Genomic DNA, 115343 nt, shown 5'->3' with positions numbered 1-115343 from the left:
GGCTGGTCAGCCTGAAATGCATCGGCGCTATCCTGACCCTGTATCGCGTCATAGACCAGCGAAAGATCGCTGCTGTTGCGCGCCATTGGCCCAATATGATCAAGACTGGCGACAAAAGGCTGACTACCGTGGCGCGAGATACGACCAAAGGTCGGTTTTAAACCGACAATACCGCTCAGGGACGAAGGCACTCGGATCGAGCCATTGGTATCACTGCCGAGGGTAAAATGCACCAGCCCGGCGGCGACTGCGGCGGCAGATCCGCCGGACGATCCGCCAGCAATACGATCCAGACTCCGCGGATTGCGGGTAACGCCATAGTGGCTGTTTTCGGTGGTAAAGCCGTAGGCGTAGGCATCCATATTCAGCATTCCCGACAGCAACGCCCCCTGGCTGGCAAGTCGCGCCACCGTCCAGGCGTCCTGTTTGGCCACCGGGTTGCTGCTATTGAGACTGGCACCCGCCAGAGTGACCTGCCCGGTGACATCCAGCAGATTTTTCACCGCATAAGGCACGGCTGCCAACGGCGGCAAGCTGGCTCCGCTGGCGCGCAGCTTATCGATTTTCGCCGCTTCGCTTAGCATACGTTGGTGAGTGATATGGGTATAGGCATTGAGCGTGGGATTGGCTTGCTCAATATTTTCCAGCGTTTGACGGGCGATGTCGCTGGCGGAGATCTCTCCGCTGCGCAGTGTCTGCTGGATCTGGCTGATAGTCAGTTGCGCCAAGGATTTCATGCGTGATAAACCCCGGCAATTTCCAGACGCGGATCGAGCGGCAAATCCATCAATGGCTGGGCCATGGCGGCAATGCGGCTAAACTGGGTCAGCAACTCCTGACGACGGGCATCATCGAGTTCCAGGGCGAGAACCGCCTCCATCTGACGGATATAGGCCGCCCAGTCAGCGGGCGCGGCAGCAGGTGTCTTTTTCATAGCGGATCCTGTTATTTACCAAGTAAAAATTTGTGCCATCAAGATTAAAATCCTGCCGCGCTACCGTTGCTGCGCGGGTCGGAGGCACCTTCAAACATGCCATTGGTGTGGCGCACGATCGCCCCGGCATGGCCGACGGCTTCGCTAAATTCCGGCAACATTTCTACCTCATGCCCCCGCTGGCGTAGCCCGGCGAGAGTAGCGTGACTAAAACGCGCCTCCAGCTTCAGCGAGTCAGAACTTTGCCCCCAGGTGCGGCCCAGCAGCCAGCGCGGGCCGCTAATGGCCGCTTGCAGCGGCTGGCCTTGCACTACGTGGCGGATAAAGACCGCGGCCTGGGTTTGTGGTTGTCCGTCACCACCCATGGAGCCGTAGACCATAGTGCGTCCGTCATACAAACGAGCAGCGGCCGGGTTGAGCGTATGGAACGGCTGTTTGCCCGGTGCCAGCGCCAACAGATGATTGGCATCGAGGCTAAAAGAAGCACCGCGGTTTTGCCACATCACGCCGCTGGCAGGGAGCACGACACCGCTGCCAAATTCGTGGTAAATACTCTGGATAAAGGACACCGCCAGGCCGCTGCTATCCATCACCCCCATCCACACGGTATCGCCGGGACCTTTGCCCTGGCCCCAGTCGGCGGCGCGGTGCGGATTGATGCGGGTTGCCAGTGCGTCCAGATAGCCCGTATCCAGTAGCGCCTGTGGATCCTGAGTCATAATGCGTGGATCGGTGATAAAGCGATCGCGCAGGCTGAAGGCCAGCTTGGTGGCTTCGACAATACTGTGGATGGTCGCCCCTTCATCCATCGCCTCAAGGTTAAGGCGATCGGTTAATCCGAGGATCGCCAGCGATACCAGACCCTGCGTCGGCGGGGTGAGGTTAAAAATTTCACCTTTGCTGTGATTCAGCTTCAGCGGGATACGGCGTTGTGCGCGGTAGGCGGCAAGATCGTCGCGGGTGATCGGCATGCCCAGTTTCTGGAAATCGGCGGCCATGCTGTTGGCCAGATCGCCGCGATAAAAACTGTCCAGCCCCTGTTCACACAGTTGCGACAGCGTAGAGGCCAGCTGTGGCTGGGTAAAACGCTGGCCGCTGAGCGGCACCTGACCGTTGGGCAGAAAGATCTCGGCAAAGCTGGCCATCGATTCCAGCTCATGGCGCTTGCTGCGCGTGGCGGCTTCCTGTGAGGCGGTCACCGGAAAACCGTCGGCGGCGTAGCGAATGGCATCGGCCAGTAAACGGGAGAGCGGTTGCTGATCGCCGCCCCATTCGGCGGAAATATTCAGCGCTTCCTGCCAGCCGCCGACGGTGCCGGCCACGGTAAGTGCTGCGGTGGGGCCACGATGGGGGATATGGGTTTGCCCGGCGTAAAAATCGAGGGAAGCTAATGAACCTGCGGCACCGCTGGCATCAATGGCTACCGGGTCGCCCTGCGGAGGTACTATCAACCAAAAACCGTCACCGCCCAGTCCGTTCATATGCGGATAGACCACGGCAATGGTAGCGGCGGCGGCGACCATGGCTTCGATGGCATTGCCGCCTTCACGCAGCACCGCCAGCGCACTCTGGCTGGCAAGATGGTGCGGCGTGACGGCCATGCCAAACGGGGCGCTGTTACTGTTAATCATGCCAATTTCCTTTTTTACGGTAGGGTCTGTTCATCTGACTCACTTCTCTTCACTTTTATCCGCATATTTTTTAGATTTGCGATCGCCGCGAGCATTGTTAAAGCATAAAGCTAAGCAAGAGGTGTTCCACATCGGCCGGTAGGGGGCTTTCTTTTGGCCAGCAAGAATAAAAAACGCCATCCTGATGACGAAAATTAATTTGCCTTAGCTATTGTCGGTCGTGATATCTTCGGCTGAAACGTTGGTTACAGGATACGACATATGAAGCAGATCGATGAACGCCTGCGTGGCTGTTACCCCGAGCTGACGCCGCAGGAGCAGCGGGTTGCGGATTTTATTTTCGATCATATTGATGATCTGATGAGCTATAACAGCGCCGAGCTGGCCCGGTTAAGCGGGGTATCCAAGGCCACGGTCAGCCGCCTGTTCAAGCGTCTTGGCTACCCGAGCTATCGCGATATGCGCGACGAAGTGCGCACGCTGCGGCAAAGCGGTATGCCGCTGACCGATAGCCGTGATGCGGTGCAGGGCAATACCCTGCTGTCACGGCACTACAAGCAGGAAATGGCCAATCTGACTCAGTGGGTTAATCAGCTCGACGGCAGCCAGTTTAGCGCAGTGATCGCCGCCCTGAGCCTGGCGCGCCAGGTGCGGTTGCTGGGGCTGCGTAATAGCTATCCGGTGGCGTTGCATCTACGTCAGCAACTGTTGCAGGTGCGGGAGCAGGTGCTGATGATGCCACAGCCAGGGCAAACGCTGGCGGAGGAACTGGTCGATCTCACCCCCCAGGATGTGGTGGTATTGGTCGCATTTCGCCGCCGTCCGCGCGGGACGCGGGCCATTTTGACGCAGTTGCAGCAGATGAATGTGCCGGTGCTGTTAATTTGCGAACCCCAGGCGCAGTCGCTGATCCCGCTGGCGCGCTGGCATTTGTCCGCCTCGCTCGATAGCGTATCCGCTTTTGATTCCTATTCGGCGGCGATGAGTCTGGCCAATCTAATCAGCAATGCACTGCTGCATGAAATGCTCACCTCCGGAAGGCAGCGAATTCATCAAATCACCGACCTGTATCAGGATCTCGACGAGCTGGAACAGCGTTAAATTGCCCCTTTTTGAGCCCCGAATTGGTGCTTGCGCACAAAAATAGTGCGTTTTGTTTTTTCGGGGCTGACAGATCTCTGGCCATAGTGCCGCCCATTTACTCCCTTGCTGTGCGGTTTTCTTGCCTATTCCTTTATAGATCCTGATGTTGCTGATAGCGGTAGGGCATTTTTATTTTTTGGCACATTAGTTGCAGAATACTTGCCATAAGAATCTATTGTTTCATAAACTACTAATCCGGGGAATCGACAATGAAAATGAACAAACGGTTATTGGCGTGGGTGGGTGCAGCGATGCTGATGATGCAGGCACCTTTGGTGATGGCCGATCAGTTGCAGGATATCCAGCAGCGCGGTGTATTGCGGGTCGCTATCCCGCAAGATTTTCCTCCCTTCGGCTCGATCGGCACCGATATGCAACCCCAGGGTTACGATATCGATATGGCGCAGTATCTGGCCGACAAGATGAAACTTAAGTTGCAACTGGTGCCGGTGTCCAGTGCCAACCGCGTACCTTATCTGCAAACAGATAAAGTGGATCTGGTGATCTCCAGCCTGGGCAAAAACGCCGAGCGCGAAAAAGTGATTGATTTCAGCAATGCCTACGCGCCGTTTTTCCTTGGGGTATTTGGCGCCAAAGGCGACACCATGAGTGATATAAAACAGCTGTCGGATAAAAGCATTGGCGTCACCCGTGGCGCAGTAGAAGACTTGGTGCTGACTGATATCGCACCGAAAGATGCCAAAATTGAACGCTACGAAGATAACAACACCACGCTTTCTGCCTATCTGTCAGGCCAGGTGCAATATATCGCCACCGGTAATCTGGTGGTCGCAGCCATTGCCCGCCAGAATCCGCAAAAAGCGCCGGTGGCGAAAGTGATGCTGAAAGACTCTCCGTGTTTTGTCGGCATGCGCAAGGACGAACCGGCGCTGAAAGCCAAGGTCAATGAGCTGATTGGCCAAGCGCTAAAAGATCAGACGCTCAACAACCTGTCCGAAAAATGGATGAAAGCGCCACTGCCTGCCAATCTGGGTGCCTGAGTCCACATGCGTTCTATCAGTGCCAGTAACGGAGAATTAGCATGACATATCAGCTTAATTTCGCTGCATTATGGCCCTATATGCCGCAGTTGTTGGGCGGCCTGTGGACTACCATTGAGCTGACTTTCATGGCCACGATTGGCGGTATTGCCATTGGCATTACTGGCGCGGCGATCCGCTGCGGTAACCATGTTGCCCTGCGTCGTATCTGGGGGGGATATGTTGAAGCGATCCGCAATACGCCTTTTGTGGTGCAACTGTTTTTTATCGTCTTTGGTTTGCCCAGTCTCGGGCTGAAACTGACGGCCGGTGAAGCGGCGCTGCTGGCCATGCTGATTAATCTCGGTGCCTATAGCACCGAGATTATTCGAGCCGGCATCCAGGCGACGCCAAAAGGGCAGTGGGAGGCCGGGCGTGTGCTGGGTCTGACCCGCAGCCAGGTCTTTTTTCGCGTGATCCTGCCGCCGGCGTTGCAACGTATTTATCCGGCGCTGGTGAGCCAGTGCATTATCGTTATGCTGGGATCGTCGGTAGTTTCGCAGGTCTCTTTTCAGGAGCTGACCTTTGTCGCCAGCCTGATCCAGTCGCGGACCTTTCTCAGTTTTGAAGTCTATCTGGTGTGTACGCTGTTTTATCTGGCGTTGTCGATTGTGATGCGTCAGCTGTTATTGATCGCCGGACGCCGCTTCTTTGGGAGTTACCGCTGATGATGACCTTTACTGACTGGGACATCGTGCGCAATCTGCTGCTTGCTGCCCGCTGGACTATTCTGTTGTCGCTGGTGGCCTTTCTGGGCGGCACGCTGGTGACTCTGCCGTTGATATTGATGCGTCTGACCCATCGCCGCTGGCTGGTGAATCTGGTGCGCGTCTATGTTGAAGTTTTTCAGGGCACGCCTTTGCTGATGCAGCTATTTCTGGCGTTCTTTGGCCTGGGATTGTTTGGTATCAACGTCAGTCCCTGGACTGCTGCCGCCTGTGCACTGACCTTTTACGCCAGCGCTTATCTGCTGGATATCTGGTCGGGCAGTATCGCGGCTTTGCCCAAGGGACAGTGGGAAGCCTGCCGTTGCCTGGGCCTGAGTTTTGGCCAAACCCTGTGGCGAGTGATTGCGCCGCAGGCGATGCGAATTGCCATTGCCCCGACCGTCGGCTTTCTGGTCCAGGTGATCAAAGGCACGGCGCTGGCGTCGATCATCGGCTTTGTCGAGTTGACCAAAGCCGGCACCATGCTTAACAACGTAACCTACGAGCCGTTTAAAGTCTTTGGGTTAGTCGCTTTTGGCTACTTCCTGATGTGCTATCCGCTCTCGCTTTACAGCCACTACCTGGAAAGAACATTGTCTGGAGACAGAAAATAATGCCGCTGATCACCATTAATCAGGTTCAAAAATATTACGGCCAGAATCATGTGCTGAAAGGCGTGGATCTGGATATCGATGGCGGTGAGGTGATTTGCATTATCGGCCGCAGCGGCTCGGGGAAAAGTACCTTGTTGCGCTGTATCAACGGCCTCGAAGCCTATCAGGATGGCAGTATCAAACTGGCGGGGATGACCATTTCCAGCCGCGATTCGCAGGCGCGTGAAATCAGTCGCTCAGTGGGCATGGTGTTTCAGAATTTTAACCTGTTCCCGCATATGACCGCGTTGGAAAACGTCATGCTGGCCCCGCGCCGTGTGCTGGGCAAGTCGGCGGCTGAATGTCGCGAGCTGGCAATCAAGATGCTGACCAAGGTCGGTCTGGCCGACCGCGTGGATTACTATCCTGCCAATCTCTCGGGAGGGCAGCAGCAGCGTGTCGCTATTGCCCGCGCCCTGGCAATGAATCCCAAAGTATTGTTATGCGACGAAATTACTTCGGCGCTCGATCCGGAACTGGTGGGCGAAGTGCTGAAGGTGCTGGAACAACTGGCGGCAGAGGGGATGACGCTGGTGCTGGTCACCCATGAAATGAATTTTGCCCGTGAAGTGGGCGATCGCGTGGTGTTTATGCATCAGGGCACCGTCTGGGAGCAGGGAGAGAGCCGTGCGCTGTTTGCCAATCCGCAGACCGCCGAGCTGAAACAGTTTATTGCTTCGGTGCGCGGACTGAACGAAGCTGCCAACTGAGCCTGTCGCACAAGATTTCGCTTATTCATCAACAGTTATGGATTAAATAAGGATCACCACATTGGATATCTCAACCTTAGGTCAAATCAATCCACCTAACCGCCTGCTGATGGGGCCTGGCCCGATTAACGCCGACCCTCGCGTGCTGCGGGCGATGTCGAGCCAGCTTATCGGCCAGTATGACCCGGCGATGACGGGCTATATGAATGAAGTGATGGAACTCTATCGTCGGTTATATAAAACCGAAAACCAGTGGACGCTGCTGGTGGATGGTACCTCGCGCGCCGGTATCGAAGCGGTGCTGCTGTCGGGGATCCGCCCGGGCGATAAGGTACTGGTGCCGGTTTTTGGGCGCTTTGGCCACTTACTCTGCGAAATTGCCCGCCGCTGCCGCGCCGATGTACACACCATCGAAGCCCCCTGGGGCGAAGTGTTCGATCCGCAGCAGATTGAAGATGCCATCAAGGCAGTTAAACCGCGCTGGCTATTGACCGTACAGGGCGACACTTCGACCACCATGTTGCAGCCGCTGGCGCAGTTGGGGGAGATTTGCCGCCGCCACGGGGTGCTGTTTTACAGCGACACTACCGCCTCTTTTGCCGGTAATGTGCTGGAAACCGACGCCTGGGGACTGGATGCCGTCTCTGCCGGTTTGCAAAAATGCCTGGGCGGTCCATCGGGCAGCTCACCGGTCACTATCAGTCCACAATTTGCCGAACAGATCCGCCGTCGAAAATGCGTGGAGCAGGGGATCCGCACCCTCGATCACGCCGATGGCGATGAAGAGATGATCTACTCCAACTATTTTGATCTCGGCATGATTATGGATTACTGGGGGCCGGAACGGTTAAATCACCATACTGAAGCCACCAGCATGCTGTTTGCTGCCCGCGAATGCGCGCGGGTGATCCTTGAAGAAGGTCTGGATAACACCATTGCCCGCCATAAACTGCACGGCGGCGCCTTGCTGGCCGGTATTCAGGGCATGGGGCTGGAGGTGTTTGGCGATCTTGATAACCGTATGAATAACGTGCTGGGGGTAATGATCCCGCAGGGCATTCATGGCGAACAGGTGCGTCAGATGATGCTCAACGATTTCTGCATTGAAATCGGCACCTCATTTGGCCCGTTGAATGGCAAAATCTGGCGCATTGGTACCATGGGCTATAACGCCCGTAAAGACTGCGTAATGCAGACGCTGGTGGCGCTCGAAGCGGTGCTGACCCGTCTGGGCTTTGCCTCGAAATACGGTGCCGGTTCTCAGGCTGCCTGGGATCACTATAGCCTCGATGCCACGGCAGGAGGCCAATAATGGCGGCTGTCATCCCCTTGAGTCTGCAGGCTGAGCAGGCGGCGCTGAGAATTATGGCGCGCTGCGATAGCCTGGCAGAACTCAGTGAAACCCCGGGGCAGTTGACCCGGGTTTACCTCTCCGCACAACATATGCAGGCCAACCGGCGGGTCGGCGAATGGATGACGGAAGCGGGCATGACGACCTGGCAGGACAGCGTCGGTAATATCTGTGGCCGCTATGAAGGCCTGGATCCGCAGGCACCGGCCTTACTGCTGGGATCCCATCTTGACAGCGTGCGCAACGCCGGACGCTATGATGGTCCGCTGGGCGTGCTAACGGCGATTGAAGTCGTGGCTTATTTATCGGCGCAGGGGATCCGCTTGCCGATGGCGGTGGAGATCGTTGGTTTTGCCGATGAAGAAGGGACGCGTTTTGGTATTACCCTGTTGGGCAGCCGCGGTTTGACCGGCAGTTGGCCACAGCACTGGCTGCAATGTCGCGATGCGCAGGGGGTGACCGTGGCCGAAGCCATGCTCGGTCTGGGGATGAACCCGATAGATATTCTCAGTGCACAGCGTGGTATCAATGATTATTGTGCCTACCTGGAACTGCATATTGAGCAGGGACCCTGTTTACAGGCGGCCGATCTGCCGCTGGGGGTGGTCAGCGCCATTAACGGCGCGCGCCGTCTGAACTGCCGCTTTACCGGCCATGCCGGTCATGCCGGCACTGTGCCCATGGGCCAACGTCAGGATGCGCTGGCCGCTGCCGCCGAGTGGATGCTGGCGATTGAAACCACCACCAGCGCGCGCGGGCACAATCTGGTCGCTACCGTAGGACAGATAGAGAGCTTCCCTGGGGCGGTCAATGTGATCCCCGGTGAGGTAAAACTGACCCTCGATGTTCGCGGACCGGAAGATGAAAACTTATGTGCGTTGCTGGCCAGTTTGCTGCAGCAGGCCAACGCCATTGCTGTCCGTCGGGGTTTAACCTTCGATGCCGAGCAGTTTTATGGTATCAAGGCCACCGCCTGCGATCCGGCATTGCAACAGCGGTTGGCAAACAGCGTAGCGGCATTGCAAGGTGAATCGATGAGCTTACCCAGCGGGGCGGGGCACGATGCCATTGCCATAGCGGAACGCTGGCCGGTGGGGATGCTGTTTGTACGCTGCAAAGATGGCATTAGTCACCATCCCGATGAGTCAGTCACCACCCGCGATGTGGCCTATGCCACCCAGGCTTATATCAATACGGTACTCAGTTTTAATCAATAATGCCGTTGTTTCGCTGCGCAGGCTGCCGATTTGTTGTCGATGCAGGAAACGCGGAGATAAATAAGAGGAGGCCGCAGATGACGTTAACGGAATTTAATGCCCTTTCTGAACAACAGGCGCGGCAAATATTGACCCCCTGTGTCAATATTGCCCAATGGGTCGATCAGGTAATACAAGGGCGACCCTACGCTTCGCTACCGCAGGCCATGGCCTGTGCGACCCTGGCCAGTGATGGCTGGCAGGACGAGGCCATTGCCCTGGCATTGGCGCAGCATCCACGCATTGGCGAGCGCATGACCGGTGACAGCCAGGAGGCTGCACTGTCACGGGCGGAGCAGGCGACGTTGGGGTTGGGCGAGCAGCAAACTCTACAGGCTTTATTACTGGGTAACCGGCAATACGAACAACGGTTTAACCGCGTATTTCTGATCCGTGCCAAAGGGCGAACACCCGCTGATATTCTGGCTCATCTGCATCGCCGCTTAGGTAATAATGATGCGCAGGAATTATTGGAAACCGCCGAACAATTACAGCAAATTACTCTGCTGCGCTTTCAGGAGTTATTCGACTGATGACCACGATCACCACCCATATTCTCGATACTTCACTGGGAAAACCGGCCGCTAACGTGCGCGTATGGCTGGAGAAGATTGACGGCGAGCAACAGCAGAAAATCAACCAGACCTTGACCGATATTGATGGTCGCGCGACGGATCTTACTCCGCACGGGGTGACTGCCGGCAATTATCGACTCTATGCCGATATTGGCAGCTATTTTGCCGCCAGCGGACGGGAAACCTTGTATAAGCTGGCGATTATTGACGTAATTATTGCCACCGGGCAGGCACATTACCATCTACCGTTATTACTTAGCCCCTACTCTTATTCAACTTATCGCGGCAGTTGAACGCGGCCAGCAAACCCTCGTTTGGTATTTACCCGGCGAATGGTTGCCGGGTTTGACCTCAGACTATCCCATCAAAAAGTGTGGATGCTTTAAGCGCACGCTGCGAGTCAGCGCCGGGTGGCTGATATCCCGATCTTTATTGATTTGTCGCACTTGTTGCAGAAAGTTGAGTAATAGCGGATGGGGGCGTTCACGGCGCGACTGTAACTCCGGATGCCCCTGTACCCCGATAAAAAATGGATGATTCTCCAGTTCAACCGATTCTGCCGACAGGCCCGACTCGTCGCTGCCGGTGACCTGTAAACCCGCGCATGCCAGTTTATCGAGCAATTGTGGGCTAAGCCGCCAGCGCTGGTTGTAGCGCAGCTGCGCCTCTTTACCCATCATTTTTGCCATTCTACTGCCCGACTGGAAGATGACTTTGCGATTACCCCGCTGCATGCCCTGATCGGCAAGCGGCAGACTACATTGCAAGGCGTTCAGCGTTGACGGACCCGGCATGGCAACGGCGGCGTCACCCAGTATTTTCTGCCCGAGAGCCGCGACCATCATATGCATACCGCTGTTGATACCCAACACCGGTGCCTGATTGTCCAGCGCCCACCGGGCGACGGCCAGTTGGCTGCTGCTACTGACGCTGGCGTTGTCTGCCCCCTGCACGCTGATCCCGGGCAGCAGCAAGCCGTCGAGATCAAAAAGTCGGCTGTCGAGTTGAGTGCTCACCAGATTCGGGGTGATATAAACCACCTCAATGTTCATTGCCAGTGCATCGGCGGCATCTCCCAGTGCAGCCAGGGTTGCCGGGTAACTGTCGCGATGTTCGTTAAAGTCCCCCAATATCCCCAGGCGCAATGCTTTACCCGCGCGCATAACCGGCTGAGTGACACCGCCTAACACCCAGCGGCCAAAGTTGTCTCTGGTCCAGCCGTTGCTGCGAACTTTACCGCTGACACAATCTTCGAGCTGATAACGATCCTGGTTTTTTACCACCTGTAGCGATTCGATGGCGATGCCATTTTCGCGTATCCGCTGAATCATTGTGGCGTAGCAGGGGGAGCACAGCGGTTGGTTGAGTGGCACGACAATATCTTCTTTAACTGCCCGATTTATCAGGGATCCCAGTTCAAACTCCGCCCCGGCTCCGCGACCGGTCAGACGCTCAAGCCAGAGTAATCCACTGGTCATTTGATATCCCTGCGGCGAAATATATTGCCGCGAATTGATAAAGTGTTTGCTGTCATAGCTGACCGGCAGGTGACACAGCGGCAACGCACGCAACTCAGCAAGTATCGCGGCCAGCGCACCATAAAATGCAGGTTCAGGTGTGGAGTGGGCAATAAAGGTGATAGTCATCAGTTGGCCTCGGTCAGATGTATAAGCAGGGGAGACTGAATGCAAGAATTACACCAGCTAACAGGTAAGTACCGAGGGTTTACATTCCTTGACATGACAGCAGGGTGGCCGCAACGGCCATTCCACCTTTTCTGATAGGGATTTCAGTGAGTGATTGCCTGGGTTTATCTGATTTAAATAGGTGACCGAAACAGGAGTTTAGGTCCTGTTTCGGTATGCAGATGGGGATCGACGCGGGGATTAATCGTGGCGTAAAAAGTTATCGGCATCGCGCCAGGCCGGGAAGGCATGACGGTAATCCAATAGCTCTTCCAGCGACAGTTCGGCTTCAATAATCATGGCGGTACCGGGTTCGGCACGTGCCAGTTCCTCGCCTTTGGCATTGATAATCAGACTGTCACCGCTGTAGTGATGACCGTTATCATCATCTCCCACGCGGTTGCAGCCCGCCACATAGGCCTGATTTTCAATGGCGCGGGCAGTGAGCAGCGTTTGCCAGTGATGGGTGCGCGGTGCCGGCCAGTTGGCGACATACAACGCCAGGTCGTAATCCTGTGCGTTGCGCGACCAGACCGGGAAACGCAGGTCATAGCAAACCTGCGGCAAAATACGCCAGCCGCGCCATTCCACCACTTCACGACGGCTACCGGCAACATAGTAGTTATGCTCACCGGCCATGCGGAACAGGTGACGCTTATCGTAGAAATGGACTTTGCCCTGCGGTTCAACCAGCAGAAAACGGTTAACCGCCCCTTTGTCGGTGGACAGGGCAACGCTGCCGCCAATCATGGCATTAAGCTGCCTGGCCCACTGTTGTAGCCAGGCGATCACTCTGGACTCCGGCAAGGCACGTTCCGGGGCCTGCATGGCAAAACCGGTGGTAAACATCTCAGGCAGAATAATCAAATCGCGATTAATCAACGGCCCCAGCAAGGAGTCAAAGTGTTTGAGATTGGCCTCACCGTCCAGCCATACCAGCGGTTGCTGGAGTAACGAAAGTTTTAAAGTTGACACAGGCGCTCCGCAGCAGCGTCCAGCGTGGCTTCCCGTTTGGCAAAGCACAAGCGGATCAGTTTATGAGGGAAAGGTTCGGCGCAGAATACCGACAGCGGTATCGCCGCCACCCCCACATGTTCAACCAACCAATGACAGAATGCAACGTCGTCGAGATCCGAGACATCGCTGTAATCGACCAGCAGGAAATAGGTGCCTGCGCTGGGCAACACTTTCAGCCGACTATTGGCCAGCCCCTGCGTCAGACGGTCACGTTTGGCCTGGTAGAATTCCGGCAGTTCCTGCCAGTGCTCGGGGTGTTCGCGCAGCATATCGGCCAGCGCCAGTTGCACCGGGGTGGTAATGGCGAAGGTCAGAAACTGATGAATTTTTCGCAGTTCTACGCTGATGGCTGCCGGGGCGACGCAGTAGCCCACACGCCAGCCGGTCATATGAAAGGTTTTACCGAATGACGAAACAGTCACGGCGCGCTGGCGCAGTTGCGGATGACGCAGCACGCTGGCATGGCCGTTTTCGGCAAAGCAGATATGTTCGTACACTTCATCACTGATCACAAAAATATTGCGCTCGGCGATAATCTGCCATAGCTGGTCGATATCCTCTGCGCGCCAGGTGGTGGCGGTAGGATTATGTGGCGTATTGATGATCACCACTTTGGTTCGATCGCTGATCTGCGCAGCAAACTGTGCCCAGTCCACTTTAAACGCCGGTGGCTGTAGTTGAATGCGCTTCATCACCCCGCCGGCCAACTGCACCGCTGGCGCATAGCAGTCATAGCTGGGATCGAAGCTGATCACTTCATCACCGGCAGAAACCAGCGCGGTGATCGCCACGTACAGTGCTTCGGTAGCGCCAGAGGTAATGGTGATATCGCTGTCGGCATCGGGTTGATAACCGTAAAGCAGGGCGGTTTTGGCGGCAATGGCGTTACGCAGCGCCGGGGTGCCGGTCATCGGCGCGTACTGGTTGGCACCGGCGGCCACGTGGACGCTCAACTGATGTTTAAGATATTCGGGACCATCAAAATCAGGAAAGCCTTGTGACAAATTGATCGCATTATGTTTTTGTGCCAGCGCGCTCATCTGCGTGAAAATTGTGGTCCCCAACGCGGGCAGTTTGCTCTGTGGGATCAGTGCTGCTGTACTCATGGGCTTTCTTGCTCCAGACGCCAGTGACTTGAGAGTGATAAAAGCTGGGTGGTCGCATTTCGCGATGCCTATGTTGTCGATAATACAGCAGGATGTTAAGATTTGGCAATCGAGACGCTTAGATGTTTAAACGGCTAAATAGCGGAATAATCTAACTCATAGCGAATCATAATAAACAGTAACAAAGTACCCGCTGTTCCTCCTAACCACACCCTGTTTCAGGAATAACGATGACCGAAAATAACCCTCTTAATGCGCTGGTTGCCACCTGTCACTGGATAGGCGAAAAGGGCTGGTGTCCGGCCACCGGCGGTAATATGTCCCTGCGTCAAGACAGGCAATACTGTCTGATCAGCGAGTCGGGAAAAGATAAAGGTTTGCTGACGGCGGACGATTTTTTACAGGTTGAGATTGCGACCAACCATGTGCCCAGTGGCCGAACGCCTTCTGCCGAAAGCGGACTGCATACTTTGCTGTATGGCCTTTACCCGGAGGTGGGTGCGGTATTACACACCCATTCGGTCAATTCTACCGTGCTTTCCCGCGTCGAGCGCAGCCAGGGATTACGTCTGCAGGGCTACGAAATGCAAAAATCCCTTGCCGGCCAACGCAGTCATCTCGACGAGGTGGTGATCCCGATTTTCGATAATAGTCAGGATATTGCCGCGCTGGCGGCGGAGATCGCCGAGCGGGCACATGCACATCCGCTACAATATGGTTTTCTGGTGCGCGGACACGGCCTGACCTGTTGGGGCAAAAATATTGCCGAGGCGCGTCGCCACCTGGAAGGACTGGAGTTTTTATTTCAGTGTGAATTACAACGACGCCTGCTGGAGGCCAAATGACCCGCGCCATTGTGACTGATATTGAAGGGACCACCACCGACATCCGCTTTGTGCATCAGGTGCTTTTTCCCTATGCCCGCGCCCGCCTTGCCGATTTTATTCCCCGCCACGCTGAAGATCTTGAAGTTTTGCAGGCGCTGGATGCCCTGCGTCAGGAGATCAATCAGCCCCAGGCCGAGATCGCCACGCTGGTTGACCAACTCTATGTTTATATGGATAAAGACGTAAAATCCACCGCCCTGAAAACGCTACAGGGCATTATCTGGCGTACCGGTTATAGCGCCGGAGATTTTCATGGCCATCTTTACCCTGATGTGCCGCCGGCACTGACCCAGTGGCAGGCGCAGGGACTTAAACTTTACGTCTACTCCTCCGGTTCGGTAGAGGCGCAGAAGCTGCTGTTTGGCCACAGCGATGCAGGGGATCTCTGCCCGCTGTTTAGTGGCTACTTTGATACCCGCGTGGGGGCCAAGCGGGAAGTGGCGTCTTATCAGAATATTGCTCAACGGCTGATGCTGCCGGCGTCGGATATCCTCTTCTTGTCAGATATTCGCCAGGAGCTGGATGCCGCGCGTCAGGCCGGCTGGCGCACTTGTCAGCTGATCCGCGACGAGGCCGACACCTTGAGTGAACATACGCAGGTTAACCGTTTCGATCAGATCGTGCTCGACTGATCCCACGTTCCAGGAGTTTGCAATGAGTGCATTGACTATTTTCAGCGACAGCGATCCCTCAGCCCCTGTCTGGCAAAGCCGCGACGCCGAGGAAATTGCGGGTGAACTTGGCAAGATCAGCGTGCGTTTTGAGCGTTGGCAAGCCGACCGTGATCTGGGCGATAATCCGCAGCCTGAACAGGTGATCGCCGCCTATCAGCATGAGATAGATAAGCTGGTGGCAGAAAAAGGCTACCAAAGCTGGGACGTGATCAGCATGCGTCCGGATCATGAACAGCGTGAAGCGCTACGGCGCAAATTTTTGTCTGAACATACTCATGGTGAAGACGAAGTGCGCTTTTTTGTGGCTGGTGCCGGTCTGTTTTGTCTGCATCTTGACGGCAAGATTTTCCAGATCCTTTGTGAGAAAAACGATCTGATTTCGGTGCCTGCCAATACGCGTCATTGGTTTGATATGGGTGGCTCGCCGTCGTTTACCGCCATCCGTTTATTTGATAATCCCGAAGGCTGGATCGCGCACTTTACCGGTGATGCCATTGCCGATGCTTATCCGCGTTTGGGGGAGTAGTCAGCTAAAAAAGAAGCAAGGGCCTGAATTTAGGCCCTTGCCAGTACCAGAGGGAAAGACTTAGCTTTTGTCTTTACCATAATCAGGTGAGCGTGGACCGTAAAGAATCCCCGTAGAGATAACACCTGGTTGAGTATATGTCTGACCCTGGGCATAAGGATTATGTGGGCTGAGCAATTCATTACTCGTATAACCCGCTATGGTGTAGCTTTTGTCCGAGATATTATTGGATATTTGATGCACGGCTGCGACAACTAACATCGTCAGTATGCCATTATTGCTGTTGGTATTTGCATTGTCGGAGTGGGACACACTGCCCGACCACAATAACTTACCGTTACGCAAATCGACCAGACGAGCGCTGGCAGTCACTCGGGTTTCACTGTCAACAACCATATATTTAGTGCCATAGTCGGTCACATCAATATACATGACTGCATCAGCTCCAAATATCTCACGTAATTTTCCCGTACTGACCGTCCGCATATCTTCTGGCGATGTCATGCCGTTTTGCTTAAATGTTTCTTCTACGACAGCAACCGGAAAGACGTAATAGCCTGCTTCAGAAAGGGGTTTGGTTGTTTGTGATAAAAAACTATGTGTGGCATTGATATCCGGTGATTTATTAACCGGCGGTAATACCAGAATAGAGTGGGGGCGACTTTCTTTAAATGCTGTGTAGTCGTAATGTGTCGGTTTCGCACAGCCAGTCAACATTATGCTGGCTAATAAACAGATACTGGCGAGAAGGCGTTTCATTTCATGCTCCCTTTTTTATTTTTCAGCAAGAAGTCCATATAAGCTGCTGATTCTGGAAATAAAGTTTTCTCAGTCTTGAATTCCTGAAATGCCAAATCAGTGTGACCGGTATCGGCATACAATAAACCCATTTGAGCATGCAAACCTGGTGGTACAGATTTACCTGTGGATTTTGCTTGCTCTATGTTTTTCTGGAGTTCGGCAATCTGTTGTTCAGGGCCGGTTTTATCGCTTTTATAATATTGGTAAAGTGTCGGTTCGTAACTATTCCAGCTATAGAGTGACTGTTTTTTTGTCTCGCTGGCACAACCGGCCATTAATAATGCTGCTGCCAGCAAGCCAACTTTCTGCACGCTTAGTTTCATTGTTTTGTTATTCCATTAACCATTAATTAGTTGGATGCCAGGCACCGTTTTGAATTCCATCAACCAGATGATTTACTGCGTCGCGAATGGCGAGATCCAGGACTTTGCCATTTAGCGTTGAGTCGTAGCTGGCGGTGCCACCAAAGCCAATAATTTCGCGATTGGAGAGGCTGTATTCCCCTGCACCCTGTGAGGAGTAGACCACCTCTGAGGTTTGGACATTAACGATATTCAGTGCGACCTTGGCATAGGCAATTTGAGATTTTGCCCGGCCCAGAATGCCCCAAAGTGCTTGGTCGCCGACTTCTTTACGACCAAATTCGGTCACATCCCCGGTCACAATATAATTTGCGCCTTTTAAGGTTTGCGCTTGTCCTTTGATACCGGCTTCGGCCTTAATCTCATCCATATTGCTACGATCCAATACGGTAAATCGGCCGGTTTGCTGTAAATCGGTGATCAGAATTGTTTTAGATTGATTGCCAAGGCGGTCCACACCATCAGAGAAGATACCGTTCATATAGTTTGAGCGGTTATCAAATTTCCCTACAGCGATGGGACTCCGTTGTCCTTGATATGGCGTGTTGTAGCTGGCGACTTTAGCTACCTCAACGGTATGTGAGGACTCCGTGGCACAGCCGCTAAGGATAGCCGCGGCGAGAAGCGTTGTGCTCCATAGTCTACTTTTCTTCATGTATAAATCCCTTACAAATTAAAATAAGCAAGGGAACTATCGGCGGATTCAAATTAATCTTTAGATTAATTTATGTTTTTTATAATTAATTAACTTATCTAACAATGAATTGAAAAGTGACATACAGAACTACAGCGAAAATCATTAGTAATGCTGTAGTTTTGCCGTTCTTCTTTATAGGTGCCGGTTTTTTCAGTTAGATAGTTTAACTTATTGTTTTTCTGAATATCCCTTCTTGCACTTGCTGCGGGGTGATCACGCCGTTATCCAGCACCCATCCGCTGATTAAGGCCGCTGGCGTGACGTCAAACGCCGGGTTATAGACCTGAGCATCCAGTGGTGCCCATTGCACATCGCCAAAGCTGCCGGAGACGCCGGTGACTTCTTTGGCGGCGCGTTGCTCAATGGGGATGGCCTCGCCGTTGGCGCAGGCGGGATCGTGGGTAGTATGGGGGGCGGCCACGTAAAAAGGGATACCGTGATAATGTGCCAGCACTGCCAGACTGTAGGTGCCAATTTTATTGGCAACGTCACCGTTGGCGGCAATGCGGTCGGCACCTACCCAGATAGCATCAACCTGTTTTTTGGCCATCAGACTGGCCGCCATCGAATCACAAATCAATTGATAAGGAATGCCGTATTCACCCAGCTCCCAGGCGGTCAGTCGGCCACCCTGCAGCAGCGGACGGGTTTCATCCACCCAGACCTGAGCGACATTGCCCTGCTGATGGGCGCGCAAAATGACTCCCAACGCGGTACCAACGCCTGCGGTAGCCAAACCGCCGGTATTGCAGTGGGTCAAAAGACGGCTGCCCGGTTTAACCAGTGCGGCACCGTGATTGGCAATGCGATCGCATAACTCACGGTCTTCCGCTACCAGTCGCTCGGCTTCCTGCACCATTGCGGCGACATAGTCGGGTTGTTGCAGGGCGATTTTCATCCGATCGAGATTGTTCATCAGATTAACCGCGGTAGGGCGCGAAGCCCTGAGGGTGCTGAGTGCTTGTTGCAGACTGGCCACGTCACGCCCTTCTTCGGCCAGTTGTGCCAGTAGCAGGCTGGCGGATAAGCCAATCAGCGGCGCACCCCGTACGCGCAGGGCATGGATATGGCCGACCAGGTCGTCCACGCTGCGGCAATGATGCCATTGTGCGCGCTGGGGCAATGCCTGCTGATCCAGTATCCACAGTTGATTTTCACGGATACGTAAACTGGTGGTAGTGAGTGTTTGCATTGTGAGTTAAATCCCTGTTGCGTAGTTGCATCTGGTTGCTTATTCTGCCAACATAAGTTTCGGATGTATAGACGTCTAAATGCTTTTATGGCTATTGGCTCAGGTTGGCGCAAAATTTTGCATCATCTCCGTTGCGAGAGCTGCGTTAACACTAATCAATACGGGTAAAAATAAGCAAAGATCACGAGAGGATAGCATGTCACGTTATTACACATTTAATGCCGCAGATGCCGTGGAATACGCTCGCCAGTTTGCTGGCGTCAAGGATCCGCAATCACTGGTGACTGCCGATGAAATCGGTGACGGTAACCTGAACCTGGTATTTAAAATTCGTGATACCGCTGGCGTGAGTCGTGTCATCGTCAAACAGGCGCTGCCTTATGTGCGCTGCGTAGGAGAATCCTGGCCGCTGACGCTGGATCGTGCGCGTATAGAGGCTGAAACTCTGCTGGTGCACGGTCAGTTTTGTCCTCAACATACGGTCAACATTCTGCATCATGACGCCGAACTGGCGGTGATGGTGCAAGAGGATCTCTCCGATCATCTGATTTGGCGTAGCGAGCTGCTAAAGGGTAAATATTATCCGCAGGCGGCCAGCCAACTGGGTGAGTATTTAGCGCAAAGCCTGTTTCACACTTCAGATTTTTATCAGAATGCCCAATATAAAAAGGCCGAAGTCAGCCGCTTTATTAACCCGGAACTCTGCCAGATCACCGAAGATCTGTTCTTTACCGATCCTTATATTGTTCATGAGCGTAATCATTTCGATGCGCTATTACAGCCGGAGGTCGATGCCTTGCGGGCAGACCGCCCGTTGCTTCTGGCGGTGGCTGCACTGAAACAGCGTTTTCTTAGCCATGCCGAAGCGCTGCTGCACGGTGATATCCACAGTGGGTCGATTTTTGTCGCCGAAGGCAAGCTGAAAGCCATTGATGCCGAGTTTGGATTCTACGGTCCGATGGGTTTTGACCTCGGTACCGCGATGGGCAATCTACTGCTCAACTACTGCGGTTTGCCGGGGCTGGTGGCCACGCGCGAGGCGGCGGACGGACGGGAACAGCGTTTACAGGATCTGCGCGATCTGTGGTTGAGCTTTCGCGAACGTTTTCTGCAGCTGGCGGCTGATAAAACGCAGGATCCGGCGCTGGCGATAGCCGGTTATGCCGAGTATTTCTTACAGCAGGTCTGGCATGATGCCGTTGGTTTCTGCGGCTCTGAGCTGATCCGCCGCACCATTGGTTTTGCCCATGTTGCCGACCTTGATAGCATCGCCGATGCAGCAATGCGTGCCGACTGCCAGCGTCATGCGCTAAGTCTGGGACAGTGGCTGATCATTACTGCGCCACAGATCGACGATATTGAAGCACTGATCGCCCGTATCCGTCAAAATGGCTGACACGGCGGGCTGGGTCATGAGTAACTAGAGTAAATTGCGGTATTCATCAAAGAAGCCTGCATAAAAGAAGGGGCGATTGTGCCCCAGCCTTGTATAATGCCCGCCGACGAGGTGCCAGCGGGCAAACCCGGTGTGGCCCTCGGTTTACCAATCACCCACACGGGAATAAAGAATTATGATGAATAACGATGTCTTGCGCAGCGTACGCTATATGCTCGACCTGAGCGAAGGTAAGCTGATTGAGATTTTGGCGTCTACCGGAACCATCATTAGTCCACCGGTGATGTCGCGTTATCTGAAAAAAGAAGATGAAGCGGAGTATATGGTTTGCCCGGACGAAGTTATGGCGAACTTTCTCAATGGCTTGATTTTCTTTCGACGCGGTAAAGACGATCGCTTCCCGGCACCGGAAGTGGAAAAGCGCGTTACCAATAATGTGATGCTGAAAAAACTGCGTGTCGCTTTTGAGCTAAAAACCGAAGACCTGCAGAGCGTACTGGCTGCTGCCGATTTTAAAGTTTCCGAAGGTGAATTAAGCGCGTTCTTCCGTAAAGAGGGGCATAAGAATTACCGTCCTTGCGGCGACCAGGTTCTGCGCTATTTCCTTAAAGGTCTAACCATGCGCATACGTCCGCGCAAAGGCCAATAAAACCCTTCCGCATTACCGGTTAGCAAGAAATGCCAGTCAGTTGATGCTGACTGGCATTTTTGCGTTAATGCCCCGGGTATTATGCAACTCAGCGATCTCGCGATCTGCCAAGCAAAAGATCTTAGGAGGAGCCTTCAGGTTTTTTGATGATAATTGTGTAGGTCTTATCGAATTGACTGGATTTTTGCAGCATAGCTCCAGATAAACCGCCAGATACACGCACTTTGACTATCCCTGCTTTTGTTGGTACCCCTCTGATTTGAATGCAATTGTTACGCATTTTGTCATTACATTGTTGAACATACAGACCTGTATCCTTAGGGGTGATTTCGCCAACCAATTTTGGGCTCCCATTTTTATCGAAAGAATAAACAGGACCACCAAATATATTTATCTGTTCATAATAAGTTACACCCTGTGTAGCATCATTAAGCTTATCGCTTTCAGGAGTAAAACGGGCATGCAAGGTACATGCGGATAAGGAAAATATTAAAAAAATCAGCAAGATATTTTGCATGCTATTTTAATGGTTTAAAAACCATTCCTCCAAAGAAACGGTTAATGAAAAAATAGATATCCTTGCCGTTTTTTATTTGATCGAATACATCACCCCATGAAAATAAATCCAAATGTACACTTCCATCAGCTTCTTGTGTTACAGGCCCATCCCAGACAATCCAATGAGTAGGCACAGTTAAATTTGAATTGCTACGGCCTAAAAGACCATCATTAATTAATGTCACTACTTTATAACCTTTCTGCGCATATTCATTTAAGTCACGAATACCCTGGATACCAGCATAGGTAATACCTACATTACTAAATATTTTTTCATAACCTGCTTTTTCAAACCACTCCGACAGTGTTTGCCACATGGTGACTCCAGCAAATGGAGAATCGAGAGTATCAAAGCTTAATACTGCATTTTCGGAATCCCTTAACCCCGCCAGCGTCATCCAGTCAAGACCAGAGATGTTCCCGCTAAAATATCCAGTTGGGTGGCGACACCCTTCACTTGGCAAGATCTCAAGCTCTCTAATTTTGGTTTTCCCATACCGCCATAATTGCCGTGCCGCTTGTGCATAAACATCCGGGCGATCCTTTTGCAGGCAGTAAAAAAACGCAGCCGGACCGCATACGCTGGCACCACTTTGTGTTGGGAAATTAACATGGTTAAATCTGTTATTAATTTGTTGCTCTATTAAATTTTTTTCAAATGGATCACCAGGACTACCAATTGGATATTTTTTTGCAATAAAAGGCCGCTCCGGAGTGGATATCTTTATAATCTTTGTTTCTCCCCCTTCACTTACCGGTTTCATGGTGCCGGTTGATTCATAGTAACAGGGATTTTCCCGCTTAACCTGGGACCAGGCTTTACCAGAAACAAACTCTTCCAACGTATACATTCGTGTAAAGGGGGTGGGAGAAACGCATAACGTGTTAAGCAGGGTTTTCCTGTAAAGCGTGACTTCCATGATATAGATGGTCGAAAGTGGTTCGTCAATATTTTCGGTTATATGTCGCTGGGTTTCATAATTTTCCAGAAATGGTTGCTGTTTCACATTAACCAATGCATATTTATTTCGGTTCGAGTCCATACGGTAAATATACAAATCATACAACAAGTAACTGGGTGGAACGTTAGACTTAATACGGGTACTGAGATGGTAAACAGGCATAATTAATCCTTTAATAGATGCAGGTTAATATTTTCAGCGCGTTCAACAAAATACTATGCTGTCACGCCCTGAGAGTCAGTGCTTGCTGTTTCAGGGGGGCATCGCCCGTAAAGCCGGGCCATCGCTAAGGATCTCACCGCCAAAGGAGGTTTTGTCTCCTGTGGAAAGAAAAAAACTTAAATATTAAATTTATTTAAATTTCAAATGGATAGATACCGTTATCTTAATGGCTCAACGTGATTTAACTCAAATTCTTCTTGTCGTTTTGTGACGCGGCGCAGGCTCGACTAACGGCTTTTATTCCTGACATCGACGGGGAGTGAAGGATAAAAACAAAATAAATTCATCATGATGTATAAAAATGCCAGTCAGTTAATGCCGACTGGCATAGTAGGTATAGCGGTAATATTTTAAGCAGATCCAGAATGTTCACAAAATTCGTTTTTAGGGAAGGTACTGCTGGGGATGCTATGCCCGAACATCTCGCTTATCCAAACAACCCGCTCATCAAACTTCACCTTTATTGACGGCGTTACACGGCCCATCCCTGGACCTCGTCGCTGTAGGGCAATGCGATCACGCCGCTTCGGTATGCCGGGAAGCCGGGCGCGGGGTTTCAGCTTGTTGCTGTGCCAACTGATCCGGCTCAAACTCGTCGACATTGATCGAGCGTAAGCGACTCTCTTCTGCCCGTGCCAAAATGCGCGCATCGTCGGCACTCAAATGACCGGCGTCCATCCCCATTTGTGCCAGCTTATCCAGTCGGGTAAACGACAGTTTTTTACCCATGGCTTCGCACAGCCGTTTATGAATGGGCTCGGCGGCAAGCATATCTTCCAGCGCCGCCTCAAGCTGCCCGACCGGGTTATGCTCGCTGGCGACCAGATATTGACCGCGACCAATGCGGCTGCGGGTAGCGGAAGGCACCTGAAGAATGCGGGCCAGTTGATGATCGAGCCTATCGGAAGGTGCCGGATGTACGCGGCCCAGCGGGAAGATCACCAGACGCATCATTCCGGCAATAATCGCATTAGGGAAGTTGCGCAGCAGATCGTCAATCGCCGTCTCGGCCTGATGCAAGCAATCCTGCACGCCCCAGTGCACCAGCGGCAGATCGTCCTCATTGCGTCCCTCTTCGTCGTAGCGTTTTAGCGTGGCGGTGGCCAGATACAGTTGGCTGAGAATATCTCCCAGCCGCGCCGAAATACGCTCGCGACGTTTCAGACTGCCGCCAAGAACCCCCATAGAAACATCGGCCAGCAGCGCCAGGTTAGCACTCAGGCGGTTGATATGTTGATAGTAACGGCGGGTGGCATCATGCACCGGCGTGGCGCTGGTGCGGCCATTGGTCAAACCGAGCCACAGGCTGCGCATTTTATTGCTGCCCACATGACCGATATGGCCAAAGAGTGCACGGTCAAACAGCGGTAAATCGTTGGTTTCCGCCGCCGCCATCTCTTTCAATACATAAGGGTGACAACGGATCGCCCCCTGACCAAAGATAATCATACTGCGCGTCAGAATATTGGCCCCTTCGACGGTGATGGCGATCGGTGCCCCTTGATAAGCGCGGGCCACAAAGTTGCTGGCGCCGAGCATAATGCCCTTGCCACCGGTGATATCCATGGCATCCATTACCGCGCGTTGACCGCGATGGGTACAGTGATATTTGACAATCGCCGACAGCACGGCAGGTTTTTCTCCGAGCATAATACCGTTGGTGATCAGCGTAGCGGCGGCATCCATCACATAGGCATTACCGGCAATACGCGCCAGCGGCTCTTCGATACCTTCCATTTTGCCGATAGGCAGTTTGAACTGACGACGGATATAGGCGTAGGCACCGGTAGCCAGCGCCAGCGATTTCAGACTGCCGGTTGAATTGGACGGCAGGGTGATACCGCGTCCTACGGACAGGCATTCAACCAGCATTCGCCAGCCCTGACCGGCCATTTTAGGTCCACCGATAATGTAGTCGATAGGCACAAAAATGCCGTTACCGCGCGTGGGTCCGTTTTGGAACGGAATATTTAACGGAAAGTGGCGATGGCCGATCTCCACGCCTGGCGTTTGCGTCGGGATCAGCGCACAGGTAATGCCCAGGTCTTCAACGTCACCCAACAGGTGATCGGGATCTTTTAATTTAAAGGCCAGTCCGAGCACGGTGGCAATGGGGGCCAGCGTGATATAGCGTTTATTCCAGGTTAATTTCATGCCCAACACTTGCTGGCCCTGCCAGTCTCCCATGCAGACAATACCCTGGTCGGGGATTGCCCCGGCATCGGAACCGGCTTCCGGGCTGGTCAGCGCAAAGCAGGGAATTTCCTGACCTTTTGCCAGCCGTGGCAAATAGTGATCTTTTTGCTCATCGGTACCGTAATGTTGCAGCAGTTCCCCAGGGCCAAGGGAGTTGGGTACCCCGACGGTGATCGCCAGAATCCCCGAGACTCCCGCCAGTTTTTGCAATACCCGTGCCTGAGCGTAAGCAGAGAACTCCAGCCCGCCATACTCTTTTTTAATGATCATCGCAAAGAAGCGGTGCTCTTTCAGATAGGCCCACAGCTCTGGCGGCAGGTCGGCCAGCTCATGGGTGATCTGAAAATCATTGGCCATGCGGCAGGCTTCTTCAACCGGCCCGTCAATAAACTGCTGTTCTTCAGCGCTCAGGGTTTGCTGCTGGTAGTTATGCAGTTTTTGCCAGTCTGGCTTGCCGCTAAACAGATCGCCTTCCCACCAGGTGGTCCCGGCTTCAATGGCCTCTTTTTCCGTGCGTGACATACTGGGCATCACTTTGCGGAAAGTACGCAATGCCGGACCGGAGAACAAGGCTCGGCGCAGTGGCAGCAAATTAAATGGCAGCAATATCACCGCCAACGGCAGCAGTAGCCAGGGTGTCCACAGGTGTAACGCGCTCATCGCGGCGGTATACACCAGCACAATAATGCTGCTTAACAGCAGGTTTATACGGTGATAAAACAGCGCACCAATAATCACCAATAGGGCAACAATGCTAAGAACCATCATAGTAAAGCTCCTGAGTTGTAGGAGGTCGGACCTGTTGAGTTGATACTAAGGTTTTAGTCCATGCCAAAAGCTTTATCAATGCATTTACATCTCAATTACAACTTAGCTCACAAACTGGGTGCGCTATGCGTTAAAAGCGCAAAGTATCCGCAGGAAGATGGCAGGAAGTCTTCTCGGCTTTTCGGCTTTCCGTTACACTTGGCAGTGGAACATTTATCTGAGCCAGTGGACTAAACCTATAATGCATTTTTTGCGTTATAACGTCGGACGTAAATGGAACCTTGCACTTTTCTACACTGCGCCAGGGCCTTACGTTCGTCAATCTGCTGCAAAAGGAACTCTAAGAGGCTGCCATGTACCTGGATAGTATCCGTAGTGAACTCAACGAAGCTGCTGAAGTACTCAATAAATTTATCAGCGATGACCAGAATATTGCCGCTATTCAAAGCGCCGCAAAACTGATTGCCGACTCTTTTAAACAGGGTGGCAAGGTGCTTTCCTGTGGCAATGGCGGATCGCACTGTGACGCCATGCACTTTGCCGAAGAGCTGACCGGTCGCTATCGCGATAATCGCCCAGGCTACCCGGCGATTGCGATTTCAGACGTCAGTCATATCTCTTGCGTCAGCAACGACTTCGGCTATGAGTATATCTTCTCCCGCTACCTCGAAGCCGTAGGTCAGAAAGGTGACGTGCTGCTGGGCATTTCCACTTCTGGTAACTCAGGCAACGTGATTAAAGCCGTTGAAACTGCCAAGGCCAAAGGTATCAAAGTGATCACCCTGACCGGCAAGGACGGCGGTAAAATGGCGTCGCTGGGCGCTGATGTCGAAATCCGCGTACCACACTTTGGTTATGCCGACCGCGTGCAGGAGATCCACATTAAAGTGATCCATATCCTGATTATGCTGATCGAAAAAGAGATGGCCAAATAAGCCAACCTGCGTGCCAATACGAGGTTAAAAGCAGGCTGAGAATGCGGTTTACCTGGGGTAAGCGCCACTTTCAGGCCTGCTTTTTGTTTTTTGACACCGCAGAGGGTGATGTCACCTTATTAAGGAGAGCGGCAATGTGCGAACTGCTCGGGATGAGCGCCAATGTCCCTACGGATATTTGCTTCAGTTTTACCGGGTTGGTGCAACGTGGCGGGCTGACCGGCCCACATAAGGATGGCTGGGGCATCACCTTCTATGAAGGTAATGGCTGCCGAACCTTTAAAGATCCACAGCCCAGCTTTAACTCGCCGATTGCCCGTTTGGTGCAGGAGTACCCGATCAAATCCTGCGCGGTGATTTCCCATATCCGTCAGGCTAACCGTGGCGAGGTTTCGCTGGAGAATACGCATCCCTTTACCCGCGAGCTGTGGGGGCGCAACTGGACCTATGCCCACAATGGGCAACTGCGCGGTTATCGCCAACTGGATACCGGTACACTGCGGCCGATTGGACAGACCGACAGTGAATACGCCTTTTGCTGGCTGCTGCATCAATTGACCCAGCGTTACCCGCGCACACCGGGCAGTTGGCCGCCGGTATTTCGCTTTATTGCATCACTGGCGGATCAGCTGCGGCAGAAAGGGGTGTTTAATATGCTGTTGTCGGATGGGCATTTTGTGATGGCTTACTGTTCGACCAACCTTTATTGGATCACCCGGCGGGCGCCCTTTGGGAAAGCGACCTTGTTGGATCAGGATGTCGAGATTGATTTTCAGCAGCAGACGACACCTGATGATGTCGTCACGGTCATTGCGACCCAGCCGCTAACCGGCAATGAAACCTGGAACAAGATTGCTCCAGGTGAGTTTGCCTTATTTCACCGTGGCGAACGCCAGCTGTGAGGCCGGTTGTGTCTGCATAGGTGTTTGATTGACCACGTAATTGCCGTTTGATACCGAGACCATAGGCGGCTGGTGGTACTTTTCAAAGTAGGCATAGCCAGGTTGCAGCTGACGCCAGAAATTAATGTAGAACGAGTTCTTGTGCAGTTGCATATTGGTATCTGTCATGCGGAAAGGATAGATACTGATCTGCACATTGCGCTGGCCGTTGTCGAACGCCGCATGCACGTAATTATAAATTACGTTGATATTGGCATCGGTCATGGCGTAGCAGCCAATGGATAAGCAGTTGCCGTGGATCATCAGATATTTACCTGAATAACCTTGCGCACGATCATAGTCATTGGGGAAACCGACATTAATTGCGCGGTAAAATCTGCTATCAGGCTTCAAATGATGAATATCGATATTATAAAAGCCTTCCGGGCTTTTAAAATCGCCTTCACGACGTTTGTTGCCTAATCCGCCTGAGAAATCACAGATGCGATAGGCACCCACCAGACGGAATTTATCCTCGACCCTGGCGTAAAGCTCAAGGGTACGTTCTTGCTTAAATATCTGAATATAAACAGGTGAACCTAGTAATTGCTGTTGAGCCGCACTTCCTACCTGAACCTGTTCGCTGGCGACAGCGTTGCTCATGGTAAAAACCGGCAAACTGAGAAGCATCGCAATAAATAGCGCGATTCTGACCATTCTTTATCCTGCTTTAATAATTATATTGATTTTATTATTTCTATCCGCCTCATCACACAGCGGACTGCCACTGATATTCAAGTTTCTTGAACGCAGTCATATTAATACTGATTAAATTTTTATCAATGCCCTGAAATGTAATTTATTTCCCAATCGTGAAGAAAAAAGCCTTTATTTGCAGGTTTTTACAAAAGTAAGGCAAATTAATGGCGTTATTCGGCGCATTAACCTTGCTTGAGATTGCGCTAAATGGCTGTATACTTATACAGTTGTCGATACGGAGGGGCTATGCGAAAAATCATTCACGTTGATATGGACTGCTTTTTTGCAGCCGTTGAAATGCGCGACGATCCTTCTCTGCGCGATATCCCGTTGGCTATTGGCGGCAGTAAAGACCGCCGTGGCGTGATCAGCACCGCCAACTATCCCGCTCGCCGCTACGGTGTGCACAGCGCCATGTCAACGGCCATGGCGCTTAAGCTCTGTCCGCATCTTAAAGTGATCCCCGGTCGCATGGAGGCTTATAAAGAAGCCTCGCGGCATATCCGCGAAATTTTTTCTCGCTATACCTCGCTGATTGAACCCCTGTCTCTCGACGAAGCCTATCTTGATGTCAGCGACTGCACCGCGTGCAGCGGCTCCGCAACCTTGATTGCCAGCGAGATCCGCCAGACCATCGCAGACGAGCTTAATCTGACGGCCTCTGCCGGAGTGGCACCCATCAAGTTTCTGGCTAAAATTGCCTCCGATCTTAATAAACCCAACGGCCAGTTTGTTATCACCCCGGATAAGGTGGCCGGTTTTCTGCGAGATTTGCCACTGGCGAAAATTCCCGGGGTGGGCAAGGTCACGGCAGGTAAACTGCAAGAGGTCGGCCTGCTGACCTGCGGTGATGTGCAGCACTATGATTTGGCTATTTTACTGAAAAGATTTGGCAAATTTGGCCGGGTGCTATGGGAGCGTTGTCAGGGTATTGATGAGCGCGAGATCTCTCCGGAGCGGTTGCGCAAGTCGGTGGGGGTTGAACGAACGCTGGCGGAGGATATCCATGACTGGGAAAGCTGTGTCGCGCTGATTGAGCGTTTGTATCCCGAGTTAGAGCTGCGACTGACGCGGGTTAGTCCCGATCTGCGTATTGCCCGTCAGGGGGTAAAATTGAAATTTCATGATTTTCAGCAAACGACACAAGAGCATGTTTGGCCGGTATTAAACAAAGAGGATTTACTCAAGGTCGCGCAGGAGGCGTGGAATATGCGCCGCGGCGGGCGAGGGGTACGACTGGTGGGACTACATGTCACCTTGCAGGATCCACAAATTGAGCGCCAGCTTTTGTTGCCCTGGGAATAAACCGGTGGCAACTGCCTAATCTGGCCCTTCCCTGGGCCATGCCCCTGACGGGGTGTTATGCTGCTTGCGAATTAAGCGCGCTCAGGGATCGCTTTAAGCAAGGTGGTCAACAACTGCCAGTACAGTTCAACGCTGCCGATATGCACTTGCTCATCCGGCGAGTGTGGCCCGGTAATGGTCGGCCCAATAGAAACCATATCCATATCAGGATAGGGTTTTTTAAACAGACCACATTCCAGACCAGCGTGGATCACCATAATATTTGGCGTTTTATTAAATAATCCCTGATACACCTCGCGCACCTGCGCCATGATTGGCGAAGTTGGGTCTGGCTTCCAGCCTGGGTAACCGCCTTTTGGCGTGGTTTTGGCACCGGCCAGCTCGCCGAGTGAAGTCAGCATGCTGACCACGTAATCTTTACCGCTGTCGATCAGCGAGCGCACCAGGCAGATGATTTGCGCTTCATTTTCATTCATGGTCACCACGCCAACGTTCAACGAGGTTTCCACTACGCCTTTGACATCATCACTCATACGCAGAACGCCGTTTGGCGTGGCGTTAAGCAGCCCCAGGAAACGACCCTGGCTCTCTTTGGTCAACGCCTTGCCGTCGTTTGCTGTCGCTTCGACCACAAACTCGATGTTTTTTTCCACCGCAGCCAGGGCGAAAGTCACGGTATTCAGGAAGGCGGCGACGGCAGTTTTAAAGCCAGCCAATTTCTCGGTAGGCACCGCCAAATGGGCGATAGCTTCGCGGGGGATCGCGTTACGCAACGTGCCGCCGTTAAGATCTAACAGACGTACTCCGAACTCTTCACCGTGAACACACAGGAAGCGGGCCATCAGCTTGTTGGCATTGCCCAGACCAAGATGAATATCAGCACCTGAGTGGCCGCCTTTCAGACCTTTCAGAGTCAGGGTCAGGGTGGTAAAGCCAGCTTGAAGTGCTTCGCGTTGCAGCGGCTGAGTGGTGATAAAATCCACGCCACCGGCACAGCCCATATAGATTTCACCCTCGGTTTCCGAGTCGGTGTTAATCAGGATTTCGCCCTGCAGCCAGTTGGGTTGTAAACCAAAAGCACCGTCCATACCGGCTTCTTCGGTCATGGTCAGCAGCACTTCCAGCGGACCATGTTCAACACTGTCATCGCCGAGAACTGCCAGCGCCGAGGCCATACCAATACCGTTATCGGCACCGAGGGTCGTTCCACGCGCTTTTACCCAGCCATTGTCAATATAAGGACGGATAGGATCTTTGGTGAAGTCGTGTACGGTACCGTTGTTTTTCTGCGGCACCATATCGAGGTGCGCCTGCAGCACCACCGGTTTACGCTTTTCCATACCTGGCGTGGCGGGTTTACGCAGTAGAATATTGCCCACCTGATCGCGCTCAGCCGGGATACCCTGTTTTGCTGCCCATTCCATGATGTGGGTTGCCAGTTCTTCTTCATGATAAGAAGGGTGGGGGATTGCACAAATTTTGGCAAAAATATTCCACAATGTTTTAGGCGAAAGCTGAGACAGTTCAGACACTGTGAGTCTCCTGATCGATGTTGAGGTTTGATGACAAAATTTTTAACAGAATATCACTTTCTCCGGTGACGTGCGCGCCACCGCGACGCTTTAATCGCGGAATTTTGACGGTGCGCAGCCGCATAACCACTGGTTTTTAACAGCGGGAGTCACTATAATCTCGCGCAACCATTTTTCCCCTGAATAAAATTTTCTTTAAAGCCTTTAGTTAAGCGGCGGGGATATCCCTTTTTTGAGAGTTAAAACATGAGCGAAAAGTACGTTGTAACCTGGGACATGCTGCAAATTCATCTCCGCACTCTGGCCAAGCGTTTGCTGCCGGTAGAACAATGGACCGGTATTATTGCCGTTAGCCGCGGTGGACTGGTTCCGGCATCGTTGCTGGCGCGCGAGCTAAATATTCGTCACGTCGATACCGTGTGCATCTCCAGCTACGACCATGACAATCAACGCGAAATGAAAATTCTCAAACGCGCAGAAGGTGACGGCGAAGGCTTTATTGTCATCGATGACCTGGTAGATACCGGTGGTACTGCCCAGGCGATCCGTGAAATGTACCCGAAAGCGCATTTCGTTACCGTCTTTGCCAAACCGGCAGGTCGTCCACTGGTTGATGATTACGTTATTGATATCCCACAAGATACCTGGATCGAACAGCCTTGGGATATGGGCGTGGTATTTGTCCCGCCAATCGTAGGAAAATAATTCGCCAGGCTATTTTCGCCGCAGGCAACCTGCAGGTGAAAGGCTTTTGCGCATCATTTATAAGCGCCCGGTTTTCCGGGCGTTTTCCGATAAACATACCAATGTTATCTCTCTCCATGCCCGCGTTTTTGATTTACCCCCGCATACGCCCCTGACAGACTTTGTTATAATTCAGCTCTTGAGCGGCGCGGCCGCATCATCCTGCTTGTCACATAGGGAAGGTTAACTGACATGGCACCTGCAAATCTTTCTGAAAAACTCTTCAAACCCAAATTTAAGTATCCTGAAACCTCTACGCTGGTCCATCGTGTTAACAACCACAGTTCGCCAGAGATCCATTCTGCCCTTGAAGGTCAAACGGATCCCTGCTGGTATCGCACTATTAACCGGCTGATGTGGCTATGGCGTGGCATCGATCCGCTGGAAGTAGAAGAAGTACTGTCGCGGATTGCGGCTTCGACCGCCGAGCATACTGATCCGCAGTTGCTTGATACCGTGGTGGGCTATCGCAGTGGAAACTGGGTATACGAATGGTCAAATCAGGCCATGGTTTGGCAGAAGAAAGCCCAGGAACAGGAGGATGCTGAAAAGGCCAGCGAATATTGGCTAAAAGCGGCCAACTTCTACAGCGTTGCCGGTTACCCCCATCTTAAGGGCGATATCCTGGCCGAACAGTCGGAAACCCTGGCCTATAAAGCGTTTGAACAGGCGGCGCAGCACTCCCCGTATCGACTGAAAGAGTTTACCTTGCCGGTGGAAGGCACCAAACCTATTGGCGGTTTTATCCATTTGCCAAATATTGGTCAAGCACCTTTCCCGGCGGTGCTGGTATGTGGCGGGCTGGATGCGTTGCAAAGCGACTACCATCGCCTGTTTCATAGCTACCTCGCCCCGCTGGGTATTGCCATGATCACCATTGATATGCCGTCGGTAGGCTTCTCTTCTCACTGTAAATTGACGCAGGATACCAGCGTATTGCACCAGCAGGTGCTGACTCAGTTGGATAAAATTCCCTGGGTGGACGGGACCCGTGTCGCGCTGTTTGGGGCTCGCTTTGGCGGCAATGTAGCGGTGCGCCTGGCTTATCTCGAGCCGCGTAAAATCCGCGCCGTGGCCTGTCTGGGGCCTATCGTCCACCAGTTGCTCACCGACGCCGAATGTCAGCAACGCATTCCCGATATGTATATGGATGTGCTGGCCAGCCGCATTGGGATGAACTCGGCGAGTGACGCGGCGCTTAAAGTTGAACTTAATAGGTATTCTCTGAAAACGCAGGGGCTGCTGGGTCGCAGAACGCCCACGCCAATGCTCTCCGGCTATTGGGAACAGGATCCGTTCAGTCCGAAAGAAGAATCGAGGCTTATTGCGGCTTCCAGCGCGGATGGCAAGGTGATTACCATTCCTTCCACACCGCTGTATGCCAACTTTGACCGGGCGCTGAAAGATATTTGTCAGTGGATTTCCTTAAAGTTGTCCTAACGAAAAGGTTGCTAATTCTAGACGGTTTGCTACAAATATTGGTCTACATAAGGAGGTTGTACATGACGTTACCGAGTGGTCATCCTAAAAGCAGACTAATGAAACGTTTCGGCACCCTGGGGCCCTATATTCGTGAAGCGAAATGTGAGAATGAGCGTTTCTTTTTCGATTGTCTGGCAGTTTGCGTCAACGTAAAACCTGCGCCGGAAAAGCGTGAGTTCTGGGGTTGGTGGATAGAGCTGCAAGCAGAGAGTGACCGTTTTACCTATGTTTACGAGTACGGCCTGTTTGACAAGGAAGGCAACTGGAAGGCACAACCGATTAAAAATGCTGAAGTGATGGAGAAGCTGGAATCAACTCTGCAAGGTTTCTATAAAAATCTGCATGCCATGATTGCAGAAATGGAACTTAAACTGGTACCCGCAGACGATTCTGACAAACAGCCGATCAAACTTTCGGCCTGATCGCTAAGCTTTTACTCAATCCTGCTGTTATTTCGCGTTATGCCTGTTGGCATAACGCCTCTCTCCTGTTACAAAGACAACATAAGAGACTTATCCGGCTTTTTTCATGATGCAGAGACCATGGCGTTGCGGGTTGCCTGTCGCTGAACTTTGGCGGATATATTTCGTCCTTTCGATCCTTACTTAAAGAAAACGGCAGAAAGATTATGAGTGGCAGCCAAACATTGGTTGTAAAACTGGGCACCAGCGTGCTCACCGGTGGCTCACGCCGCCTTAACCGTGCCCATATTGTTGAGCTGGTGCGTCAGTGTGCGCAGCAGCATGCGGCAGGGCATCGTATTGTTATCGTCACCTCCGGTGCCATTGCCGCCGGGCGTGAACACCTTGGCTACCCCGAACTCCCGGCGACCATTGCCTCCAAGCAATTGCTGGCAGCGGTAGGGCAAAGCCGTTTGATCCAACTGTGGGAACAGCTATTTTCCATTTACGGTATCCATATCGGGCAAATGCTGCTGACCCGCGCCGATCTGGAGGATCGCGAACGCTTCCTTAACGCCCGCGACACCATGAATGCGCTGCTCGATAACCATATCGTGCCGGTGGTAAACGAAAATGACGCCGTGGCCACTGCCGAGATTAAAGTGGGCGATAACGACAATCTTTCTGCGCTGGCGGCTATTCTTGCCGGTGCGGATAAACTGCTGCTGCTGACCGATCAGCCCGGCCTGTTTACTGCCGATCCGCGTACTAATCCGCAAGCCGAGCTGATCCGCGAAGTTACCGGTATCGACGACGCCCTGCGTGAAATTGCCGGTGACAGCGTCTCCGGTCTGGGTACCGGCGGCATGGCCACCAAGCTGCAGGCGGCCGATGTGGCCTGCCGTGCCGGTATTGATACCATTATTGCCGCAGGCAGCCTGCCTGGCGTGATCGCCGATGTGATTGCCGGCAACTCGGTGGGGACACGTTTCCACGCGCTGGAGACACCGCTGGAGAACCGTAAACGCTGGATCTTTGGTGCGCCCCCTGCGGGTGAAGTTACTGTTGATGATGGTGCGGTTGCCGCCATGCTCGAACGCGGAAGTTCACTGCTGCCGAAAGGCATTCGCGAGGTGAAAGGCGACTTCTCGCGTGGCGAAGTGATCCGCATTCGTAACCTTTCCGGGCGCGATCTGGCCCACGGCGTAAGCCGCTATAATAGTGATGCAATGCGCATGATTGCCGGACACCATTCTCAGCAGATCAGCGACATTCTTGGATATGAATACGGTCCCGTTGCCGTGCACCGCGACGATATGATCGTAAGTTAAGGAGTCATTATGTTGCAGCAAATGGGCAAGGCCGCCAAACAGGCGTCTTACCAGCTTTCTACCCTAAGCACCGCAAAGAAAAACGCGGCGTTGATGCTGATCGCCGATATGCTTGAGGCCAACAGCCAAAGCATTATTCAGGCTAACGAACTGGATATGGCCGCTGCCCGCGAAAGCGGCATGAGCGCGTCGCTGCTTGACCGCCTGCTGCTGACGCCGGAACGCTTAAGTGCCATTGCCAACGATGTGCGTGACGTCTGCCGCCTGAGCGATCCCGTTGGACAAGTGATCGATGGCGCACAAATGGACTCCGGTCTTAAATTGCATCGCCGCCGTGTACCGCTCGGCGTGGTAGGCGTGATTTATGAAGCTCGCCCCAATGTCACCATCGATGTCGCCAGCCTGTGCCTGAAAACCGGCAACGCCGCTATTTTGCGTGGCGGCAAAGAAACACACCATACCAACCTGGCGACGGTAAGCGTTATCCAGAAAGCCCTGGAACAGAGCGGCCTGCCTGCGGCGGCGGTTCAGGCGATCCAAAGCCCGGATCGTGCGCTGGTGGCCGAGATGCTGCATCTCGACAAATATATCGACATGCTGATCCCTCGCGGTGGTGCAGCGCTGCATAAACTGTGTCGCGAACAGTCTACTATCCCGGTGATCACCGGCGGTATTGGCGTCTGTCATACCTTTGTTGATGAAAGCGTCGACTTTGACAAAGCGCTGACGGTAATTGAAAGCGCCAAAATCCAACGTCCAAGCGCCTGTAACAGCCTGGAGACCTTGCTGGTTCACGAGGCTATCGCCAGTCAGTTCTTGCCACAACTCAGCGCCAGAATGCAACTGGCGGGCGTGACGCTGCATGCCAGCGACGATGCGATGGTTTATCTTAAAGAAGGTCCGGCAAACGTTGTGGCGGTGAAGGAAGAAGATTACCAGGACGAATGGCTGTCGATGGATCTCAACGTGACTATTGTTGCTGACCTCGATGCCGCCGTGGCACATATTCGCCAATACGGCACCGAACACTCAGACGCTATTTTGACCCGTTCCATTAGCAGCGCCGACCGTTTTGTTAACGAAGTCGATTCCTCGGCGGTATATGTTAACGCCAGTACGCGGTTTACCGATGGCGGGCAGTTTGGACTGGGGGCAGAAGTTGCGGTTAGCACACAGAAACTCCACGCCCGCGGCCCGATGGGCCTGGAAGCGCTGACCACCTACAAGTGGATTGGCTACGGTGACGATTTGGTGCGGCCATAACCCAAGCGTTAACAGTCTGATAACCGGCGGCGCGCCTGACGCAAAGCCGGTTAATAACAAACTGCCCGTGCTGCCGACAAAAGCAGCAAACGATGAGCTTACCCCTTGACTGGCCGATGACTTTTCAATAATTTATCACCCCGTAGTCTCCCACCCTAAACGCCGATATAGCTCAGTTGGTAGAGCAGCTCATTCGTAATGAGAAGGTCGTAGGTTCGACTCCTATTATCGGCACCATAGCCTTATCCTAAATCGTCCCTGAAAGTAAAAAAAATCATTATAAATCATCGATTATTCTGTTTCATCGTCCGTATTAGTTCGAAATAGTCCAGTGGAATCCAATCAATAAAGTGTATAGGAGCGTGTGTAACTCTGTTCGTCCTGGAAATTCTATACACATGCGTCTTAATGACATACAAATACGTCGTGCAAAAATCGAAGACAAGGCCTATACGCTTAGTGATGGTCTTGGCCTTTCACTTCTCATCGAGCCTAACGGGAGCAAAAGCTGGCGGTTTCGCTATAGGTTTGCAGGCAAACCTAAAATGATCTCATTTGGTGTTTATCCTTTAGTAACCTTGGCCGATGCCAGGAAAAAGAGAGAAGACGCCAGAAAACAGGTATTAGATGGCATCAATCCGAGTGAAGCGCGTAAAGAACAGAAATTAGCGCTAAAGATCGGGGTAGAGAATACCTTTGAAACTTTGGCTCGAGAATGGCACGGTATGAAGAGCGCCAGGTGGTCGGTAGGTTATGCAAACGACATTATGGAAGCTTTTACCAACGACATTTTTCCCTACGTCGGCCAAAGACCAATTGCCGAAATAAGACCATTAGAACTACTTACTGTCCTTCGCAAGATAGAGGCTCGTGGTGCATTAGAGAAAATGCGCAAAGTTCGTCAGCGTTGTTCTGAAGTGTTTCGGTACGCTATCGCAACCGGTAGGGCGGAATACAACTCTGCAGCGGATCTTTCTACAGCCCTTAGCGCCCATCAGTCAAAACATTTCCCTTTTCTTGCCGCAGAAGAAATGCCTGATTTTTTAAACGCTTTGAATGCCTACAGCGGTAGCGTATTAGTGATATTGGCGACCAAATTACTGATGTTGACAGGCGTCAGAACTATCGAGTTACGTGCTGCCGAGTGACGAGAATTTGATTTTGAACAAGCGATTTGGGAAATTCCGAAAGAAAGGATGAAAATGCGTCGTTCCCACCTTGTACCTTTGTCTAAACAAGCGCTAGATTTAGTTAAACAAATCCAAACAATGACGGGGAATTTTAAGTATGTATTTCCTGGTAGAAATGAACCAAGTAAACCTATGAGCGAAGCAAGTATAAATCAGGCAATAAAACGTATTGGCTATAGCGGGAGAGTTACCGGGCATGGTTTTCGGCATACCATGTCGACGATTTTGCATGAGCAAGGGTATGACACTGCTTGGATTGAGATGCAATTGGCTCATGTTGATAAGAACAGCATTCGCGGGACATATAATCATGCGCAATATCTTGAGAAACGTAGAGATATGTTGCAGTGGTATAATGATTTTTTATTTAAATAAACTTCATGCTTGATCTGACAATCGGCAATGCGCCAACAGTACATGTTACAAATAACGCTATGCGTTAAAATGGGGAACAGAGTCCTCATTAAAAATCCGCGTATAATTGTGGCGTTAAAATCAGTAGTACTGCATAGACTTTTTATGGAGAAATAGAATGTCACTATTGCATCAGATTCAGGAATCAGTGGTTCAAGAAGGGGGCGATTTGGGGTCGATTTTGTTAAAGCTTCGACTGCTTGCTGCAAGACTTGGAAGTGAAGTTCTAGAGGAGTGGGTTAAACATGAATCTGAGGGCTACCCCAAAGAGGCAGAACTGCCTGATTATAGAATCATAGGTGTAAGCTATCGAGGCACTTTCTTTGGTCCTTTGGGCGCAAGTATTCAGAATGCGCAAATACCTCTATATCTTATTGAAAAGTATGCTGGGGATAAGTGGACAAGTTATAAAATACGGGAAAGTATAGCTACAGTTGATGGGTTGGTTAAAAACAGAGCCGATAGAATAGATGCTTCAGCTCTGATTCTGCTATTACAAGGGAATATTTATAAGGGGTACGCGTGCAATGATATTTGTGGAAGAATATCACCAGTGTCTCTTTCTGAAATTCAGCAGGCTGTAAGAAATAGAGTATTAGAACTTACGTTAGAGCTTGAAAAGTCTATTCCTGCGGCAGCACATATTACTTTTGGTACTGCTAAATTTGAGAAATATAATTCAGATTTTGTACGGAAAATATCACAACAAATTATTTATGGCAATGTAAACACTGCTGTTTCTGGTGGCGCTAACATTACAGTAACTATTGAAGAGCGTAATAAAGGTTCTCTTATTGAGTACTTAGAATCCTTGGGAATACCTAAGACGGATGCAACTGAATTTGCCCAAATAGTTGAAGCAGAAGAACCTACGAGTAAAGAGGAACCATTTGGGCAAGGAGCAAAGAATTGGGTTGCTTCTAATTTGAAGAAAGCTGCGGAGGGAACTTGGAATGTCGGTATTTCCGTGGCAACAAAAGTGCTTACTGAGGCAGCATTAAAATACTATGGCTTCAATTAAGTGACCTACTGCTATAGACTGCCTTACGGCACATGCTCCATATTGCTTCAAACGTTTGCTTCTCACTCACAACTGCCCGAGGTCGTTGTCGCAGTTGATTTGTGCATTATTAAAATAACGGTGAGTTAATAGACGGGAAGCATGTCAATGTTTTTCGTTAACCTATACATCACGCACATGGAGCATAACCGGTATACCCAGTGTGGTAGTTGATTACTTATCAAATATGTTGCTATAACATGCCAAAACTACCGATACGCTTAATAAAGAAATATATTTATCGTTATTCCGCATTTATGAGTATCGGTAAGTTTTCATATATATGGGGTTTTTATGACTAAAATTACTGAACGATTGAAGCATAATAGAATTACCAATGGTTATTGCAACATCTGTGGTACTTATGAGTTACTTACTAAAGATCATGTACCACCAAAGTGTGCCATAACGTTGGGCCCTGTATTGCAAAAAACAGTTAATGAATTTTTTCATATAAGTGAGCCGATAAAACCATTAAATGCGCAACATGGTGCTTTTTTTAAGACGATTTGTAGCACCTGTAATAATGATGTTTTAGGAGGACTTGATAAATCAATCGAAGATGTAACGAAAGTATTTAGAAGTAAGTTAGGTCTATACATGACTGGAACACAGATGAATCCATTCATCAGAATACCTTTTGATAGTGTGTCTTTTACTAAAGCTATGATTGGCCACATTTTATCGGCCACCTCTGTTGAAGATTGTAAAGTTCAGCTAGGCGAGAATCCATTCTACACACCGTTGAGAAGTTATGTGGTAGGCAAAATCTCAAGTTTTGAAGATACGCATGATATCTACTATTGGTTTTATCCTCACCGGATGCATATTTCAGCTCAAAGTGTATCTTTTATGAATGAAGGTCATGTGGCATTTATATGCGCTTTACATTTTTTTCCAATCGGTTTTATGGTTACTATCAAAGGCGAAGGGACTTTTCCCGCACACGCTACAAAATTAAAGCTTAAAGACGAATTCCTTATTTTTAATATGACAGCAATAAATTATGAATATACGACATTTCCCTTCGTTAACCTTAAAGGAGATCAGATGTATGCTATAAGTAGTGGGCATACTTGTGTAAGCTATCCATTAATAAAGTAAATATATAGAAAAGGAATTGGTTCTTTATTCAAGTTGCAAGAAATTATAGTATATCCAAGCGGCACTGGTATATCGTAAAAGAACAGTGCCTCTCAGCATTTCTGCGACCGCAGTGGTGCATCGACACAGAGTTTTGCCGACATATTTTAATTTTGCCATACTAATGAACACGCCCCATTAAGTCGTGGCTAATACAAATTAATAAATTATTGTAAGGGGATCACTCTCCTTGCAAATCAACAACAAGATAGCCATGTTTTATATATTTGTTGGCTATTTCATCTTTAACAACATCCAAATCAATTTCAAAAAATTTATCATCCCTTGTCAATATAATTTTTCTCTCAGTAGTTTTCTCGGATGTTTTTAAATTATATCTACCATCAGCCATTTTTTCAGCCATTCCTGTTACAACAAAAACAATTAACACAATAAAATCGCCAAGCATTACAGAGGCATTAAACAGACAGCAGATCTCTTTCTCAGGACTAATCTCACATTGTACAGTTCTAAAATTTACTCTTAGATTACTCTCGTCAGCTTCAATGATTTTTAGAAAGCTATTGATTTCACTTTGATGCAGTTGAATATCATGTAGTGAAATGGATAATTCTTTGTCAATATTAAAATAGTTGGCAATATTAATGACGTGATCAATCATATGCATTTCATTTTCATAAATAAAACTCCCACCTCCACAGGTAACCTCAAACTCTGTTTTGGGGAAATTAGGGAAGTCGAAGCGCATGGTAATATCAGTGGATTTGCTTGTAAATAATTCAATCAATTTGATAGAACGATACAAGTCATAAATATTCTGCATTGTATTTTTAATTTCAAATTTGCAGGTCACTTCACCAGTATATAAGCTGATTAAAAAGTCAAAAAAATCGCCCAGAATCCTTACCTTAATATTTTCTTTTTTAATAAAACTATTTAGTGGTGAATTAAATAACTTGCACTTGAATCGCATAGGACTTGAGTATTTCACTTCCCTAATAATAATGCTTCCTTCGGAATATGGGGCTACATTTTCAAAATTAATTATTGCACTATGACTACTTAACTCTGGAGCTGGATTTTCCATGCCAAATCTTACTCTCTTAGTTAATGCATTGCTTACCTTTGTTGGCGAATTGATTCCTAATGAGCTATTAATTAAGCTTTGGATTTGTTCGTTGCTACTTGCAATAAACTCCATCCTGAAACCTCCATTTTCATAGCCAACTGAATTAATAAATTTTTGCTTTTTCTTAACATATTCTTCTTGTCCATTAGGTAAATATTTCTCTATGAGTTTTTTTAATGCGCTCCCAGACTTAGGCTCTATAATATTTTTATGGTCATATGGTATGGTTATCTTGTTTTTATTGAATGCATTATTGGTGTTAATTATACTGAGTTCTCTTGTTCTTTTTAATATTTTACTAATTAAATCTTCATCAAGATGGACGAGGTATAAATTCTGGGCATCATTAAAACCATTGTATTCTACAAAGAATAAAAATGATGCCCCAGGTGTCTTTATTAATCGCATCAAATTTGAAATGGGGATTTGTTTATTTTTAGAATTACCATCTGTTGATTTGACTTGTACTTTACATTCGATCGGTGACATTAGAGAGTCAGGATTTGCAGAGTTGTGCATCTCCAAAGGAAACTCAACAAAAAAATCCCACCCATTCCTATCAATTTCAGAACGATTTGCAGCAAGACCTGCGCTGGCGCACAGCATACTAAATAGGTTTTCACCCATGGTTCCGATATCTCTCATATTAATTATCCTCGCTATTATTAAGGCCGTTTTATCTTAAGCAATACAAGACTATCAAAGTGTCATTCATAGGAATATTTTAACACTTTTTTAGTCGTTTTGACCCCTGCGCGCGCTGTTCCCCCCGCCTGCCCGCTGTTGGCTTAAGGTTGCAGCTTTAATGCACTACCTAAAAGGCTCTGAGGGCCTCCTGACGCGGGTTTTATCGTACTTTAGAGGAAACTCATGGCATGCAAATCCATGCACTCTGCGCATGCATACTCATTTTGGCAGGCTAGCCAGAGAAAAAGCCTCAAATGACAGGAAAAAAATCCCCGCACAATGGCGGGGTTAGGTGCAGGTGTAAGTATCCCACCAAAACGGCCCATTCATTTTTAGAGATCTTCCGACATACTGATTATGTCACCTGAGGAGATCGCTATGCGTAAGATCCGATTCACCGAGCACCAGATCATTGCCGTTCTGAAATCTGTAGAAGCTGGTCGAACCGTCAAAGATGTGTGTCGTGAGGCTGCTATTTCTGAAGCCAGCTATTACAACTGGAAGGCGAAGTATGGCGGTATGGAAGCCGCTGATATCAAAAAGATCAAAGATCTTGAAGACGAGAATCGTCGTCTGAAGCAGATGTTTGCCGATCTGAGTCTGGAATGCCGGGCGCTGAAAGACATCATCGAAAAAAATGTATGGTTCGCCCCCGTTTTGCAAGCACACGATGATAAAAGCTGTTTGCGTTAATGTATCCGGCCTCTTGCAAGTCAGCTGCTTTTGGCAGCAAGGCCATGATGGAATAAGCGCGTCAGGTTCCCAATAAGCTTCTTAGGCTGTTAAAGCCGTTTTTTTGTCCCGGGTTTACAAGACGCCATTGCACAGTTTTGTCATCACATACCCTGCAAACTGGTAAGATTTTAAGCGAGTTCAGATTTCTCGTTGCTGTAAATAAAAAGCGCCCGGTCGTGTCATGACAGCCCAGATAATTCGGGCAATTTTGTTCGCCAGTGCGACAACAACCTTATTGCGGTGTACACCGCGCTCTTCCATAAGTTGTACCCACTGTCCCAGAAAATTTGTTGTCCTGTTCAAATGCAGAACACAGGTTCGGGCTCCATGGATAAGCAGTTTTCTCAGGTAAGCATTGCCACGTTTACTCATACCTAATAAACGTTGCTTGCCTCCTGTTGAGTATTCTCGTGGTACAAGCCCCAGCCAGGCAGCTAAATTGCGCCCTGATTTAAATTGTTGGCCATTACCTACAAACGCCGTCATTGCCGTCGCTGTCAATTTCCCTACACCGGGAATAGACGTCAGCCTTTTAGCTATTCCATCTGCATCAGCGATAGACTCAATCTGGCGACGTAAGTGCAACAGTTTTTCCTCAAGAGACCGATATTCCTGCCAGAGATCAATGAGTATATCCCTCATTGATGGACTCAGTTCGTTTTGCTCGTCAGATAACAGAGAAGGCATATCATGTGTAAATTTGGCAATTCCACTGTGGATAGTTAATCCGTATTCCAGGAGAAATGCCCTAGCCTGATTCACCACCGCTGTTTTATGAGAGACCACGCGTTCTCTGATCCTATGTAATGCCTGTAGATCGAGCTGTGCCGTTGTTTTTGGTATCACTGTCCGCATAGTAGGACGAGAAATGGCTTCGGCTATTGCTTCAGCATCAATCAGGTCATTCTTGTTTGATTTAACGAAAGGTTTTACAAATTGTGCCGGGACGATGCAGGGAGTATGTCCAAATGATTTAGCCTTTCTGGCCAGCCAATGGCAACCCGGACAGGCTTCCATTCCAATCGTTGTTTGGGGTAAGCGGGCTAGATATTCAATCAATTTAACGCGGGTAAAACATCGCCTAATCAGGATATTTCCTTTATCGTCCATTCCTACTACATGGAACGTATTTTTACCGATATCAATACCCATTCGGCTAAGGGACTGTGCTTTTGTTCGTGACATAACACACCTCCAATATAAGGGCTGACAGCAAGTGCAATTTTAGCAAGTTGAGTGGGGGCGAACCATTCCATTAGCTTTAAAACCAGCGATAAAGCGTGAGCTCGTCAACTATCTGACCACGCAATTTACGATGAGCATACGCCAGGCATGCAGGACGTTATCGCTAAGCAGGACGGTGTTTCGTTATCAACCGGATACGCGACGTGATGAAGCGGTGATCCAGAGGCTGACCGAGGTCGCTGAGCGCTATCCCCGCTACGGTTTTAAGAAGCTTTTTCAGGTACTTCGCAGGCAGGGGCACGTCTGGAACCACAAACGTGTCCACCGGATTTACTGTCTTCTCAAACTGAATTTTCGTCGTAAGGGTAAACAACGCCTGCCGGTGCGCAATCCGGCTCCGCTGGCAACGCCGGAAGCACTCAACCAAAGTTGGTCGATTGATTTTATGCACGACGCGCTGACATGTGGTCGACGTTTTCGGACTTTCAATGTTGTCGATGATTTTAACCGTGAAGCTCTGGCGATAGAAATTGACCTAAATATCCCAGCGCAGCGTGTCGTCCGGGTGCTGGACAGAATAGTAGCAAACCGTGGATATCCGCTGAAGATGCGGATGGATAATGGGCCGGAACTAGTATCACTGGCGCTGGCGCAATGGGCTGAAGACCATGGTGTGATGCTGGAATTTATCAAGCCGGGTAAGCCAACACAGAACGCGTTTATAGAACGGTTTAACCGAACATACCGGACAGAAATACTGGATTTTTACCTGTTCAGAACACTGAATGAAGTACGAGAAATAACGGAGCGCTGGCTGAATGAGTACAACAGTGAGCGACCTCATGAGTCCCTGAATAACCTGACACCGGAAGAATACCGGCTGATGGCTGAAAAACCGGAAATCTCAAAAAGTGTGTGGAACTAAAGCTGGGATACTTACACAGTTTCTTGCTCTAATGCGTTAGATTGAGTGTTGCAGCCGCAAGATTCTCATTTTTCATTACTATATCAATTTTTTTATAATCAAAAAAATTTTTTATCTAACTTTTTAGAATCAATTCTTTCTTTTTTTTATGATTAAAATCAAATGGTTGCATGGTGCGCTAAGACATTTTTTATCATCAAAAAAATGTCTTAGCATCACTTGTTCTAAATTAACCAACAGGAGTCGACAATTGTGTGGCCTTGACTCCTGCGAGTATTTGTTTCCGATCAAACATGAATCGCCACGGGCTTCTCTGCATCACTGAAGCATGTCGCGAATTCTACGCATCCAACTGACAACCTCGCCTTCTGGATCGCGTTCATGAATACGGGCTGCAGTCATCAGAGGAAAGGCTCGCTCTGCGAGACGAGCTTTGGCTGAGTTATCTTTCATCACACCGTCAAAGTGCTGGGCTAATGAGTATGCTTCCGCAAAAACTTTTGGCGTTGCCTTCCCCCCGACAGGATGGTCGGTGACAGCGACAATCACACCAAAAGCTTCACTAATGGCATCAGTATGAAGATAGCTTTCGATTTCATGCTTCAGAGTTTGTGCTGCCCAGCAGCCATTACCCCGGGCATTGACAGCCTCTACGGCATCAGCATATGCCGCAACATCACGATCGTAGATATGAATCTCCCTGCGGTTCAATGCACGAAGATAATTTTCATTGACCCAGTGTTTTAACGTGCCTCCTCCCAGAACAATAAATGCCACACGTTCATCATTCTCGAGATCAGGAAGAGAGTTGTCTTCTTCGTGCAGCGCTTTACTGAGTGCTTTGAAGGCCGCAACATCGGTCGGGCCTTCAACGCAGAACAAGAGTTTGACTCGATTGTCCGGTGTAACGCCCAGCGTATCTGTGACGATACCGAAAACATCAGCACCGGCCTGGATGGTGGGTTTATCTGTTTCAACATCACGGGAAACAAAGCGAATGCTGTCACCCGGTAACTCTGCGGCAAAGCCCGGACTGTGTGTGGTAAGGATAACTTGGCAGCCAGCTTCGAGGGACAGAGATTTAAATGACTCAATCAGGATCCGCTGGTAATTAGGATGCTGTGAAGTTTCAGGCTCTTCAATGGCATAGATAATACTGCGGCGATTACTGGATTTCAGACGTCGTTCCGCTTCGGCTTTAAAAAAACTCACTAGCACCAGACGACGGACCCCACTACCACGTTTATTCAATGGGATCCCCCCATCGGTATTGAGACCGACGGAGAATAGTCCCTGCCATTTCGCTGGCGTGGGAGGCGTAAATTCAGGAGTAAGTTCTCTCGCAAGACCTGGTTCAATGGTTTTCAGCGCCTCGTGTGTGTTTCGGGCAATTTCTTCTGCTTTTTGCTGAACCCTCAACTGGATCCGTGCGATATCGTCCTGTACTTCTGCAAGCGCAGCCGTGATGGCTGCCTTCATAGGACTTTGTACTTCATCGTCGGAATCCCGGCTACTTCTGTCGCTCTGGAACAGTGCAAACATTGGCAACCAGCCCTCTATTTGCTCCCAGATGCGTTTCGTGTCTTCTTTGGCTTTGCTGACAGGCAGTAGCGTTTCTGTCAGTTGCAGATCAGATGATGCTGCCCATATGGCTTTCCGCATCCCGGGGTTCCCCTTCAGTGGAACCTTAAGCTCAAGTTCTTTCACCCGGGTCTGTAGCTCTTTTTCTTTCAGTTCGAGGAGATTCTCAAAACCCGCAGCACTGGGATGGTGCGCAATTACGAAAATCTCTGCAGTCGGTTTTTTGCTACTACAGTTAAAAATTTTACGAATTTTAAGTGATGCGGTATCAGTTAGCAGATACTCTTCTTCAAGTGTTGTCTCAGCACCGGAGTCCAGCGTGAGAGAAGGGGGGAGAGCAGTAAATTCGCAGGTGATCTCAACATTGTCATGCCCGGTGTGAATACATGCATCGCCTTTTTCAATGGATACCACGCTGTTGTTGAAGAATATCTCCAACGCTTCAAGTATCGTTGATTTACCAATATCGTTGCGTCCGACAAAGGTAGTCAGGTCATCAAACTCAACACTTATTTCTTCTGCATAACAGCGAAAATTTTTAACTGCCACACTTTTCAGTCGCATGTCTTTTCCCCCTTAATGAAACAGAACAGCTGATTTATCAGTAATCTTATCGAGTGGCTAAATATTTTTTGTTGACGTGCGTTTGATTTATATCCGGATCTCTGAGCGTAATCCTGTGAAAGTGTAGCCCCTCCGGTTTTTAGTACCACCGCTAATGAGGATCTCCGGCGAAATATTTTATTGATGAACCTGTCGCCGTACTTTCTAATAACCGGCCGGCAGGCTATATGGTCAGTGCAAAGGTTTTTGAAGAGTTGATCGAGCTGTTGGAAGGGAAGCAGGGCAGAGTACATACTGCTGCGTGTTTCAGGCCAACCGCTGAACGTTTAAGTGATATTGCGGATAACGGGCAGGAACTGCTGCAAAATGCTACTGACAAGGATCTCGCCGAATTCACGGAATAAGTATTGAGTTGGTTAAAAAACACCTGATGAACCTGACCCGATATCCTGCCCCATTCAGCAACAGAATTTTGGCATAACATTGACTCCCCAGAGCGCAGGTCGCGCCGAGGAAAAAGTCACTATTGACCAAAAAACAGCAGGTCAAATTACCGTTTAGGCGGTGGTATTGATATTCCGTCCGATCGCCGGGTTAGCAGGCAACTGTGGGATAGAGTCGATAAGACTGGCTGCCGTTGATTGTTGGTTATCCAGCGTCTTTCTCAACAGGAGGGCGTCCGCCTTACTACTGACATTTAGATTATCAAGGCCGGTAGCCAACGAAGTAACTTGTGATATATCCATTTTGTTCTCCTATTCGATACAATAAAAAAACTGATCACAGCTTGGACCCCTAAGCTTGGAATAGTTATCGGCATTTTCGACAATACCTTTAGAGGCCATTTGTGCCCTCATCGTTGTCTCGCTCAAAACCGCTAGATGATGAGTAAGGCAGTCACGGCATTTGTTCACTCCAGACGGCTATTTCTTCCTCCAGCCATTCGATAAAAAGAGCCACTTCCGGTTTTTTTTCTGCCACCGGGGAAGTCACAAGCCAGTAGTGCCAAGGATAAGGTGCGGTGACCGAGGTTATCTGTACCAACTCTCCCCGCAAGATAGCGCCCTTAACCAGAGAACTGCGCTCCAGAGCAATGCCGGCTCCCAGTCGTACGGCTTCTATTACCAGGTTTGAATCGTTAACGCGTAACCCGGATGGCACGATCTCTTTCGCCAGTCCTGCATTAAGACACCAGGTTTTCCATGACTCCATCGAAAAAATAATGTGACTCTTTGCCACTTCTTCTGGCGTATCAGGTAACTTGCCATTGTTATAACCGGGGGCTGCGACGACAATAAGTTCATCAGAAAAAAGAAAGCGGTTTTCTGTGCCTTCCCAGTCACCTTGACCCATACGAATCGCAATATCGATACCTTCCTGTTGCAGGCTGGTCACCGTCAGACTAGCCTGCAGGCGTAACGAGATATGGGGAAATTTCTCTCGGAATCGCGCAAGGCGCGGCAATAACCAGTGACAGCCAAAAGAAGGCAGCGTCGCCAGCGTCAGTTCCATTGTTCGCGGTTTCACCTGCACCAACCTGGTGGCTTCCGAGATATGGTTCAATGCCTCGCGTATTTGCAAAGCATAGAGCCTTCCTTCTTCATTAATCTGTACCCCGCGCCCATGACGGATAAATAACTTTACGCCTACCATGTCCTCCAGGAGTTTGATCTGTTGGCTAATAGCAGAATGCGTCACCTTTATCTCTTTCGCGGCCAACGTCACGCTACCAAGACGAGCAACAGCCTCAAAGCTTCGCAGACTGGCGATAGGTGGATAATCCGACATAGGGCATTTCTCTTAACGTTCTTTGATTCGTTAACGTTACTACCATATAAACATTTTTTAAATCTGGATTTAATAAAGAAAGTGACTTAATCCAATTAGTTAAAATGATGCCATTCTTATTGTTATTTCCGCAGCCTGCGAAAATGGAGTGATGCGTTAGATACACTAACCTCTGAGGTAAGAAAACCATGATATTCGACCATGCAGATCTACGGTAATGTGGGGCTGCCTACTTCGCCGAAGCACCTGATGCTGACAGGTGTAACAGGTAATCGATTAACGATAGTTGTGTTGCACGGACAGGAATGATGATGAAACTCATTGGTATGATGGATTCGCCTTACGTAAGGCGTGTTGCGGTATCCCTGGAACTCTACGGCATTGAATTCAATAGCATGCCGCTATCGGTATTTAGTACATTTGAAGCGTTTTCGCAAATTAACCCGGTAGTCAAAGCCCCGACGGTGATTATGGATAGCGGTTTGCAGTTGATGGATTCAACGCTCATTCTTCATTATTTTGAAGCGCTGTCCGAAGCTGACCACAAACTCTTACCCGAAAATCACCACGCTCTGGCAAAAGATCTTCAGATTTTGGGGATTATTCTCGCGGCCTGCGAAAAAGCGGTACAAAATATTTATGAACACAATCTCAGGCCAGCAGAAAAACAATATCAGCCGTGGATTGATCGTGTTACCCGGCAACTTTTGGCGGCTTGCCGGGAATGGGACGCTCTGCTTGAAGGCCGTGCTACAGTAGGGCGCCCTGACCAGGTCTCGGTAACCAGTACGGTGGTATGGTCATTTATTCAGTTTATGATCCCAACGGTGGTTCCGGCAGACAGTTTTAAAAACATTCCGTCGATTGCTGAATCATGTGAAGCCATGTCGGCTTTTAAAAAATACCCCGTATGTTAAAAGCCAAAATAATTAAATGCAGATGCTGAGTTATTCACTCTGACCATAACCTCCCTTTTTCGCTTAAAGATACCTGCGGGCGAAGGGCAGCAAAGTGCCAAAGGCGGGCAGACGACCGGAGGTTATTGACCATTACATCCGGAATCACTTGGCAGCAAGCTTTACCCTTTTCTAAAATAACCTTTATTTTTCAAGATTGGCAGCTGCTTTCACAGTAGCCTGCCGTCTCTTCTCAATGAATGGCGCGAGCTGTTCCTGTACTTTTTTAAGCAACTCTGCTGATGCCGTTCGGGGGGAACCACAAGTAAAGGGCGGTGCGGGATCATATTCCAGATTTAATTGAATATTTTTAGCAACATCGCTTCCATATATTTCTGCCACCACGTTAAGTGCAAAATCGATACCTGATGTGACACCTGCGCCTGTAATCCGGTTTCTATCACGAACTACGCGTTCGTTTATCGGTTCTGCTCCCAGTAGCGTGAGTTGGTCTAGCGAAGCCCAGTGCGTGGTGGCTTTATATCCTTTCAACAGTCCGGCAGCACCAAGAACAAGAGATCCGGTGCATACCGAGGTAACAAGTCTGGCTTCTATACTTTTGTGCCTGATAAACGAGAGAACTTCTTCATCTTCCATCAGGTTTATCTGTCCCGGTCCTCCGGGAACACAAATTACATCCAGTTTCGGGCACGTATTGAAAGTGGTTGTTGGCAGAATAGCCATTCCACGGTCAGAAACTACAGGTTGCAGATCCTTCCAGATGAGATGAACTTTAGTATTAGGTGCCCTGGCAAAAACTTCATACGGGCCGGTGAGATCAAGCTGAGTGAGCGCTGGAAACAGGAGCAGCCCTATTGACGTGAATGCAGAATCGCTCATAACAAGATCCTTTAATTTAAAAATCCTATAATGCATTTTTTTTCAGTGGAGGCTACTGCCCGCATTGGTAGCGGCTATCCAAGAGAGGCTTTTAACTTTGCAGCCATTTGTTTGGCCTGCTCGATAGATAACATATTGTCTCCTGTCGTCAGGAAATGGTGGTGCTCGCATTACCACATCCCGACCATCAAGAGTTGTTAAATCAATGAGGTTGAGAACCATAATGCTTTCACCTTTTCCCTTAAGGAAGCGAGCGGCAGGCAGCACGGGCCTTGCTCGACAGTATACATTAGCGACGAATTACACAAGTTTCAATTTTCTAATAAAGTGATCCCCATGAACTATCCAGACACTAACGAGCTTTGGGCGCAGGCATTTTTTCAAGCGCTACGTTCGCTCATTGCTCAAAGCTGTCGGGGTGTTTAAGGGGCTGATATATGCCAGAAGGAAGCGGATGTTAGGAAAGTTGGATTGTAATCGGGATTAGTTGTAAATCTCGCCACAAATGGCGAGACATCATCATACGGTTAATTCATTAGCCATTGCAGCTACGCTGTTAATGACCCGAATACTACCGATGCCAGTACCTAGCGAGATATAGCCCTCATCGACGTTCCCTTCAAACATGCCGATACGCAAACCGCGTAAACCACCCATAGTTTTTCCAAGATCTTCGTTACTGGCTCCCGCTTTATCCATTTGCACCAATTTTTCTGCCAGCTTGCCAGGCAACGAACGGCAGTAATCCGGCATCGTTCTGAAAAGCAACATATCCAGTCCATCGGAATCGATGATTTTTTCTTTCACTGATTGCGGTACGCGACTTTCTTTCGTGCTGATGAATACGGATCCTGCAAATACCCCGCTTGCCCCAAGGGCGTTGGCAGCTCTGGCGGTACGGCTATCGGTGATACCGCCGGCGGCCAGCACTGGTCCGTTTTGTACCGCATCTGCAATCAGCGGTACGATGGAAAACGTACCCAAATCCTTACCAGGTAATGTGCCGCCTTCGTCAAAACCGGTTGCCACAATAATATCTGCGCCAGCAGCTTCAGCAATGCGGGTATTTTCAGGGAGCGGGTTGATGTCGTGGTTAGAACCCGATGAGGTGTTAAGAGTCATCTGAATACTTCACTGCAAGCATAACGTTGGTTTTTCGCCCATTATTGCCCTTCAACTTTTAGATTGCCCTGCTGCGGATGTTAGCTGAAAACGCGCAACTCAAAGGCGAGGGATTGATCAATTGGCTGCGATATACTGGCAGATGTGTACAAGACTAAGTCAGAGCGGATATATTGTTTAATTACATCCTCCTCCATGTGGAGAACTAAATGCCGGACTACTTTTTTTTCAAAAAGGGTAAGCAAACCGTTGTGCTGGAAAGATCGGCTACGGATGTAGCCTCTCAGCTGACTGAACAGGGTTATAAAAAACAATTTGAAGAGGTCAGCGCCGCTGATGAAAAATACGCGCTTGCTCGCTTTGTTGATATTCGCCGCGAAAATCGAATAAATCACCATAACTTCTTGGCTGGTGCTGGAGAAATGCCTCTGATAGGCGTTCTGACGGCAGTTGCTGCTTTTCTTTTTCGGAAAAAGTAATCAGAGCATCAATATCATTTCCGATACACCGCTGGCTCAAAAGAAGTATGCGGGAAAGATTTTAGCGCAGGTATTTTTTCTCTATTTCCCGCATCTGAGCATCTCCTTGCAGGGTGATGATTTCCTGTACCGACGGCAGTTGCGCATCCACATTATGGATACCCCCGTCTTGCCGTATGCGGGTAAACACCTGACGCATAGCGCCAACTGCGGCGCGGATTGCATGGTTACCATAGATAACTATCCCCACTTTGCCGGTTTCTGCTATTGCCGCTTCGGTCAGTTGCGGGTATGCCGTTGGCACCAGAACCAGCGGTTTCCTGCCGGACCATGCCTGGATAAAGCTCATGATTTCGTCGGGGGTTTTCTGTTTTGAATGGATAAGGATCGCGTCAGCGCCGGCTTCAGCATAAGCCTCCGCGCGGCGTAGTGCCTCAGCCATCCCCAGTCCCGCTATCAGGGCCTCCACACGGGCAATGACCACAAAACTGTTTTCCCGGCGGGCGCTGACGGCTGCTTCCAACTTACCCTGAAACTCTTCAGTACGCAGTAATTCCTGGCGACCAGCAACGCGCAGACTTGTATCCTTCGGAAAGGTCTTGTCTTCCATAACTACCGCAGAAACACCCGCCGCCTCGTACTGTGGGATAGCGTAGCTGACATTTACGGCATTGCCGAATCCGGTATCGATATCGGCGATAAGCGGAATTTGCACCGTAGTGGCGATGGAACGCATCATTGCAAGATGTATCCCCATCGGCAGGATACTGGCATCCGGTACAGCATAGCTGGCGGAGAGTTCAAAACCGCTTCCCCAGATGCCGTTAAACCCGGCTTCTTCAGCCAGTTTTGCGGCAAGAGGATTATGTGCAGCCATGGCGGTGAACAGTCGTCGCTGACTGAGATAGTCGCGTAGCAGGGTATTTTTTGTCTGGTTCATGGTATTTCCTCCTGGTTGGCGCTGGCGCGCATAAGCGTCTCCTGCGTTGATCTCTTGGTACGATTATTAGCACAATTTATCTGCCGAGGACGATCAAGCCATAACAAATCATTACAGAGTTTATGCGTTTTACCACTCGCCTTAAATACCATCACAGTGATACAGCATCCGTTACTGGTTTATTTCTGAAAAAATTATTTTTATGGCGTTGTTCAAGGTTTTTTTGATTTTTATTGGATTAATAGAAATAACAAACATTATGTTACTTGTTTTTATATTTCATAATTTATTAATTCTTCTTCTCTATTTCTTGTTGGAACATTAATGTTAATTTGCAAAATGTAATAAAAACATAATGCATTAATTAACTTAACAAAATAGATACAATTAAATTTGGGTTTGTGAGCGGTTTCATTATTTTTAAAAGATAAATAAGGTATGTTTTATCGGCATTTAAATTCATATGGTGGATGTCGTGAGTGATAAATATAAATTACATGAATTTCTTGATGTCGACCGTCTGCAAACTTTACAGGACAACTTCAGTAAATCGATGATGATTGCCCTCGTGGTCGTCGACCAGGAGGGCGTCCCTGTGACTCACCCCAGCGGATTTTCTGATTTTTGCGCGCGTTCGAGAATGAATGAGGCGCTGGCGCGGCATTGCTATGAGAGCGACAGTGCAGGCGGTCAAGCGGCTATGCGCGCCAGAAAGCCAGTGGTGTATCGCTGTTACTGCGGTTTTGTCGAGTTTGCGGTGCCCATAATGATCAATGATCATCACCTTGGCGCTTTTATTTCAGGTCAGGTTAAGGTTGAAGAGGAAAAAGAGAAAAGCATTCCCTACATCCTGGACAATAACAGTCTATGGCAAGAAAATCCCTGGCTTATCAATCTCCACGACAACACACAGCATATGCCGTATGAACGCTTTGAATCCACGGCCCATACGCTACTTCATGTTGCCTCGTACCTGGTTGAGCAGGCGCACGCCACTAACATTCAGCGCGAATTGCGTTATAAAGATCAGGAACTGACCAACGAGTTACGTAAACGTGTTGAGATAGAGCGCTCCTTGCATGAAGCCGAATTTAAAGCGCTCTCATACCAAATCAATCCACATTTTTTATTTAATGTGCTTAACACGATAGGTCGGCTGGCATTTCTCGAAGATGCCAGTCGCACCGAGACCATGGTGCACGATTTTTCGGATATGATGCGCTATCTGTTGCGCAAGAATAACAATGGTCTGATCACCCTGGGTCAGGAAATGAATTATGTAAATTGTTATATGTCGATTCAAAAGGTCAGAATGAATGACCGTTTTGATTATGCGTGCGATATTTCAGAAAAATATAATGATGTTGTTTGTCCATTTTTGATCCTTCAACCTTTGGTGGAGAATTTCTTTAACTATGTAGTGGAACCGCGTGAAACGAAGAGTCATATCGTTCTGCGTGCCACTGACGATGGCAAGGATGTGATTATTGAAATCACAGACAACGGTGATGGTATTTCTCCTGAAGATATTGAACATATCCTCTCCGGCAACCAGAACCGACAAAAAGGTGGCATTGGCATTAACAATATTAAAAACCGCCTTCAACTATTATTTGGTGAAAGCTATGGATTACAAATCACCAGCCCCCATAAGCCAATGTTTGGCACCACCATAAAACTGCGGTTTCCAATGGTGCCAGCCTGAGCCTGGAGTGTGTGTATGTATAATATTGTTATTGTCGAAGATGAGTCTATCGAGTTGGAGTCGCTAAAACGCATCATTTCTCGCTGTGTGGAGAATTCTGTTATTCATGAAGCCTCGACCGGCAAAAAAGCTATCCAACTGATCGATCAGCTCAGTCAAATCGATATGATGTTTGTTGATATCAATATCCCGTTACCCAATGGCAATCAGGTTATTGAATATCTTAAGCAGAAAAATACCGCTACCAAGGTGATAGTTACCACGGCTAATGATGATTTTGAGATTGTTCGCCATATGTTAAGCCTGAAGGTTGACGACTATCTGTTGAAACCGATTAAGCAAAGTATTCTGAGTGATACGATCCGCAAAACCTTACAGGTCGATGAAGAGGCTGCATCGGCAACGCGTAAACTGCGGCAGAATATCAGTGAACTCGTTAATAGCTGTGATTATCCACGCTGGCACATCTTTTTATTCAGTATTCTCGATGCGGCTTGCATGGCATGGGAATCTGGCAACGATCGGTCGAAAACGGTCACTGACGTGCTGGAGCTGGTGCAGCAACATCTGGTGACTTTGGGGGACAAATATACAAGCTGTCGCAATAAAATTGCCAATATTACTCAGGGTATTCGACAACAGGGGCTATCTGCAGGCAATTACTGGCGGGTGATGAACGGGCTATTAAGCATTAGTGAGGATGTTTTTGAGCAATCCTTTAAACAGGTCAGTGGCGATATGGATTTTGTAGCCCGGGCACAATTTCATATCGAAAAAAATATTCTCCACAATTTGACGCTGGATGATATTGCCGCAAAAGCTTTTGTCAGCCCGTGCTATTTAAGCCGTGCATTTAAAAAGAGTCTGGGAACGGGTTTTTCAAGTTATATCACCAACCGAAAAATCAGTATGGCAAAATCATTGCTGCAGTTCAGCGACTTAAAAGTCAATACTATCGCGCTGGAGCTTTCCTGGCAGGATGCGAACTATTTTTGTCGTATTTTCAAAAAAGAGACCGGTATTGCTCCTTCGGATTATCGCCGAATTGCCTCGCCGGAGGTGTGCTGAGTTAGCGGGGATTTTTTGCGCTTGCGCTAAGAATAAGCGCAAGAAAGTCCGCTATCCCGGCAAGATAGTATCTTCATCCCCCAGGGCAGGGCCATTAAGATGAGACACTTACTTTATAAAGTGGCCCTGCCGTGGACGAATACCTTTTTACCTCTGAATCGGTTGCCGAAGGGCATCCGGATAAGGTGGCAGACCAGATCTCTGACGCCATTCTTGATGCTTATCTGCTAAAAGATCCCTGGGCCAAAGTAGCCTGTGACTGTCTGGTGAAAACGGGTGCCGTTATCCTTGCCGGGCAAATATCCTCCACTGCCAATATCGATATCGAGCAGATTGTGCGTGCTACGGTCAAGTCTATCGGCTACGACCACTTTTCGAAAGGTTTTGACGGGGCAACTTGCGCAGTAATTAATATGCTGGGCAGGCAATCAGCGGATATCGTCCACGGCATTCACGCCAGCGATCCGTCTTTACTTGCTGCCGATGGGCAGAGGGTCACCTTCGGTTATGCCTGCAATGAAACACCACAATTCATGCCCGCTGCTCTGCTGTATGCCCATCGATTAATGGCGCGCCTGGCAATGCTGCGTAAAACGCATCAGCTTGACGGGCTGCTGCCGGATGCCAAAAGCCAGGTGACTCTGCGTTATGGCGATGGTCAGATACTGTTCGCCGACACGATAGTCATTGCTACCCAACATCGGGCCGATGTTTCCCTGGTCAGGCTGCGCGAAGCCGTTATTGAAGAGATCGTCAAACCGGTTATGCCGGCGCGCTGGCTGACATCAGACACACGTTTATTGATTAATCCTGCCGGACCGTTTATCAACGGCGGCCCAGCCGCCGATTGTGGACTGACAGGGCGAAAAATTATCGTCGATACCTATGGTGGCGCGGCTTGCCATAGCGGCGGCGCTTTCTCGGGAAAAGATCCCTCGAAAGTCGATCGTTCGGCGGCTTACGCCGCACGTTACGTGGCCAAAAATATTGTCGCAGCAGGGTTAGCCGCACGCTGCGAAGTACAACTGGCCTGGGCCATCGGGTTCTCACGCCCGGTTTCCATTCACATTAATGCTTTTGATACTGCCTGGCTAACGGCTAACTCACTGGCGCAACTGGTTGCCGACCATTTTGACCTGAGCCTGTACGGCATTATCAGGCAGCTTGATTTGCTCGCGCCACGCTATCGCCAGACGGCATGTTACGGCCACTTTGGCCGGGAAATATTTCCATGGGAACTCACCGACAAGGCGGCGTTGCTTCGTGACCATGCCGCCGGTCTGCAGTGTTCCCCCGTGGATACTCTATTGAATTGAAAATAACAGGAGAAGATTATGTCCGGGCAGAGTTTAGGTTTAATCGAAACTGTCGGCTTAACGGTAGCAGTGGAAGCCGCCGATGCTGCAATGAAATCTGCTAACGTCGAACTGGTCGGATACGAGTTGACGAAAGGTGGCGGTTTGGTGACCGTGAAGTTTACCGGGGAAGTTGGCGCAATCAATGCGGCTGTGGCCGCTGGCGTAGCGGCAGGGAAGAGGGTGGGCAATGTTTACGCCTGGAAAGTGATTGCGCGTACCGCAACCGGCATTGATAGCCTGATTGCTTCGCAAGAAACCTGCGGTGTTGCTCTCCAGAAACCCGTTGAGCTCGCTTTGGTAGAAACGCCATCAGCGACTGAACATAAAGAGCAGGCCATTCCGGTGGTTAATATCGAGCCCGTTGCCGAGCTTTCCAGTTGCGTGGAGTGGAATGATGAAGTGGTTGCTGACAAACCTGTTGAGATGCCGTCTACACTGGCGGAGGAACAAAGGCCGCAAAATACCCTGACTGAAAAAGTCGAACAGCCAGTAGCGCCGATCGCGGAAGAGCCCGTTAAACCCATAGCGCAGGACGAGAAGAAAACACTGCGGGTTCGGGCGAAAAGCCCACGTAAATAGTGTTATTAATTATTGAGAAAGCCCGCTACGACACAGCAACGCTGTACTCTCTCGAATGCAGGCTTTATCAGCAGTCTGAAACCACCTTTGCGGGTGGTTTTTTTATACCTGGTAAACAATTTGCCGGCCAGCGATATAAGCAAAACAGTTGCTGCAATGCATTTGACAGCGGCCGCGACAATCCGCAGTTTTGCGGAAAAAAGGTCAGACGTGGGAAAGGGGGGAAGGGCGGGGGTATCCGGGTAACACGCCGCCGCCTTCCTCAGAATAGGCTGGCGTGTTACCGTCCAGGCTCAATTATGCAGCGGTATGGTTCACTGTCTTTTCGGTTTTCGCATAGGGCAGATTGCGTACAATGCAATAGCGATAGATGCCCGCTCCGAGGATGCCGCCAATAACTGGCGCAATCAAAGGCACAATAAAATAGGGAATGTCCCTGCCGCCAGTCATCGCCATCGAACCCCAGCCGTTTAGAAACGTAAAGAGTTTCGGACCGAAATCACGGGCCGGATTCATGGCAAATCCGGTCAGTGGCGCAGTAGAAGCACCAATTACGGCGACCAGAATACCGATCAGCAGCGGTGCCAGCGGCCCTTTGGGGACGCCGTTGCCGTCATCGGTCAATGCCATGATCAGCCCCATCAAAATGGAGGTGATAACAATTTCCACCAACGCCGCCAACCATACGCTGATGGATGCAGCAGGATAGGTGGAGAAGATGCTGGCCAAAAATAAACTGTCCTGGCTGCCGCGAACCATCTGGTGGGCCTGTTCGTAATCAGCGAACATATTGTGATACAGCAGATAGGTCAGCGCCGCGCCACAAAATGCACCGGCGGTCTGCGCCAGAATATAGGGCACCACTTTTCTGGCGTTGAAAGAGGCGAACAGCCATAACGAAATGGTGACTGCCGGGTTGAGATGTGCCCCAGAGATGCCGGCGGTGAGGTAGACAGCCAGGGCAATGCCCAGACCCCATACCACACAGATTTCCCAAAGACCGAAGCTGGCTCCTGCAACTTTTACGGCACATAGCACACTGGTACCGAAAAACATAAATAATCCGGTGCCAAGAAATTCAGCAATGCAGGGACCTTTTACAGATTCAAGAGATTCACTCATAGTATATTCCTATATTAAGTGATACGTGATTTTCACCACTTAATTATTGTTAAGTACAAGAGGTGGGTAAAAATAAAACAAAACTACATCATTGCCTTTAATAGTGATTAACCGCCGATATGACAGTGAAATCCTAATGATTCAATGAGTTTCTTCAGATTTTCTATTTTTTCTGTCGGTTGTGTATGCGCATCGCCCATCGGGTAAATTCGGCCCAGTAGGTTATATTTATTTTCTCCAAAGGTATGGTAGGGTAATAAATGTATGGTATCGACGCCAGACAGCAGTTTGGCAAATTCAGCTATCGCGCGAATTTCCTCGGGGTTATCATTTACGCCAGGGATAACCGGAATGCGGACAATAACTTTAGTAATAAATGAAATGCGCATGATGTTTTCCAGAATGCGGCTATTATTAACGCCGGTATTCTGTTCATGCAATAACGGATTAATGGCTTTAATATCGGTTAATGCCAAATCAATCCATGGGAAAACGTCCTCGATCACCTCTTTCGTGGTGTAGCCGGTCGTTTCAATGGCGGTATGCCATCCTTTAGACTTACAGGCTTTCAGTAATTCGCGGGCAAAATCTGGCTGTGCCAGCGGTTCGCCGCCAGACAACGTAATACCGCCGCCAGAACGACGAAACAGATTTTCCTCTTTCTGTAATTCACGCATGACTTCGGCGACTGTCATCCGTTTGCCCTTGATCTCCAGCGCCTGAGTTGGGCATACGCGTGTGCAGTCACCGCACTGGATACAGCGTGCACGATCGATAAAAAAAGGGTTGCTGGTGGAAAGTGCATGCTGTTTGCAAGCATCAATACATTTCCCGCAGTGGATACAATCGTTCTTTTTATAGATTAACTCTGGCTGCGGGTGCTGTGATTCCGGATTACTGCACCATTTACAGGCCAAAGGACAACCCTTAAAAAAAGGAATGGTGCGAATACCGGGACCGTCGTGCAGGGAATAGCGCTGAATATTGAATAAAACGCCTTCCGTATCGTATTCGACTCTATTCATAACATCACTTGTCATAAAACCGCCCATCAGGTTGTAAGCGAATCAGCGACTGATATCGGGCCTGATGGGCCATATAAATCGCTATGGCCCAACAGACAGATTACACGTCAGAATTGCTGTTCCGTGCGGCTGATAATGTCATCCTGAACTTCTTTGGCCAGCACCACGAACTGGGCGCTATAACCTGCTACGCGTACCACCAGGTCCTGATGCTCTTGCGGATTTTTCTGCGCTTCCAGCAACGTCTTACGATCGATAACGTTGAACTGAACGTGCATCCCTTTCTTATCGAAGTAGTTACGTACCAGACCGCCAAAGTTACGCAGACCTTTTTCTCCGGCCAGTGAAGAAGGCAGGAATTTCTGGTTATACAGCGTACCGTTCGAGGCGATAAAGTGATCCAGTTTCGCCACTGAGTTCGCCGCTGCGGTTGGGCCGAGGGTATCTTTACCCTGGCGTGGGGAGACGCCATCGGCAAGAGGCTGTTTCGCCAGACGACCATCGGGTAGCGCGTTGACATCTTTACCGAACAGTACGTTGGCAGAAACCGGGTAGATACCGGCCTGGAAACGACCGCCGCGCGGATTGGTATATTTCTCTACTTCCTGGCAGTAGATTAATGCGCAATTACGGGCGACGAGATCCACTTCGTCGATATCGTTACCAAAGCACGGGGTATTTTCCAGAATATGGCGAATTTCTTCATAACGTGAGTTGCCCGTCGATGGCGCTGCACTGGAGCTGGAAAGCTGGCGATAGACTTCATTTTTAATCGCCGCCGGATTAAGTGAACCATGTTCGTCAATGATGCGTTTAACCACGTCATAAATTTCCTGCTCACCCAGCGAAGATTTAGCCGCTGCCGCGTGCGGATCACCGCCAAGCGGAGAGCCAAAGTTGGCATCCAGCGCGCTTTTCAGCTCTTGTAGCGTCAGTTTGCGATCTTCGAAAACCTGTTTCTGCAAGGCATAGACCGAGTCACCGGTGTCTGCGATACCGAAGGCTTGCGGGCCGGTAAAGTTGTAAATTGCCCCCCCGTCCTGCAGTGATTTGCCGCGACCAATACAGTCGTCCACCATTGCAGACAGGAACGGCAGTGGGCAGCGTTCGCCATGCGCGATATCAACGCTGTTACAGGCTTCTACCAGTTGATGAACAAAGAAAGCCATCTGTTTCTTAAAGGCGGTAAAGAAGTCATCAATACTGGTGTACTGCGTCAACTCGCCGGTGATTGGGCCAAGCTGTTTGGCACCGGAACGGCCATTGTTAAGGGTGATTTCCAGCACTTTCGCCACGTTGAAGAATGCGGCGTCGTGCCAGCCTTCAGTACGATGCGGTGCCTGCGGTTCCACGCAACCAATGATGCAGTAATCGCGGGCATCGTGCAGCGATACACCCCGGTTTTGCAGTGCCGGAATAATCACTTCATCGTTATACATGGCCGGCACGCCGAGACCCAGGCGTACCAGTTCGCAGGCGCGGAACAGGAATTCATCCGGTGTCCCTTGCCAGACGCGAATCGAGAACGAAGGTTGCGGTAAACGCACATGGGCGGTAGCTTCCATACACATATAGGTCAGGTCGTTGGTGGCATCGCGACCTTCTTCTGTCTGACCACCCACGCACAGGTTCTGGAAAACCGCATAACCGGCAAAGGCCTGCGCGGAAATCTCATCACGGGTTTTGTTGATGTCATTGAGCTTTATCCAGCAGCAGTCTACCAACTCCTGGGCGAACTCTTTGCTGATGGATTTATCCGCAGCCAGGTAAGGATACATGTACTGGTCGTAACGTCCTGGGGAAATGGAGTGACCGCTGGATTCAATCTGCAACATGCTTTGAATAAACCAGAAGGTCTGACAGGCTTCCCAGAAGGTAGTCGCACCGTATTCCGGCACGCGGGTACAGTTTTGAGCAATCTGTTCCAGCTCGCCTTGACGCCTTGGATCGCGTTCTTCCCGGGCGAGGCGTGTTGCTTCCTGTGCATAGCGATGCGCAAAATTAATGGCCGCCTCATAGCTGAGAATAACGGCGTTATAGAACTGTTGTTTTTTGATGTAATCCGGCGAGTTACGGTCCAGATTTTCCATCGCACGGGTGACTTCATTGATAATGCCGCGAAAACCGATTTTCAGTACCTTGCCGTAATCGACGCAGACATGGCCTACACCACCGAAGAAGTAGTTGCCGACGGTAAATACGCCGTTGCCCATACTTTCTTTGGTTTCATCAGACATATAGGATGCCGCCAGCGAACTGGTGGTTTTGCCTGGCCAATATTTAAAGGCCTCATGCAGTTCTGCTGCGGTTTTTTTCGGAATGATAAAGGGGTCGGCAACACGATGCTCCATGGTATCGAACTCTTTTTCGACCCAGTCATAGGAGAATTCGGGGCAGATCTCCGTCGAGCGCGGATTAATGGTTACCGCACCTACGATTAACTCGTCAGGACGGATGGTGACTGGCAGTTCGTTGAATATTTTCTCGGCGACTTTTGCCCGACGCATAATAGCCGGTAAATGTTCATTTTCTTTATAAGCCTCGGTCGCCAGCACTGCGCGTTCAGATTCTACGTAAGGTTTGGCGTGAAGGATCATATTTTTGAGTCTTACAACACGATCTGTCGGATTAGTAAAGCCTTTCTCTAACATACAATAACTCCCGAAATGATATAAGCGTGATTTGTCAACCACACCTGAATTGTTTAACCTCACGGCAGTGCCGGGTACACTATTGAATAATACTGGTGCCTATTAAGCTGATAAAGTGACGCAATATTGACGGATGCCCCATCCAATTGGTTGCGGTGACAAGATTGTTATCTTGTATGGCTTCATCGTCTGCGGCATTAATCCAAATACCCCCTGCCATTTCAATGTCAGGTTTAATGGTAAAATACCCCGTCAGCTTTCTCCCTTTCAATACTCCGGCCGTGGCCAGAATTTGCGGGCCGTGGCAAATAGCCGCCACGGGTAATAAAAAATTCATCGCGTAATGAATAATATTCAGTACGGACTTGTTAAGGCGTAAATACTCGGGGGCTCGACCTCCTGTAATATAAACGCCGGAGTACTCTTGCATTCTAATTTCATCAAATGATGCGGTCAGTCTAAATAAATGGCCGGGTTTTTCGGTATATGTCTGATCACCTTCAAAGTCATGAATGGCGGTCTTGATATATTCGCCGCTTCTTTTTCCCGGACAAACCACATCGACTCTGAAACCTAACATGCTTAACGCCTGCCATGGCACCATGACTTCATAGTCTTCAGAGAAATCGCCTGCGAGCATCAAAATTTTTTTCATAAGCGAACTCTCAGTATTGACCCGCATCATCCTCAATAATACGCATGGCTTCATTCACTGCGGCGACTTCGCCGAAGATGGCCAGCGTGGTGATATGTTGTGGGCAACTGCCAAAGATTTCCGATACTGCCACATGTGCGCTTTTACTGGCCTGATCGGCGTAAAAGTACAAATCCGGCACCGGCAGCATAATCAACCCGATGGCATCAATGCGTACCATCTCCAGTCGGTTGCGCGACTCGGAAGGCATACGCCGTTTTAGCATGGCCAGCGTTTCCGGCGTCGGTGCGTTGATAATGCGTTTTTTCATCAAAGGGCTACCCGTCCAGCTTTATCAGCGAATATTGAGTGCTTCAACCATTACACAGCGACGATTCCTGGCAAACGATCGTGCCGAGGTCAGTCCTTCACCGGTTGGGCCGGCAATAGTGAAGGTGGCATGGCCTTCACCACCAACGCCTAATCCGGCATATGACGGACCATTTTTCACAAAAATGGTGGTCTGGATCAGACGTGCCATTTTGGTGAGTTTTTCGACATTGGTAGAGTGCATCATGGCGGTATGACGATTGCCATGTTCCACTTTGATTGCCAGTTCGATGGCCTCGTCAACATTTTCGACTCGTACCACCGGCAGGATCGGCATCATCAATTCGTGCACCACAAACGGATGGTCTCGTTCAGTTTCGATCAAGATGACTTTGACCTCTTCCGGTGCGCTAATGCCTATTTTCTGAAGAATATAGCGTGCGTCTTTACCCACAAAGGCGGTGTTTGGACCGGTTCCCTTGTCATTGAGCACCAGCGATTGCAGTTGCTGAATCTGCTGTTTGTCACACAACAGCAAGGCACCGCTTTTCTTCATGCAATGGATGAGATAGTCCGCCACTTCGTTAACGACAATCACCTCTTTCTCAGCCACGCAAGGCAAGTTGTTGTCGAAGCTGCAACCATTGATAATATCTCTGGCCGCTTTCTCAATATTGGCGGTTTCATCCACCACGGCAGGCGGGTTACCGGCACCGGCGCCAATCGCCTTTTTCCCGGAGGACATGACGGTTTTCACAATGGCCGGGCCACCTGTCGCTACCAGCATATTGACGCGGGGATCACCGATTAACGCATTGGTGTTATCAATCGATGGGGTCAACACGGTTACCACCAGATTGGCGGGGGCGCCAAGCCGGGCCAATTGCTGATTTATCAGCGCAACGCAGTACAGAGAGACATTGCGTGAGCGTGGATGAGGACTGAATACGACGGTATTCCCTGCTGCCAGCATGCCAATGGCGTTGTTGATAATGGTTTCCGTCGGATTGGTGGTCGGGGTGATTGAACCAATAACGCCATACGCCGAGTATTCCGTCAGGGTCAGTCCACCATCGCCACTTAACGCGCCAGTCGCCAGATCTTCAACGCCGGGTGTTTTTTGCGCCGCAACACGGTTTTTCACCAGCTTATCGACACAGTTTCCCATCCCGGTTTCTTCCACTGCCATGCGGGATATTGCCTGCAACACCTCCTCCTGCAGGAAAAGTTTGCGGATACCTTCAACAAAGCTGGCGCGATCCTGCATTGAGCAGTGGCGATACTGGATCTGAGCTTGTTGTGCTGCGGTGATGGCTTCATCCATGGTGGCGAAAGCCCCTTCCCCGGCAGAAGGGCTGGTGTCTGGCCGTTGCTGGTTTACCCGGCCAGCCAGAACGCTGGCAACAATGGCCTCAATACTGTCTTGCTTTGGCAGCACCACAGGCTCGGGTGCACTCTGCACGGCGGCTTGCGGCGCTGTTTTAGTGTATTTACTCAGCACACGAGAAACGGCCTGAGAAATTTCAAGATCGTTCATGCTATTCATTCCTTACTTCACATCGCTTCATACGTGTTACTGCGTGCCATCAAATGTACGGCGTAGTCGTCGATTTGATTGGCGTAGGATCCAGCGTTGACAGCAGTTGCAGCCCGACTTCTCTTGCTGCAATCACCGCCTGGCGAACGGCACCAGAATCCCCGGCGAAGGTGAAGATAACTTCATTACTGAAACTGGTGCCTTTGGCCGGGCTGGCGTAACCCACTGGCTCAATCACCGCCGCTTTGGCTGCCGCATCAGCTACCACCACACCAATTGCCGCCGGGCAGGCACAGGTCATACCGAAGGCTTTACCCACCGGTGCGCCCAGCGCTTTGTTCAGGGCATAACTGGCGCGGGCGGTGTACTGGAACTCCAGATGCCCGGCCGGTGAACCATAAACATCGCCCATCGTTCGCTCAATTTCAGACAGCGCAACTTCAATGGCACGGCGAACATCGGAGACATCAGTGGCTCCAAACACGATTAAGCACCCATGTCCGCCGCCACCTTCGGTGTCACGCGCCAATTCAATGGAGAGAATTTCACTGTTCGTCGCTTTAATGGCTTCATCCGCCGCGAAAATATGTGGTCCTGCTCCCGTGCGCGCGCCAAGAATACCGATTGAGCGATATTTCTTGTCGATATTCATGACTTCATGCAGTTGATGATCGACATTAGCAATAACCAGTCCAATAGTGTGTCCCAGGGCTGTGCCAACAAATTCCGTTAAACCACATCCGGTGAAATTGGCGGCATTTTTTTTATTTTCGCTCGTGTCGGCCTGTTTATTCATTACTTCAGATATAATCTGTTCAACAAGATTATCTCTCATGGTCAGTATCCTCTGGCTTTATTAACTGACAGCTTTCGGCAGGATTTTTTCCACTTCGATATGTGGGCGCGGAATAACGTGCACAGAGACCAGTTCACCGACTTTGGTTGCGGCAGCCGAGCCAGCATCAGTTGCTGCCTTTACTGCACCCACATCGCCACGGACCATTACGGTAACCAGCCCGGAACCAATTTTTTCATATCCTACCAATGTCACATTTGCGGATTTAACCATGGTATCTGCGGCTTCAATTGCGGATACCAGACCTTTTGTTTCAACCATACCTAATGCTTCTTGTTGCATAACGACCTCAATATTCCAGGTGAGAGTGAAAGCAAGTTATGAAATAACCCTTTGGGTTGGTTCATAGACTTAATAATTCATGCACTACGATGTTATTCTGCCAGTGACAAAATGTTTTGCCGGTCAGGGAGACTTTCTTGTTTTTCTATATAACCCGAGACAATAAAATCCTCCTTTATAACCGAGGGGATGACAGCATCAGACAACGGCCGACACAGCTGACGAAATGGCAGACGCATCTTGCGCAATCATCTTTTCTTCGTTGGTGGCGATCACGGCGACGATGGGGGAACCGGGCAAAGAGATCACGCCATCTCGACCGGCACAAGTTCTTTCATTTTTTACCGTATCAAGTCGAATACCAAATACCGCCAGTTTTTGGGCGGTCAGGTCACGTACCAGCGCGGAATTTTCGCCAATACCGCCAGTAAAAATAAGGGCGTCAAAGCGATGCAGCGAGGCGAGGTGGGCGCCAAGATGGCGGGCAAGGCGATGAACCATCACATCAATAGCAAGGGTTGCCCGTGGATCACCTTTACAGCGTGCTTCCTGTAGGGTGCGACAATCGCTGGAAAGGCCAGACAAGCCAAGCAGACCCGACTCGTTATTGGCCATTTTGTACAGAGATTCAATCGTCTGCCCGGTGCAACGAGCGATATAGGCGGCGGCACCCAGATCCAGATCGCCGCAGCGTGTCCCCATTACCAGACCTTCCAGTGGTGTCATGCCCATTGAGGTATCAACGCTTTTACCATTTTTCACGGCGCACACTGAAGAACCATTGCCCAGATGGGCAATAAGGAGCCCGTGGTTTGCCGGGTCGAGATGCAGACGGGTAACGGCTTCTGCGGCCACAAAGCGGTGCGATGTACCATGAAAGCCGTATCGCCTGACCTGGTAGTATTGCTGGTACTTTAGCGGAATGGCGTAGGTATAGGCTGCTGGTGGCAGGGTCTGATGAAAAGCCGTATCAAACACTGCCACCTGCGGCAGGTCTGGCAATAGCGACATGGCCGTATCAATGCCGATCAGGTTGGCAGGATTATGCAAGGGGGCCAACGCCGATAGCTCGCGAATACGGGTAATAACCGCAGCAGTGAGCAGCACGGATTGTTTGAAGTCGCTGCCGCCATGCGCGACACGGTGGCCTATGGCGCATATCTGCGGCAATAGCGCCAGATCATCGAGCCTGGCAAAGAGTGCTTGTAGCGCACTGTGATGGCTGGACTCGGTAAGGCACTCGATCGTTTTATTACCGGCGGCGTCTTTAAAGCTAATACAGGCCTCTTTCAGCCCCAATTTTTCTGCCAGTCCAGAGAGCAACGGGGTATCCGCATTGCGTGGAATGACGGAAAACTTGAGAGAAGATGAACCACAGTTAATAACCAGAACCAGTGAAGCTAACGACATAATGACCTCTGTCTGTGTCTGATGTTCAGATAAACGATTCATTGAACGGGGTAAGAGGAAAGTGCTCACGACTAAAATGTGCTAATGCCGCCTTGGCGATGGCGATGTCTTCCTCGACGCTGCCGCCGCTGATCCCTATCGCCCCAAGCAGTACGCCAGCAGACCAGCAGGGCAGTCCGCCACCAAAGCAACAGATGCCCGGCTCATTTTGCAAGCCGTAGAGGCTGGCACCTGGCTGTACTTCTGCTGCCAGTTGGTGGGTCGGCATTTTCAGCGCCACCGCAGTCCAGGCTTTTTGCCCAGCCAGGGTGTGGCTGATCAGCAAGGCGTTATCCATGCTAAAGAAGTAACGTTGCTGGCCGCAGGCATCCACCAGACTGAATACGATGGGCACATTAGCCTTTTCGGCGGCTTCACTGGCATAGTTCGCCAGTGCCGCCGCCTCTGTCAGACTTAACGACAGATGGCGCGGCGATAACTGGTGCGAAATCGCATCATCGATACGTTGCTCCAGATCGCCATTCTGTTGATAACGCATGGTTTTACCTCACGAGCCATTACAGGACATTAAGATCGAGCGAGTCGACAATGCCGACCACGGCAGCGTCGATAACCGAATGTTCTTTGCTGGTACTCATACGTGCCGAACTCCCGGTAGAAATAATCACGGTTTCGCCGTTGCCGGCACCGACAAAATCCACTGCGACCTGCGCTGTGCCCGTGGGTTGATAGTGTTCGTCCAGGCGGGCAACAATCAGCAATTTCGCGCCATTAAGCGAGGCGTGTTTGGTGGTTGAAACTAGCGCGCCGGTAACCTTTGCCAGATACATATTTCCTCCTGCTAACTCTGAACGATGGCGATGCAGCGATCCCGAATTTCATCTCGGGCGGCGGGGGTAATCAGCGTACGACAATCGATATGCAGTACTTGCCCTTGCGGGTGCTGGCGCACATCACTGAGGGTTAGTAACTGCTTACTACTCCTCGTCGATGGTGTGCTTTTCGCGCTGACAAGATGTTGGTCAATCACGGTGAAACCATAGCTGGCAAGCGTTGAGGCATAATTTGCCAGGCGCGTCCGCAATGCGGGTGGCAGTGAACAGGTTGAGTCATGGCGACACTCGGCGTTGAGCGTGACAATGACGGATTTATTCAGCCCCAGCGCGTGAAAGGCCCAACGGCACACCAGATTATCGCTAATACCCAAGGCGATTTTGCTCATACTGTTGCTGGACAGCGCGGGCAGGTAGAGACCGTTGTAGGCTGCCTCCTGTTGCTGCGGTTCCCGGTTGTCACTCAGTACATCAATGCCGCGTCGGGCCAGTTCCTGCAGGCAGGTGGAGTGGAGCGACGACTGCATTGCGCTGTGGGAAAAGGCCAATACCAGCAGATAGCCGCTACGATCCAGCGCCGTGAGGCAATCCAGCGTGGCGGGCAGTGTCGTGAGATCCTCACCGCTCAAGACAACACGCATAATCTGGCTGCGCATCTGTAAAAGCTGTTTGCGTTGCGCCAGCACTTTATCAATGAGGCTATCAACCAGCTGCGAAAGACGTTGTGAGTCCATGATTGCTCTCCTCAGCGGCTATGCATGGCAATGCCAAGCGGCGTCACTAACAATGGCTGGATCGCTTGAATGACCTCTTTACCGGTGGCCTGGCGAAAAACCTCGGCAAATTGATGAAAACTGCTCGCGCCGCCTACCAGGTAGATCTGTTTAACCGGGTAGTGCGCCAGCCAGCCTGCCACCAGGTAAGCCATTTTTTCTGCCACCGGACGAACCAGGGTAAAAACCTGATCTTGATGCTCGGGCGCTTTCTTCATCTCTTCCGCTTCGGCAAAAGGCATACTCAGTGCGCCGGCCAGTACCAGCGTCATATGATTGCCACCGGTCGGCTCATCGGCGCTAAAAATAACCTTGCCGCAACGCAGGATACTGATGCCGGTGGTGCCGCCGCCGACATCGACTACGGCGCCGTCTTGAATATTTAACGCCAGTGCGGCGGCAACAGGTTCATCGACCACCGCCGTAACTTCAAATCCAGCCGCTTCCACCATGTTGACGATCACCTTGGTGTTGCCGGCTGAAATCCCTGGCGGGATCGCCGTTGCGGCGTGGGTCAGCGTTCTGCCCAGGCGTGCTTCAAGGGTTGCTTTCAGACCACTGACCACTCGGCTGGCAGTGAGGAAATCCACCACCACACCATCTTTCACCGCACGGGAAGGATGGCTGATACCTGCGACCGGGTGGTCCTCTTTATCCAGAACGACCAGGGCGATATTGGCGGTACCAGGATCAACACCCACTTTCAGCGCTCCGCGACAAGGGCGGTATTCGCCGCTGCTGACCAAGCTTGCCAATTTATGTAACCGCCTGATTTCTGGACTTTCACCCATAATGGCATTCCGTTATTACGCGTCTGACGCAATCGCCGTTACGCAAGCCAAAGCCATTTGCCTCTTCGACATCGATATGCATTTCCAGCACTGCGTCAGCGCTGACCCGTACCCTGACGTGGCTGAGGATGCCGCCACGCTGGCCATTGATTTGGACGTCTATTTCCATTCCGTCGCGCAGGGCAAACTGTTCTGCAACGGCAGGCGAAATATGAATATGCCGCCAGGCGACAATTGCGCCGCCAGATCTCATAATCCGGCCGCATGGGCCAATGATTTCAATGCCCGGTGAGTCGTGCAGGTCGCCCGACATACGTACGGGGGCTTTCACCCCGAGGACAAAGCTGTCCGAGACCGAGATTTCTATCTGAGTAGCGCTACGCAGCGGGCCAAGCACTCTTACGTGCTTCAACTCGCCCTTTGGCCCACGCAGGGTCACCGTCTCTTCGGCGGCGTACTGGCCTGGCTGTTTCACCGCTTTCATGCGGGTAAGGGTGGAACCGTAGCCAAACAGGGCATCCATATCTTCCCGGCTCAGATGAACATGGCGATTGGATATGCCGACGGGAATTTCCAGCGTCTGCGACACCTGGGGTGCTTTGGTCATCGACCGGGAGTCACCGGCAGCGAGTTCCTGCAGGATCTGCCGGGTAATCAATTCGGCTTGCTGTTGGTTGTCATTCATAACGTCAACGACCTGAAAAGTGATGAGTGGAACGATGTTTAGAATATTCAGTCCCGCGTTGCGCTTTTTGCCGTTACGCAGGATTTTTTTGACCGTCCGGTTACTCGAGGACAAACTTGTCCAGATTTACCCGACAATCTGTGTCAATAGCTGGTCGATATCTGCGGCATCGGGGTTACAGGGATTGGAAGCCGTGCAACCGTCAGCCAGGGTGGCCGTAATAAGCTGCTGACGTAGTGATTCGATATCTGCAGGGTTTTTGCCCAACTCTCGCAAGGTGGCGGGGATGTCAAAATGGCGATTGAGATCGCGGATGCCGTCTATCAGCGCGTGGACCGTTTGCTGGGGTGTGGCTTGCTGTATACCCATAATGTTGGCGCATTGCAGATAACGCGCCATGGCATCGGGAGCGTGTCGGGCGTTGAACTCAATGATCAGCGGCAAAAGCATGGCATTAATTTTGCCATGCGGGATATGCAACATGCCGCCAATGGCATGCGCCATACCATGCACCAGACCCAGTCCCGCGGAGTTAAACGCCATTCCGGCCATGCACGAAGCATTGTGCATATGGCTGCGTGGCTGAATATTTTGCTCATCCCGGAAAACTTCGGGCAGGTATTGCCAGGTCAGCGCAATGGCTTTTTCTGCCAGCGCATCGCTAAAGTCATTGGCACCCGTGGACACCAGGGCTTCGATGGCGTGGGTCAGCACATCCATTCCGGTATCAACCGCGACCTGACGAGGAACCGATAACACCAAATGTGGGTCGAGAATGGCGTAATCCGGTACCAGTTGTTCCGCAATGAGCGGATATTTACGACCGTTTTGCGGATCGGAAATAATGGCGTAGGAGGTGACCTCTGAACCGGAACCGCTGGTGGTTGGAATGGCGATAAGCTCTATCGGGTGGTCAGGGAAATACTCTTCCAGCGTGACCTTGATCCCCTTCGCTGCATCCAGCGATGACCCCCCGCCCAGAGCAATAATGGCGTCTGGTTTGAACGATTTAAATTGCGCCGCACCTGCTTGCAGGATCGCGACGCTTGGGTCGGGTGTGACATCACTGAAAATGGATACCGAAGCATGGGGCATTTCGTTGATCAAATAGCGAGTTTTCCCTGATTTCGCCATAAAATCGTCGGTAACAATCCCTACCTTTTTATTATTCAGCCGACGTAATGCGCCAATGGCTTCCTCGCCAAAATAGACTTTAGGAATGGAAAAAAAATAGCTCGCCATCTTCGACTACCTTATCTCTTAAAACAGATCACCGAAGCACAAACTTCGGTCGTGAAAAGAGAACTGATGGTGCCATGGGCGAGGAGAGAAGAAGCTATCCATGTTTGTGCTCTGTCAGGACTATGTTGCTGTCGGCATTCGATGTCTGACAAAAAAATGCAGTGTTACAGGAGAAAATAATCACCAGCATCGCGATAGGCATCAAAATCAGGCTGGATACCTTAGCGCCAGTGATAAAACTGCTTAATAGCAGGTGGCCCACATCCATCTCGCTGATGCGGAGCCATCAAGCCCAATTATTTATACCCTTTCTATAATGAGTCAAAATGGTATATCGTTTTCATCTTCCGCAAATGAATTATTATTTGCAGAACCCCCTTCTTTTTCATTTATCTGTTCGCTATCAGAAGAATGCTCCAGATTTGTTTCTGAGAGCGCTTTTTGTAATGCTTGTTCAACAGCGTCTATACGCAATTGGCATGTTTTATAAGCAGTCACTGACTCTTCAACAATACGAAGCAGATCATCTATATTTGGCTCTTGTTGCGAGCGTAGGGTTTGTGCATGATTTTTAAGGGTATTGTAGGCATCTTTAAATGTTGTCGTCATCATTTTTCTCCATTATGGCTTTGCGTGAGCCATCATAAAATTGAATTGTTATCTTATTAGCAGTTATTTTTGAACTGGTGACAGGTTTGCCTTTTTCGTCTTGAATAATTGTAAAGCCACGTCTTAGTGTCTTTTCTGGCCCCTGGCCGGTGATTTCTCGAATGAATCCTTGTGTCTTATGACGGGATAAGGTTAATTGATATCCAACTTGATTAAGATTGAATCTTACCTCTTGGTTCAGCGTTAATTTGAGTTGTCGGATATCAGTTTTGGTTTTTTCGCTGATCCCTGTAATCAAGGAACGAATTTGATTATGACCATTATAAACCAGCCGTAGTGCATTTTCTTGCAGGCTAGTCATATCGTTCCGACAGTTTTGCCGTGCAATATAAGTGTTTTTTTCTGTGTTGTTCTCAAGTGCGGTAAATAGGCGACTTGTTCCTGCTCTCGCAGTAGCACATTTTCGGCCTGATTCTTGCCAAAGATAATCAGTAATATCAGATGCTTCACGGCGTGATAAGGCTATATTGGCTCTCGCGTTGTTCTTAACCTGTAAAAGCAAATAGGGTAAATGACTTTTTAATTCGCTAACTTCTTTAGTGGACTGTAACTTAATAAGTTGATAATGCTGTGCGGTAATATGGCGAGATTGTGCGATATGTTTTAATGAATTTTGCTGAATATTATTTATGGTGCTTAGCAATGCATGACGACTTTTTTCCAATATACTTAATGCAGCAGCTTTATTTTCAAGAGATAGCAGGGTAATCTCGCGTAAAGCATCTTCCTTTATACGTAGCGCATAATTAATTACTGAAGCATACAGTTCTCTAGCTTCGGAGGTACGTTGTTTGATGTTCTGGATTATTGAACCAATCACTTTTGAGGGGGTGTCAAATGCATAACAGGCAACTTCATCCAGAACAGTGGAATCTTTTTCATGGCCTATTCCGGTAAGGACAGGTATCGGCAGCAGGCAAATGTCTCGGCAAAGTTCGAAATCATTCAACCATGCCAGATCATTAACAGAACCGCCACCACGAATAATTACGATAATATCAGGCAGGGGAATACCCTGCTTTGTTCTGCTATCCAGGGCATTTTTGAGTTTTTGTCGGATTTCGGCAGTCGCGGTATGACCCTGGAATAGACTGTGGACATACTCAAAATTACAAACATTAAAGCTTTGCAGCCATTTGGCTTCGGTTTGAAAATCTCCGAGTCCTGCTGCATTTTGTGGCGCAATGACTAAAATATCCTGATAATCCCACGGCAGTGAAAGTTGTTTATTTTTTTTCCATATACCTTGTTGCTGAAGTTGTACGCGGATCCGCTGTTTGCGGGCTTCCAGGTCACCGAGGGTGAAGGCTGGATCAATTTCAGTTATTTGTAGCTTGAATCCCCACCTTGCAGTGAAGTGGGGTTTGGCGCGGACCAAAAGTTTGATGCCTGGGCCCAGCAGGCTTCCGGTTATCTGCTGATACTTAGGTAATATGACAGCCGCCTGTTTTGACCAGATGATTGCAACGGCTTTAACTAACTCATTTCCTTGGGGGTCTCGTTCGCACAGGTCGAGATAGACATTCTCCTTGATTATTTTTACGTTCACCACCTCAACGATAGTCCAGACACCTTGAGCAAAAGTCTGATTTACCACATCTTCGACACCTTTTAATAAAACCGATAAAGTTATGCCATCGGGACGATAGATTGTAGGTGAAAGACTACTCTCTAACGGGGCGGGAAGGTCCAGGTTATTGGCAGGTGTTAACGTTGATGTAATCTCAGCAGATAACCAAGGGCTAAATACGTGCAAATCAGCAGTATCAGCCGGTATCCTCCAGCGCCTAAAATCAGGATCCCATTTAGCGCCCAACGCTTTTACTTTATCTTTGTCTTGGTAGCTTGTATTAAGGTAAATAAAATCAGTCATCCTGCTATCTCATTTAGGCTGTATGAAGCGAGGGCCGTTTCTTTGGGTTTGGTTTTTCTGAATTATTGTATACTGTCCAAAATTACACCAGTTATTAAAAAAATACCCGCCATATGTCGCCCTCGCGTTTTACTTTGCCTTTTCTGACTCTGGCAACAGAGCTGGCTTCTTTGAAGGTACTAAAGACGGTCTCTGGTGGTTGCCCGATAGGCCAAATGGCGAGCAGGTTGTAATACCAATAGCCTGAGTTACTTTTGGATTGATGCAAATCATGAAGACCTTCAAAACCCAGTTTTCGCAGTTCTTCCGTGATAGTCATGACAAATTTTCTGGCTGCGTGTTCATCGTTATTGAATCCTTGAGAGTTGGCCTTTATTTTTCTGGTTTCAATAGATAGCGCCAACCTGACCGGCTCCATGATATTTTCAATTTGGATATCACTATTTCCTGGTATCAGATGCCAGGGGATTTTATGGGTTTCCATTGTCGGTAATCCTATGAAAACAAAATTTTTGCACAAATTATTATATTATAACTATATGTAATGGCGAGAGTATTTTTCATTGCTGAACGGTTTTTATCACCTCTGTGATCTCATTCGCAGTCGTTACAGGTCCTTCGTCGTCCAATGCATCCATTACCTTCTGAACATTTGTTCGTTTTGTAGAATAAAATTCCACACAGTGTGGGATTTTACCTTATTTATTTGTGTGATAATTAGAGTAAAGTTCAGTAAGGAATTTTTTAATTCAACTGGAGGCAGGACTAATGAAACATAAAGTTGCTTTTATCACCGGCGCTGCGCAAGGTATCGGTAAGGCCATTGCTGAACGTCTGGTAAAGGATGGCTTTTCTGTGGCCATTGCCGATTATAATGAGGTGGCGGTCAAAGCTGTCGCTGATAGTATTAATCAGGCGGGCGGTAAAGCGCTGGCCGTAAAAGTTGATATTACGAAACGAGACGATGTTTTTGCTGCTGTTGAATATACAAGAAAAGAATTAGGTGGATTTGACGTCATCGTCAACAACGCCGGCGCGCGAGTTGGCAAAATATAATATTACTGTTAATGCCTATTTCCCGGGGATTGTCAAAACCCCTATGTGGGCCGATGTTGACAGACAATAATGATATTGTAAGAGATGTTTTGTTTTAACGCTATCGGTAAACACGTATCTGGATATTTTCTATTGATATTATCTTCAAACATTAAAGGAGGGTGGTAATTATTTTTTGATGAACTTAAAAGATAATAGGTGATGCTGTCGCCTGGTTTTGAATCAATGCAAAGCAGGTTGCTATTTTTTTTATAAACGCTACCTTTATGTCTAAAGTCTAAACGATCCCCTACACATCCCGAGATAAGAAATATTGATAGCAAGATTGTCATTAATTTCTTCATAATGTTATTCCAATAACACTTTTATATTAGCAAGTCAATGCCTAATATTTTCGCATGAAGCAGCCGTATAGGCAAAAATACCCTCTTATAAGCTCTCGTATCTCCCCTCCCACTACCCACATCAAAGGAGAGAAGAGTAACCTCTATCTGCCGATCCCACGCTGAGAGAGCGTTGATAAAAACTCGACAATACAATTGTCGACCAGCATTTCGACGGCGTCACTGCGGGTGGTATCGGCAAGCAGCGCCAACCTGTCGATCTTTCTCAGCACCGAACTGCGCAGAGACAGGGATACGGACTTTTTCATCTCTTTATCCAGTGAAACGCTGCTGACCACCTCGGTATGTTTATGATCGATGCTGGAATGCAGTATTTCATTAATGCGACGCAGGGCTTTTTTATCCAATTGGCCCGGTTCAAGCAACTGATAGGAGTGGGTCGCTTTGCTGTATTTGATTTCGGCGGAATAGGTTTCCCGTAACTCTTTTAAGGCACGCGTTAAGGTCGGCTCGGAACAACCTAGCTGATTGATTATTTTTTGTGCCGAAACGGGAAGGCCTGAACCTAACAGAAGTGCCAGCCGGAAAATACGTGCCTGTCGTGTACTCAATTGCATAATTAGTAAATGCCTACCATTGTTTTAAAAGGCGTAATAGCATGGAAAATAGAGGTTGTTGTTATGTTTTCCCTGCCCGCTATCCGCTCTTTGTGCTCACCCGCTCAGTTCCTTCAGGGGTTACGACAAACGACCTATCAGGCATACCATACACTTCAGGTAAAGTTGCATCCATAAAGATAGTCGATAAATCAGCATCTACCGAGTAACAAAATGTATTTAAAGCAGGAGGTCACAGGATGCAAGGTGACGTATCAACCTGAGATAGGGTTGAGCGATGTTTAAAATCTGTATTTCAGCAGAGCCGTTTCAGTTTTGCTGGGTGAAAGTGACCAGCCGGACGCCATCTTGCAGCGTGTCTGCGGCAATGCCATACACCTGAGCCCTCTCCAGTACCCTTAAGGCCCAACGGCGGTGTGTCGCCGGTTCACACATTGCACCCTGCGATTTAAACACCGCCTGGCTGGAGTTGAGGATGCGCAATGCATCGGCATGGTCGGCAGGGCTGACCATTAGCGCCCGTTCAATTTTGGCAATCTGGTTAGGATGGATCGCGGTCTTTCCTACCAGTCCATGGGCCATATCCAGCGCCAGCTCGCGTTCCATCACCTGATGATCGTCAATATGTTCGCATACCGGTGAGGTCAGGGCAAAGTCGCGGGACCCAAAAACCGCCACCAGCATTTTAATGGTGTATCCCATTGGACTGTCATATAGCGTCAGATTGCGCGGGCGACGCAGCGCAATAACATTCATCAGGTCATTGCCGCCAATTCGCAGGGCGATAATGCGATCATGGCAGGGATGGGCGAGCAGCGTGGTGGCCAGTTCGCGCATTTGCAGCACATCAAACACCTCTTCGGTTTCCAGCGTCGGCATCATGCAAAGGTGAGTATCCTTGACCATGTCCCACCAGGCGGGCAGGGAGGCAAGGGTGAATTTTGGCAGCACCAGGCCGTCGATTGCCGTCAGATCGGCACATGCCGTCAAGGCTCGACCCATTTCGCTATGACGCGGGCGAATAAATACCAGCGGCCACTTTGCGCCATATCCCGCCGTTTTGGCTGCTGCCAGGGTATGCAGAATTTGTTGTAAATTGTGCAATGCCAGCGGCACGTCGGCATCGCTAACAGCATCTTCCAGACAGATGACGATCGATCGCAGTCCGGCAATTTTATTGTCCAGGATGCTGCTGGCAATATCTGTGCGGGTAGCTGGCATATAAAGCGTGGCACCCAGATGGTAAGGCGAGAGTCTCTTGGTCATCAGTGAACCTTTTTGATAATGGTGACGGCGCGATACTGCCCAATGCGGTCACCGACCTCAGTGATGGGGATGTTTTTCTCACCGGCCAGGTACACCAGCAGAGCAACGTCGGGATCGGTTATGCAGCGCACCAGAACCTGTTCTGGCACACGGCGTAAAATGGCGCGGGTTGCCTCGGCAATGCCGGGTTTGATCCGATTGATGTTGGCGATATGGTATTGCGCCGCCAGCGACGCAATAATCTGCTGGCTCCGCGCTTGCAGATGCCTGACATTTGCCGGGTCCCACTGACTGGCCGCAATGGCATGGATATCAAGTTGCTGCCGACAGTCGGCAACGGTGTCCACCAGATGGCGGCTGCATTCAAAGCGACTGAGATGATCGCAGCGGACGCAACCGTGCAGTCCCTCTGCAGACCAGATGGAGCGGGAGATCAGTCCGGAGACCGGGGCGCCCATAATGCCAAAGGGGATAAGCCAGTCGTCGTCGCTGGCCGCCAGCCATGACGCCCCGCAAGGGTCGGCCAGTACCAGCAGTCGGGGATCGGCCGGATAGCCGGTGCGGGTAGCCAGAGAATGTCGCAGTTCACCGGCGATTGCCCCTTTGCCGGTCCAGCCGTCAACGAAAACCACGCCAGCCGTGCCGTGGCGGGCTTCTATCCAGTCCATTGCGGTTTGATCAATACCGCGATCGCGGATAATACTTACGCCGTAGTGATATGATCTCTTGCCCATGGCGCGCAGGGCCTGCTGCAACATCACCCCGAGAGGAACACCGGCACGGACCAGGCTGACCAGAATGATCGGAGTATGCGCAAAGCGCTCAGACAGCGCCTTGGCCAGCATAGTGACCTCTTTTGCCAGACGAACGGCCCCTTGATCCAGCGCGCGGGCAAACAGATCCAGATGCAAGTCGCTTGGCTCAGGCTCCTGACTCAGCATCTCGGAATAGTGTCTGGCACCGGACTGGATCAGCAGTTCCTTTTGCTCGACCGGTGTCATTTCCATTGCCAGCGGCTTAAGCAGAAAATGCACATCGTCAGGAAGATAGGAGCCAGAAAACGGAATAAAAGGCTGCATACTATTTTTCTCCAAACAGATGGCGGTTGATGTGTTGCGAAAACTGGCTCTGCTGCGGCATGCCAAACCAGTCGCACAGCTTCATAAAGCGGTGGTCACTCAGGCTGTCGCCCAGAGCGAGCACCGGGAATACGCCGCGTTCAGCCCGCAGTTTGTTCAGCAGATACTGGCAGGCGAGACCTTTTTCAACCGGATTGGGTAACCAGGCGATATTGTTGCCGTTACGGTGGATATAGAAACCTTCCGTCGCGAAACGGGCTTCAATTTCATCCCCAAGGGTATACAGCTCTGCCTGGCGGGTGCTGTCGGTATGTTTCATTACCAGATACACCGGTGTATCTGCGTATTCGTAGTTGATACGTGCCCAGCCCTGAATACCACGCTCTGCCATTAGCCGAGTAATGTCTTGCTGCAGAGTGAGCAGCGGTTGACGATAGGCCGCCAAATGCTCCAGCATTTGCGCTTGCCACTGTTTATCGGCGGTCCCCTGCGGCGTAAGTATTACCGCGCCGTGGGTCGCAATGGCCCAGGAACTAAAGGGGATGGTTACCCGGCTGATCTCCTCGCTGCCGCGGGCGGTAACCGGAATAAAGTCGGCATGCGCCAGCAGCCAGTCCACCAGCATCGATTGTTTTTCAGTCATAAAGCTGCGGGCATTCATGGTGCGATCCAGAGCCCCTGGACGGAATGGCTCTAGCGCCAGTTCGTCGACCATTTTGCGCCGCGTCTGAAACAGCGTGTCGTCAAGATCGGAGAACACTACCGGCTTATTCATAAACCACTACCTCAACCTCTGGGGCCACCCTTTGCAGGGCGACAAGCAGCGCAGGATCAACACTTGATGCCGGGGTTTCTACACATAGCAGAATGCGGTCAAACTGTTGATGGGCCACATTGTAGATATAGTTGGGGATGCCCAAACCGTAGTTATCGCTGAAGGTAATGGCGGATTGAATGGCATAACCGATGGATATAGGAGAGCGGGTGGTGCAACTGAACTTGACCTCGGCTCCAAGCTGTTCAAGGCGTTCGGCCAGCAGCAGCGGCTCCCAAACAAACTCTGCGGATCCCAGCACCAGGATCTTTTCTGATGGTGATGCGCCGATCTCTTTGCCCAGATCTCGGGCAGCCAATGCCATGCCGAGGCGTCCCCAGCTTTGCTTACCGACGATGGCGATGCTGCCGGTGGCGGTGATGTTGACGTCTGGCATCACCGGTAGTGTGGCATCCTTTCTCGGTTGCCAATGCCAGTCCCCCTGAACCAGCGACACCGTGGTAACCGGCAGCGGGCATTGTTGCTTAATGGCGTTGCCGCTCCAGTCGGTCAGCGTAACGGTGACCACCTGCTCAACCAGTGACAAACCTGCCTCAGTGCGCAAGGCGGTCAACATATTGATAAAGGTATTGCCCGTTGTAGCCTCATCATCAATCAGTACCAGACTACGGGCATTCCGTACCCGGGCACGAAGTACCGGGTCGGCAGGGTGGTACAGCAGATGGTCGGTGGCATGGCTATGGTTTTCTTTAAACTCACACAGCAGTTCGCCGGCAATGGGATGGCGGGTTGACGTCAGATAGACGGCATTGTTAAACAGGCTGAGAGCTTCGTCAAAAACGCCAGCGCCGAGACCGACCGCTGTTTCCGCCATGCCAATAAACAGCACTGGCTGCGGTAAATCTGACGGAAGTTGCTGTGCCAGCTGGCGATAAGCCGATCGCATTACCGAAGGAGCAATCGGGATATGTCGCCCCAGTACCTTGCTGACAAATAAAAACGCCCGCTTGGGGTTACGGCGTTCGGCGATATCAAACAAAGCCTCCAGGGACTGATTGCCGCCGGTTGGGGTCACGGTCAGCGTGCCGCCGGACAGGGTTTGGCGATAGATTGGGGGGCCGTTAATCATCTTTCTGCCCTACCTTCGCTAAACGCCAGGTATTGCTCGCCCGCAGGGTTAGCCGGTTTGGCGGGCTGATAGCGGTAACCGGCATAATAAATTCCCCGCACGGCTTATTCTCCCACTTCTCAGTAAGGTTAATATTAGCCACAGAAAGAATGTTATTTTTAATATGGCGATAAGAGACCATGTCGCTAACCGTTGTTGGTGTATTTTTTAAAAAGTCAGTATTGCCTAAAATAATGACGGCTGGCGTAGAGAGAGTTTCTGTAAACCAAATAGTATGACCCATCGATATTATTTTTCCGAAGTGAGAATATCTGAGAGTGTGTGGTTTGAGTCTAGGTAGGCATTATCTTGATGTCAATCATAATATGATTTGTTTTTTCTGAGTGTCAATTCAGCCTTTTAGATGTGTTTTTTTGCAAATTTATCGTCATTTAACGTAAATTATAAAAATTAATTTAATTAAAAACAATGACTTATATTTTGTTAATAAATTTGAATCAAAATGTGGGTTGTGTGAAAACTTGGTCATGATATGATTTTTTGGCACATGGATTTTTGCTTCATAAAAATTAATGATTCAACCTGCTATAAAGGAATAAATAACAATGGTTTCATTAAGTAAAAATCAAACTATTTCACTCAGTAAAGAAACGTCTTTATTAAATCAACTTCAATTTGGTTTGGGTTGGGATCCTTTAAAAAAGAAAAAAGGATTTTTTAGCGGTCTACTGGGTGGTGGGAGTGATTCTATTGATTTAGACGCAGGATGCGTACTGTTAGATAAAACGGGTAAAACCGTAGATACCATCTGGTTCCGAAAATTGAAATCAAGCTGTGGTGCCGTTGTGCATCAGGGCGATAATTTGACCGGCGAAGGTGAGGGTGACGATGAAGTGATCACCGTCGATCTGACCCGCTTGCCTTCTCAGGTAGAATTCCTGGCGTTCACCGTCAACAGTTTCCGTGGACAGACCTTTAACGAAGTGGATAACGCATTTTGCCGCGTTGTCGACCAGTCAGGTAAAGAACTGGCCCGTTATCAATTGACCGAACAGGGGTCGCACACCGGAATTATTATTGCCTCGTTGTCGCGTAATAACGGTAACTGGGATTTTACCGCCCAGGGTAAAGCTTCTGCCGGGCGAACTATCGATAATATGCACGCTGACATCCTGGCGACGGTGGTGCGCTAATGACTATGACGCCGGGGGGCAATGCCCCCGTCCCGGCACAGGTGCTGACGGTACGTGTGCTCTCTGGTGTTGCCGTTGACGCCTCTTCGTTCCGCCTTTATGCCTCGGGCAAAGTGCAGGGCGATGCCGATATGGTGTTTTATGGACAACCCGCCAATGACGACGGGTCGGTAAAACTGTCGGGTGCTGGCACAGACAGCGCTTTTACCGTGGATATCAATCGTCTTGCTGCCGATGTGCAGAAGTTGGCTTTCACTGCCACCTGCGACGGAAATATGACGCTGGCGGGTTTGAACCGCCTCTCCATTCAGTTGGAGCTTAATGGCAGTGTTCTGCTGTCTGGCAATGTTGATGTCACTGGCCGTCAGGAAGCGGCACTAATTCTCGGTGAGCTTTACCGGCGTAACGCAGAATGGAAATTCCGCTTTATTGCTCAGGGCTTCAATGGCGGACTTAAACCGCTGGCCGAGCATTTTGGCGTGGATATCTCCGACTCATCGGCCGCAAGACAGGCTCCGCCTGCCATACCTGCTGCCGAGCCGACAAAAATCAGTCTAAGCAAAGTTTCCCTGACCAAAGAAAAACCGTCTATCAGTCTGGTTAAGCGCGACAACTTTGGTGAAATCAAAATCAACCTTAACTGGAATCAGAGCAAAGAGGCCCCTGGTGGCATGTTCGGCGGTATGTTCAGCAAAGCGAAGGGCATCGATCTCGACCTGGGGGCCTTTGTTGAGCTGCAGGACGGTAGCAAAGGTGTCGTGCAGGCATTGGGCAATACCTTTGGCCGCTTTAATTCCGAGCCTTTTGTCCAGTTGCAGGGCGATGACCGTACCGGGCAAATCAGCGACGGCGAGTGGTTGCATATCAACGGTGGTGAATGGAAAAACATCCGCCAGGTGCTGATCTACGCCTTTATCTATGAAGGGGTGGCCAGTTGGGATAAGACCGACGGTGTCGTTACCTTGCATATCCCGCAACAGCCGCCGATCGAAACGCGTTTAACGGAAGGATCAAACCGTCACAACATGTGTGCGATTGCCCGTCTGGTGAACGAGAATGGCGCCATCAAAGTTGAGCGTATCAATCAGTTTTTTAATGGTCACAAGGATATGGACAACGCCCTGGGCTGGGGTTTCCGCTGGGCCGCCGGTTCCAAATAATTTTAATACTCTGAGGATGTAACCATGGGTTTCTTCGACAAAATGAAAGACGCGTTCAATACCGGTCGCGATGAGCTGAGTAAACAGGTTGGCCGCTTTAAAAACAAAAAATTTATGCAGGGTACCGTGGCGGTCTGCGCCCGTATTGCCGTCTCCAGCAATGGTGTCAGTTCTGAAGAAAAGCAAAAAATGATCGGCTTTTTACAGGCATCCCCTGAGCTGAAAGTGTTTGAAACCAAAGAAGTGATCGCTTTCTTTAACGAGCTGGTGGCCAGTTTCAGTTTCGACTACGAAATCGGTAAAGGCGAAACCATGAAATATATTCTGGCGCTGAAAGATCAGCCGGAAGCGGCACAGTTGGCGGTGCGGGTAGGTATCGCCGTGGCAAAAAGCGACGGTGATTTCGATCAGGATGAGCAAGCGGCGGTACGAGAAATTGCCCTGGCGCTGGGCTTTACTGCAGCAGAATTTGGTCTTTAATTTCAACACTCTGGCTTAAGGGCTAATTATGGTATCCACAAATATTGGATTCCCCGCAGAAACGGTGATCGTGTTTGTCGCTCTGGCTGTCGGGGCTATTTTTATCGATCTGTTTATGCATCGTCATGACAAGCCGATTTCTTTAAAAAGTGCTGCTCTGTGGACGGTGTTCTGGATCCTGGTGGCGATGGCCTTTGCCGGTTTCCTCTATATCCATCACGGTGCCGAGGTGGCCAGTCTGTTTATCACCGGCTATGCGCTGGAGAAAGTGCTGTCAGTGGATAATCTGTTTGTCATGATGGCCATTTTCTCCTGGTTTGCCGTACCGGATAACTATCGCCACCGCGTACTGTACTGGGGCGTGATTGGTGCCATCGTGTTCCGCGGTATCTTCGTGGCCATCGGTGCCAGCCTGCTGACACTGGGGCCATGGGTGGAGATGGTCTTTGCGCTGATCGTTGGCTGGACGGCGGTCATGATGTTGAAAAGCGGTGACGACGATGATGCTATCGAAGATTACTCTCAGCATATTGCCTACCGTCTGGTGAAGCGTTTCTTCCCAATCTGGCCAAAATTAAAAGGACATGCGTTTCTTTTAAACCAGAAGGAAGTAGACGCCGAGTTGGCAAAACCGGAAAACAAAGACATCAAAGTCGGCCGAGTCGGCAAGGCCGCCCTGTATGCCACCCCGCTGATGCTGTGTCTGGCGGTGGTTGAGCTGTCGGACGTAATGTTTGCCTTTGACTCTGTACCGGCAGTGATCGCCGTCAGTCGGGAACCGCTGATTGTCTACAGTGCCATGATGTTCGCCATCCTGGGCCTGCGTACCATGTACTTTGTTCTGGAAGCGTTGAAGCAGTATCTTGCCCACCTTGAAAAGGCGGTGATCGTATTGCTGTTCTTTATCGCGGTGAAGCTTGGACTTAATGCTACCGATCACCTGTGGCATCACGGCTACAATATTTCGGCCAATGCCAGTCTGTTTGTGGTTCTCGGCGTACTGGCTGTGGGTATCGTGGTCAGCGTGTTGTTCCCCGGAAAAGCGGATGCTGAAAAAGGTCAGGAAGGCTAAGTCCGCAATACAGCTTCACATTAAATATTAACGTTTAAATTGAGGATAAAACGATGGGCGTTTCTCTTTCTAAAGGCGGGAATGTTTCTTTAAGCAAAGAAGCACCAACCATGAAAAATATGCTGGTCGGTCTGGGGTGGGATGCCCGCTCAACCGATGGCCAGGATTTTGACCTTGATGCTTCTGCCTTCTTGCTTAATAGCGCGGGTAAAGTCCGCGGCGATGCCGATTTCATTTTTTATAACAACCTGAAATCAGCCGACGGCTCAGTGTTGCACACCGGTGACAACCGTACCGGCGAAGGCGATGGCGATGATGAAGCCCTGAAAATCAAACTCGACCTGCTGCCAGCGGACGTGGAAAAAATCATCTTTGTCGTCACCATCCATGACGCCACGGCCCGTCGTCAGAGCTTTGGTCAGGTAGCCGGTGCCTTTATTCGGCTGGTGAACTTTGATACTCGCCAGGAAGTGGCGCGCTACGATCTGACCGAAGATGCCTCGACCGAAACGGCAATGCTGTTTGGTGAACTTTATCGTTATAACAGCGAGTGGAAATTCCGTGCCGTTGGCCAGGGCTATGCGGGTGGGCTGAGTTCGGTATGTGCGCAGTACGGCATTAATGCTTCTTGATTCTCGCAACATCAATCTTTATGGACCGAGGCAGGCGGGATCGCCCGTCTGCTTTAACAACCCGTGTTAATGACAGGAGTTTCAAATGGCAGTATCTCTAATTAAAGGCGGCAACGTTTCCTTAACGAAAGAAGCACCTACCATGAATATCGCCATGGCGGGTCTGGGGTGGGATGCTCGCGTGACAGATGGCGCAGACTTTGACCTTGACGCTTCTGTATTTATGCTCGGGGACAACGGCAAAGTGATTTCCGATGCTTCCTTTATTTTCTTCAATAACAAAACCAGTACCTGCGGATCCGTGACCCATATGGGCGATAACCGTACCGGCGAAGGCGAGGGTGATGACGAACAGCTCAAAATTGATTTGGCTAAAATTCCGGCCGAAGTGAAAAAGCTGGTATTTGCGGTCACCATTTATGATGCCGAAGCGCGCAAACAAAACTTTGGTATGGTCAGCAACAGCTTTATGCGCATCGTCAACAATGACAGCGGCAGTGAAATTGCCCGTTTCGATCTGTCTGAAGATGCCTCTACCGAAACGGCGATGGTATTTGGTGAGCTGTACCGCCACAACGCCGAGTGGAAATTCAAGGCAGTAGGTCAGGGCTTTGCCGGTGGCCTGTCAGCCCTGGCCTCGCAGCATGGCGTGAATATCTGATTATTAACTCTGCCTGTCAGCCCCGTTGATCAAACTTCGGGGCTTTTTTATTTCCCCTTAAGCTGCCTGATTTTAGCCAGCGGGGGATTGCGTTTACTCCATGCGCCGTGGAAGTGACGCCAGTAAGCCTCCTGCGCCGCCGCCAGCATTTCATAATCGCCGCGGGTATCACCCCAGGCACGCAAATGGTAAGAGGAAAGCGGGCCGTATTCGGCTTCAAGCCTTTTTACTTTTTGCCCACAACGGCAGTTATGGCCATTAATCCGCCCTGTCAGCATGCCGTCTTTCACTTCCAGGTTGGTGCCGATCAGCCTGATGCCAAGTTTGTCGGCAAAGGGTTTTAACACCATGGCCGGTGACGCTGAGCAGATAGTTACGATCGCGCCAGAGTTGACCTGAGAGGCTACGGCGATCAACCCGGAAGGGCGCATTAAGCGTGTCCAATAGCGATCGCAAAATTCAGCGGCTTTTTTCTCTACCCACTGTGCATCGACATTGGTAAGAAAGGTGTGGATCAGCAGTTCTTTCAGTTCATCGCGAGTGACCTTACGCCCTATACATTTTAGTGTCGGGATAACCAGCCGGATAAGCCGTTGTGCAAAAACACGTTTACCGAAGGCAAAGCGCAGAAAGGGCACGAAGCTGTCACGTTTAGTCAGTGTCCCATCGAAATCAAACACTGACAGGGCATTGCCTGCGTTTACCACATCATTAACCATCGCGTTATCTGCTCCTTCTGTTGTGCCAGTCGCTTATCGGATGCGGGACCGGCATTTTTTCTCGAGTTTATCTCTCTATTGTAACCGCATTTGGCCGGATGATTTTGATCATTCAGCACAAGCCTGGGTGGGTTTGACCAGGATGGCGCTGGCAATGAGGTCAAAGAGCCGATCAACCTGTAATGCCAGCGAGGGCTGATCGTTAAGCCATGCCAGTGCGCTGACCAGGGCAAACAGTTCGGCACCATTGATATCGGCGCGCGCCATTCCCTGGCGTTGTGCACGGGCAAGCAGCCGCGTGCCCGATGCCCGCATGGTGACGCATGAGACATGCAGGGCAGAATCGGGATCTTCGATAGAGGCGACCATCGAAGCAATAACTCCGCGGTGGCTGTGGGCAACGGCAACGATTTCCCGTAGCCAGCGCACCAGCGCATCGCCAGCGGGATCCAGAGTTTCCAGTTCCTCTGCCCTGGCCGTTAGTGCATCAAAGCTGGCGCGTAGTAATGCTTCAAGAATGGCCTCACGAGTGGGAAAGTGTCGATAAAGCGTGCCCAGCCCAACGCCGGCCTGACGGGCAACGTCACGCATTGACGCATCGGCACCTTGCTTGGTAAACAGCTCGCGGGCGACGGCAAGCAGCTGGTCATGATTTTTTCTGGCGTCAGCTCTCATAGGCTCAATTTGCTAAAGGGATAAAATTGACATGCGGAACACTGCTCCGTATATTCGGAGCGGTGTTCCGTTAACTATATCCGATCTTTATCGGAGGAGAAAGCCATGACCATTAGCATAATGAAGGCTGTGCGGCTGCATGAGTTCGGTGGCCCGGAAGTCTTGCGCTACGAAGATGCACCGGTTCCCGCGCTTAAGCCGGGAGAAGTGCTGGTGCGCGTGTATGCAGCAGGGATTAATCCTCCTGACTGGTATCTGCGCGAAGGCTATAAAATGCTGCCGCCAGAGTGGCGACCGCCCGTTGTCATGCCGGTTATTCCTGGTTCGGACATATCGGGCGTGGTGGCAGCCATTGCCGCCGATGTCACCACTTTTTCCGTTGGCGACGAGGTGTTTGGCATGGTTCGCTTTCCCAGTTTTGGTGAAAGCGCCGCCTATGCCGAGTATGTAGCGGCACCGGCAACAGATCTGGCGCGCAAGCCGGCAGGGCTCGATCATCAGCATGCTGCAGCGGCACCGATGGCTTTGCTTACCGCCTGGCAGTTCCTGATTGAACTCGGTCACGATCAAGCCAATCCCTTTCAGGCGCAGCCGCATCGTCTGCTGCCGCTAAATGGCAAGCGGGTGTTGATCAACGGTGCCGCAGGCGGCGTAGGGCACTTTGCGCTGCAACTGGCAAAATGGCGTGGCGCACAGGTTATTGCTGTGGCATCGGCTGGACATGAGTCATTCCTGCGTCAGCTCGGTGCCGACGAATTTATCGATTATGCTCGGCAGGCACCCGAAGAGGTTGTGCAGGATATCGATCTGGTTCTCGATACCCTTGGTGGTGCCACCACCGGTCGCTTTTTGCGTACGCTCAAGCGCGGTGGTGCCTTGTTTCCGGTCTACCCTTTAGGCTTTTCAGGCGCAGAAGAGGCGGCGAAACAGGGGCTGATTGTGTCGGCGACCCAGGTGCGTTCCAGCGGCACTCAGTTGGCAAAATTGGCTGATTTGCTGAATGCCGGTACTCTGCGGGTAGCCATCGACAGCACCTTTTCGCTGGCTGATGCCCGCAAGGCACATCAGCGAGCGGCGGCTGGCCATATTCAGGGCAAAATAGTGTTATTGATGCGCTGACCCCCGTCCTGAACTTACTGCCGCGCGCTGGCGGTATACCGTTTTAAATCGCCAATAACCGACTCGGGTTCCTGGGCGAGGGGCATATTATCCAGATCCCTGACACCATCAATTTCTGTGCGGTTATCGGCGGCCAGTGCCGAAAATAGCGGCGAAAGGTGCTGCTGTTCTGTTCCTCGTTCGGCTACCAGCTCAAAGGTTTTGTTCTCGGCGGCCGGGTTGCCGAGCGCGGCAACCAGAATACGGGCAAGCTGTTTTCGCGAGATAACGCCATCCTCCGGCGAGCCGCTATGGCGACGATCGCCCTGGAGGAAGACCAGACGCTGCTCGTCATGACTGTTGTAATCAAACCAGCCTGGCCTGACGATGGTATAAGGGTGGCCGCTGGCTCTTACCAGCCGTTCGGCGCGTCGTTTCCAGTCATGTACTTCGGTACGCTGATTCCAGGCACTGAGTCGCTCGGTAACACCAATGGTTGTCATCAGCGCAATGCGCACTCGCGATCCTTGCAGCGCCTGCACAATATTGCGCACCCCGCCATAGTCTACCGCCCTGGCACCAATGCGTCCCTGACCGTCGGAGCCCAGGGTAAAAATAACCGCGTCGATATCTTTGACGGCATCTTTTAATGTCTCGGGTAAAGAAATATCACCATAGAAAATCTCGCTATCTGGTGGCAACAACTTTACCTTTTGGCGGTTTCTGACCAGTGCCCGTGGTTGATGTCCCATCGCAATTACCGTTTTTACTACCTGGCGACCAATGCTTCCCGTTGCTCCGGCAATAAGTATTTTCATCGCTGACCTTTGTGGTTAAATTGCAGAAATTTGCTATGAAAAAGCATATCAATTGTCTGTATTATCAGTAACCGGGCTAGAATGATTGCGTCTATGAACCTATCTCATTAGTGCAGTCTGTTGTGATCGTATGGATTAAGGAAATCCGCAATGCTTAAAGAAAATTTCAATGAACTGCAGATTTTCCTGGTGGTGGCCAAGGAGCGAAGTTTTACCAAGGCAGCGGGTAAGCTCGGCGTTTCGCAGTCAGCATTAAGTCACGCCATGAAGGCGCTGGAAGAACGTTTAAATATTCGACTTCTTACCCGCACGACCCGCAGCGTGGCACCTACCGAAGCCGGGGAACGGATCATCGCCTGTCTTGAACCTCGCCTTGCCGACCTTGAGCAGGAACTGCAAACTCTGATTCAGTTAAATGGCATTGCCTCAGGGAATATCCGCCTTTCGGCTGGCGAGCATGCGGTACGCACCCTGTTGTGGCCAAAGCTCAAACCCTTCCTTCAGCAATATCCGGAAATCAACGTTGAGCTGGTGGTTGATAATGGCTTTATTGATATTGTTGACGGCCGTTTTGATGCCGGGGTGCGACTTGGGGAGAGTGTCGATAAAGACATGATTGCTGTGAAGATCGGCGCTGATATGCGTATGGCGGTAGTGGGCGCGCCCGCTTATTTTGCTGCCCATGGCATCCCGCAAACGCCCCATGAACTGCAACATCATCGCTGCATCAATATGCGTCTACCTACCGCTGGCGGCTTATATCACTGGGAGTTTGAGAAAGAGGGCAAGCCGCTGCGCGTCAGGGTGGAAGGGCAATTAATATTTAATTTGTTGTCAGAAAGACTGGACGCGGCACTGTCCGGGTTTGGTATCGCCTGCGTACCGGAGAATATGGTGGCAGAGGCGGTGAAATCTGGCGAGCTGGTGCAAATCCTTGCCGAATGGTGTCCGAGTTTTCCGGGGTATTACCTCTACTATCCCAGCAGAAAACAGCATCCTCCGGCGTTTGCGCTGATGATTGATGCCCTGCGTTATACCGAATAATAACAGGCTGACGGTATCACTAATGATACTGCCAGCCTGCGATAATATTAGCGGCCGACCCGTGACTGTAACGACGCCGGGTAACGATCGCCAACAATTTTCACTGTTTCCAGAGCCTGGGTGATCTTATGCAAATCATCCCCGGTCAGCGTGATATCCGCGGCACCGAGATTTTCTTGCAGACGATGCAGTTTGGTGGTCCCCGGGATCGGCACAATCCAGGGTTTTTGTGCCAGCAACCAGGCCAGCGCGATCTGGGCCGATGTCACGGCTTTCTCTGCGGCGAGATCGGCCAGCAAGGTTACCAGCTGTTCATTGGCTTGCAGCGCTTCGGCGGCGAAACGCGGCACTTTGCTGCGGAAATCATCCTGGCCAAATGTCGCCCCGGTTTTAATTGATCCGGTTAAAAAGCCTTTGCCAAGCGGACTAAATGGCACAAAGCCAATGCCCAGCTCTTCCAACACCGGTAATATCTCCTGCTCGGGTTCACGCCACCACATGGAGTATTCACTTTGCAGCGCGGTGACCGGTTGTACGGCATGCGCCCGGCGAATGGTCTGTGCTCCCGCTTCAGAGAGACCAAAGTGTTTGACCTTGCCTTCGGCAATCAGCTGTTTTACCGTGCCGGCAACGTCTTCAATGGGCACTTCAGGATCTACCCGGTGCTGGTAAAGCAGGTCGATAACGTCGGTTTTAAGACGACGCAGTGAACCTTCCACCGCTTCGCGAATATGTTGCGGACGGCTATTTAAAATCTGCTGTTTGTTATCGTCGCCAAAGGTAAAGCCAAATTTGGTGGCAATCACCACCCGATCGCGAAAGGGTTTTAACGCTTCCCCTACCACTTCTTCATTGAGATAGGGACCATACACTTCGGCGGTATCAAAAAATGTCACGCCTTGCTCAACGGCGGCGCGGATCAATTCTACCGCCTGGCGGGTATCCGTTGCCGGGCCATAGCCGTGGCTGAGCCCCATGCAGCCGAGACCCAAGGCCGAGACTTCCAGTCCTGACTTACCAAGATAACGTTTTTGCATTGCCTGGTTCCTCGTGATTAGCTTGATTATTTTGACGGATTAAACATCGAGTTTGCGGCCAGTCAGCCATTCAACCATCGCCGGATCGCGGTGAGAGAAGAAGGCGCTGGTAGCGGTATCCATTGCCGTGATTTGCGTCATTTCGTCGTCGCTGAGGGTAAAGTCGAGAATATTGATATTTTCCACCATGCGAGCTTTACGCACCGATTTTGCCAGCGAGACAATGCCGCGTTGAAAAATCCAGCGCAACACTACCTGACCCACGCTTTTGCCATGTTTTTCGCCAATAGCGCTGAGGAGCGGATTCTGGAACAGGCCATTTCTGCCTTCGGCAAAGGGTGCCCAGGCTTCTGGCAGAATGCCGCGACTTTTCATCCACGGCACCGCATGTAATTGCTGGTTAAAGGGGTTAACCTCTATCTGATTGACTGCCGGCGTAATGTTGTTAAAGGCAATAAGGTCGGCCAGACGGTCCGGCTGGAAATTACTGACGCCAATGGCGCGGATCTTGCCAGCCTGGTGTAATTCTTCCATGGCCCGCCATGCACCGTGAACATCGCCATAAGGCTGGTGGATCAGATAGAGGTCGACATAGTCCAGTTGCAGGCGATTGAGTGAGCGTTCAAACTGCGCTTTGGCACCGGCATAACTGGTGTCCTGCAACCATAATTTCGTGGTAACAAACAGATCTTCTCGCGCTGCGCCGCTGTTCCTCAGGGCATTGCCGACCTGGGTTTCATTCTGATACGAGGCGGCGGTATCAATAAGGCGATAGCCTGTTTCAATGGCATCAATCACCGCCTGCTCGCATTCAGCGGCATTGGTCATCTGAAAAACGCCGAAACCCAGCAGGGGCATTTCAACGCCGTTATTCAATTTTACGGTTTGCATGTCATTATCCTTTTGCTTTGTGTCTGGAAAGCTTAGCGCACAGTGGCAGGTCTGATTAGAGGCGACAGATCGCTAGGCTTTATTAGCGGAGTTCATTAATCAACGAATGAACCCCGCATAGAGGCGTGCGCTTATTGCAGATGTTTTTGTTGCAGAAATTGACTGACCAGGTCGGCTATCTGGACATTGTTCAGATCGGAGAAGGCAAAATGAGTATTGCCATTAATGCCTATTTCCGGCAAGTGAATCACCCTGACATCACCACCGTGTTTGTTGACTACATCTCGCCACTGACGCGCCATAGCCAGTCGGACTCGCCAACTGTCCTGGGCCGGCAGAGTGACAGGTTGCTGCGGTATGTTATCGCCGTAAAAAATCAGGATCGGGATTTTGGTTAACGCCATAAACTGCGCCAGTGACACCGGCTCACCCTTGAGGGTATCGAAGGCGCTAGGCATCGGGGCGGGCATTTCATTTTCCGGGAAGACAAAGCCACTACCAGGCTCAAAGGCCACAATGGCTTTTACCTTGCTGTTTTTTATTGCGGTATACCAACCTGGACCGCCTCCCTGGGAGTGGGTGAACAGAATTGCCGGACCGGTTTTATCCACCACCGCCGACATTGCGTCGGCAATGACATGGCTGTCAAAAGGCCCGGTATTTGGCGTCATTTGACGGAAATACTGGTTCAGCGCCTCTTTATCATGAGAGAACTGCACGCCTTTAAAAAAGTCCGGCCAGACGCCGAGGCGGAACTGATTGAACCACAGTTGTTCATCGGCTTGCGGAGTTAGCGTACTTGCTACCATGCTGCGACCGGCGTCACCTCGACGGGGTTGATCGACCAGATAAGTAGAAAAACCACGACGCAGAAAAATATTCTGGAATCCTTCCCGTCCGTCTGGAGTACTTTCCCAGGTTCGTGAAAATTGCCCGGCACCGTGCAGCATTACGATCGGGTATTTATGGGCATGGACAGGAATTTGATAAAAAACGGCCGCATGATCGCCATGATAGGTCTGGCCGGCAGGATCCAGCGGTTTGTGGGCATCAAAGGTCCCCGGGGTTGTTGCCATTGTTCCCCCGGCGGCAAAGCTGCCCTGGGCCTGAATAATCAGCGGTTCGCCGGCAATGGACTGCGCAACAGCACCGCCCGCCATTATGCAGAAGGCTGCTATTTTTAATATTGTTTGCAAAGCTCTGTCCTCGCTATCAGAAGATGGCCTATCTTACCTGAGTGGTTGCAGATGATTATGTTGCGGCTAAATATGCCCCTATCAGGTGGGTTCATTAATGCCAGGCGTCAGCTACGGATCGCTTCTAGCCAGCTGGTCACGGTTTCTGTAGTTTTTCTTTCCTGATCGCATTCCATAACCAGCGGTTTTTCTCGCCGCGCCCCCGCTGCCAGGGTGGCAAGTACCTCCTCGCTGTCACCTGCCCCGTAGCCACCGTGAGTTATAAAAGGGATAAGCAGTTTGCCGGTCAGATTATGTGTACTCAAAAAGCTCTGCACGACCGGGGGTACCGAGGTCCCCCAAATGGGAAAACCCAGGTAAATCGTCTGGTAACGGTCAATATCTGCGAGGTTGTTTTTTAACGGCGGTTTGATTGCGCGGTCGTGTTCATTTTTTGCCTGCGCCACGGTCTGAAAATAATCCAGCGGATAAGGTGTGGCAGGGACAATTTCAAATAGATCGCTTTGCAGGGCGCGATGAATAACCCCGGCTATCACCTGCGTATTACCACTTCGGGAAAAATAAGCCACCAGGATCGGAGGGGTATTTTCAGTTTTGTCAGTGCTGGCATTAGCCGGAGAAAGGCTGATTTTTGCCAGCGTTAACCCGGCAAGTGCGGTAAGCAGCATTCTACGGGTTGCGTCATGATCGTCAGTCATTGCTTTGCCTTCTGAAAATGGTTGTGGGGTTACTTGCTGGTGGCCAGCGCCTGTTGCAGTGCGTGTTCAGCGCGCGCAGCAGCATCGATTTCACCTTGCTCACGCAATACGTTGACGACTTGCTGCAACTGATCGCCACTCAAGCCGACTCTTAGGCTGGCGCGCAGATGAGATAGCAGTTGCGCCTCCACTCCCGGCGTGGCAGCCAGTGCCCCCACCGTTGCCAGCTCACGGCTTGGCCAGTCGAGGTTGTCGCGGGCAAAGATATCGCCAAATAAATGCGTCTGCAGAAACTGATTAATCACTGGTGCAAATTCAAAAAGCGGTCCTTGCACTGGTGCACCAGAGATTTTGGTCTGGTTGGCGGTGCCCACCCGCAGCAGTTCCTCGCCGGTGGGGATTTTACTGACTGGTTCTTGCCCCTGAATATCATGGATCCCGCGTTGCTTACGCGCTGCAACGACCTTCATTAACTCATTGAGGGCATTCAGGCTGCGGGGAAACCCGGTATAGGCATACAGCTGAACGAGGATCTCTTTGCTTTCGTTTACCGTCAGCCCGGCATTCAACCCCTGCTCCAGGGCAGTGTTTAATGAGTCCATACTGCTGGTGGCCATTAGTGAGGCAATTAACACAATGGCTTTCTGCCGTGCAGATAGCGTATTGGTCGTGCTTTGTTGAACAGTCATAAAGGAACTTTCTCCATTCGCCGCTGTGGCTGGAAACGCCAGGCTATAGCTGAAGATCAGCAAGGCCAGCGCGGTGATTTTTTTAACGTGCGTTGTATTGTTCATCGCTCACTTTCTCCATCCACTCGACACTTTTCCCGGCCACCATGCCCGTCACCGCCAGATGTGTCATCGCACTGTCTGGCGCGGCGCCATGCCAGTGTTTTACGCCGGGTGGGTATATCACCACGTCGCCGGGGTGGATGATTTTTACTGGCTGTCCTTGCTGTTGGGTCAGGCCAACGCCGGAGGTAACAACAAGTCGCTGGCCCGCCGGATGGGTATGCCAGGCGGTGCGTGCCCCCGGCTCGAAAGTGACATAAGCAGCAGAAACACTGATGTCCTTATCCGCCGAAAACAGCGGGTCGACCCGCACCCGGCCGGTAAAGTGTTCTGCCGCCCCCCAGACCGGTTGTTGGCTTCCGGCTTGAACAATATGCCCGACGGCCTCCTGTTGCTGTGCGGCGGCAGTCAGGGTAATAAGCGGCAGTAATAACGCCATAAAGCCCATTTTTTTGATCATGCAAACCCTTCCTTTCGTTAAAAAGCCAATCTCTGGCTGGCAATATCCCAGGCCAATGTCCAATACCCAAGGTCGTCAGGCTGAAGGTGGGCGCACAACCCTGTCAGCGGACCATGAATTTTTTAGCGTAGAATTCGGGGCAGGGGCGGGTTTGTGAGCAGTGTCGTTTTGCGCAGTGAGTGCAAATGTCAGCCCAAAGGTATTGATCCCGGCCTCGCTGTACGCAAACACTTCTCCCCGATGCATAATCGCCACCGCGCGGACAATGGATAATCCCAGTCCATGATGGGAGTCGCTGTTGCTGCGTGAGGCATCAACCCGGTAAAAGCGCTCAAACAAACGAGGTAAATGTGCGTGCGGAATGGCTGCGCCAGGGTTTGCCACTGCGACGCAGGCATGGTGGTTAATTTTACTGAGTTTTACGCAAATGGTGCTTTGCTGCGGGGCATGTCGGGCGCTGTTTTCCAGCAGATTGGCCAGGGAACGGTGGAACAAACGCCGGTCAATATCAGCAATAACGTCGCCTTCAACCTGTAATAACAGGTGTTTTTCCGCAAACAACGGTTCGAGATACTCCGCAGTTTTCAGTGTTTCTTCGCGTAGAGAAAACCGTGTCAACTGAGAGGCATGTTCCCCGGCATGGGCATGGGATAAAAACAACATATCGTTGACGATAGATGTCATGCGTTCCAGCTCTTCCAGATTTGAAGCAAGCAGTTCTTCCAGCTCCGGCTGCGTACGTCTGCGCGATAGCCCGAGCTGGGTCTGACCAATCAGATTGGTGAGCGGTGTGCGCAATTCATGGGCGACATCGGCGTTAAAACTTTCCAGTTGTCGCCAGGCAATTTCCTGGCGAGCCAACACGCCGTTGAACGAGGCGGCCAACTGGCGCAGCTCAGCAGGTAAGGTGCCAGTTTCCAGACGTTGGCCATGATCTCCGGGGGCCAGATGGCGGGCCTGATGACTTAATGCTCCCAGCGGACGCAAGCCGATTCTGGCGACGGCATAACCCAGCAAAGCGACCAGCAGCACGCCAAAAGCAGTGATCATAAGTAATGTGCGGGTAAAGGCATCCAGCGTCCCCATATAGGGCGTAGAGTCGATAGCCACCACATAGCGCAGTTCGGGCCTGTCGCCGTTGGCGGCAATGGTTTTTACCAGTAGAAAAAGCGAGCAGGTACCTTGCGCTGCCCCCGGCACTTTATTGAAGCCCTCGTGCAGAGAAGACCACTCGACCCCCATCGGCGGTGTGCCACCGACGTTAAAACGAGGATCCGCGCTTATTATCCAGTAACGAACCCGCTCACCTTCTGAACTGGCCAAAAGAGTAAATTTATTGGCCAGCAGCGGCCAACCCTCTGCCGAAGTACGTGCGCTGATCCATGGGCTCATCAGTGATTCACGAAACAGTAGCTCGTTATGCATCTGTTTTTGCAATGAGTCATGCAGCGAACTGCGTAGCACAATGCCAAATAGCGACACAATCAGTACCGAGGTTAAAACAAACATCAATGCCAGATGTCCCGAGATGGAGCGTTTGACCATGCTGTTCTCCTTCACTTATCGTCGGGCTGCGGTCTGACTTCAAGGACATAACCCATTCCGCGCACGGTATGCAGCAATTTGACCGCAAAAGGTGTATCGATTTTGGCGCGCAGGCGTTTTATCGCTACTTCCACCACGTTGGCATCACTGTCAAAATTCATATCCCATACCTGCTCGGCAATCATCATCTTTGACAGAATTTCGCCCTGGTGACGGGCTAACAGACTTAGCAGCGCAAACTCCTTGGCGGTGAGTTCCAGCCGGATATTGGCGCGAAACACCCGACGAGCCAGTAGATCCAGATGCAGATCCTGGAGTTGCAGTTGGGTAATATCTGCGCCATCACTGGCACGGCGACGTACCAAAGCCTGAATGCGGGCAACCAGCTCAATCAATGAAAAAGGTTTGGGCAGATAATCATCAGCCCCCAGGCGCAACCCTTTGACTCGCTCATCAACCGAGCCGCGAGCCGAGAGCATCAATACTGGCGTTTGCTTACTGACTCGCAGGCTTTCCAGCACCCGATAGCCATCGATACCTGGCAACATGACATCGAGGATAATTGCGTCATAGTCATACTCCAGGGCATAGTGCAGTCCCTCTGTTCCGTCGGCGGAGATATCGACGGTAAAGCCTGATTCTCCCAGTGCGCGACAAAGATAAGATGATGTTTTTTCTTCATCCTCCACCAACAGTAGGCGCATAATTTGTACTTCCTTCTTCCGGCAGATAATTCCGTTGATTTACGAGCAGGAAGGCGGCTGCCGAAGGCGCGCCAGCCTGGTCAAATGTGCGATATCAACCTCTTAAGGGGGCTTCAACATCCGAATAAACCTGGACGGCAGCGGGTAGCCGTTGCCCTTGGATGGTGATGGCATCGAGGGATTGGTTTAGCTCTGATAATTCAGCAGGGGTCAAGCGGATAGCCGCCGCTGCGGTGTTTTGTAGCATGTGATCCCGGTTGGTTGTTCCCGGTATCGGAACAATCCACGGTTTTCTGGCGCTCAGCCATGCCAGGGCGATTTGTGCCGGTGCGGCATTTTTCCGTTCAGCCCATTGTTTTACCAGGGCAACAAGCTGGAGATTGTGCGGTAAATTCTCCGCAGCGAAGCGGGATTCAATGGCACGAAAATCGCCAGTAGCAAATCGGGTGTTTTCATCGATGCAACCGGTGAGGAACTGCACCCCCAGCGGGCTCCAGGGCACAAAACCGATGCCAAGTTCTTCACAGGTCGGCAGAACGCTCTTTTCCGGCCCGCGCCATAGCATCGAATACTCACTTTGTACGGCAGTGACGGGGAGTGCAGAGTGAGCGCGTCTTAGTGTGTTAATGCCCATTTCTGACAGCCCCCAATGAAGCACCTTACCTTGGTCCATCAGGTCCTTAACCGCACCGGCGACATCTTCAATGGGGATCTGGGGATCGACCCGGTGCTGGTAAAGTAAATCAATGCGGTCGGTGCGCAGTCGTTTGAGCATGCCTTCCACTACTTGTTTGATATGCTCAGGGCGACTGTTGAGCCCCTGCAGCCGCGCGCCCGTTTGCTGATCGATATTCCAGCCAAATTTTGTGGCGATAACGATTTTGTCGCGAAAGGGAGCTACACCCTCGCCAAGGATCCTTTCCACTTCAAAGGGACCATAAGCTTCTGCGGCGTCAAATAATGTCACTCCCTGGTCAAAGGCACTGTGGATGATGTTGAGCATCTCTGGACGATAGGGCACTGAGGTGTCGTATTTTCGGCTCATATTTTGTACACCCAGCCCAATAGCCGATACCTCGAGTCCACCCAGCTTTCGTTTCCCGGGTTGGGGGACGTGTTGGCTGTTGTTGCTGCTGGCGCTTCCCTGGGATATCGGGTTTCCCGCTGACTTTTCTGCGGCTGACACCTGGGAGATCAATGAAGCGGCGGCCATACCGGCGCCCGCCATCAACAGCTGACGCCGTCCAGGCATGGCCGGAATATTTTCGCGAGAGAAAGTATCGAATTTACTGTTCATATGGGTTCCTTTTACTGGCCAGACCGCAGGTAAATGTAACGTCGCAAGCCGCCATCTTATTCTTTCCAAACCAACATCACGCTGACGGTAAGCTGACAGCATTGTCAGTAACCAACGTAACTTTCTCGGTATGATTGGCCGTTGTTCATTGCTGGCTTGCTGACAAAATTGTTATTCACCAGTCATGCTGCTGTCAGTCCCGTCTCCCTATGCTTAAGCGGCAATTTACAACCCGCGAGCCTGAAAATCAGGCAGTAGCTTATCTTCGGGAGAGGACATGAAATTCACATTCTTAAATGCAATGTTGCTGACCGCGATGGCCGGTATCGCCACTGGCGCGCAGGCCGCCGATTACCGCAAGAATCCCTTTACCCTGACGTATGAAGGTGCCATCACCGAAAACGTCCAGGGAAAGGTCAATATCCATCCGGTAAAATATGACCTGCACGGTATTCAGATTGCGGCCAATGTCTATACCCCTGCCAATTACGATGCAGCTAAAAAATATCCGGCTGTCGTCGTCGCGCATCCCAATGGCGGCGTGAAAGAGCAGGTTGCCGGTTTGTATGCCCAACGCCTGGCGGAGCATGGATACATTACTATTACCGCCGATGCGGCTTATCAGGGTGCCAGCGGCGGTATGCCTCGCAGCGTCGACAAGCCCGCTAATCGTATCGAGGATATCCACGGCATGGCCGATTACCTCAGTCAGTATCCAGGCGTTGATGTCGGGCGTATTGGCCTGCTCGGCATTTGCGGCGGCGGTGGTTACTCGTTAAAAGCTGCCCAGACAGATAAGCGTTTCAAGGCACTGGCAACATTAAGCATGTTTGACTCCGGACGGGTGCGCCGCAATGGCTTTCAGGATTCGCAGTTGGCTACGGTTCAGCAACGGCTGAAGCAGGCCTCGGATGCGCGTGCCAAAGAAGCCGCCAGTGGTGAAATTACCTATACGGGTGATGCCAAACTGACAGATGAACAAATTGCCAAACTACCGTTTGACCTTTATCGCCAGGGCTTCGAGTACTACGGAAAAACGCATGCCCACCCCAATTCAACCTTCCGCTATACCATGAGCAGCCTATTGGATTTGATGAATTTTGATGCCGAAAGCAATATGGATTTGATTAACCAGCCGTTGTTGATGATGGCGGGAACCAAAGCAGATTCGCTTTATATGACCGAAAGCGCTTTTAAGAAAGCCACCGGCACCAAGAATAAAGAGCTATTCCTTATCGAAGGTGCAACACACATCGAAACTTACTGGGTTCCTCGCTATGTCGACCAGGCAATGAAAAAGCTGGACTCTTTTTACGACAAAAATATCTAACTCGTTACTGCCCCCGTCAGGGGGCATTGCCAATAAGGTGCTGAACAGCATCACCACCGCGCACCAGGGTAATTCACCGACTTAACGGTGAAGGTGTTTATAATATCGGCATTATCTGCAGAGATAACCTGCTGTAGATGGCTAGGCGCTATGAATGGCATTCATCAATATATGCCGCCTGGTGAAATCTACCCTCATATCTGCGGCACCCCACCTCACTGATTATCTGCTATGTTTATCGCTTGCTGTTCAGCGCCTCACCTCTTGATACTGGGCCATTTAATCAATGGCATAGCCAGGCTATTTGTGGTATTGGCAAAGCTTCTGGCGGCAAAATGGTTGCCGTGCCGATCGCAATTCTCTGATGAAATTATGATTTTTTTTAGATTTTTGCCTACGCTATAGGCATCTGTCTAAAAGTTGCTTTTTTTAAAGCCAACCGCGTATTGAATAGATTATTGGTAATGACGGTCTTAAGGCAGAGAAAGGGAAAAAGTATTATTTCTGTTGCAGAAATGAACTATTCGGATCCTGTTTCACATGTGATAAATGAATTATAAGGGCGGAGATTCCGTATGTGGGATAAGTTTTGCTCCAGTATGTTAAATATAAAACAACAATTTGTTGTTAAAGATTTTATTATAATAATACTTGTCTTATTTGCTATCGTCTCGCCGTTACTCGCTGGCAATGTCTACTATCAGGATGATTATCATCGATTGGTTAGCGGCAATGTCAGCTATTGGATAAATAATGGCCGTCCTCTGGCAACCTGGCTAACCTGGTTTATAAACTTTACCACTATGGTTAGTGACACCTCTCCGCTTTCTCTGCTGTTGGGTATTCTGGGGTTGGCGGCTTCACTGGTGATCAGTTTTTGCCGGTTAACAAAGCCAGGAAACGGCTTTACCATATTGATGTCACTGGCCATTATGTTAAGCCCGTTTATCAGCCAGTCAATGCTTTATGCCTATGACGCAATGGGGATTTTGCTATCTATCGGTTTGGCTTTTCTTGCCTCCATGCTGTATTTTCCGCAGCGGATTAATCATTTTATTATCAGTTTTATTCTGTTTTTAGCAGCATTATGTTTATATCAAACAGCCGTCAATTACGGTTTTATCAATATCCTGTTAATCGGTATGTTGGCCATTACGCAACGCCATGATACCCGCAAAGGATTACAACATGCCGCTATAGCGCTGGCAGCGTTATTATTGGCGTTGTTGGTTTACAAGTTAATTGTCGTGCCTTTATGTGTTACCGATCCCTTTAATCAGACTCGCTCAGTGATGGTGCCTGTCAGTGCCGCCGGTATTGGCATGGTGGGCCATAACGTTACCCAAAGCCTGGCCGTGTTGTTAGAGGCATTTCCCGGGTATAGTCTGTTGCCTGTCGGGGGGATCTTTGTGGCAGGAGCCTGTGCCTGCTACAAAACGGGGTTTAGTTGGCTGATAAATAAGAAAGCAGCGATAAGCGATTATTTGGCTGCTTCTCTCTCATTTATTGCCCCCTGTCTGGTATTGCTGACGATAAGTGGATTTTTATTACTATTAAAAGATGCAGAATTTGCCCCGCGCGTGATGGGTGCTTTTTCGGCGGCATTGGTTTTTAATTTTCTCATGGCACGCCAGGCATTCCCCAAGCTTAAGATCATGCTTAACTTTTTCCTGGTAATGTATCTGTTATTTACGGCCACTTTTATGATGGCAACGTTCCGTGCCTTGGTAAATCAAAGTAATTTTGACCAGGCAATGGTTATTAGTATGAGTCATGATTTGGCGCAGGTTGGCAGTGAGAATATTAGCCAGGTAGCTATTATTGGCAAAAGCCCGCAATCTCCGGATATCTCTCCGGCAATAAAACACTATCCGTTGTTAAAAGAAATTATCTACCCTTCAATTGAAGAAGGTTTTGATTTTCGTTATTATGCATTAATGAATAGGGCAATGGCTTTTTATCCTTTTGCGATAATAACGCCGGAAATAAAAGCCTATATTCCCACTCACATTATTTCTGCTGGCTGCCTCTATCATTTTTATATGGACGGCAAAACCGCTATTTTTAACTTTCAGGCACCTGATTGTAAAATGTCCAGAAAATTTTTATAAGATTTGCCGGGAAAAAAGGGATGTCATATTTTTTCTGCTGCCTCTGCGTTTCCCGGCTTTCTTCCCTGCAAGCCGGGATGCTCTACTACAGGAAAATGCTTAAGCCAGCCGAATTGAAAGCTCGACATCTTTGCCAAAGGGAACAGACAGATAGCCATTTTCGGGCGCACGCACATAGGCCAGGTATTGCGGACTGTGATCGGCGTTATCGGCAATAATCAGCGCTCCCGGCCGCAGGCGGCTTTCAACGAGCGACAGAATATCGCTATACAGCGCCTTGGCACCATCAAGCAATAGCAGATCAATCATGTCGGGCAGACCGCTTGCCAGCGTCAGCATGGCATCTCCCTCGCGGATTTCTACCAGATCCGCCAGGCCCGCCGCCGAGATATTTTCCCGCGCCCGGCGTACCTTGCCTGGTTCAAATTCGCTGCCAACCAGACGGCCTCCACCATTGTCGCGCAGGGCGGCAGCCAGATGAAGCGTCGAGATACCAAAGGAGGTGCCAAATTCAATGATGTGGTGAGCTTGGCTACTGCGCGCCAGCATATAGAGTAATGCACCAGTCTCCCGTGATACGGGTAACCACAGATCTTTCAGGCGCCCATAAAAGTCGAGATATTCGGTTTTGCTGTGCATCAGGCGCTCGCACTCTTGCTCAGAGAGCCCGACCAGCGCGGAGCTGGTTGCTGCATCGGCTTGGGTAAACAGATTTTCCAGCAAAGAGGCCAGTGGTGCAGCGGTTAATGTTGAAGTCATAAAGGGTCCTGGTCTGAGAAAAACAGTAGCAATAATGCGAGTGATCCCTCGCGTTGAAGTGTTATAATGCGATGAATTACTCACATTATCTATTCGCATTATTTTCAGGACGACTACACCACCATGACCGATCGCCAGACCCCACGTATTTCCTCAAGAAAAGCCCCCAAGCAGGCTCGCTCAACGGATCTGGTCGCCGCTATTTTGCAGGCAGCTACTCAGGTTTTGGCAACAGAGGGAGCACAGCGTTTCACTACCGCGCGGGTCGCCGAAAAGGCCGGAGTCAGTATTGGTTCGCTGTATCAATATTTTCCCAACAAGGCGGCGATTCTGTTTCGTTTGCAATACGATGAATGGCAGCAAACCACAGAGATGCTGCGCCGTATTCTTGCCGATGCCGGTAAGTCACCGCTGGAACGACTGCGGATCCTGACCTTCACCTTTATCGAATCCGAATGTGAGGAAGCGGCGATGCGCGTAGCACTTAATGATGCGGCGCCGCTCTATCGCCACGCGCCGGAAGCCATGGCAGCAAAAGCGGCTGGCGCCAAGATTTTTGAGACTTTTATGCAGCAGCTACTGCCGCAGACAAGTCAGGAAACTCGTCTCCTGGCGGGGGAGTTGATTACTACTACGCTTAGCAGCGTGGGCCATTCCTTTTCCGAAACCCCACGCAGTGCTGCGCAGATAAAAATGTGGGCTGATGCCATGGCGGATATGTTTTGCGCGTATCTTGCAGAAATTAGCAAGGCGTGAAGTATGTTGTAGCCAGGACCGACTGCATCATCCCGGTCTTCGCCGCAGTGGGCTAGAAACGGATTTCCTCATGCCTTTCGACCATGCCATACCGAAAGCGATTTTCAACGCTGAGATCGGCAAATATTTTTTGCAGATGTCGGTTTTGTTCCATGAGGCTGGTAAGTAGTGTTATTTCAGCGGCTTCCAGCGCGCTATAGGTTTTATTCCAGTGATAATAGTTGGCTTCGGTGATATTTCTCTGCTGAGAAACCTCTTTTATCAATTGCCCGGCGTCGACCGACATAAGCACGGCCAGGACCTGATCATCAATTAAACGGACTTTACGCATGATAATATCCTGCAAAAGCCTCACACAGAGCCAGTAAAGGATACGTGAGGTGAATGACTCGATTATGCGGAATGGTGATACTCACCGCCCATTTTTTTATGCATACATCAATATATTATATTTTTATGTTAGGTATTACCTGGTGTTGGTGCGCACCCCTGACAAATACAGGGGGTATTAATACTCAGTCAAAAATATCAGGCATGACTTCTGGAGAAAACTTTGGTCAGTAGAAAATGCAGCAAACCCATGGCGCCATGGCAATAAATATAGGCTTCAATAAAAGTGGTCAAAAATTTATGCAAGTGGATCAGCGTATTGGCTTGCGGTAGCTGTAGTAAATCGGCCATAAACCAGACGCCGCCAGACAGCGCAACGGCAAGAAGCGCTAACACGCCGAGTCCCTGAATGCTTGCCGCCAGCCCACCCGCCTGCGCTTCCGGCAGTTGCAGTCTTGACAGTGTCAAAAAGTCGGCACGCAATGCCCGGAAATCAAAATAGGTCCAGGCAAAATAGTAGCGTAGACCGCGCTGACTCAACATCCAGGCTGACATAATAAAACCCAGCCCTATCAGTGCAATGCCAGAAATAATGTGAAACCAGGTGACAACACCGACAAAACTCAGTTCAGACAGACTTTCTCTCTCGGTCGCATTTGAATTGATAATTTGCGACAAAATCATTATCGCGATAATGATGTGCAGAGCACGGAAGAAGTAAGACTGACTCTCACCTAAATAATTCCAAAACTTTCGCAACATGATTCATCCTTAAAAAGTGCTAATTGTTATTAACACGAGGTCTCTATCATTGCAGCGAATAATTAATTTAACCTTAATTTACTTTAGGTGATAAAGCCGTTTGTCAATATTGTGCTCCTGGACAAATAAATGCTCGAGTTGGCATGGCTTAACTCGGCGGTTCTTAACGTTTTTGTCTATTCCAGGGCAGGATCTCCAGGATTTTTGCCATACCGCAAAAACCGCTGACGCCAGCAAAAATAAGTCCTGCGCCGACAAACCCGGAAAGCAGAAAAAAGCCGCTGTTTACGCCATAACCCAGCAGCACGCCCAGCAGCACCAGCGTGCCGGCAGCAATTTGCACCTGGCGCATGATCGGCAGTGGTTGTGAACGGTCCTCTATAATCTGCAATCCTGCGTTTTTCCAGGCATTGATGCCACCAGAGAGAAACAGTGCGGAATGGGGCAGGGTGGCCGAGATAAGTCGTTGCGCATTTTTAGACGAACGCATCCCGGTCTGACAATAAAATACCGTCACCTTGCCAGCGGCTGGCGGCAGGACTTTTTTTCCCTTCTCCAGTTCCGAAAGCGGGAAGCATGCGGCGTTTTCAATATGCTCACGGGCATATTCGTTATATTCGCGGATATCAACAAAACGGGCGCCATTAACCTGTTGCTGAAGGGCTTCATGAGGAGAAACAAGCCTGGTTTCCATGGGGGTTCCTTAAGGACAATAAATTGATTTTAAAGTGTTAATTACTGGCTCCACCGCTTCACTTTTCAAGGAGTAGAGTAGCTGGTTGCCTTGTCTGACGTTTTGCACCAATCCTTCTTTAAGTAATTTTGCCAGATGCTGCGACAAGGCGGACGGGGTTAATCCTGTGGCGGTGGCTAACGCCCCCGCTCCGGTCGCGGGCAGGTCACTGAGTATGCACATAATCAGCAGGCGATGAGGATTACTCATTGCTTTCAATAAGTTGCATGCTGCGGTGGCATTTTTAAACAGCAGGGCTTTATCTGTCATCATAGGTAAAAATCTATTTTAGTAAATTCTAAATTAAGATAATTCTAAACTACTGTTGGGCAAAATAACATCGGATTTTTATAGATTGTCATCGGGGGCGCGCTGATGCCGTAAACGAGGGGATTTTAAAAACGGGTGACAGAGGCGGAAGAGGTCGATGGAGAGGGTATGCAACGCCGGGCGGGTTACATACCGCATATCTGTCAGACAGGGATCAATCCAGCCACTGTGCTACACCGCCGTGGCGGGAGCAGGTGCCGCGATGGTGGGTACTAAAGCTGTAGCTGCCATCTCGACATTTGGCGGAAGCCCCTTCGGGTGCTCTGCCGGATTTGGTGTGGGCAGGGCGGTGGATCTGCTGACCATCGGAGTTGGTGTAATCACCTTGTTCGATTAACTGATTATCCTGGGCACTATAAGGTGTAGTCTGTTTGGCTTGTGCAGGTTGCAACAAGAACAGGCTAACCAGTAATAAGAGCAATACGCGCATTGTTATCTCGCCCTACCATTAGTCGGGTCACTGTGGCCCTGAGAAATTACCGGCCCGATGTTATCTTGGCCGACGTTCCGTTGTTAATATGGCTCCTTAAGGAGCCATAGGAGTTTGGTGACAAAGTGGTCTTGAAGATCGAGATACCCGGGCATAGCACACCTAGGGGCGCTCCGGCGGGCAAGCCCGCTACGACCCCAACGGTGTACTCTCCCTAAAAACGAGCTTTGTCAGCAGTCTGATATGGCTCCTTAAGGAGCCATAGGTTTCTATTAATCAATATTTTAATAAACCGGGAGTTAATCAGCTAAATTCCGCAGCGGGTAATGCCAATTGGCCAATAGGTTTGATCAGCGTACTTCTCTCGCTTTCCATGCTTGTAGTCTGGCCGCTGTAGACATTAATGGCACTTCTCAGACGGGTGGCCTGGTTATTGAGTTGCTCGGCCGATTCCGTAGAGTGGGACACCATTTCGGTATTGTTGTGCGTCATGGTTTCAATCTGATCGATAGACTGATTGATCAAGTTCAGCGCCGAGGTTTGCTCTTGGGTGGCATGACTGATCTCTTTGATCAGGCTAGACATCTGCACAACTTCATGAATAATTTCGCCGATCTGTTTCTCGGCATTCTGCACCATATGTTCACCGTTTTCGACGCTAAGCATATTGGCTTCAATCAGCGTTTTTATCTCTTTTGCCGCCGTAGCCGAACGTTGCGCCAGAACGCGAACCTCCGAGGCCACTACGGCAAATCCACGACCTTCCGTACCGGCTCTTGCCGCTTCTACGGCAGCATTCAGTGCCAGGATATTGGTCTGAAATGCAATGCTGTCGATCACCGCGATGATATCCACCACCTTGGTACTGGCCTGAGAAATAGACTGCATCATACCGAGGGTTTCTTTCATGATGGTGCCGCCCTTATGCGCCGTCTCGGTGGCTGTATCGGCCAGCAAGGTTGCCTGAACGGCGGTTTCGGCACTTTGTTGCACTGCCCCGGTGATCTCTTCAACGGCGGCGGCGGTCTGCTGGAGATTGGCGGCGGTTTCTTCGGTTCTGCCACTCAATGCCACACTGTTTTTGCTCAGTTGGTAACTGACGTTGCTGATGCCGCTCACCTGCGCGCTGACATCGGCAACCAGTGAATGCAGGTTAAGCCCAAACTGATTGACCGAGCGCATCAACAGCCCAATTTCATCAACCCGGTTAAAGTGGACATAACTGACTCGTTTGCCGGAAACAACCTGCTGCGCCTGCGACAATATTGTTTTCAGCGGTTGGCTTATCTGCCTATGCAAAAAAAGATCAGCGGCGAGCAACATTATACAGGTGGCAATAATCAACCACGGGAAATGCAGGCCAGCCTGCGCCAGTAACAGTGGCAGGATACTGACCATGAGTAGCGGCAAACGTAAGCGCCAACTGACCGGAATTTTTTGCAACAGGGACAATCCGGAAAATAGACCAGTGCGTACCACTAATCCTTTATAAAATTTTCGGTTTCCGGCTTTCTTTTGTTTGACCTGACGATATAAATCCTCAGCGGCTTTCACTTCTTGTTCATCGGGCTTATTACGCACCGAAATATAACCGGTGAGCTTATCATTTTGATGGACTGGCGTGACGTTAGCCCGTACCCAATAGTGATCGCCATTTTTGCGGCGATTTTTCACCAATCCGGTCCAGGAGTTGCCTTGCTGCAAGGTAAACCACATGTCGGCGAAGGCTTCGACGGGCATATCGGGATGACGCACGATATTATGAGGTTTATAACTCAGTTCTTCTTCAGAGAATCCACTGGTTTTGATAAATGACGAGTTAGCATAAATAATATTACTATGGATATCAGTCGTCGACATCAGGGTGGCATCGGGATCTAAACCGTACTCTCGCTGTGTGACAGGCATGTTTGCACGCATTATGGGACCTCTGGAAACATTTTGGTAGTTTCAAGAAAATGATAAAAAACGTTATTTTATTGTTGCGAAACAGGATGAATGCATCAGTTTTTATTTCCAGATTATTGTATGCACATTCCATGACTGAACTACTATGCAGCTAATTTATGTTACTGACCAGTAATATTTAGTTTATCTATTCAGAGAGAACTGCGGTATTAAAAAAAACTGTGATTTTGTCGTTGTTTTTATAGGGATGTGATTTTTTTGTATAAAAAGGTTAATTCTGTCATAGCGTTGTCATCATCCTTGCTGACTGCCTTCACCCGCCCCGATCATATCTTGTCCGCTACTGCCAAAGCGTTGCCGGATTGCCGCCTTGATGCAATCTCAATGCATTTGCGATAGGCGGAAAACAAAAAACCCGCCGTAGCGGGTTTCAGACTACTGACAAAGTCCGTTATTAGGGAGAGTGCACCGTTGGGGTCGTAGCGGGCTTGCCCGCCGGAGCGCCCCTAGGTGTGCTATGCACGAGTATCTCGATCATCAAAACGACTTTGTCATCAAACTCAAACCCGCCGTAGCGGGTTTAGAAGAAATCTGTCGCACTTAGTAGTGACGCCAACCAGGTCCATCCTGACGATGATAGCGACCTTCATCGTGGTGATATCCACCGCCGCCGTGATGATAATAGCCAGGCCAGATACAGCCGTTCAGTGACACAATAATTGCTAATATACTGACAAATTTGACGATACTTTTCATCATCCACCTCCAGTGGCTATGGGATATACGTTATCCGTGATGAGGCATCGTTACTATAGACTTTATCTTAAAGTCTTGTGCTGGTAGGAACTTAGCGAGATGGGTTTTGAGTTGCTGGTCTAAATGCAGAAAGAACGGGGATTTACTGCTGGGGGGCGGAGGCCGTCCATTGCCTTGTTGCCCGATGCTGCCAGGCGGCAGAATTTATAAGGAGAACAACTTGTAAATAATCACTATCAAGGTTGTCCAAAACATTACCAGAGCAATGCCGATGGCCAACCAGACTTTACCTTTGTAAGACATTGTGCGTGTACCCACTAAATGAAAAAGCTGAATAGACCGTAATTTATAGGTCTGTCGCCAAGGTTACCAGTTTTCTTAAAGAAAAATCTGATCTGCGTTATGAGTGTGTTCAGTGTTATGTAGTATCGTTATATAATCACTTATATACCGATCCGGGAGGGGGCACACATGCAAAATCATTTCAGCAAAGGACTTATGGCTGGATTAACGTCTGAGGATGTAAAACCTGCCACTGAGTTGACCCGATTTTGTTCTGATTATAAACGGGGCTATGTGTTGGGCTATGCCCATCACTGTGCCGAAAACTCAGGTGACGGCAACCATGCAGCCTATCAAGCCGGGCTGCTGTGCAAAGAGTATGGGCTGGATGGCGAACTGGTGGCCGAGTTCTTTTCCGGTGGCGAAAATCGTCTGCCGGTGCGCTTTTTTATGGCGGGATACAACGCTGACTAAGATGTTTAAATATCGAACAATAAAGGCTCCGGCACGGCGCTCAGGGGTTGTTGCATCCATTTTATCAATTCGTGATTAACCGCACCGGGTTGTTCCAACGTTGAGGCGTGGCCACAGTGTTCGACAATCACCAGTCGGGCGTTGGGGATGGCATTGGCCATTTCTTCCGAGCATATCGGCGGCGTCATGGGATCGCTGTCGCCGACCAGCACCAGCGTCGGGACTTTGATTTTGGGTAATTCGGACAGCCTATTTTCGCGGGCGATGATCGCCTCACTTTGTCTGATAAAACCCTCCAGGCCAACGGTGAGTCCCATACGGACATTGATTTCACGCAGGGCGCTATCATCATGGCGTGAAGGATGCAGGATAGAACCCAGGGTTTTAATTAACAGCGAAGCAAATTCGGTCGATTTGGCATGGGCAATCAAGGTGCGGCGCAGCGTAGTTTGTTCCAGAGTATCGGCGCGGGCCGAGGTGTTGAGTAGCGCCAGTTTAATCACTCTTTCCGGTGCCTGACGCATGATCTCCAGGCTGATATAGCCGCCCATGGAAATACCCACCAGGGCAAAACGGGCAGGGGCGGTGGCAAGGATCGCCGTCGCCATTTCCGGGATGCTCTCCCCTTGCAGCGTTGAAGCAATGGTGATCGGGCCAAAAGGCCATAGCGCGGCCACCTGTGGGGCAAAGACTTCGGCGCTACAAAGCAGTCCGGGAACAAAAACGACAGGTGTCATATCTCTTCTCCACATCTTGTTACGCTGGTTTCGCGGGCTGGCTATATTGTGTGCAGCTTAATACGGCCGGGGCGTTACGTCGATCTCTGCTTGCAACAATCAGAAAATTGAGTAAAAAGGGGAAGTTATAAATGTTACTGGCAGCAATAACTGTTATGGATGGTAATGATAATGATTGCTAATCGTAAATAAGCTTTTGTCAGATTAATCTTAGGTGTTAGGATAGTTGCTACCCCCCTTAGACAGAGCTAACGCCGCGTTAATGTGAGTGCCGGAGATAAGCGCCGGAAGGGGGCGTAATCCCTTTTGCCCCCCCAAAGCCCTGCCATCCGATAATTTCAATCGCTATAATCCAACTGCAAACGACTATTCCCCCTCAGTCGCCTGATTGGCCATCCGCACATAGATATCGCGCAATTGCAGAGTAATTTTGCCGGGTTTGCCGTCGCCAATAGTTTTGCCATCGAGGGCGATCACCGGCCAGATAAAGGTAGTGGCGGAACTGATAAAGATTTCTCGGGCATTCAAGGCTTCATCGAGGGAGAACGGGCGCTCCTCCAGTTGCAGACCATTTTCGCGGATCAGCTCGATTAGCGCGTGGCGCGTAATGCCGTGCAAAATATGGGTGCTGAGCGGACGGGTGATCAGGCAGCCGTGTTCATCGATAATCCAGGCATTGCTTGAGCTGGCTTCGGTGACCAGGTCATTTTCAATCAGTAAGGCATCATCAGCCTGATGCTGATGGGCATACTCTTTGGCCAGACAGGGGGCCAGCAGACCCACGGTTTTAATATCCCGGCGCTGCCAGCGAATATCTTCCAGCGATACCATGCGGATACCGCGTTGCACATTGGGATGGTTAACCAGCGGACGTGCCTGGGTAAACATCAAAAAGGTCGGTGTTACGCTGGCGTCCGGAAAGTCAAAATTGCGATCGCCGCTGTTACCGCGGCTGACTTGCAGATAAATCGCCCCTTCCTGTAACTGATTTTCCACAATCAGGCGTTTTTGCAGTTGTTCAATTTCCGCCAAGGGACAAGGCAGGGTCAGCTGCAATGCTTCGCAGGAGCGGGCAAGCCGCGCCAGGTGCGCATCATTATCCAGCAGGCGGCCGTTTAATACGGCGCTAACCTCATAGACTGCATCCGCAAACAAAAAACCGCGATCGAATACCGAGACGTGAGCATGCTGTTCGTCAACAAACTGACCGTTGAGATATACCGTTCTGGACATGATGATTTTCTTAATATGAGGATGAGTGATGTCTATAAATTGCACGAAATTTAATGAGCGAATATTGATATTACGCAGGGTTAATGGCTGAATATGTGAGATTCATCACGTGCTAACTGAGACTGGTCCCCATATATAGAATGTCGGTACCTTGAGTCGATGTCACATAAGTCGTTTGACCAATCACCTGCATGCCTTTTTTCTGATAAAAACGCTGCGCCGAAGTATTACTTTTGAGTACCTCAAGCCAAATAAAAGCCTGATGGCGGTGTTGGGCTGCTTGTGCGAGGTGAGAATATAACTGGCCACCGACGCCTTTGGCGCGCTGTGCCGGAAGTAAATAGAGTTTCGATAATTTTGCGCCAAGCTGCTCACGCTGCGGGATAGGTTGGTTGAATACAGTTTTGGCAAAGCCCAAAAGTTGCTGGTTATCATAGGCTAATAACCAGTATTGCTGCGGATCGTTAAAGCTTTCTCGCATGCATGCCAGCGAAAAATCATGATCGAGAAATTGCTCCAGTTCAGCCTGGTTTTGCCACAAATGAGCAAAGTAGTGGCGATAAGTGTTACGGCCGGTTTGTTGCAAGATATCCATATCCTGAAGATTTGCTTGTCTAATTAACATTCTGAATTCCTTGTGCTTTATTTTATCCCTAAGTCGATATTTCTGCTCTTGTCGGACTATTGTCTTTTGCCGGGCGCGGATATTTCCACAGCCAGCGGCCACTGGCCATCCGCCAGTAGAAAAAGATCCCACGCACAATCCAGTCAAGGAACATCCCCAACCATACGCCCACAACACCAAAGTCCAGCACTACGCCCATGGTGTAGCCGGCAATAATGCGGCACCCCCACATGCCGAGCATTGAAACCCACATGGTAAAGCGGGCATCACGTGCCCCTTTCAGCCCGGCAGGCAGCACCCAGGAGGCGGCCCAGAATGGAATAAAGGCAGCATTCAGCCAGACGAGGATTTTTACCACATCAATAACATCCTCTTCGCGGGTATAAAACGACGCCAATATCCCCGCCAGTGGCACAGACAGCAGCGCCAGTGAACAGATACCAATGGCCGACAGCCAGTAAATATGCCGTAACTCGACCTCCGATTGCCCGATCTGTCCTTTCCCCAGCCGGGTGCCGACGATAATGGTGGCGGCGGACGCCAGAGCGTTACCGGGTAAATTGATTAACGAAGCAATGGAGAAGGCAATAAAATTACCGGCAATCACATTGGTGCCCATGCCGGCAACAAAAACCTGGGTAAGCAGTTTACCACCGTTAAACAGTACGGATTCAATACTGGCGGGAATGCCGATGCCCAATACTTCCATCAAAATGCTGGTATTAAGGCGGGTAAAGTAGCTTTTTAGCGGGATTTTCAATGCCGGATTAAAACCGATGGCCAACACAAACAGCACCGCGGCCGCACCGATATAGCGTGAAATGGTCAGCCCAAGACCGGCACCAATAAAACCGAAGCCTTTCCAGGAAAAACAGCCGTAGATCAGTACGGTAGTGATTACAATATTGAGAATATTCATCCCGCCGTTAACCAGCATCGGGATTTTGGTATTACCGGCACCGCGCAGCGCACCGCAGCCAATTAGCGCAATCGCCGCCGCCGGATAGCTCCAGACGGTAACCTGCAGGTAGCTCAGCGCCAGGGCTTTCACCGCTGGCGCGGCATTACCGGCGATGATATCGATAATCTGTTGCCCACATAATTCAATGCCCAGCGCCAGGACAATGGCAAAGATGGTCATAATAATTAATGACTGACGCGCTGCGGCGCGTGCGCGTTCGTGATTGAGTTTACCGAGGCTAAAGGCCACCACGACGGTGGTGCCCAGATCAATGGCGGCAAAAAACGAGATCACCACCAGATTAAAGCTGTCGGCCAGGCCAACGCCCGCCATCGCTTCTTTCCCTAACCAGCTCACCAGAAAGGTACTCAGCACACCCATTAGCAGTACACAGGCATTTTCAAAGAAAATGGGTACCGCCAACGGCGTGATTTCACGCCAAAACAATACCCGATAGGAACGTCGTTTGAGATACCAAGGGGTACGCTTGATCGTATTGAGCAGAGATGCCCTAAGGTTTTGCAAGATAGTTCCAGCTTAATAAACAGTGAGTTTCACCGATTAAGCATGGTTAAATAATAACAAATATGCAAAGTCTTTTTGTGCGCGTTTTGTTAGATTTGGTTAATCAAACCGCTATTTCAAATTTGTTGAACATGTGAGCCATTCGCAAGCTCAGGGGGATGGACTTGCCGCTTTTGCCGCCGCCAACGAGCAAAGGGGAATTTTATTATTCTTTCAACCTTTGGCGAGAATGGCAGGCCATGGGATTGATTTTATTATCCGGCTCTGCCTACACTCAGCGCAAACTCACAGATATAAGGCGTGGCTTGATGAGCAGATTGCATATTGAACGGCACGCTATTTCTCGCTCGGGATGGCTGCGTGCCGCGGTACTGGGCGCAAACGACGGCATTGTCTCAACGGCCAGTTTATTGCTTGGCGTAGCCGCCGCCGAAGTCAGCCATGCCAGCCTGCTGTTAACCGGGGTCGCCGGTTTGGTGGCCGGAGCCATGTCGATGGCCACCGGCGAGTATGTTTCTGTCTCGTCGCAGGCCGACATTGAGCAGGCGGCGTTAAGGCAAGAACGCAACGAGCTGGAAGATGATTTTCATGGCGAACATCGCGAGCTGACTGCGATATATGTTAAACGTGGCCTGACATTGCCCCTGGCCCATCAGGTGGCGGATGCGCTGATGGCTAAAGATGCGCTCGGCGCACATGCCCGCGATGAGCTGGGGATCACCGAAATCACCACTGCTCGCCCTTTGCAGGCGGCGTTGGCGTCGGCCTGTAGCTTTGCCGTCGGCGCTGCCTTGCCACTGCTGGTCACTTTGCTGGTGCCACTGTCCTGGGTGATTGGCGCGATAGCGGTATCGACGCTGATTTCACTGGCTGTGCTCGGCGGTGTGGCGGCGCAGGCGGGGGGCGCATCGGTGTGGCGCGGAATGGTTCGTGTCACCTTCTGGAGCGCGCTGGCCATGGCGGCAGCGGCGGCAATTGGCAGGTTATTCGCCTATTTTGGCGGCTAACCATGCCGGTTTGCGTCGTCAGAAAGGCTGTCGATTATAAAATTGGCAGCTTGGGGCGGTTGGCCGGACTGATTCGACCCGCTGGCAGTTTTGTGGCCTTGGCAGGGTCGCCAGCCACAAATTCGAGCGTCGGCGAATAATAAAAAGGCAGCCAGCCACCGTAGCTATTTTCCCACTCCCAGCGGACGGGACAAGGCCACAAAATATCTTCATACATGATGTAATAGGTCCAGCGCCCATGGGGACGACGGGGTTTACTTGTGTTCATAGGTCCGACAACAAATTTGCAATGGATAAGTAAAACTGCCTCTATTTTGGCGATCAGGGCGGCAGGTTTCAACTTGTTTGAAACCTATGGGTATAGGATGAATTTTAACCGATGTCCAGTGGCTGCCGAGAAGAAA

Annotated in this window: 116 protein-coding genes, 1 tRNA gene and 6 pseudogenes (2 of these 123 cut by a window edge); 49 read left to right on the top strand and 74 right to left on the bottom strand. The window is 50.3% G+C overall.

The genetic code is table 11. The features are described from left to right. The 3 genes in view from GW590_RS19575 to GW590_RS19565 are tightly spaced (at most 44 nt apart) and all read right to left on the bottom strand, a layout consistent with a single transcriptional unit that may run on beyond the window. Positions 1-737, bottom strand: the 5' portion of a protein-coding gene (locus tag GW590_RS19575; RefSeq protein WP_169404749.1) for an AtzE family amidohydrolase. Its footprint begins 661 nt before the window's first position; the window shows 737 of its 1398 coding nt (coding positions 1-737); its start codon is at positions 735-737; its stop codon lies off the left edge, out of view. Beyond that, complete coding sequence (gene hpxX, locus GW590_RS19570; protein ID WP_169404748.1) at positions 734-934, bottom strand: oxalurate catabolism protein HpxX; 201 nt, start codon at positions 932-934, stop codon at positions 734-736. Before hpxX ends, GW590_RS19575 begins: the two co-directional genes overlap by 4 nt. Positions 935-978: 44 nt before the next feature. Next, positions 979-2565, bottom strand: coding sequence for a gamma-glutamyltransferase family protein (locus GW590_RS19565; protein ID WP_169404747.1), 1587 nt, complete (start codon positions 2563-2565; stop codon positions 979-981). Positions 2566-2826: 261 nt separating this feature from the next. Between GW590_RS19565 and GW590_RS19560 the strand changes: the two genes are divergently transcribed. The 9 genes from GW590_RS19560 to uraH all read left to right on the top strand — a co-directional run bounded on the left by GW590_RS19560 (position 2827) and on the right by uraH (position 10293). Continuing rightward, positions 2827-3666, top strand: coding sequence for a MurR/RpiR family transcriptional regulator (locus GW590_RS19560; RefSeq protein ID WP_169404746.1), 840 nt, complete (start codon positions 2827-2829; stop codon positions 3664-3666). A gap of 251 nt (positions 3667-3917) precedes the next feature. Beyond that, entirely contained in the window at positions 3918-4709 is a 792-nt protein-coding gene (locus tag GW590_RS19555) for a transporter substrate-binding domain-containing protein (protein WP_169404745.1), read from the top strand. Between the two features lie 41 nt (positions 4710-4750). Beyond that, on the top strand, positions 4751-5416 hold the full coding sequence (locus GW590_RS19550) for an amino acid ABC transporter permease (protein ID WP_169404744.1): 666 nt from the start codon (positions 4751-4753) through the stop codon (positions 5414-5416). 2 nt (positions 5417-5418) lie between these two features. After that, a complete protein-coding gene (locus GW590_RS19545; RefSeq protein WP_211186849.1) occupies positions 5419-6069 on the top strand; it encodes an amino acid ABC transporter permease in 651 nt (216 codons plus the stop codon). Next, a complete protein-coding gene (locus GW590_RS19540) occupies positions 6069-6818 on the top strand; it encodes an amino acid ABC transporter ATP-binding protein (protein WP_169404742.1) in 750 nt (249 codons plus the stop codon). Before GW590_RS19545 ends, GW590_RS19540 begins: the two co-directional genes overlap by 1 nt. A 109-nt stretch (positions 6819-6927) precedes the next feature. Further along, positions 6928-8130 (top strand): pyridoxal-phosphate-dependent aminotransferase family protein, encoded by a 1203-nt coding sequence (locus tag GW590_RS19535; protein ID WP_169404796.1) that lies wholly within the window; start codon positions 6928-6930, stop codon positions 8128-8130. Continuing rightward, positions 8130-9386 carry an allantoate amidohydrolase gene (hpxK, locus tag GW590_RS19530; protein ID WP_169404741.1) on the top strand — a complete coding sequence of 419 codons (1257 nt, stop codon included), beginning with the start codon at positions 8130-8132 and terminating at the stop codon, positions 9384-9386. Before GW590_RS19535 ends, hpxK begins: the two co-directional genes overlap by 1 nt. Before the next feature lie 77 nt (positions 9387-9463). Next, positions 9464-9958, top strand: a complete 495-nt coding sequence (gene uraD, locus GW590_RS19525; protein WP_169404740.1) for a 2-oxo-4-hydroxy-4-carboxy-5-ureidoimidazoline decarboxylase — start codon at positions 9464-9466, stop codon at positions 9956-9958. Further along, positions 9958-10293, top strand: coding sequence for a hydroxyisourate hydrolase (uraH, locus tag GW590_RS19520; protein ID WP_169404739.1), 336 nt, complete (start codon positions 9958-9960; stop codon positions 10291-10293). The genes uraD and uraH overlap by 1 nt, the downstream gene beginning before the upstream one ends. Positions 10294-10356: 63 nt before the next feature. On the opposite strand, the gene GW590_RS19515 is transcribed toward uraH, so the two are convergent. The 3 genes from GW590_RS19515 to GW590_RS19505 form a co-directional block, all read right to left on the bottom strand. Then, complete coding sequence (locus GW590_RS19515) at positions 10357-11646, bottom strand: glutamine amidotransferase-related protein (RefSeq protein ID WP_169404738.1); 1290 nt, start codon at positions 11644-11646, stop codon at positions 10357-10359. Between the two features lie 240 nt (positions 11647-11886). Beyond that, positions 11887-12660, bottom strand: coding sequence for an amidohydrolase (locus GW590_RS19510; RefSeq protein ID WP_169404737.1), 774 nt, complete (start codon positions 12658-12660; stop codon positions 11887-11889). Then, positions 12648-13808, bottom strand: a complete 1161-nt coding sequence (locus GW590_RS19505) for a pyridoxal phosphate-dependent aminotransferase (RefSeq protein ID WP_169404736.1) — start codon at positions 13806-13808, stop codon at positions 12648-12650. The genes GW590_RS19510 and GW590_RS19505 overlap by 13 nt, the downstream gene beginning before the upstream one ends. A gap of 230 nt (positions 13809-14038) precedes the next feature. On the opposite strand from GW590_RS19505, the gene GW590_RS19500 reads away from it, so the two are divergent. The 3 genes from GW590_RS19500 to GW590_RS19490 are packed head-to-tail and all read left to right on the top strand — an operon-like array spanning position 14039 to position 15895. Further along, complete coding sequence (locus GW590_RS19500; RefSeq protein WP_169404735.1) at positions 14039-14653, top strand: methylthioribulose 1-phosphate dehydratase; 615 nt, start codon at positions 14039-14041, stop codon at positions 14651-14653. Beyond that, entirely contained in the window at positions 14650-15327 is a 678-nt protein-coding gene (gene mtnC / locus GW590_RS19495; protein ID WP_169404734.1) for an acireductone synthase, read from the top strand. The genes GW590_RS19500 and mtnC overlap by 4 nt, the downstream gene beginning before the upstream one ends. 22 nt (positions 15328-15349) lie before the next feature. Continuing rightward, positions 15350-15895 carry a 1,2-dihydroxy-3-keto-5-methylthiopentene dioxygenase gene (locus GW590_RS19490; protein ID WP_169404733.1) on the top strand — a complete coding sequence of 182 codons (546 nt, stop codon included), beginning with the start codon at positions 15350-15352 and terminating at the stop codon, positions 15893-15895. A gap of 60 nt (positions 15896-15955) precedes the next feature. Here the strand turns inward: GW590_RS19490 and GW590_RS19485 are convergent, their stop codons facing one another. The 4 genes from GW590_RS19485 to mtnA all read right to left on the bottom strand — a co-directional run bounded on the left by GW590_RS19485 (position 15956) and on the right by mtnA (position 18947). After that, positions 15956-16654 (bottom strand): DUF799 domain-containing protein, encoded by a 699-nt coding sequence (locus tag GW590_RS19485; RefSeq protein WP_169404732.1) that lies wholly within the window; start codon positions 16652-16654, stop codon positions 15956-15958. Beyond that, positions 16651-17019: a DUF4810 domain-containing protein gene (locus GW590_RS19480; protein ID WP_169404731.1), complete on the bottom strand. Its 369-nt coding sequence runs from the start codon at positions 17017-17019 to the stop codon at positions 16651-16653. Before GW590_RS19480 ends, GW590_RS19485 begins: the two co-directional genes overlap by 4 nt. 22 nt (positions 17020-17041) lie before the next feature. Then, on the bottom strand, positions 17042-17713 hold the full coding sequence (locus GW590_RS19475; protein WP_169404730.1) for a CsgG/HfaB family protein: 672 nt from the start codon (positions 17711-17713) through the stop codon (positions 17042-17044). 205 nt (positions 17714-17918) lie between these two features. Next, complete coding sequence (mtnA, locus tag GW590_RS19470) at positions 17919-18947, bottom strand: S-methyl-5-thioribose-1-phosphate isomerase (protein ID WP_169404729.1); 1029 nt, start codon at positions 18945-18947, stop codon at positions 17919-17921. Positions 18948-19143: 196 nt separating this feature from the next. Here mtnA and mtnK point away from each other — a divergent pair, with 196 nt between their 5' ends. Next, on the top strand, positions 19144-20343 hold the full coding sequence (gene mtnK, locus GW590_RS19465) for an S-methyl-5-thioribose kinase (RefSeq protein WP_169404728.1): 1200 nt from the start codon (positions 19144-19146) through the stop codon (positions 20341-20343). Between the two features lie 175 nt (positions 20344-20518). Then, complete coding sequence (locus GW590_RS19460) at positions 20519-20992, top strand: YehS family protein (RefSeq protein ID WP_169404727.1); 474 nt, start codon at positions 20519-20521, stop codon at positions 20990-20992. 121 nt (positions 20993-21113) lie between these two features. Here GW590_RS19460 and GW590_RS19455 read toward each other — a convergent pair whose 3' ends face one another. From GW590_RS19455 to fadE, 3 genes are all read right to left on the bottom strand, one after another. Next, positions 21114-21509 (bottom strand): hypothetical protein, encoded by a 396-nt coding sequence (locus GW590_RS19455; protein ID WP_169404726.1) that lies wholly within the window; start codon positions 21507-21509, stop codon positions 21114-21116. A gap of 1 nt (position 21510) precedes the next feature. Beyond that, the gene (locus GW590_RS19450; protein WP_169404725.1) at positions 21511-22674 is read right to left on the bottom strand and encodes a hypothetical protein; all 1164 of its coding nucleotides are present in this window, start codon (positions 22672-22674) and stop codon (positions 21511-21513) included. 576 nt (positions 22675-23250) lie between these two features. Next, complete coding sequence (gene fadE / locus GW590_RS19445; protein ID WP_169404724.1) at positions 23251-25698, bottom strand: acyl-CoA dehydrogenase FadE; 2448 nt, start codon at positions 25696-25698, stop codon at positions 23251-23253. 353 nt (positions 25699-26051) lie between these two features. Here fadE and lpcA point away from each other — a divergent pair, with 353 nt between their 5' ends. Then, a complete protein-coding gene (gene lpcA / locus GW590_RS19440) occupies positions 26052-26633 on the top strand; it encodes a D-sedoheptulose 7-phosphate isomerase (RefSeq protein WP_169404723.1) in 582 nt (193 codons plus the stop codon). Between the two features lie 134 nt (positions 26634-26767). Continuing rightward, positions 26768-27535, top strand: coding sequence for a class II glutamine amidotransferase (locus tag GW590_RS19435; protein ID WP_169404722.1), 768 nt, complete (start codon positions 26768-26770; stop codon positions 27533-27535). Here GW590_RS19435 and dpaA read toward each other — a convergent pair. Then, complete coding sequence (dpaA, locus tag GW590_RS19430; protein ID WP_169404721.1) at positions 27506-28231, bottom strand: peptidoglycan meso-diaminopimelic acid protein amidase; 726 nt, start codon at positions 28229-28231, stop codon at positions 27506-27508. The genes GW590_RS19435 and dpaA overlap by 30 nt on opposite strands. A 288-nt stretch (positions 28232-28519) precedes the next feature. Between dpaA and dinB the strand changes: the two genes are divergently transcribed. Further along, positions 28520-29578, top strand: a complete 1059-nt coding sequence (gene dinB / locus GW590_RS19425; protein ID WP_169404720.1) for a DNA polymerase IV — start codon at positions 28520-28522, stop codon at positions 29576-29578. A 71-nt stretch (positions 29579-29649) separates the two neighbouring features. Here the strand turns inward: dinB and pepD are convergent, their stop codons facing one another. Next, positions 29650-31110 (bottom strand): beta-Ala-His dipeptidase, encoded by a 1461-nt coding sequence (gene pepD, locus GW590_RS19420; protein WP_169404719.1) that lies wholly within the window; start codon positions 31108-31110, stop codon positions 29650-29652. A 246-nt stretch (positions 31111-31356) separates the two neighbouring features. On the opposite strand from pepD, the gene gpt reads away from it, so the two are divergent. From gpt to GW590_RS19375, 9 genes and pseudogenes are all read left to right on the top strand, one after another. Next, entirely contained in the window at positions 31357-31815 is a 459-nt protein-coding gene (gene gpt / locus GW590_RS19415) for a xanthine phosphoribosyltransferase (protein ID WP_169404718.1), read from the top strand. Positions 31816-32046: 231 nt separating this feature from the next. Then, on the top strand, positions 32047-33294 hold the full coding sequence (gene frsA / locus GW590_RS19410; protein WP_169404717.1) for an esterase FrsA: 1248 nt from the start codon (positions 32047-32049) through the stop codon (positions 33292-33294). Positions 33295-33356: 62 nt separating this feature from the next. Next, positions 33357-33758 (top strand): sigma factor-binding protein Crl, encoded by a 402-nt coding sequence (gene crl / locus GW590_RS19405; protein ID WP_169404716.1) that lies wholly within the window; start codon positions 33357-33359, stop codon positions 33756-33758. A 206-nt stretch (positions 33759-33964) separates the two neighbouring features. After that, on the top strand, positions 33965-35068 hold the full coding sequence (gene proB / locus GW590_RS19400) for a glutamate 5-kinase (RefSeq protein ID WP_169404715.1): 1104 nt from the start codon (positions 33965-33967) through the stop codon (positions 35066-35068). Positions 35069-35077: 9 nt separating this feature from the next. After that, on the top strand, positions 35078-36331 hold the full coding sequence (proA, locus tag GW590_RS19395; RefSeq protein ID WP_169404714.1) for a glutamate-5-semialdehyde dehydrogenase: 1254 nt from the start codon (positions 35078-35080) through the stop codon (positions 36329-36331). Positions 36332-36492: 161 nt separating this feature from the next. Further along, positions 36493-36568: transfer RNA gene (locus GW590_RS19390), tRNA-Thr, on the top strand. Between the two features lie 161 nt (positions 36569-36729). Beyond that, positions 36730-37896: pseudogene (locus GW590_RS19385) on the top strand (tyrosine-type recombinase/integrase). Between the two features lie 157 nt (positions 37897-38053). Beyond that, a complete protein-coding gene (locus tag GW590_RS19380; RefSeq protein WP_169404713.1) occupies positions 38054-38956 on the top strand; it encodes an AbiTii domain-containing protein in 903 nt (300 codons plus the stop codon). A gap of 333 nt (positions 38957-39289) precedes the next feature. Next, a complete protein-coding gene (locus GW590_RS19375; protein WP_169404712.1) occupies positions 39290-40099 on the top strand; it encodes a chaperonin in 810 nt (269 codons plus the stop codon). 220 nt (positions 40100-40319) lie between these two features. On the opposite strand, the gene GW590_RS19370 is transcribed toward GW590_RS19375, so the two are convergent. Beyond that, entirely contained in the window at positions 40320-41873 is a 1554-nt protein-coding gene (locus GW590_RS19370; protein ID WP_169404711.1) for a hypothetical protein, read from the bottom strand. A 420-nt stretch (positions 41874-42293) separates the two neighbouring features. Between GW590_RS19370 and GW590_RS19365 the strand changes: the two are divergent. Continuing rightward, positions 42294-42551: pseudogene (locus GW590_RS19365) on the top strand (transposase); the annotation flags it as partial. A 237-nt stretch (positions 42552-42788) separates the two neighbouring features. Here the strand turns inward: GW590_RS19365 and GW590_RS19360 are convergent. Continuing rightward, positions 42789-43835 carry an IS110 family RNA-guided transposase gene (locus GW590_RS19360; RefSeq protein WP_049264804.1) on the bottom strand — a complete coding sequence of 349 codons (1047 nt, stop codon included), beginning with the start codon at positions 43833-43835 and terminating at the stop codon, positions 42789-42791. A 73-nt stretch (positions 43836-43908) separates the two neighbouring features. Between GW590_RS19360 and GW590_RS19355 the strand changes: the two are divergent. Continuing rightward, a pseudogene (locus tag GW590_RS19355) lies at positions 43909-44760 on the top strand (IS3 family transposase); the annotation flags it as partial. A 318-nt stretch (positions 44761-45078) separates the two neighbouring features. Here GW590_RS19355 and GW590_RS19350 read toward each other — a convergent pair. Then, entirely contained in the window at positions 45079-46905 is a 1827-nt protein-coding gene (locus GW590_RS19350; protein WP_169404710.1) for an ATP-binding protein, read from the bottom strand. A gap of 161 nt (positions 46906-47066) precedes the next feature. Between GW590_RS19350 and yafN the strand changes: the two are divergent. Then, positions 47067-47309 (top strand): annotated as a pseudogene (yafN, locus tag GW590_RS19345) (type I toxin-antitoxin system antitoxin YafN); the annotation flags it as partial. Positions 47310-47462: 153 nt separating this feature from the next. Here the strand turns inward: yafN and GW590_RS19340 are convergent. Beyond that, the gene (locus GW590_RS19340; protein ID WP_169404709.1) at positions 47463-47651 is read right to left on the bottom strand and encodes a YjfB family protein; all 189 of its coding nucleotides are present in this window, start codon (positions 47649-47651) and stop codon (positions 47463-47465) included. 151 nt (positions 47652-47802) lie between these two features. Then, complete coding sequence (locus GW590_RS19335) at positions 47803-48693, bottom strand: LysR substrate-binding domain-containing protein (protein WP_169404708.1); 891 nt, start codon at positions 48691-48693, stop codon at positions 47803-47805. Positions 48694-49004: 311 nt separating this feature from the next. On the opposite strand from GW590_RS19335, the gene GW590_RS19330 reads away from it, so the two are divergent. Further along, the gene (locus GW590_RS19330) at positions 49005-49610 is read left to right on the top strand and encodes a glutathione S-transferase (protein ID WP_169404794.1); all 606 of its coding nucleotides are present in this window, start codon (positions 49005-49007) and stop codon (positions 49608-49610) included. Positions 49611-49793: 183 nt separating this feature from the next. Here the strand turns inward: GW590_RS19330 and GW590_RS19325 are convergent, their stop codons facing one another. Beyond that, complete coding sequence (locus tag GW590_RS19325; protein WP_169404707.1) at positions 49794-50489, bottom strand: DJ-1/PfpI family protein; 696 nt, start codon at positions 50487-50489, stop codon at positions 49794-49796. Between the two features lie 519 nt (positions 50490-51008). Then, a pseudogene (locus GW590_RS19320) lies at positions 51009-51578 on the bottom strand (NAD(P)H-dependent flavin oxidoreductase); the annotation flags it as partial. Between the two features lie 242 nt (positions 51579-51820). On the opposite strand from GW590_RS19320, the gene GW590_RS19315 reads away from it, so the two are divergent. After that, on the top strand, positions 51821-52090 hold the full coding sequence (locus tag GW590_RS19315) for a hypothetical protein (RefSeq protein WP_169404706.1): 270 nt from the start codon (positions 51821-51823) through the stop codon (positions 52088-52090). 61 nt (positions 52091-52151) lie between these two features. Here the strand turns inward: GW590_RS19315 and GW590_RS19310 are convergent, their stop codons facing one another. Beyond that, complete coding sequence (locus GW590_RS19310) at positions 52152-53030, bottom strand: phosphonopyruvate hydrolase (RefSeq protein WP_169404705.1); 879 nt, start codon at positions 53028-53030, stop codon at positions 52152-52154. A 463-nt stretch (positions 53031-53493) separates the two neighbouring features. Between GW590_RS19310 and GW590_RS19305 the strand changes: the two genes are divergently transcribed. The 4 genes from GW590_RS19305 (at position 53494) to GW590_RS24655 (ending at position 57740) form a co-directional block, all read left to right on the top strand. Continuing rightward, positions 53494-54735, top strand: coding sequence for a sensor histidine kinase (locus GW590_RS19305; RefSeq protein WP_211186842.1), 1242 nt, complete (start codon positions 53494-53496; stop codon positions 54733-54735). A 15-nt stretch (positions 54736-54750) separates the two neighbouring features. Then, the gene (locus GW590_RS19300; RefSeq protein WP_169404704.1) at positions 54751-55803 is read left to right on the top strand and encodes an AraC family transcriptional regulator; all 1053 of its coding nucleotides are present in this window, start codon (positions 54751-54753) and stop codon (positions 55801-55803) included. A gap of 131 nt (positions 55804-55934) precedes the next feature. Then, positions 55935-57119, top strand: a complete 1185-nt coding sequence (metK, locus tag GW590_RS19295) for a methionine adenosyltransferase (RefSeq protein WP_169404703.1) — start codon at positions 55935-55937, stop codon at positions 57117-57119. Between the two features lie 18 nt (positions 57120-57137). After that, positions 57138-57740, top strand: a complete 603-nt coding sequence (locus GW590_RS24655; RefSeq protein ID WP_169404702.1) for a BMC domain-containing protein — start codon at positions 57138-57140, stop codon at positions 57738-57740. Between the two features lie 297 nt (positions 57741-58037). Here the strand turns inward: GW590_RS24655 and GW590_RS19285 are convergent, their stop codons facing one another. The 18 genes from GW590_RS19285 to GW590_RS19200 all read right to left on the bottom strand — a co-directional run bounded on the left by GW590_RS19285 (position 58038) and on the right by GW590_RS19200 (position 74937). After that, positions 58038-58862, bottom strand: coding sequence for an MIP/aquaporin family protein (locus GW590_RS19285; RefSeq protein ID WP_169404701.1), 825 nt, complete (start codon positions 58860-58862; stop codon positions 58038-58040). 107 nt (positions 58863-58969) lie between these two features. Further along, complete coding sequence (locus GW590_RS19280) at positions 58970-59887, bottom strand: glycyl-radical enzyme activating protein (RefSeq protein ID WP_169404700.1); 918 nt, start codon at positions 59885-59887, stop codon at positions 58970-58972. Between the two features lie 107 nt (positions 59888-59994). Beyond that, entirely contained in the window at positions 59995-62538 is a 2544-nt protein-coding gene (gene grpM / locus GW590_RS19275) for a glycyl radical diol dehydratase GrpM (protein WP_169404699.1), read from the bottom strand. A 79-nt stretch (positions 62539-62617) separates the two neighbouring features. Further along, entirely contained in the window at positions 62618-63193 is a 576-nt protein-coding gene (locus tag GW590_RS19270; RefSeq protein WP_169404698.1) for a DJ-1/PfpI family protein, read from the bottom strand. A 10-nt stretch (positions 63194-63203) separates the two neighbouring features. Continuing rightward, positions 63204-63503, bottom strand: a complete 300-nt coding sequence (locus tag GW590_RS19265) for a BMC domain-containing protein (protein WP_169404697.1) — start codon at positions 63501-63503, stop codon at positions 63204-63206. A 24-nt stretch (positions 63504-63527) separates the two neighbouring features. Beyond that, complete coding sequence (locus tag GW590_RS19260; protein WP_169404696.1) at positions 63528-65039, bottom strand: aldehyde dehydrogenase family protein; 1512 nt, start codon at positions 65037-65039, stop codon at positions 63528-63530. A gap of 49 nt (positions 65040-65088) precedes the next feature. After that, positions 65089-65874, bottom strand: coding sequence for a propanediol utilization microcompartment protein PduB (gene pduB, locus GW590_RS19255; protein ID WP_169404695.1), 786 nt, complete (start codon positions 65872-65874; stop codon positions 65089-65091). Positions 65875-65895: 21 nt separating this feature from the next. Then, a complete protein-coding gene (grpH, locus tag GW590_RS19250) occupies positions 65896-66177 on the bottom strand; it encodes a propanediol utilization system shell hexameric protein GrpH (protein ID WP_169404694.1) in 282 nt (93 codons plus the stop codon). A 198-nt stretch (positions 66178-66375) separates the two neighbouring features. Next, entirely contained in the window at positions 66376-67587 is a 1212-nt protein-coding gene (tdcD, locus tag GW590_RS19245; RefSeq protein WP_169404693.1) for a propionate kinase, read from the bottom strand. A gap of 25 nt (positions 67588-67612) precedes the next feature. Beyond that, a complete protein-coding gene (locus tag GW590_RS19240; protein WP_169404692.1) occupies positions 67613-68125 on the bottom strand; it encodes a GlcG/HbpS family heme-binding protein in 513 nt (170 codons plus the stop codon). Positions 68126-68144: 19 nt separating this feature from the next. Then, on the bottom strand, positions 68145-68417 hold the full coding sequence (locus GW590_RS19235) for a EutN/CcmL family microcompartment protein (protein WP_169404691.1): 273 nt from the start codon (positions 68415-68417) through the stop codon (positions 68145-68147). An 11-nt stretch (positions 68418-68428) separates the two neighbouring features. Then, the gene (locus GW590_RS19230; protein ID WP_169404690.1) at positions 68429-69154 is read right to left on the bottom strand and encodes a flavoprotein; all 726 of its coding nucleotides are present in this window, start codon (positions 69152-69154) and stop codon (positions 68429-68431) included. A gap of 11 nt (positions 69155-69165) precedes the next feature. Then, on the bottom strand, positions 69166-69984 hold the full coding sequence (eutJ, locus tag GW590_RS19225; RefSeq protein ID WP_169404689.1) for an ethanolamine utilization protein EutJ: 819 nt from the start codon (positions 69982-69984) through the stop codon (positions 69166-69168). Beyond that, entirely contained in the window at positions 69977-70669 is a 693-nt protein-coding gene (gene pduL / locus GW590_RS19220) for a phosphate propanoyltransferase (protein WP_169404688.1), read from the bottom strand. Before pduL ends, eutJ begins: the two co-directional genes overlap by 8 nt. Positions 70670-70795: 126 nt before the next feature. Continuing rightward, positions 70796-71911 (bottom strand): 1-propanol dehydrogenase PduQ, encoded by a 1116-nt coding sequence (locus GW590_RS19215; protein WP_169404687.1) that lies wholly within the window; start codon positions 71909-71911, stop codon positions 70796-70798. A 321-nt stretch (positions 71912-72232) separates the two neighbouring features. Further along, positions 72233-72523 carry an exodeoxyribonuclease VII small subunit gene (xseB, locus tag GW590_RS19210; protein ID WP_211186841.1) on the bottom strand — a complete coding sequence of 97 codons (291 nt, stop codon included), beginning with the start codon at positions 72521-72523 and terminating at the stop codon, positions 72233-72235. Continuing rightward, entirely contained in the window at positions 72504-74453 is a 1950-nt protein-coding gene (gene xseA, locus GW590_RS19205; protein WP_169404686.1) for an exodeoxyribonuclease VII large subunit, read from the bottom strand. Before xseA ends, xseB begins: the two co-directional genes overlap by 20 nt. 94 nt (positions 74454-74547) lie before the next feature. Beyond that, positions 74548-74937 carry a hypothetical protein gene (locus GW590_RS19200; protein ID WP_169404685.1) on the bottom strand — a complete coding sequence of 130 codons (390 nt, stop codon included), beginning with the start codon at positions 74935-74937 and terminating at the stop codon, positions 74548-74550. A gap of 284 nt (positions 74938-75221) precedes the next feature. On the opposite strand from GW590_RS19200, the pseudogene GW590_RS19195 reads away from it, so the two are divergent. After that, positions 75222-75576: pseudogene (locus GW590_RS19195) on the top strand (SDR family NAD(P)-dependent oxidoreductase); the annotation flags it as partial. Here GW590_RS19195 and GW590_RS24650 read toward each other — a convergent pair. The 7 genes from GW590_RS24650 to GW590_RS19165 all read right to left on the bottom strand — a co-directional run bounded on the left by GW590_RS24650 (position 75551) and on the right by GW590_RS19165 (position 81002). Further along, positions 75551-75841 (bottom strand): putative T6SS immunity periplasmic lipoprotein, encoded by a 291-nt coding sequence (locus tag GW590_RS24650; protein ID WP_408014951.1) that lies wholly within the window; start codon positions 75839-75841, stop codon positions 75551-75553. The pseudogene GW590_RS19195 and the gene GW590_RS24650 overlap by 26 nt on opposite strands. Positions 75842-75996: 155 nt before the next feature. Then, positions 75997-76470 (bottom strand): tellurium resistance protein TerW, encoded by a 474-nt coding sequence (locus GW590_RS19190; RefSeq protein WP_169404684.1) that lies wholly within the window; start codon positions 76468-76470, stop codon positions 75997-75999. A 309-nt stretch (positions 76471-76779) separates the two neighbouring features. After that, entirely contained in the window at positions 76780-77736 is a 957-nt protein-coding gene (locus tag GW590_RS19185; RefSeq protein WP_169404683.1) for an HpcH/HpaI aldolase/citrate lyase family protein, read from the bottom strand. Next, a complete protein-coding gene (locus GW590_RS19180; protein WP_169404682.1) occupies positions 77736-78815 on the bottom strand; it encodes a cysteine protease StiP family protein in 1080 nt (359 codons plus the stop codon). The genes GW590_RS19185 and GW590_RS19180 overlap by 1 nt, the downstream gene beginning before the upstream one ends. A gap of 1 nt (position 78816) precedes the next feature. Continuing rightward, positions 78817-79590 (bottom strand): HAD family hydrolase, encoded by a 774-nt coding sequence (locus tag GW590_RS19175; RefSeq protein ID WP_169404681.1) that lies wholly within the window; start codon positions 79588-79590, stop codon positions 78817-78819. Continuing rightward, the gene (locus GW590_RS19170) at positions 79583-80719 is read right to left on the bottom strand and encodes a phosphoribosyltransferase domain-containing protein (protein WP_169404680.1); all 1137 of its coding nucleotides are present in this window, start codon (positions 80717-80719) and stop codon (positions 79583-79585) included. The genes GW590_RS19175 and GW590_RS19170 overlap by 8 nt, the downstream gene beginning before the upstream one ends. Then, positions 80712-81002: a hypothetical protein gene (locus GW590_RS19165; protein WP_169404679.1), complete on the bottom strand. Its 291-nt coding sequence runs from the start codon at positions 81000-81002 to the stop codon at positions 80712-80714. The genes GW590_RS19170 and GW590_RS19165 overlap by 8 nt, the downstream gene beginning before the upstream one ends. Positions 81003-81324: 322 nt before the next feature. On the opposite strand from GW590_RS19165, the gene GW590_RS19160 reads away from it, so the two are divergent. From GW590_RS19160 to GW590_RS19135, 6 genes are all read left to right on the top strand, one after another. Further along, the gene (locus tag GW590_RS19160) at positions 81325-81912 is read left to right on the top strand and encodes a TerD family protein (protein ID WP_169404678.1); all 588 of its coding nucleotides are present in this window, start codon (positions 81325-81327) and stop codon (positions 81910-81912) included. Further along, on the top strand, positions 81912-83072 hold the full coding sequence (locus GW590_RS19155) for a TerD family protein (protein WP_169404677.1): 1161 nt from the start codon (positions 81912-81914) through the stop codon (positions 83070-83072). The genes GW590_RS19160 and GW590_RS19155 overlap by 1 nt, the downstream gene beginning before the upstream one ends. Positions 83073-83096: 24 nt before the next feature. After that, entirely contained in the window at positions 83097-83552 is a 456-nt protein-coding gene (locus GW590_RS19150) for a tellurite resistance TerB family protein (protein WP_169404676.1), read from the top strand. A 28-nt stretch (positions 83553-83580) separates the two neighbouring features. Continuing rightward, a complete protein-coding gene (locus tag GW590_RS19145; RefSeq protein WP_169404675.1) occupies positions 83581-84624 on the top strand; it encodes a TerC/Alx family metal homeostasis membrane protein in 1044 nt (347 codons plus the stop codon). Positions 84625-84677: 53 nt separating this feature from the next. Beyond that, on the top strand, positions 84678-85256 hold the full coding sequence (locus GW590_RS19140; RefSeq protein WP_169404674.1) for a TerD family protein: 579 nt from the start codon (positions 84678-84680) through the stop codon (positions 85254-85256). Positions 85257-85341: 85 nt separating this feature from the next. Continuing rightward, the gene (locus tag GW590_RS19135) at positions 85342-85917 is read left to right on the top strand and encodes a TerD family protein (RefSeq protein ID WP_169404673.1); all 576 of its coding nucleotides are present in this window, start codon (positions 85342-85344) and stop codon (positions 85915-85917) included. Positions 85918-85964: 47 nt separating this feature from the next. Here GW590_RS19135 and GW590_RS19130 read toward each other — a convergent pair whose 3' ends face one another. Together GW590_RS19130 and GW590_RS19125 are read right to left on the bottom strand one after the other, a co-directional pair. Then, a complete protein-coding gene (locus GW590_RS19130) occupies positions 85965-86636 on the bottom strand; it encodes an HAD family hydrolase (RefSeq protein WP_169404672.1) in 672 nt (223 codons plus the stop codon). 108 nt (positions 86637-86744) lie between these two features. Continuing rightward, positions 86745-87311 (bottom strand): TetR/AcrR family transcriptional regulator, encoded by a 567-nt coding sequence (locus GW590_RS19125; RefSeq protein WP_169404671.1) that lies wholly within the window; start codon positions 87309-87311, stop codon positions 86745-86747. 105 nt (positions 87312-87416) lie between these two features. Here GW590_RS19125 and GW590_RS19120 point away from each other — a divergent pair, with 105 nt between their 5' ends. Then, positions 87417-88430, top strand: a complete 1014-nt coding sequence (locus tag GW590_RS19120; protein ID WP_169404670.1) for an NADP-dependent oxidoreductase — start codon at positions 87417-87419, stop codon at positions 88428-88430. Positions 88431-88444: 14 nt separating this feature from the next. On the opposite strand, the gene GW590_RS19115 is transcribed toward GW590_RS19120, so the two are convergent. Beyond that, the gene (locus GW590_RS19115; protein ID WP_169404669.1) at positions 88445-89227 is read right to left on the bottom strand and encodes an SDR family oxidoreductase; all 783 of its coding nucleotides are present in this window, start codon (positions 89225-89227) and stop codon (positions 88445-88447) included. Between the two features lie 150 nt (positions 89228-89377). Here GW590_RS19115 and GW590_RS19110 point away from each other — a divergent pair, with 150 nt between their 5' ends. Beyond that, positions 89378-90271: a LysR family transcriptional regulator gene (locus GW590_RS19110; RefSeq protein ID WP_169404668.1), complete on the top strand. Its 894-nt coding sequence runs from the start codon at positions 89378-89380 to the stop codon at positions 90269-90271. 47 nt (positions 90272-90318) lie between these two features. Here the strand turns inward: GW590_RS19110 and GW590_RS19105 are convergent, their stop codons facing one another. From GW590_RS19105 to GW590_RS19065, 9 genes are all read right to left on the bottom strand, one after another. Continuing rightward, positions 90319-91308 (bottom strand): aldo/keto reductase, encoded by a 990-nt coding sequence (locus tag GW590_RS19105; RefSeq protein WP_169404667.1) that lies wholly within the window; start codon positions 91306-91308, stop codon positions 90319-90321. 39 nt (positions 91309-91347) lie between these two features. After that, positions 91348-92199 carry an aldo/keto reductase gene (locus GW590_RS19100; RefSeq protein ID WP_169404666.1) on the bottom strand — a complete coding sequence of 284 codons (852 nt, stop codon included), beginning with the start codon at positions 92197-92199 and terminating at the stop codon, positions 91348-91350. 131 nt (positions 92200-92330) lie between these two features. Then, complete coding sequence (locus tag GW590_RS19095) at positions 92331-93395, bottom strand: alpha/beta hydrolase (protein WP_169404665.1); 1065 nt, start codon at positions 93393-93395, stop codon at positions 92331-92333. A gap of 107 nt (positions 93396-93502) precedes the next feature. Then, complete coding sequence (locus GW590_RS19090) at positions 93503-94093, bottom strand: flavodoxin (protein ID WP_169404664.1); 591 nt, start codon at positions 94091-94093, stop codon at positions 93503-93505. Positions 94094-94122: 29 nt separating this feature from the next. Beyond that, positions 94123-94887, bottom strand: coding sequence for a carboxymuconolactone decarboxylase family protein (locus GW590_RS19085; RefSeq protein ID WP_169404663.1), 765 nt, complete (start codon positions 94885-94887; stop codon positions 94123-94125). After that, positions 94865-95344 carry a (R)-mandelonitrile lyase gene (locus GW590_RS19080; RefSeq protein WP_169404662.1) on the bottom strand — a complete coding sequence of 160 codons (480 nt, stop codon included), beginning with the start codon at positions 95342-95344 and terminating at the stop codon, positions 94865-94867. Before GW590_RS19080 ends, GW590_RS19085 begins: the two co-directional genes overlap by 23 nt. Positions 95345-95419: 75 nt before the next feature. After that, on the bottom strand, positions 95420-96889 hold the full coding sequence (locus tag GW590_RS19075; protein ID WP_169404661.1) for a heavy metal sensor histidine kinase: 1470 nt from the start codon (positions 96887-96889) through the stop codon (positions 95420-95422). 11 nt (positions 96890-96900) lie between these two features. Next, the gene (locus tag GW590_RS19070; RefSeq protein WP_169404660.1) at positions 96901-97593 is read right to left on the bottom strand and encodes a heavy metal response regulator transcription factor; all 693 of its coding nucleotides are present in this window, start codon (positions 97591-97593) and stop codon (positions 96901-96903) included. 94 nt (positions 97594-97687) lie between these two features. After that, positions 97688-98890, bottom strand: a complete 1203-nt coding sequence (locus tag GW590_RS19065) for an aldo/keto reductase (RefSeq protein ID WP_235955992.1) — start codon at positions 98888-98890, stop codon at positions 97688-97690. 277 nt (positions 98891-99167) lie between these two features. Here GW590_RS19065 and GW590_RS19060 point away from each other — a divergent pair, with 277 nt between their 5' ends. Both GW590_RS19060 and GW590_RS19055 read left to right on the top strand, forming a co-directional pair. Continuing rightward, entirely contained in the window at positions 99168-100220 is a 1053-nt protein-coding gene (locus GW590_RS19060; RefSeq protein ID WP_169404659.1) for an alpha/beta hydrolase, read from the top strand. Between the two features lie 575 nt (positions 100221-100795). Beyond that, a complete protein-coding gene (locus tag GW590_RS19055) occupies positions 100796-102331 on the top strand; it encodes a glucosyltransferase domain-containing protein (RefSeq protein ID WP_169404658.1) in 1536 nt (511 codons plus the stop codon). Between the two features lie 99 nt (positions 102332-102430). Here GW590_RS19055 and GW590_RS19050 read toward each other — a convergent pair whose 3' ends face one another. After that, entirely contained in the window at positions 102431-103090 is a 660-nt protein-coding gene (locus GW590_RS19050; RefSeq protein WP_169404657.1) for an O-methyltransferase, read from the bottom strand. Between the two features lie 123 nt (positions 103091-103213). Between GW590_RS19050 and GW590_RS19045 the strand changes: the two genes are divergently transcribed. Further along, complete coding sequence (locus GW590_RS19045; RefSeq protein WP_169404656.1) at positions 103214-103846, top strand: TetR family transcriptional regulator; 633 nt, start codon at positions 103214-103216, stop codon at positions 103844-103846. Positions 103847-103898: 52 nt separating this feature from the next. Here the strand turns inward: GW590_RS19045 and GW590_RS19040 are convergent, their stop codons facing one another. The 7 genes from GW590_RS19040 to GW590_RS19010 form a co-directional block, all read right to left on the bottom strand. Next, positions 103899-104177, bottom strand: a complete 279-nt coding sequence (locus tag GW590_RS19040; protein ID WP_169404655.1) for a transposase — start codon at positions 104175-104177, stop codon at positions 103899-103901. Positions 104178-104374: 197 nt separating this feature from the next. Continuing rightward, positions 104375-104938, bottom strand: coding sequence for a cytochrome b/b6 domain-containing protein (locus tag GW590_RS19035; protein WP_169404654.1), 564 nt, complete (start codon positions 104936-104938; stop codon positions 104375-104377). Between the two features lie 163 nt (positions 104939-105101). Then, positions 105102-105632, bottom strand: a complete 531-nt coding sequence (locus tag GW590_RS19030; RefSeq protein ID WP_169404653.1) for a rhodanese family protein — start codon at positions 105630-105632, stop codon at positions 105102-105104. Positions 105633-105641: 9 nt separating this feature from the next. Beyond that, positions 105642-105941: an ArsR/SmtB family transcription factor gene (locus GW590_RS19025; RefSeq protein WP_169404790.1), complete on the bottom strand. Its 300-nt coding sequence runs from the start codon at positions 105939-105941 to the stop codon at positions 105642-105644. Between the two features lie 214 nt (positions 105942-106155). Beyond that, positions 106156-106431, bottom strand: coding sequence for a DUF3761 domain-containing protein (locus tag GW590_RS19020; protein WP_169404652.1), 276 nt, complete (start codon positions 106429-106431; stop codon positions 106156-106158). A 303-nt stretch (positions 106432-106734) separates the two neighbouring features. Continuing rightward, positions 106735-108351, bottom strand: coding sequence for a methyl-accepting chemotaxis protein (locus tag GW590_RS19015; RefSeq protein WP_169404651.1), 1617 nt, complete (start codon positions 108349-108351; stop codon positions 106735-106737). A 588-nt stretch (positions 108352-108939) separates the two neighbouring features. Further along, the gene (locus tag GW590_RS19010; protein WP_169404605.1) at positions 108940-109098 is read right to left on the bottom strand and encodes a hypothetical protein; all 159 of its coding nucleotides are present in this window, start codon (positions 109096-109098) and stop codon (positions 108940-108942) included. 468 nt (positions 109099-109566) lie between these two features. Between GW590_RS19010 and GW590_RS19005 the strand changes: the two genes are divergently transcribed. Beyond that, complete coding sequence (locus tag GW590_RS19005) at positions 109567-109851, top strand: DUF2623 family protein (RefSeq protein ID WP_169404650.1); 285 nt, start codon at positions 109567-109569, stop codon at positions 109849-109851. Positions 109852-109856: 5 nt separating this feature from the next. Here the strand turns inward: GW590_RS19005 and GW590_RS19000 are convergent, their stop codons facing one another. The 4 genes from GW590_RS19000 to GW590_RS18985 all read right to left on the bottom strand — a co-directional run bounded on the left by GW590_RS19000 (position 109857) and on the right by GW590_RS18985 (position 113932). After that, positions 109857-110588, bottom strand: a complete 732-nt coding sequence (locus GW590_RS19000; RefSeq protein WP_169404649.1) for an alpha/beta fold hydrolase — start codon at positions 110586-110588, stop codon at positions 109857-109859. A gap of 366 nt (positions 110589-110954) precedes the next feature. Next, positions 110955-111821: a D-amino-acid transaminase gene (locus GW590_RS18995; RefSeq protein ID WP_169404648.1), complete on the bottom strand. Its 867-nt coding sequence runs from the start codon at positions 111819-111821 to the stop codon at positions 110955-110957. Positions 111822-111933: 112 nt separating this feature from the next. Then, positions 111934-112446, bottom strand: coding sequence for a GNAT family N-acetyltransferase (locus tag GW590_RS18990; protein WP_169404647.1), 513 nt, complete (start codon positions 112444-112446; stop codon positions 111934-111936). 28 nt (positions 112447-112474) lie between these two features. Further along, positions 112475-113932, bottom strand: coding sequence for an EmmdR/YeeO family multidrug/toxin efflux MATE transporter (locus tag GW590_RS18985; RefSeq protein ID WP_169404646.1), 1458 nt, complete (start codon positions 113930-113932; stop codon positions 112475-112477). Between the two features lie 317 nt (positions 113933-114249). Here GW590_RS18985 and GW590_RS18980 point away from each other — a divergent pair, with 317 nt between their 5' ends. After that, positions 114250-114939 carry a VIT1/CCC1 transporter family protein gene (locus GW590_RS18980; protein WP_169404789.1) on the top strand — a complete coding sequence of 230 codons (690 nt, stop codon included), beginning with the start codon at positions 114250-114252 and terminating at the stop codon, positions 114937-114939. A gap of 34 nt (positions 114940-114973) precedes the next feature. On the opposite strand, the gene GW590_RS18975 is transcribed toward GW590_RS18980, so the two are convergent. Both GW590_RS18975 and GW590_RS18970 read right to left on the bottom strand, forming a co-directional pair. Continuing rightward, positions 114974-115207, bottom strand: coding sequence for a hypothetical protein (locus GW590_RS18975; protein WP_169404788.1), 234 nt, complete (start codon positions 115205-115207; stop codon positions 114974-114976). A gap of 104 nt (positions 115208-115311) precedes the next feature. After that, a protein-coding gene (locus GW590_RS18970; RefSeq protein WP_169404645.1) for an ATP-binding protein crosses the window boundary here: on the bottom strand, positions 115312-115343 show its 3' end. The gene runs 2731 nt beyond the window's last position; 32 of the gene's 2763 nt are visible here — the last part of the coding sequence; its start codon lies beyond the right edge, outside the window — the gene reads right to left on this strand; the stop codon is at positions 115312-115314.

Origin of the sequence: Rouxiella aceris, from assembly GCF_012933545.1 — a bacterium.
GTDB classification, from domain to species: Bacteria; Pseudomonadota; Gammaproteobacteria; order Enterobacterales; family Enterobacteriaceae; genus Rouxiella; species Rouxiella aceris.
Note: the sequence above shows the minus strand (reverse complement) of the source record. Positions and strands in the feature narration are given on the sequence as shown.

Coding starts and splice junctions, on each gene's coding strand:
- hpxX (WP_169404748.1), bottom strand. CDS start 934: ATGAAAAAGACACCTGCTGCCGCGCCCGCTGACTGGGCGGCCTATATC.
- GW590_RS19565 (WP_169404747.1), bottom strand. CDS start 2,565: ATGATTAACAGTAACAGCGCCCCGTTTGGCATGGCCGTCACGCCGCAC.
- GW590_RS19560 (WP_169404746.1), top strand. CDS start 2,827: ATGAAGCAGATCGATGAACGCCTGCGTGGCTGTTACCCCGAGCTGACG.
- GW590_RS19555 (WP_169404745.1), top strand. CDS start 3,918: ATGAAAATGAACAAACGGTTATTGGCGTGGGTGGGTGCAGCGATGCTG.
- GW590_RS19550 (WP_169404744.1), top strand. CDS start 4,751: ATGACATATCAGCTTAATTTCGCTGCATTATGGCCCTATATGCCGCAG.
- GW590_RS19545 (WP_211186849.1), top strand. CDS start 5,419: ATGACCTTTACTGACTGGGACATCGTGCGCAATCTGCTGCTTGCTGCC.
- GW590_RS19540 (WP_169404742.1), top strand. CDS start 6,069: ATGCCGCTGATCACCATTAATCAGGTTCAAAAATATTACGGCCAGAAT.
- GW590_RS19535 (WP_169404796.1), top strand. CDS start 6,928: ATGGGGCCTGGCCCGATTAACGCCGACCCTCGCGTGCTGCGGGCGATG.
- hpxK (WP_169404741.1), top strand. CDS start 8,130: ATGGCGGCTGTCATCCCCTTGAGTCTGCAGGCTGAGCAGGCGGCGCTG.
- uraD (WP_169404740.1), top strand. CDS start 9,464: ATGACGTTAACGGAATTTAATGCCCTTTCTGAACAACAGGCGCGGCAA.
- uraH (WP_169404739.1), top strand. CDS start 9,958: ATGACCACGATCACCACCCATATTCTCGATACTTCACTGGGAAAACCG.
- GW590_RS19515 (WP_169404738.1), bottom strand. CDS start 11,646: ATGACTATCACCTTTATTGCCCACTCCACACCTGAACCTGCATTTTAT.
- GW590_RS19505 (WP_169404736.1), bottom strand. CDS start 13,808: ATGAGTACAGCAGCACTGATCCCACAGAGCAAACTGCCCGCGTTGGGG.
- GW590_RS19500 (WP_169404735.1), top strand. CDS start 14,039: ATGACCGAAAATAACCCTCTTAATGCGCTGGTTGCCACCTGTCACTGG.
- mtnC (WP_169404734.1), top strand. CDS start 14,650: ATGACCCGCGCCATTGTGACTGATATTGAAGGGACCACCACCGACATC.
- GW590_RS19490 (WP_169404733.1), top strand. CDS start 15,350: ATGAGTGCATTGACTATTTTCAGCGACAGCGATCCCTCAGCCCCTGTC.
- GW590_RS19485 (WP_169404732.1), bottom strand. CDS start 16,654: ATGAAACGCCTTCTCGCCAGTATCTGTTTATTAGCCAGCATAATGTTG.
- GW590_RS19480 (WP_169404731.1), bottom strand. CDS start 17,019: ATGAAACTAAGCGTGCAGAAAGTTGGCTTGCTGGCAGCAGCATTATTA.
- GW590_RS19475 (WP_169404730.1), bottom strand. CDS start 17,713: ATGAAGAAAAGTAGACTATGGAGCACAACGCTTCTCGCCGCGGCTATC.
- mtnA (WP_169404729.1), bottom strand. CDS start 18,947: ATGCAAACACTCACTACCACCAGTTTACGTATCCGTGAAAATCAACTG.
- mtnK (WP_169404728.1), top strand. CDS start 19,144: ATGTCACGTTATTACACATTTAATGCCGCAGATGCCGTGGAATACGCT.
- GW590_RS19460 (WP_169404727.1), top strand. CDS start 20,519: ATGATGAATAACGATGTCTTGCGCAGCGTACGCTATATGCTCGACCTG.
- GW590_RS19455 (WP_169404726.1), bottom strand. CDS start 21,509: ATGCAAAATATCTTGCTGATTTTTTTAATATTTTCCTTATCCGCATGT.
- GW590_RS19450 (WP_169404725.1), bottom strand. CDS start 22,674: ATGCCTGTTTACCATCTCAGTACCCGTATTAAGTCTAACGTTCCACCC.
- fadE (WP_169404724.1), bottom strand. CDS start 25,698: ATGATGGTTCTTAGCATTGTTGCCCTATTGGTGATTATTGGTGCGCTG.
- lpcA (WP_169404723.1), top strand. CDS start 26,052: ATGTACCTGGATAGTATCCGTAGTGAACTCAACGAAGCTGCTGAAGTA.
- GW590_RS19435 (WP_169404722.1), top strand. CDS start 26,768: ATGTGCGAACTGCTCGGGATGAGCGCCAATGTCCCTACGGATATTTGC.
- dpaA (WP_169404721.1), bottom strand. CDS start 28,231: ATGGTCAGAATCGCGCTATTTATTGCGATGCTTCTCAGTTTGCCGGTT.
- dinB (WP_169404720.1), top strand. CDS start 28,520: ATGCGAAAAATCATTCACGTTGATATGGACTGCTTTTTTGCAGCCGTT.
- gpt (WP_169404718.1), top strand. CDS start 31,357: ATGAGCGAAAAGTACGTTGTAACCTGGGACATGCTGCAAATTCATCTC.
- frsA (WP_169404717.1), top strand. CDS start 32,047: ATGGCACCTGCAAATCTTTCTGAAAAACTCTTCAAACCCAAATTTAAG.
- crl (WP_169404716.1), top strand. CDS start 33,357: ATGACGTTACCGAGTGGTCATCCTAAAAGCAGACTAATGAAACGTTTC.
- proB (WP_169404715.1), top strand. CDS start 33,965: ATGAGTGGCAGCCAAACATTGGTTGTAAAACTGGGCACCAGCGTGCTC.
- proA (WP_169404714.1), top strand. CDS start 35,078: ATGTTGCAGCAAATGGGCAAGGCCGCCAAACAGGCGTCTTACCAGCTT.
- GW590_RS19380 (WP_169404713.1), top strand. CDS start 38,054: ATGTCACTATTGCATCAGATTCAGGAATCAGTGGTTCAAGAAGGGGGC.
- GW590_RS19375 (WP_169404712.1), top strand. CDS start 39,290: ATGACTAAAATTACTGAACGATTGAAGCATAATAGAATTACCAATGGT.
- GW590_RS19370 (WP_169404711.1), bottom strand. CDS start 41,873: ATGAGAGATATCGGAACCATGGGTGAAAACCTATTTAGTATGCTGTGC.
- GW590_RS19360 (WP_049264804.1), bottom strand. CDS start 43,835: ATGTCACGAACAAAAGCACAGTCCCTTAGCCGAATGGGTATTGATATC.
- GW590_RS19350 (WP_169404710.1), bottom strand. CDS start 46,905: ATGCGACTGAAAAGTGTGGCAGTTAAAAATTTTCGCTGTTATGCAGAA.
- GW590_RS19340 (WP_169404709.1), bottom strand. CDS start 47,651: ATGGATATATCACAAGTTACTTCGTTGGCTACCGGCCTTGATAATCTA.
- GW590_RS19335 (WP_169404708.1), bottom strand. CDS start 48,693: ATGTCGGATTATCCACCTATCGCCAGTCTGCGAAGCTTTGAGGCTGTT.
- GW590_RS19330 (WP_169404794.1), top strand. CDS start 49,005: ATGAAACTCATTGGTATGATGGATTCGCCTTACGTAAGGCGTGTTGCG.
- GW590_RS19325 (WP_169404707.1), bottom strand. CDS start 50,489: ATGAGCGATTCTGCATTCACGTCAATAGGGCTGCTCCTGTTTCCAGCG.
- GW590_RS19315 (WP_169404706.1), top strand. CDS start 51,821: ATGCCGGACTACTTTTTTTTCAAAAAGGGTAAGCAAACCGTTGTGCTG.
- GW590_RS19310 (WP_169404705.1), bottom strand. CDS start 53,030: ATGAACCAGACAAAAAATACCCTGCTACGCGACTATCTCAGTCAGCGA.
- GW590_RS19305 (WP_211186842.1), top strand. CDS start 53,494: ATGGTGGATGTCGTGAGTGATAAATATAAATTACATGAATTTCTTGAT.
- GW590_RS19300 (WP_169404704.1), top strand. CDS start 54,751: ATGTATAATATTGTTATTGTCGAAGATGAGTCTATCGAGTTGGAGTCG.
- GW590_RS24655 (WP_169404702.1), top strand. CDS start 57,138: ATGTCCGGGCAGAGTTTAGGTTTAATCGAAACTGTCGGCTTAACGGTA.
- GW590_RS19285 (WP_169404701.1), bottom strand. CDS start 58,862: ATGAGTGAATCTCTTGAATCTGTAAAAGGTCCCTGCATTGCTGAATTT.
- GW590_RS19280 (WP_169404700.1), bottom strand. CDS start 59,887: ATGAATAGAGTCGAATACGATACGGAAGGCGTTTTATTCAATATTCAG.
- grpM (WP_169404699.1), bottom strand. CDS start 62,538: ATGTTAGAGAAAGGCTTTACTAATCCGACAGATCGTGTTGTAAGACTC.
- GW590_RS19270 (WP_169404698.1), bottom strand. CDS start 63,193: ATGAAAAAAATTTTGATGCTCGCAGGCGATTTCTCTGAAGACTATGAA.
- GW590_RS19265 (WP_169404697.1), bottom strand. CDS start 63,503: ATGAAAAAACGCATTATCAACGCACCGACGCCGGAAACGCTGGCCATG.
- GW590_RS19260 (WP_169404696.1), bottom strand. CDS start 65,039: ATGAACGATCTTGAAATTTCTCAGGCCGTTTCTCGTGTGCTGAGTAAA.
- pduB (WP_169404695.1), bottom strand. CDS start 65,874: ATGAGAGATAATCTTGTTGAACAGATTATATCTGAAGTAATGAATAAA.
- grpH (WP_169404694.1), bottom strand. CDS start 66,177: ATGCAACAAGAAGCATTAGGTATGGTTGAAACAAAAGGTCTGGTATCC.
- tdcD (WP_169404693.1), bottom strand. CDS start 67,587: ATGTCGTTAGCTTCACTGGTTCTGGTTATTAACTGTGGTTCATCTTCT.
- GW590_RS19240 (WP_169404692.1), bottom strand. CDS start 68,125: ATGCGTTATCAACAGAATGGCGATCTGGAGCAACGTATCGATGATGCG.
- GW590_RS19235 (WP_169404691.1), bottom strand. CDS start 68,417: ATGTATCTGGCAAAGGTTACCGGCGCGCTAGTTTCAACCACCAAACAC.
- GW590_RS19230 (WP_169404690.1), bottom strand. CDS start 69,154: ATGGACTCACAACGTCTTTCGCAGCTGGTTGATAGCCTCATTGATAAA.
- eutJ (WP_169404689.1), bottom strand. CDS start 69,984: ATGGGTGAAAGTCCAGAAATCAGGCGGTTACATAAATTGGCAAGCTTG.
- pduL (WP_169404688.1), bottom strand. CDS start 70,669: ATGAATGACAACCAACAGCAAGCCGAATTGATTACCCGGCAGATCCTG.
- GW590_RS19215 (WP_169404687.1), bottom strand. CDS start 71,911: ATGGCGAGCTATTTTTTTTCCATTCCTAAAGTCTATTTTGGCGAGGAA.
- xseB (WP_211186841.1), bottom strand. CDS start 72,523: ATGATGACGACAACATTTAAAGATGCCTACAATACCCTTAAAAATCAT.
- xseA (WP_169404686.1), bottom strand. CDS start 74,453: ATGACTGATTTTATTTACCTTAATACAAGCTACCAAGACAAAGATAAA.
- GW590_RS19200 (WP_169404685.1), bottom strand. CDS start 74,937: ATGGAAACCCATAAAATCCCCTGGCATCTGATACCAGGAAATAGTGAT.
- GW590_RS24650 (WP_408014951.1), bottom strand. CDS start 75,841: ATGACAATCTTGCTATCAATATTTCTTATCTCGGGATGTGTAGGGGAT.
- GW590_RS19190 (WP_169404684.1), bottom strand. CDS start 76,470: ATGCAATTGAGTACACGACAGGCACGTATTTTCCGGCTGGCACTTCTG.
- GW590_RS19185 (WP_169404683.1), bottom strand. CDS start 77,736: ATGACCAAGAGACTCTCGCCTTACCATCTGGGTGCCACGCTTTATATG.
- GW590_RS19180 (WP_169404682.1), bottom strand. CDS start 78,815: ATGCAGCCTTTTATTCCGTTTTCTGGCTCCTATCTTCCTGACGATGTG.
- GW590_RS19175 (WP_169404681.1), bottom strand. CDS start 79,590: ATGAATAAGCCGGTAGTGTTCTCCGATCTTGACGACACGCTGTTTCAG.
- GW590_RS19170 (WP_169404680.1), bottom strand. CDS start 80,719: ATGATTAACGGCCCCCCAATCTATCGCCAAACCCTGTCCGGCGGCACG.
- GW590_RS19165 (WP_169404679.1), bottom strand. CDS start 81,002: ATGGGTCATACTATTTGGTTTACAGAAACTCTCTCTACGCCAGCCGTC.
- GW590_RS19160 (WP_169404678.1), top strand. CDS start 81,325: ATGGTTTCATTAAGTAAAAATCAAACTATTTCACTCAGTAAAGAAACG.
- GW590_RS19155 (WP_169404677.1), top strand. CDS start 81,912: ATGACTATGACGCCGGGGGGCAATGCCCCCGTCCCGGCACAGGTGCTG.
- GW590_RS19150 (WP_169404676.1), top strand. CDS start 83,097: ATGGGTTTCTTCGACAAAATGAAAGACGCGTTCAATACCGGTCGCGAT.
- GW590_RS19145 (WP_169404675.1), top strand. CDS start 83,581: ATGGTATCCACAAATATTGGATTCCCCGCAGAAACGGTGATCGTGTTT.
- GW590_RS19140 (WP_169404674.1), top strand. CDS start 84,678: ATGGGCGTTTCTCTTTCTAAAGGCGGGAATGTTTCTTTAAGCAAAGAA.
- GW590_RS19135 (WP_169404673.1), top strand. CDS start 85,342: ATGGCAGTATCTCTAATTAAAGGCGGCAACGTTTCCTTAACGAAAGAA.
- GW590_RS19130 (WP_169404672.1), bottom strand. CDS start 86,636: ATGGTTAATGATGTGGTAAACGCAGGCAATGCCCTGTCAGTGTTTGAT.
- GW590_RS19125 (WP_169404671.1), bottom strand. CDS start 87,311: ATGAGAGCTGACGCCAGAAAAAATCATGACCAGCTGCTTGCCGTCGCC.
- GW590_RS19120 (WP_169404670.1), top strand. CDS start 87,417: ATGACCATTAGCATAATGAAGGCTGTGCGGCTGCATGAGTTCGGTGGC.
- GW590_RS19115 (WP_169404669.1), bottom strand. CDS start 89,227: ATGAAAATACTTATTGCCGGAGCAACGGGAAGCATTGGTCGCCAGGTA.
- GW590_RS19110 (WP_169404668.1), top strand. CDS start 89,378: ATGCTTAAAGAAAATTTCAATGAACTGCAGATTTTCCTGGTGGTGGCC.
- GW590_RS19105 (WP_169404667.1), bottom strand. CDS start 91,308: ATGCAAAAACGTTATCTTGGTAAGTCAGGACTGGAAGTCTCGGCCTTG.
- GW590_RS19100 (WP_169404666.1), bottom strand. CDS start 92,199: ATGCAAACCGTAAAATTGAATAACGGCGTTGAAATGCCCCTGCTGGGT.
- GW590_RS19090 (WP_169404664.1), bottom strand. CDS start 94,093: ATGACTGACGATCATGACGCAACCCGTAGAATGCTGCTTACCGCACTT.
- GW590_RS19085 (WP_169404663.1), bottom strand. CDS start 94,887: ATGAACAATACAACGCACGTTAAAAAAATCACCGCGCTGGCCTTGCTG.
- GW590_RS19080 (WP_169404662.1), bottom strand. CDS start 95,344: ATGATCAAAAAAATGGGCTTTATGGCGTTATTACTGCCGCTTATTACC.
- GW590_RS19075 (WP_169404661.1), bottom strand. CDS start 96,889: ATGGTCAAACGCTCCATCTCGGGACATCTGGCATTGATGTTTGTTTTA.
- GW590_RS19070 (WP_169404660.1), bottom strand. CDS start 97,593: ATGCGCCTACTGTTGGTGGAGGATGAAGAAAAAACATCATCTTATCTT.
- GW590_RS19065 (WP_235955992.1), bottom strand. CDS start 98,890: ATGAACAGTAAATTCGATACTTTCTCTCGCGAAAATATTCCGGCCATG.
- GW590_RS19060 (WP_169404659.1), top strand. CDS start 99,168: ATGAAATTCACATTCTTAAATGCAATGTTGCTGACCGCGATGGCCGGT.
- GW590_RS19055 (WP_169404658.1), top strand. CDS start 100,796: ATGTGGGATAAGTTTTGCTCCAGTATGTTAAATATAAAACAACAATTT.
- GW590_RS19050 (WP_169404657.1), bottom strand. CDS start 103,090: ATGACTTCAACATTAACCGCTGCACCACTGGCCTCTTTGCTGGAAAAT.
- GW590_RS19045 (WP_169404656.1), top strand. CDS start 103,214: ATGACCGATCGCCAGACCCCACGTATTTCCTCAAGAAAAGCCCCCAAG.
- GW590_RS19040 (WP_169404655.1), bottom strand. CDS start 104,177: ATGCGTAAAGTCCGTTTAATTGATGATCAGGTCCTGGCCGTGCTTATG.
- GW590_RS19035 (WP_169404654.1), bottom strand. CDS start 104,938: ATGTTGCGAAAGTTTTGGAATTATTTAGGTGAGAGTCAGTCTTACTTC.
- GW590_RS19030 (WP_169404653.1), bottom strand. CDS start 105,632: ATGGAAACCAGGCTTGTTTCTCCTCATGAAGCCCTTCAGCAACAGGTT.
- GW590_RS19025 (WP_169404790.1), bottom strand. CDS start 105,941: ATGACAGATAAAGCCCTGCTGTTTAAAAATGCCACCGCAGCATGCAAC.
- GW590_RS19020 (WP_169404652.1), bottom strand. CDS start 106,431: ATGCGCGTATTGCTCTTATTACTGGTTAGCCTGTTCTTGTTGCAACCT.
- GW590_RS19015 (WP_169404651.1), bottom strand. CDS start 108,351: ATGCGTGCAAACATGCCTGTCACACAGCGAGAGTACGGTTTAGATCCC.
- GW590_RS19010 (WP_169404605.1), bottom strand. CDS start 109,098: ATGATGAAAAGTATCGTCAAATTTGTCAGTATATTAGCAATTATTGTG.
- GW590_RS19005 (WP_169404650.1), top strand. CDS start 109,567: ATGCAAAATCATTTCAGCAAAGGACTTATGGCTGGATTAACGTCTGAG.
- GW590_RS19000 (WP_169404649.1), bottom strand. CDS start 110,588: ATGACACCTGTCGTTTTTGTTCCCGGACTGCTTTGTAGCGCCGAAGTC.
- GW590_RS18995 (WP_169404648.1), bottom strand. CDS start 111,821: ATGTCCAGAACGGTATATCTCAACGGTCAGTTTGTTGACGAACAGCAT.
- GW590_RS18990 (WP_169404647.1), bottom strand. CDS start 112,446: ATGTTAATTAGACAAGCAAATCTTCAGGATATGGATATCTTGCAACAA.
- GW590_RS18975 (WP_169404788.1), bottom strand. CDS start 115,207: ATGAACACAAGTAAACCCCGTCGTCCCCATGGGCGCTGGACCTATTAC.